Here is a 115,343-nt window from a genome sequence, read left to right as displayed (position 1 = left end):
CCCCGGCGAACAGCGCGGACTCCTCGCCGCCCTCGCCGGCCTTGATCTCGATGATCACGTCCTTGGCGTCGTGCGGGTCGCGGGGGATCAGCAGCTCGGCCAGCCGCTCCTCCAGCGCCGGCAGGGTCGCCGCGATCGAGTCCGCCTCCTCGCCGAACGCCGGGTCCTCGGCGGCCAGCTCCCGGGCCGCGACCAGGTCGGCGCGGGCCTGTTCCAGCTCACCGGCGGCCTTGTACAGCCCGACCAGCTCGGCGTAGCGGCGACCGACCCGGCGGGCGGTGTTCTGGTCGGCGTGGATGGCCGGGTCGGCCAGCCGCTTCTCCAGCTCGGCGTACTCGTCGAGGAGGGCGGCCAGGCGCTCGCTGCTCATGCGGGGAATGCTCCTTCGACGGGTCCGGCGACGGTGGAACGGACACGGAGGTCACAGGGGGGCGCAACGGACGACGCCCGCGTCCGGCACGGGGCCGGACACGGGCGTCGTCGGTGGAGCTACTTGGCCTTCTTCGCCTGGACCTTGGCGTACTTCTGCTGGAACTTGGCGACCCGGCCCGCGGTGTCGAGGACGCGCTGCTTGCCGGTGTAGAACGGGTGGCAGGCGCTGCAGGTCTCGACGCTGATCGAGCCGCCCTTGGCGGTGCTGCGGGTCGTGAAGGAGTTGCCGCAGGAGCACTTGACCTCGGTCGTCGTGTACTCCGGGTGGATGTTGGGCTTCATGTCGCCTCGGTCCTTTCGTCAGGTGGTCGCCGGGTCGCCGCTGATCCCCCGCCGCCTGGTGCGCGACGGACTCGGGCGTGAACCGGAACCGGTGGCCGATTGACCAGTGTGCCATGGGCGTGAGCCGACCCGACGGGCGGGCCGCACGATCGGTCCGGCAGTGGTAACGCCCGTCCCGGCACCCGCATTCCCGCCGCTCACGGCCCGCATTCCTCGCCAGGCGGACGGACCGGACCGGGTGGGCTCCTCCCCCAGGTTCAGAAGCCCACCCGGCGGGTCCGCCGGGCGGCGGACGCCTCCCCAGGTTTCCTCCGCCGCCCGTCGGTGGCCGGCCCCGGCCCGCTCGGCCGGGACCCGCTCACCCCCAGTCAACCCGGCCACGCACAGAATTTTCAAGAGCTGCCCGGCCCATCGAAAGAAAAGTCCACAACCGCATTTCCCGGGTACGACGAAGGGCACGGCCGCTGCGGCCATGCCCTTCGTGGCGGTCTCACCCGGAGCGGGTCACTCCCCCGGTGTCGACTTGGCGATCTGCATCAGGAACTCGATGTTGGTGCGGGACTGCTTGAGCCGGTCGAGCAGCAGGTCCAGCGCCGCCTGCGAGTCCAGCGAGTGCAGCACCTTGCGGAGCTTGTGGATGATGGCCAGCTCCTCCGGCGCAAGCAGGATCTCCTCCTTGCGGGTGCCCGAGGCGCTGACGTCCACGGCCGGGAAGGTGCGCTTGTCGGCGATCTTCCGGTCGAGCTTCAACTCCGCGTTGCCGGTGCCCTTGAACTCCTCGAAGATGACCGTGTCCGCCATCGAGCCGGTCTCCACCAGCGCGGTGGCGAGGATGGTCAGCGACCCGCCGTTCTCGATGTTGCGGGCCGCACCCAGGAACCGCTTCGGCGGGTAGAGCGCCGTCGAGTCGATACCACCGGACATGATCCGGCCGGAGGCCGGCGCCGCCAGGTTGTACGACCGGCCGAGCCGGGTCACCGAGTCGAGCAGCACGACCACGTCGTGCCCCAGCTCGACCAGGCGCTTGGCCCGCTCGATCGCCAACTCGGCGACCGTGGTGTGGTCCTGCGGCGGACGGTCGAACGTGGCCGCGATGACCTCGCCCTTCACCGACCGCTGCATGTCGGTGACCTCTTCGGGCCGCTCGTCGACCAGCACCACCATCAGGTGGCACTCCGGGTTGTTGTGCGTGATCGCGTTCGCGATCGCCTGGAGCACCATGGTCTTACCAGCCTTGGGCGGCGACACGATCAGCGCCCGCTGCCCCTTGCCCAACGGCATCACCAGGTCGATCACCCGGGTGGTCAGGATGTGCGGCTCGGTCTCCAGCCGCAACCGCTCCTGCGGGTACAGCGGGGTGAGCTTGTAGAACTCGGGACGACGGCGGGCCTCGTCCGGCTCCATGCCGTTGATGGTGTCCAGCCGCACCAGCGGGTTGTACTTGTCCCGCCGCTGGTCGCCGCTGGCGCTGTTGTCCCGGGCAGCCCGGACGGCACCGGTGATCGCGTCGCCCCGGCGCAGGCCGTACTTCTTGATCTGCGACATGGAGACGTAGACGTCGTTCGGGCCGGCCAGGTAGCCGGTGGTCCGTACGAAGGCGTAGTTGTCGAGCACGTCGATGATGCCGGCCACCGGGACCAGGACCTCGTCGTCGCCGACCTGCGGCTCCCGGCCACCGCCGGTGTCGTTGCCGCCCTCGGCCCGGTCGCCCCGGCCCCGCCGACGGTCCCGGAACCGGCTGCGCCGGCCCCGCCGGCCACCGTTGTCGTCGTCGTCGGAGTCGTCCCGGTTGTCGCGGTTGTCGCGCTGACCGCGCTCGCCCGAGCGGTCGCCCCGGTCGTTGCGGTCGGCCCGCTCACCCCGGTCGTTGCGGTCGGCCCGGTCGTTGCGGTCCGTCCGCTCCGCCCGGTCGTTACCGGCCCGGTCGGCCCGCTCACCCCGGTCGTTGCCCGCCCGCTCCGCCCGGTCGTTACCGGCCCGCTCGGCGCGCTCGGTCCGATCGTTGCGGCCGGCCCGGTCGTTGTCCGTCCGCTCGGCCCGGTCGTTACCGGCCCGCTCGGCCCGGTCGTTACCGGCCCGCTCGGCCCGGTCACCGCCGGTCCGCTCGTTGGCGGCCCGCTCGGTCCCGGTCCGCTCGCCACGGTCCCGGCCGGTACGACCCTCGGCCCGCTCGGGACGCTCGGCGGCCTCGGCCGGCGGCTCCTCGGTGCGGGGCTCGACGGCCCGTGCCTCGGCGGCCGGCCGCGACTCGGCGGTGCTGGCCCGGCTGCGCCGGGTCCGGGTCCGGGTCTCGGGCTCGGTGGTGGCGGCAGGGGTGGCCGGCACCGGCTCCGCGGCACGCTCCGGGGTCACCTCGGCGTGCACCTCCTCCCGGACGGGAGCGGCCGCAGCCGCCACCTCGGCCCGCGGTCGAGGGGTGCCGGTCGCGGCGCCGCCCTGCTGCCGCTCGGAGATCGCGCTGATCAGCTCGCCCTTGCGCATGCGAGCAGTCCCGGAGATGCCGAGCGACGCGGCCAGGCTCTGCAGCTCCGGCAGCAGCATCGCCGACAGACCGGTACCGCTGCGCCGACGGCGGGCGGGGGCGGCGGTGGTGGCATCGCCAGCGACGTTGGAAACATCCGACGTCACGTCGGTGGTGTCGCTCAATGGATTCCTTCCCTCGATAGGCCGGGACTGCCCGGGATCGACAAGCAAGGTGGCCGGGCGGCCTCGGTGCACCCGCCTCGCATGACGCGTCGCGGGAGTCTGTGGCACAGCAGCCGGGCGGTTTCCCAACTCACCAACGTCGGTGAGCAGGTCTCGCCGTCTGCGGCGACCTGCGGAAACTGCGGTGCGGCGTGGGCCTTGGCAGGGGTGACGGGCTGACCGCCGAGAGCTTCGGGGTGCGCCGACCCGCAGAGAGATCGCGTGCTTCGCGGCTGTGCTGAGTCTAGAGCGTAATCAACTCTTCCGACCTGCGGCAACAGGGTCCCGCTCGGCGTGTCCAAGTCTACCCTGTGCAAGCGTCGCTCCGCGCGCCTCTACCGGCAACCGCCAGACTTCCCATTCTGTTCCCGGGTCGAACCCGTCGGGCGGCGCGGTGAACGCCAACACCGTCGGGCCCGCCCCACTGACCACGGCCGCCACACCGGCCGCACGCAACTCGCTGACCAGGGCAGCGGTCGTTGGCATCCCCGCCGCGCGGTAGTCCTGGTGCAGCCGGTCGACCGTCGCCGGCAGCAGCAGCTCCGGAGCGGCGGTCAACGCGTGCACCAGCAACGCCGACCGGCCCGCGTTCAACGCCGCGTCCCCGTGCGGCACCGTCGCCGGCAACGCCGCCCGCGCGGTGGCCGTCAGCCCCCGCACGGCCGGCACGAAGACGGTGGGCGAGACCCCGGCCGCGACCGGCAGCGAAACCGCCCGGCCACCGGTCGGCTCCGTCCAGGCGACGGTGAACCCGCCGAGCAGGCACGGCGCGACATTGTCCGGATGCCCCTCGATCTCGGCGGCCAGCCGCAGCACCGCGGCGTCGTCGAGCCGCTGCGCACCGTCGGTGACCAGCCCCCGGGCCAGCAGCACCCCCGCCACGATCGCCGCCGAGGAGGAACCCAGGCCCCGGGCCTGCGGAATCCGGTTCACGCATTCCAGGGCCAGCCCCGGCGGCTGCGCGCCGAGCAGGTCGAAGGCCGCCCGCATGGCCACGACCACCAGGTGCCGGTCGTCCGGCGGCAGGTCGCCGGCACCCTCGCCGGTCACCGCCACCCGGACACCGTCCGGGGTCACCTCGGCGGCCACGTCGTCGTGCAGGGCGAGGGCGAGCCCGAGGGCGTCGAACCCGGGGCCCAGGTTGGCGCTGGTCGCGGGCACCCGCACCCGCACCGGCCCGGAGGTGAAAGTCGTCGGCACGGGATCATGCTAGGGCCCGGGACCGACGGGGACCGCCTCGCCCGGACGGTGGAACTGGATCAGCTCGGCTAGCCTGACGCCGATCCATCGACCGGTCGGGAGGCGACGTGGCAATGCTCGGTTACCGGCTCACCCAGGTGCTGGGGCACCTGCCCATCCTGCTGACCCTGCTCACCGTCCTGGTGCTCGCCGCCACCGCCGGCCGCCGGCTGCCCGGCCGGTCCCGGTCGTTCCTGCTCGCCGGAGCCGTCGTCCTGCTGCTGCTGGAACTGCTCACCACCGCCTGGGTCGCGGCCCTGCCGGACCTGATCCGCTCCGGCGGGATCCGCCAGTACCAGTTGTGGAGCCTCGCCGTCAGCGCGGTCGGCTGGATCGGCTACCCGATCGGCCTGGGCCTCATCGTCGCCGCCGTCTTCGTCGGCCGCCGCGCCGCGCCCCCGGCCCCCGCGCCCGGTCAGCCGTGGGGCACCTGGACGCCGCCGGCCGGTGGCCCCCCGACCGGGCACCCCGGTGGCCCGCCGCCCGGCTACGCCGCCGGTCAGGCCGCGGAGCACCCGGGTCGGGGCGCGTGGGGCGGGAGCGACCACCCGCCGGCCGTCCCGCCGCAGGCCGACCCCCCGCCGGCCGCTCCGCCGCAGGGCGACCGCGCCGACTGAGCCGCCCCGCCCGCCGTCGTCAGCGGGCGGTCAGCGGGTCGCCCCCGGTGGCCGGGTCGGTGAGCGAGAGCCGGCGGGTGGCGATCCGCCAGCCCACCGCGTACACGACGGTGACCAGGCCGCAGCCGGCCAGCACCACCCGCTCGTCGACCAGGTCGACCACGCCGGCCACCACCAGCTGGCTGACCGAGATCGCCAGGGTTGCCAGCATCATGTCGGTGGCGAACACCCGGCCACGCAGCCGGTCGGGTACCTCGCCCTGCAGGGCGAAGTTCGACAGCACCCAGTTGCTGCCGCCGCCGAAGTGCGCCACGAAGACCAGCAGCAGCACCAGCGGGAACCAGCTCGCCACCGCCGCGCCCAGGTAGGCCAGCCCGTACAGCGACATCGACAGGGCCAGGCCGGGCAGCAGCCAGGCCCGGTTGGTCAGCACCCGGCTCATCAGGATCGGCCCCACCAGCGCCCCCGCCCCGCGCGCCGCGAACAGCAGTCCGGTGCCGACCGGCCCCGCCCCGTACAGGGCGGCCAGCAGGGGGAAGACGGTGAGCACACCGTTCCCCAGCCCCACCGCCGATTTCACCGTGACCAGCGCCAGCACCCGGGGCCGGTGCCGGATGTGGCCCAACGCCTCCCGGATCGCCGTCCAGGTGCGCGGCGTCGACCGGTCGGGCTCCCGGGCCGCCTGCAACGGCCGGCGGATCAGCGCGGCCAGGCCCGCCGCCAGCACCAGGCCGACCGCCCCCACCCAGAAGCAGGCGTACGGCCCGACCGCGGCGCTCAACACGCCGCCCAGGGACGCGCCGACCACCGTCATCGTCCCCCAGGCGGACCCGGCCACGGCGTTGCCCGCGGCCAGGTCGGCCGGGTCGAGCACATTAGGCAGGGCGGCCTGCGCCGACGGCGAGTAGAACGCCTTACCGACCGCCACCAGCGTGATCGCCACCATGGCCAGCCAGGCCGTCCCGGCGTCGCGGACACCGAGCAGCAGCAGCACGCCGAGCAGCGTCACGCCGTTCGCGGCCATCATGACCTTCCGGCGGTCGAACCGGTCGGCGATGGTCCCGGTGTACGGCAGCAGCAGCGCCAGCACCCCGGTGTCCAGCGCCAGCACCAGGGCGCCCCACACCCCGCTGCCGGTCAGCTCCGGCAGCAGCACCAGCAGCGGCACCATGACGAACCAGTCGGCACCGAAGACCACCAGCTCGGCGAGAAAGAGATTGCGGAAGTCCCGGTTGCGGGCGAGGACGGAGAGCGGAGAGGACACGTGCCCGGACCCTACCCCCCGGTTCGGGAGCCGGTCGGGTGGGCCAGCAGCTCGGAGACCGTGACGAAGGTGTAGCCCCGGGCCCGCAGGCCGGTGATCATCGTGTCCAGCCCGCGCAGCGCCACCTGACGGTTCTCCGGGCCCGCGTCGTGGGCGAGCAGGATGGTGCCCGGCACCACGTCGGACACGATCCGCCGGGCGTGCCCCGCCGGGTCGTCCGGGTACTCCCCCTCCACCATCTGCAACGACCAGAGCACGACCCGGTAGTCGAGGCGTACGGCGGCGTGCAGCACCCCGCCGCCCAGGTGCCCGTACGGGGGGCGGAGCAGCCGGGGTGGCGTCCCGGTGACCTCGGCGATGGCCTCGTGCGACCGCCGCAGGTCGTCGTGCACGGCCTCGGCGGCCGACCGCGCCAGGTCCCGGTGCCGCCAACTGTGGTTGCCCACCTCGTGCCGGGCCAGCCGCCCCCGGATCAGCCCGGCGTGCCGGCGCACCCGCTCCCCGACCAGGAAGAAGGTCGCCGGCACCGCGTGCCTGTCCAGAGTGTCCAGGACGCTCGGCGTCCACCGCGGCAGCGGGCCGTCGTCGAAGGTCAACGCCACCAGCGGTCGCGTGGTCGGGACGTGCCAGACCACCTGGAGCCCGCCCGAGCCGACGTCCTGCCGCCGGTTGCCGACGGTGGCGCTGGCCGGGCCGCCGGACAGCGGCAGGTGCCGGTCGGCCAGCCGGGTGCCCTGGGACATGCCGGCGGCCCCCAGCGCGACACCCCCGGCCAGCAGCGCCCCACCGCCCAGCACGCGCCGCCGGTCCCACCGCCTTCCGCCCGGTTCGGCCGGCTCCGCCCGATCGACGCCCATCACCCAGGGTGGATCGACGATGACCGACGGTAGAGGACCACGGGGTGACCGTACCCGGTGTTCGGCCCGCTGTCCCGGGTGCGACGCGACGCGCCCCCGGCCCGGTGACCCCAGACCGGGGGCGCGTCGTGGCACGACGGAGGCCCTCCCCCGACCCGGTCGCGGCGGGTCGGGGGTGGCCGCTGCGTACGCGGCCGGGAGGGCCTACTCGCTCGGCGGCAGCGGCGACCGGCGGCTCTTGGGCAGCCGCAGCACCTCGAACTGGTCGGTGCCGTCCACCAGCGCGGCCGACGGGGCCGGCCGGGCCGGTGGTTCGCCCGACGCCTCGGCCGCCGGGGCACCCACCGGCACCGGCACCTCGGCGTCCGGCTCGGCGGGCGTCGCGGTGGAGCCGTCCCCGTCGGAGTTCCGCCCCCGCCGACCGGCCCGCCGCTCGCGCAGCGACTCCTTGGTGCGTTCCACCATCGTGTAGAGGGTCGGCACCAGGACCAGGGTGAGCAGGGTCGAGCTGAGCAGGCCACCGATCACCACCACCGCGAGCGGCTGGGAGATGAAGCCGCCCTCGCCGGTCAGCCCGAAGGCCATCGGCAGCAGCGCGAAGATCGTCGCCACCGCCGTCATCAGGATCGGCCGGAGCCGACGCCGGCCGCCCTCGACCACCGCCTCGGTGATGCCCATTCCCTGCGCCCGGTACTGGTTGATCAGATCCAGCAGCACGATCGCGTTGGTCACCACGATGCCGACCAGCATGAGCACGCCGATCAGCGCCGGCACACCCAGCGGGGTCCCGGTGACCAGCAACAGGCCGATCGCGCCGGTCGCCGCGAACGGGATGGAGATCAGCAGGATCAGCGCCTGGGTGATGCTCCGGAACGTCGCCACCATGATCAGGAAGACGATCGCGATCGCCGCCAGCACGGCCAGGCCCAGATCACCGAAGGCGTCCTCCTGCTGGGCGCTCGCGCCACCCACGGCGATCGTCGCCCCCGGCACGTCCACGTCGTCCAGCCGCTTCTTCAGCTCGGTCGTGGTCGCGCCGAGATTGGAGCCGGTGGCCGTGCCGGTCACCGAGACGCTGCGCTCACCGTCGATCCGGGTGATCTGCTGCGGCCCCTCGCCCCGGGTGACGTCGGCGATGTCGTCCAGCTTCACCGGGCCCACCGGCAGCGCCCGCAACTGCTCCTCCGTCAGCGGCGGGGCCGCCGTCGTCCGCAGCACCACGTCCTGCTGCCCGCCGTCGAGGGTGACCCGACCCAGCGGGCTGCCCCGGTACGCCTGCGACACCAACTGCCCGACCGCCGCCTCGCTGAGGCCCACCCGGGCCGCGGCCAACCGGTCGACGGTCACGTCGACCCGGGGCACCCGGTCGGCCAGGCTGGTGGCGACGTCCTCGACGCCCGGGGTGCCGGCCATCGCGGCCCGCACCTGGTCGGCGGCCCGGTTCAGGGTGTCGGTGTCGGCGGCCTGGACGACCACCTCCAACTGGCTGCCCGAGGTGCCGCCCTGCCCGTTGCCGAAGCTCAACTCGCCGGCCCCGGACCCGAGCCGGTCGAACTCCCGGCGCAGGACCTCCTTCATCTCCTTGGCGTCGGTGTCACCGCCGAGCGCCACCGACCACTGGGCGGTGTTGTTGCCCCCGCCGCCCAGCCACGGCTGGTCGTTGCCGCCCGCGCTCACCTGGTAGGTCTCGACCCCGTCGGTGCGCGCCAGCACCCCCTCGACCAGGCGGGCGGCCTCGTCGGTGGCGGCCAGCCCGGACCCGGCCGGCAGCTTCTGGCTGATGTTCAGGGTGTCCTGGCCGGAGTCGTCGAGGAAGTTGGTCTCCAGCTTCTGGGCCAGCCCGAAGGTGCCGAACAGCAGCAGGATGCCCACCGCCACGGTGATCCACCGGGTCCGGCGGGTCCGGGTGGCGAATCCGATCGCCGGCAGGTACGCCCGCTGCAACGGGCTGCGCAGCTCCTTGGCCTCGGCGGCCCGACGCACCGCCTCGTCCGCCCCGTCACGCGGCGGCTTGAGGAACCAGTACGCCAGCACCGGGATCACCGTCAGCGACACCAGCAGCGAGGCGAGCAGGGCCACCGTCACGGTGATCGCGAACGGCGCGAAGAGCTGCCCGACGAACCCGCCCACCAGCGCGATCGGCGCGAACACCGCGACCGTGGTGAGCGTGGACGCGGTCACCGCCCCGGCCACCTCGCGGACGGCGGTGACGATCGCGTCCCGCTTGGGTTCGCCGTACTCCAGGTGGCGTTTGATGTTCTCCAACACCACGATCGAGTCGTCGACCACCCGCCCGACCGCGATGGTGAGCGCGCCCAGGGTGAGCAGGTTGAGCGAGTAGTCGCCGACCCAGAGGGCGAGCAGCGCCACCACCACCGACAGCGGGATGGACACCGCGGTGACCAGGGTGGACCGGACCGACAGCAGGAACACCAGGATCACCACGACCGCCATCAGCAGGCCGAGCAGCCCCTCGGTGGTCAGGCTCTCGATCGACTTCTCGACGAACGGGGCCTGGTCGAACACGATGGTCAGCTCGGCGCCCGAGGCGGACCGCAGGTCGTCCAGCCGGTCCCGGATGTCGTGCGAGATCCGTACGGCGTTGCCGTCCTGCGCGGCCGTGATCTGGACCCCGATGCTCTCCTTGCCGTTGGTGCGGGTGATGGCGGTGGCCGGGGCGAGCTGCTGCTCGACGGTCGCCACGTCACCGAGCCGGACCGGGGCGGCCTTCGGGGCGGTCGGGGTGAGGGCGATGCCCCGCAGCTGGTCGAGGGTGGTGACCGGGGCGCCCACCTGCACCGGCAGCGCGGTGGTGCCGTCGACGACCGCGCCGGCCGGGACGGCGACGCCGTTGGACTTCAGCGCGGTGGCGATCGCGGTCGGGCCCAGCTTGGCGGCGGCGAACTTCGCCGGGTCCGGCACGATCGTCACGACCTGCTCGCGGGTGCCGGTGACGGCGACCGTGCGGACCCCGTCGATCCCCTCCAGCTCGGGAACCACCGTGTCGCGCAGCTTGGCGGCGAGCGCCTGCTCGTCACCGCCGCCGGTGGCGGCCAGCACCACGGCCGGCAGGTCGTCGGTGCTGCCGGTGATGACCTGCGGGTCCACGTCGTCGGGCAGCTGGGCGTCGACCCGGCTCAGCGCGGTCTGCATCTTGTTGGCCACGTCGTCGACGTCGGTGCCGAAGACGAACTCCACGGCGATCGTCGCCGACCCCTCCCGCGAGGTGGAGGTGACCTTCTCCAGCCCGGGGATGCTCTGGAGGCTGTTCTCGATCGGCTCGGTCACCTGCGCCTCGACGATCTCCGGCGAGGCACCCGGGTAGACCGCGACGACGAACGCGCCGGGGAACTCCAGCGAGGGCAGCAACTGCTGCTTGAGCGAGGGGACGGTGAACGCCCCGAACGCCGCGGTCACCACCGCGATCAGGGCGACGAGCCCCCGGTTGGCGAGGCTGGATCTGGCGAGCAGCGACATCGGCGTGGCTCACTCCTGGGAGAGGGGATGGGCGTGGGGAAAGTCTGCCCGACCCGGTATTCCCTGCCCGTAACGGGGTGGTCACGTCACCCGCCGGCCGGGTCGACGGGGACGGCATGGGGCCGGCACCGCCGCCCGGGGCGGGGTCGGGATCAGGCGAGGTCGAGCGAGCGGGCGGCGGTCAGGGCGTCGTTGGCGATGGTGATCGGGGCGGGCGCGGTGGAGATCGCCCACTCCGGGTCCTTCAGGCCGTGGCCGGTGACCGTGCAGACCACCGTCGCCCCGGCCGGCACCCGACCCTCGGCACCCTGCTGGAGCAGACCCGCCACGCTGGCCGCGCTGCCCAGCTCGACGAAGACCCCCACCTCCCGGGCCAGCAGCCGGTACGCCGCCAGGATCTCCCGGTCGGTCACCGCGGCGATCAGGCCCTGCGAGGCGTCCCGGGCGTCGAGCGCCTTGGTCCAGCTCGCCGGGTTGCCGATCCGGATGGCGGTGGCGATCGTCGACGGCTCCGGCACCACCTGGCCGTTGACGATCGGGGCCGCCCCGGCGGCCTGGAAGCCGTACATCTTCGGGGCGCGGGTGGCGTTGCCGTCCCGCAGGTCCTCCGAGTAGCCCATCCAGTAGGCGGAGATGTTGCCGGCGTTGCCGACGGGCAGGCAGTGGATGTCGGGGGCGTCACCGAGCGCCTCGACGATCTCGAAGGCGGCCGTCTTCTGGCCGTGCAGCCGGTCCGGGTTGACCGAGTTGACCAGGGCCACCGGGAAGTCCTGGGCGAGCTTGGAGGCCAACGCCAGGCAGTCGTCGAAGTTGCCCTGCACCTGGAGCAGCTTGGCCCCGTGCACCAGCGCCTGGGCCAGCTTGCCCAGCGCGATCTTGCCCTGCGGCACCAGCACCGCGCAGGTGATCCCGGCGCGGGCCGCGTACGCGGCGGCGGAGGCGCTGGTGTTACCGGTGGAGGCGCAGATGATCGCCTTGTCGCCGGCCTCGACGGCCTTGGAGACGGCGACGGTCATGCCGCGATCCTTGAACGAGCCGGTCGGGTTGGCCCCCTCGACCTTGAGGTAGACGTCCGCGCCGAGCCGGGCTGAGAGCGCCGGCGCGGGCAGCAGCGGGGTGTTCCCCTCGTGCAGGGTGACCACGGGCGTGGCGTCGGTGACCGGCAGCCGGTCCCGGTACGTCTCGATCAGGCCCCGCCACATGTCGCTCTCCTCGCCTCTGCCGCCCCGGTCGTGCCGGGGCCCCTGCCAGCCTGGACCAGCCTCGTCGACCGGGCCCCGGCACACCCGTCGATAACCATCAGGCGAGACGCCCGGTCATGCCCCGCCCTCGACCCGCAGCACACTGGCCACCGACCGGACGATGTCCAGCCCGCGCAGCTCCCCCACCGTCGCGGCGAGCGCGGCGTCCGGGGCGACGTGGGTGACGATGACCAGGTCGGCGTCCTCGCCACGGCCGGCCGGACCGCCGCCGGCCGGCCCCTGCCGGACGGTGGCGATGGACACGTCGTGCCGGGCGAACACGCCGGCCACCGCCTGGAGCACCCCCGGCCGGTCGACCACGTCGAGACTGATGTGGTAGCGGGTCAGCGCCTCGCCCATCGGCCGGACCGCCAGGTCGGCGTAGGCGGACTCGCTGGCCGCGTGGGCACCGGCGAGCCGGTTGCGGGACACCGCGACCACGTCGCCGAGGACCGCGCTGGCGGTCGGCGCGCCACCGGCCCCCCGGCCGTAGAACATCAGCTGCCCGGCCGCCTCGGCCTCGACGAAGACCGCGTTGAACGCGTCGCCGACGCTGGCCAGCGGGTGGGTCAGCGGGATCATCGCGGGGTGCACCCGGACGCTGACCGTCTCCCGGCCGGCGGCGTCGGTGCCCCGGGCGGCGATGCAGAGCAGCTTGATGGTGCAGCCCATCGCCTTGGCGCTGGCCATGTCGGCGACGGTGACCTCGGTGATGCCCTCGCGGTGCACGTCGGCGGCGGTGACCCGGGTGTGGAAGGCCAGCGACGCCAGGATGGCGGCCTTCGCGGCGGCGTCGAAGCCCTCCACGTCGGCGGTCGGGTCGGCCTCGGCATACCCCAGCTCGGTCGCCTCGTCGAGCGCCTCGGCGAAGCCGGCGCCGGTGGCGTCCATCGCGGAGAGGATGAAGTTGGTGGTGCCGTTGACGATGCCGGTGACCCGGTTGATCCGGTCGCCGTGCAGCGACTCGCGCAGCGGGCGCAGCAGCGGGATCGCCCCGGCGACGGACGCCTCGTAGTAGAGGTCGGCCCCGCCCTCGGCCGCCGCGTCGTGCAGAGAGGCACCGTCCTCGGCGAGCAGCGCCTTGTTGGCGGTGACCACGCTCTTGCCGGCGCGCAGCGCCTCCACCAGCCAGCTCCGCGCCGGCTCGATGCCGCCGACCACCTCGACGACGACGTCCACGTCGTCGCGTTTGATCAGGCCGAGCGGGTCGGTGGTGAACAGCGCCGGGTCGACGGGGAGGTCACCCCGGTCCCGGCCGAGCCGGCGCACGGCGATACCGGCGATCTCCAGCGGAGCGCCGATCCGGGCGGCCAGGTCGGCGGCCTGCTCGTGCAGCAGCCGGACCACCTCGCTACCGACCGTTCCGCAGCCGAGCAGGGCCAAGCGCACAGGTGACGTCATCCCACATCCAAAGCGAGCAGGTCTTCTTCGGTCTCCCGCCGTACGATCAGCCGGGCTCGGCCGTCACGCACCGCTACCACCGGGGGGCGGGGCACATGGTTGTAGTTGCTGGCCATGCTCCGGCAGTACGCCCCCGTGCCGGGGACCGCGACAAGATCTCCGGGCTGCACGTCGGCGGGCAGGAATTCATCCTTCACCACGATGTCCCCGGACTCACAGTGCTTTCCCACCACGCGGGCCAGCAGTGGCTCGGCCGTCGAGGCCCGGCCGGCGAGCGTCGCCGAGTACGAGGCGTCGTAGAGCGCGGTCCGGATGTTGTCGCTCATCCCGCCGTCCACGCTGACGTACGTGCGCAGCCCGTCGACGTCCTTGACGGTGCCGACCTCGTAGAGGGTGAACACGGCGGGGCCGACGATGGCCCGGCCCGGCTCGATCGACAGGTGCGGGACGGCCAGGTTCTCCGCCGCGCACTCCGAGTCGACGATCTTGCGGAGCCGCTTGGCCAGCTCCGCCGGGGTCGACGGGTCGTCCTGCGTGGTGTACGCGATGCCGAAGCCGCCGCCCAGGTCCAGCTCGGGCAGCTCCACCCCCCGGGCGTCGCGGATCTGCGCCTGCAGGGCGAGCACCCGGCGGGCGGAGACCTCGAAGCCGCTGGTGTCGAAGATCTGCGAACCGATGTGCGAGTGCAGCCCGCGCAGGTCCAGCACGCCCTCGTCGATGACCCGGAAGGCGGCTGCGGCGGCGGCCCCGCCGGCCAGCGAGAAACCGAACTTCTGGTCCTCGTGGGCGGTGGCGATGAACTCGTGGGTGTGCGCCTCCACCCCGACGGTGACCCGGATCAGCACGCCGGGGCGGACCCCGCGCTCCCGGGCCAGCGCGGTGAGCCGGTCGATCTCGGTGAACGAGTCGAGGATGATCCGCCCCACCCCGGCGTCCAGCGCCCGGGTCAGCTCGGCGACGGACTTGTTGTTGCCGTGGAAGCCGATCCGCTCCGCCGGCATCCCGGCCGACAACGCGGTGGCCAGCTCGCCGCCGGAGCAGACGTCCAGGTGCAGGCCCTCCTCGGCGATCATGCGGACCACCGCCCGGCAGAGGAACGCCTTGCCGGCGTAGTAGACGTCCACGTCCGGGAAGGCGTCCCGGAAGTCCCGGGCGCGCGAGCGCAGGTCGTCCTCGTCGAGGACGTACGCCGGGGTGCCGTACCCGGCGGCCAGCTCGCGGACGTCGAGACCCGCGACGGTCAGCGCGCCGCCCGCGCCGCGCTCGACCTGGCGCGGCCAGAGCTGCGGCACCAGGGCGTTGACGTCGGCCGGGGGACGCAGCCAGCCCGGCCCCCGGTCCCCGATGTCGCCGTGCATCGCACCGGCTTCGTGGGCACGCATCAGGGCTACATCCTCTCCGGGGCGGAGACGCCGAGCAGGCGCAGCCCGTTGGCGATCACCGTGCGGGTGGCGTCGTTGAGCCAGAGCCGGGCCCGGTGCAGGTCGGTGACCTCCTCGTCGCCGCGCGGCAGGACCCGGCAGTTGTCGTAGAACCGGTGGTACGCCCCGGCGAGGTCCTCCAGGTAGCGGGCGACCCGGTGCGGCTCGCGCAGCTCGGCGGCGGCGGCGACCACCGCGGGGAACTCGGCGAGCGCCTTGAGCAGCTCGTTCTCCTTGTCGTGGTCGAGCAGCTCGGGGTGGAACCCGGCCCCGTCGCCCCGGCTCAGGCCGACCTCGGCGGCGTTACGGCCGACGCTCGCCGTCCGGGCGGCGACGTACTGCACGTAGTAGACCGGGTTGTCACGGGTGGCCCGGGTCCACAGCTCGACGTCGATGTCGATGGGCGAGTCGCTGGAGTAGCGGGCCAGCGCGTAGCGGGCGGCGTCCACCCCGATCGCGTCGACCAGGTCCTCCAGGGTGACCACGGTGCCGGCGCGCTTGCTCATCCGCAGCGGGACGCCGTCCCGGACGAGGTTGACCAGCTGGCCGATGAGGATCTCCAGGTTGACCGCCGGGTCGTCGCCGAAACAGGCGGACATCGCCTTCATCCGCCCGATGTAGCCGTGGTGGTCCGCACCCAGCATGATCACGACCCGCTCGAAGCCGCGCTCCCGCTTGTCCAGGTAGTAGGCGCAGTCGGCGGCGAAGTACGTCCACTCGCCGTTGGACTTGCGCAGCACCCGGTCCTTGTCGTCACCGAAGTCGGTGGTGCGCAGCCAGGTCGCCCCGTCGGCCTCGTACAGGTGGCCCTGCGCGCGCAGCCGGTCCAGGGCGAGGTCCAGCTCGCCCCGGTCGTGCAGGTCCTTCTCGTTGAAGTAGGTGTCGAACTCCACCCCGAAGCCGCGCAGCGAGGACCTGATCTCGGCGAACATCAGCGTGACGCCCTCGACCCGGAACACCTCCTGGGCCTGCGCGTCGGGCAGGTCGAGCACGTCCGGCCGGACCGCCCGGACCTGCTCGGCGATCTCGGCGATGTACGCCCCGCCGTAGCCGTCCTCGGGGGCCGGCTCGCCCTTCGCCGCGCACAGCAGCGACCGGGCGAACCGGTCGATCTGCGACCCGGCGTCGTTGAAGTAGTACTCGGTGCCGACGTCGGCGCCGGTGGCCCGCAGCAGCCGGCTGAGCGCATCACCGACGGCCGCCCAGCGGACCCCGCCGATGTGCACCGGGCCGGTCGGGTTCGCCGAGACGAACTCCAGGTTGATCCGCTGGCCGGCGAGCCGGTCGCTGCGGCCGTACTCCGCGCCGGCCTCGACGATCACCCGGGCGAGCTGACCGGCGGCGGCCGCATCGAGCCGGATGTTGAGGAACCCCGGGCCGGCGATCTCCACCGACTTGATCCCGGCCGCCCGGCCGAGCTGGTCGGCCAGCGCGGCGGCCAGCTCCCGGGGCGGGACGCCCACCTTCTTGCTGAGCTGGAGCGCCAGCGTCGAGGCGTAGTCGCCGTGGTCGGGATTGCGCGGTCGCTCCACCGCCGTGTGCGCCGGGAGCGCGGCGGGGTCGAGCCCACGCTCGGTGAAAACGGCGTGGGCTGCGGAGAGGACGACCTCGGCCAGTTCTGCGGGAGTCACCGAACCATGTTATCGGGGGTAGACTCGGGCACTCGGCGGCGACCCTGAGCGTCACCCGGCCCGCCAGATCCCCTGACCGACCGACCTGACGAGGCACGATGAGCATCAGCACCCCGGGCGGCCCGCAGCGCCGTCCGACCGTGGTCAGCACCGGTAAGAAGCCGGCGGCCGGCCGGCCCGCGGCCGACGCCAAGCCCGGGGGCGGCAAGTCCGCGGGCGCGCCCCGGCAGACCTCGGGCGGTAAGGGCCCCCGCAAGCCGATCACGCCGGTGAAGGTGAGCCAGGGCCGGTCCTGGGGCCCGATCGCCCTGTTCGTCGCCGTGGGCGTGCTCGCCGTCTCGATCATCGGCTACGGCGCGTACGCGGCCTTCCAGGGTTCGAAGTCGTGGGAGCAGCGGGCCGCCGACATCGACGGCATCGTCGACTTCCGGGACAAGGACCCCAAGCTCGTCCAGGGTGGCCAGCACCAGCAGGGCGCGATCAAGTACGACGTGCTCCCGCCGGTGGCCGGCCCGCACAACCCGGCCTGGCAGAACTGCATGGGTGACGTCTACGACGCCCCGATCGCCAACGAGCACGCGGTGCACAGCCTGGAGCACGGCACGGTGTGGATCACCTACCGCCCCGACCTGCCGGCCGACCAGGTCAGCAAGCTCCGCAGCAAGGTGCAGGGCGTCGAGAAGGCCATGCTCAGCCCGTTCGAGGGGCTGGACAAGCCGATCTCGCTCCAGGCGTGGGGCTACCAGCTCAAGGTCGACAACGCCGACGACAGTCGGATCGACGAGTTCATCAAGACCCTGCGGGTGAACGCCTCGGTCGAGGGCCCGAACGCCAACTGCGGTCAGGGCATCACGGCCACCGGCACCGCCCCGCGCGACAACCTCCCGCAGCAACAGCAGCAGCCCACCCAGTGAGGACGTGGCGATGACCGCTCCCGCGACGACCGACACGCCGCCCGTCGAGCCCCCGGTCACCTCCTCAGGTGACCGGCGGCCCGCCGGCCGTTACGGCGTGCTCGCGCTGGCCGCCGCCGTCGTGGTCGGCCTCCTCCTCGGGTACGCCGGCGGACTGCTCACCCCGACGTTGACCCGGCCGGGCGACAGCTCGGCGGAGGCCGGCTTCGCCCGGGACATGAGCACCCACCACGCCCAGGCGGTCGAGATGGGGCTGATCGCCTTCGACCGGGGCACCGACCCCGAGGTACGGCAGATCGGCGGCGACATCGCCACCGGCCAGCAGGGCGAGATCGGCACCATGCAGACCTGGCTGCGGTCGTGGGGGCTCGACCCGACCGGCAGCGAGCCCCGGATGGCCTGGATGCCCGACGGGGCCACGGTCGAGAACGGCCTGATGCCCGGCATGGCGACGCCGGAGGAGATGGCCAAGCTGCGTGTCGCCCAGGGGCGCGAGCTGGACGTCCTCTTCCTCCAGATGATGATCAAGCATCACCTCGGCGGCATCCACATGATCCAGGGCATCCTCGACGCCGGCAGCGACGATGACGTCCTCAAGGTCGCCCAGATCATGAAGAACACCCAGCAGACCGACCTGACCAACCTGCAGAACGCGTTGAAGCGCCTGGGCGGCTGACCCGCCCGACCTTCCTGAAGGCCCGCGTACCGCCCAGGCGGACGCGGGCCTTCGCGGTCTTCGACCCCGATGACAGGTTATGGGCGATTTGCATCTTTAGCACGCTGCGCACCTTTGAGCCCCTACGAGAGGTTTCTACCCACATATCGTGACCAGTTGCGATTAGTGCTCGTTGCGTAGGACGTGGGGGTTGCACTCAGAGACGCGCGGCGCTCGGTCACCAGCTGGTGCCGACGCCACACCATCGGCGGTGACGGAGCGGTGGCAGCCGCCCGTCGCGGACACCGGCAGGGCGAGTCGGGAGCGCTCAGCCGGCAACAGGAACTCGAACTGATCGACGTACTGCGCGGCGTCCACCCCGACGGGTTCGGGCTGGACGAGGAACTCTGGACACGCCAGAGCCTCGCCGCGCTGATCCAGCGCCGCTTCGACCTCACCATGGACACCGGCACCGTCGGGGCGTACCTGCGGGCCTGGGGGCTGGGTCCCCGGGAACCGCGCGAGCGGGCCTGCGGGCTCTGCGTCGGTGCGGTCGAGCGCTGGGTGCGCGGCGAGTACCCGGCCATCACCCGGGCCGCCCAGGAACACGACGCGGAGGTCTACTGGATCGGCCGGGTACGCCTGCTCGGCACCATGCCCGCCGCCGAGGTGATCTCGGCGGTGTCCTCCCGGGGCCGGGTCCGGTTCATGGTCACCACGCCGAGCGTGGACCCGCCACTGCCCCGCGACTTCGTGCTCCGGCTCAGCGGCGCCGACCAGCACCCGGTGCACCTGATCGTGGACGGCTCCTGGCCCCGCAACGAGTGGCCCCGCCGGCTGCCCCGGCGCATCGTCCTGCACCCGCTGCCGAGCTGCGGGCGCACCCTGGCACCGCCTGACCGCCTGACCGCCTGACCGCCTGACCGGCCAGCCGGCCATCGACCACCGGTCTCGATCCGCCCGGCCCGGTGGCGGTGGCCGATCCGCCTCGCCCGGCCGGTGGCCGATCCGCCAGGCCCGGCCGCCGGCGACGTTCCACCGCCGACGGCCGTCGCGGTCGACCCCGGCCCGCCACCATGATCACGCAGGTCAGCGGGGTGCGCCGGTGGGGGCCGGGTGGCGATTCGGTGATCCCGGAGGGGTTTGCTACTCTTCTCAGGTCGCTGAGCCCCCGTAGCTCAGGGGATAGAGCACCGCCCTCCGGAGGCGGGGGCGCAGGTTCGAATCCTGCCGGGGGCACACTTGCTAAGGAAGCCGCGACCAGCACGAGAAGGCCGCTGACCAGGGGAAACCCGATCAGCGGCCTTCGTCGTGTGTCCGGCCGTCAACGACCCGGGCGGGCGTCCGGGTCACCGCGACGATCCACGCAGTATCGCCCCCGTGGCGCTGTCCCGGCTCGATGATGCCGCTCCATCGGCCCACAGGAGTCGATCACCACCCGGCCGGGCGGGCGACGGCCGGTCAGGGGGCTTCGCGGCGGGCTCTGGCGCGGCGTTTTCCCTCGTGCATGGCCTGCACCCGGGGCACCGGGATGGTCCGTCCCTCGGCCACCAGGTCGGCGGGCAGCCGCTGCGGCGCAGGCATCGCCCCGGCCCACGGGTCCCGGTCGCCGAGCATCGCCGGAACGGTCCGCACGGTGAAGTCGCCGGGGGTGACCCGGTCGAGGTCGTCCCAGGCCACCGGGAAGGAGACCGGCAGCCCGGGGCGCATCCGGGGGCTGTACGCGGCGACCACCGTCGCCCCGCCGGCCCGGGTGGGGTCGACGAAGACCCGGCCGCCCCGGTCCTCCCGGATGAAGGCGGTGGTCGCCGCCTGCGGGTCGAGACGCTCGGTGTGTACGGCGAGCGCCCGGGTCGCGGCGGCCACCTCCTCGGCGGTGCTGTCCGGGTGCACCGGTACGAAGACGTGCAGCCCCTTGGCCCCGCTGGTCTTCACCGCTCCGGCCAGCCCGACGTCGGCCAGCGCCCGGCGGACCGCCCCGGCGACCCGGGCCACCGTGGGGAAGACGTCCCCCTCGGGCGGGTCGAGGTCGAGCACGAGGTGGGTGGGCTGCCCGGGGCGGGTCGCGGTGACCAGCGTCGGGTGGTACTCGATCGCCCGCTGGTTGGCGAACCAGAGCAGGGTGCGCCGGTCGTCGCAGAGCGCGTACGACACCTGGCGGTGCGAGGTCTCGGCCCAGATCGCGGTGCGGCGTACCCAGTCGGGGGTGTATTTCGGCAGGTTCTTCTGCATGAACGGCTCCTGCCCGCGCAGCAGCCGGACCACCGACAGCGGCCGGTCGTGCAGGCCGGGCAGGATGCGCTCGTGTACGGCGTCGAGGTAGTCGACCAGGTCCCGCTTGGTCAGGTCGCTCCCGGCGAGCAGCGGCTGGCCCAGATTGGTCAGGTCGACCCCGTCCCGCGTCTCCTCCGCCCCACCCATCCGCCCACCCTCCCGGCCGTGCCGGCCCGGCGCAACCCCGACACGGTCGACGGCCGGTCCCGTCGTCGAGGTGTCCGTCTGTGACCATGACACCGGCGGAAGGAGAGCCCTCGTGTCCCGGGAACACAGCGACGGCCGCACCGGCGGGCAGCAGGACGACGACGAGTGCGCCGGTGGCGGGCGGGACGGCGACTGCACCCTGCGGGAGGCGCTGGACCGGGTGGGCGGCAAGTGGGCGATCGGCATCCTGCTGGCCGCCTCCCCCGGCCCGGTCCGCTTCTCGGAGTTGACCCGGCAGGTCGAGGGGATCAGCCGCCGGATGCTCACGTTGACCCTGCGTAACCTGGAGCGGGATGGCCTGTTGCACCGTCGGGTGCATCCGGGCGTGCCGCCGAGGGTCGAGTACCGGGCCACCCCGATGGCGTTGGAGCTGTACGAGCCGTTGCGGGCGCTGACCGCCTGGGCGGACCGGCACCGGGCGGCGATCAGCGAGGCGCGGGCGGCGTACGACCGGGAGCACGGCCGGGGGTGAGCGGCACCGCGCTGTGGCGAACGCCACCGACTTGCTCTGACCGATCGGTCAGGGTCTGACCGATCGGTCAGGCATGCTGGAACGCATGATCCGACGTACCCCCCGCACGCACGGCGAGATCCTCGCCGCAGCGGCCCGGCGGTTCGCGGTGACCGGCTACAAGGGCACCTCGTTGCAGGACATCGCCCGCGAGGTGGGCTGTTCCAAGGCGGCGGTGCTCTACCACTTCGCGGGCAAGGAAGCCCTGCTCGCCGAGCTGATGGCAGGACCGATCGCGGTCCTCTGTGAGCTGGACGAGCGGATCTCGGCGCTGACCGGCGCGGCCGCGCAACGCGTGGCGGCGGAGGGCTTCGTCGACCTCGCGGTGCGGTTCCGGGGTGAGATCGCGCTGCTGCGCGGGGAGTTCCCGGAACTGCTCGCCCAACCGGCCTTCGCCCACATCCAGCGGATCTCCGAGCGGCTGATCGAGGCGATGACCGGCCCCGACGGCGGGCAGGACGCGCGGGTCGCCGCGCTGGTGCTGCTCGCCGGCATCGCCGAGGGGTGCGGCGCGTTCGCCGACATCTCCGACGAGGAACTGCGTCCCGCCCTGCTGGCCGTCGCCCAGCGGGTGCTCGTCACCCCCACACCGCCGCCACCACGGCCACCTCTCGACCACCAACACCAGGATTGAGGACAAGGATCTGATGGCGACCCTGCTGTACCGGCTAGGCCGGGCATCGTTGCGCCGCCGGCGACTCGTCGTCGCCGTATGGCTCGTCGTACTCGTCGGCCTCGGCATCGCCGCCGCCACCCTGAAGGGCCCGACGGCCAGCAACTTCACCATGCCCGGCACCGAGTCGCAGCAGGCGTTGGACCTGCTCGCCGAGCGGTTCCCGGCAGCCAGCGGCGCCACCGGCACCATCGCGGTGAAGGCACCCGCCGACGGCCAGTTGACCACCCCGGACGGGCAGGCCGTGGTGAAGGGGGTCGTCCAGGAGGCGGCCACCCTGCCCGGCGTCATCGGCGCGGTCGACCCGTACCAGTCACAGGCGATCACCCCCAACGGCCGCTACGCGCTGATCCAGGTGCAGTTCGCCACCGGCGCGGACGACGTCACCGACGACCAGCGGGCGGCGTACGAGAAGGTCGGCGCGCAGGCCGAGGCCCAGGGGTGGCAGATCGCCCCCGGCGGTGAGGTGCTCAACGCGGAGCCGGAGGTCGGGTCGACCGAGGCGCTCGGCGTGCTCGTCGCCGCGATCGTCCTGATCATCACGTTCGGGTCGCTGGTCGCGGCCGGGATGACCATGCTGAACGCGCTGATCGGCGTCGGGGTCGGCATGGCCGGCCTGTTCGCGCTCAGCAGCGTGGTCGAGCTGACCAGCACCGCGCCCATCCTGGCCCTGATGCTCGGCCTGGCGGTCGGCATCGACTACTCGCTGTTCATCACCTCCCGGCACCGGCAGCACCTGCTCGAAGGGCTCACCCCGGAGGAGGCTGTCGGACGGGCCGTCGGCACCGCCGGTTCCGCCGTGCTCTTCGCCGGCGCCACCGTGGTCATCGCGCTCGCCGGCCTCGCCGTGGTCGGTATCCCGTTCCTCACCGTGATGGGTCTGGCCGCCGCCGGCACGGTCAGCGTGGCGGTGCTGGTGGCGATCACCCTCGCCCCGGCGCTGCTCGGCTTCGCCGGCCGCCGGGTGCTGCCCCGCAAGCTGCGCAACGTCACCCCGGCGGCCGAGGCCACCGACACCGTCGACGCCGTGCCGGCCGCCGAGGACCGTTCCGGCTTCGGGTTCCGCTGGGCGCAGTGGGTGACCCGGCTGCGCATCCCGGTGATCCTGGTCGGCCTGCTCGGTCTCGGGCTGCTCGCCCTGCCGGCGCAGGACATGCGGATCGCCCTGCCGGACGCCAGCACCGCCCCGGTGGGCAGTCCGGCCCGCACCAGCGCCGACCTGATCCGGGAGGGCTTCGGTCCGGGCTTCACCGGCCGGCTCGCCGTGGTGGTCACCTCGGACTCCCCGCAGGACACCGCCGCGGCCGTGCCGCAGGTCGCCGCGCTGGTCCAGCGTACGGACGGGGTGTTGGCGGTGGCCCCGCCGCAGCTCGACCCGTCCGGGCGGACCGCGCTGATCGGGGTGATCCCGAAGAGCGGGCCGACCGATGCGGCCACCGAGACGCTGGTGCACGACATCCGGGACCGGGTGGGCTCGATCGGCAACGCCGAGGTGCTGCTGACCGGCGTCACCGCGATCGGCATCGACGTGTCCGAGAAGCTTTCCGACGCGATGCCGGTCTACCTGCTGCTCGTGGTGGGGCTGTCGATCCTGCTGCTGATGCTGGTCTTCCGGTCGATCCTGGTGCCGGTGAAGGCCGCGCTGGGCTTCCTGCTCACGGTGGCCGCCACCTTCGGCATCACCGTCGCGGTGTTCCAGCAGGGTCACCTCGCCAGGCTGGTCGGCCTGGACAGCCCGGCCCCGCTGATCAGCTTCCTGCCGATCCTGCTGATCGGCATCCTGTTCGGCCTGGCCATGGACTACGAGGTCTTCCTGGTCTCCCGGATGCGGGAGGACTTCGTGCACGGGGACACGGCCCGGCAGGCCACCATCAACGGGATGGGGCACGGGGCCCGGGTGGTCACCGCCGCCGCGCTGATCATGATGTCGGTCTTCGGCGGCTTCGTCTTCCTCGACGACCCGGTGATCAAGTCGATGGGCTTCGCGCTCGCCGTCGGGGTCGCCATCGACGCCTTCGTGGTGCGGATGACCATCGTTCCCGCCGTGATGTCCCTGCTGAACGCCAGGGCGTGGTGGCTCCCCCGCTGGCTCGACCGGGCCCTGCCCAACGTCGACATCGAGGGCGAAGGCCTCCGCGCCCACCTCGACAAGGAGCCGGTCAACGCCTGACCCTGCCGATCATGGAGTTGTGGTGCCGGACGGAACGGGAGGAACACCCTCGGACCGGGCACCACAACTCCATGATCCACGCAGGAGACGGGGGGACGGGGTTACACGCCGGCGGGGTAGGTTTCCAGTTCGCCGGTGGTGGTGTGGGTGGGTAGGGGGTGCAGGGCGGTGGACTCGTCGCACCAGACGAGGGCGTCGTAGCGGTCGGCCAGCCGGCTCGGCACGTAGTTGCCCCAGCGCTCGAAGGTCGGGTCGTAGACCACCCCGATGGCCCGGTGCTCGACGGTGCCGGTGACCCAGTCGGGCTGGTCGGGGCCGCCGAAGACGAGCACCGCCCGCTCCGGCAGCAGTTCGTGCAGCCGCCACTCCACCGAGCCCTCCCGGGCCGGCGGCACCGCCATCACCTCGGCCGGTGAACCCCAGTGCGGGGCGGCGACCACGGTGCCCCGGTAGCCGCCGAAGCCGATCAGCGTCACCGCGTCCCGGCCGAGGCGTTCCCGGGCGAGCTGACCGATGTTGACCATCCCGTCGCCGGCCATGTCGGTGGCGCGGGCGTCCCCGATGTGGGTGTTGTGCGCCCAGACGATCCCCCGTGACCCCGGGCCGTACCGGGTGAGCAGCCGGTCCAGGGTGTCGGCCATGTGGATGTCGCGCACGTTCCAGGAATCCGGCCCGCCGTGCACCATCGCCCGGTAGTACCGCTCCGCGCCGGCCACCACCTCCGCGTTCTGCCAGGCCGCGAAGGCGTCCGGGCCGTCCGAGGCGACGTGTGCCCGGGTACGCGCCAACAGCCGGATCACCTCCTCCTCGCAGCGGGCCGAGACGAACCGGCTGGCCGCGCCGTACTCCTCGACCCGCCGGCCGTACGGCTCGAAGCACCGGTAGGCGTCCTGCGCCGCCTCCATCGACTTCGGGTCCTCCTCGCCGAGGTAGTCGAAGATGGCCTGCATGGACTCCCACAGGCTGTAGACGTCGAGCCCGTGGAAACCGGCCCGTTCCCGCTCCGGGCGCTCCAGGTTCCACGCCCGCAGCCAGCGGCAGAACCGGTCCACCTCGGCGTTGGCCCACATCCAGGTGGGCCAGCGGGTGAACCGGCCCAGCGCGGTACGCGGGTCCTGCGCGCCGCCGGGCGCGCCCACCACCGAGCGGTGCACCCGGTCGCAGTCCGGCCAGTCGCCCTCCACCGCCACGAAGTCGAACCCCTGCTCGGCGATGAGCCTTCGGGTGAGCTGCTCACGCAACCGGTAGTAGTCGTGACTGCCGTGCGTCGCCTCGCCGATCATCACCACCCGGGCGTCCCGGGCGCGCTCCAGCAGCGGGTCGAAGTCGCTCGGCGTACCGAGCCGCTGTACCAGCATGGGCGGGGCTACCCGGCAGGGTCGGCCGACAAACCGCCGCCCGGTGCGCGGTGGGCGGTGTGGCGGCGGGTGGAACGGGTAGCCGGCGGCATGACCGTCACCGGGATGCAGTTGCAGGAGTACCTGGCCGGGCTCGACTACCCGGTCTCCCGCGAGGACCTGGTCCGCTGGGGTCAGGAGAACGGCGCCGGCACCGAACTGCTCCAGATGCTGCGGGCGCTGCCCGCCGGGCAGTTCGACGACCCGGCCGAGCTGCACGAGGCCCTCGGCACGCTCGCCTGAGCCGCCCGCCTGACCCCACCGACCGGTCACCACCGCCGGCCACCGGCGCGGCCCGTGGGAGCGTGCAGCAACCGGAACAGCACCAGCCACTGTTCCGGCCAGACCAGGCCGACCGGGGTCGCCGGGTCGAGCCGCGCCGCCCGCAGCGCGCCGTCGACCCGCCGGCCCGGATGCGCCGCGCGCAGCGAGGCCGCGAGCGACCCGCCCGCCCCGCCGAACCCCAGCTCCACCATCTTCCGGTACGCGGGCAGCCCGGCCGGGTCCAGCAGCGCCGCCGGCCGGCGTTCGATCCGCAGGATGCCCCCGTCGACGGCGGGCACCGGGCGGAACGCGGTGCGGGCCACCCGGCCGGACAGCCGCCAGTGGTACTCCGGCCAGGTCAGAACGGTCAGCCGGCTCCACCGGCCGAGGTCACCGGTCCGCTTGCGGGCGTACTCCCACTGGGTGAGCAGGGTGGCCGCGCGCAACCGGGGCGCGGCGAGGCACCAGCGGACCACCGCGGCGGTCAGCGACCAGGGAACGTTGCCGACGACGGCGAACGGTTCGTCGGGTGGCGCGGCGGTCAGGAAGTCGGCCTGCCGGTGCCGCACGTGCGGCAGCGTCGCGCACACCGCCGCCAGGGCGGGGATGACGGCCGGGTCGACCTCGTAGGCGATCAGCCGGCCGCACCGTTGGGCCAGTGGCCGGGTGAGCTGGCCACGGCCGGCACCCACCTCCAGCAGCAGGTCGTCCGGGCCGCTACGGGCCGCCCGGACCATCCGGCTCACGGCGGCCGGGTCGGCGAGGAAGTTCTGCGACAGTACGCGACGGGACCGGTCGCGTGCGGTGGTGCGGTCGGGGCGGGGCGCCACGGGGCTCGTCCTGTCTGTCGCCGCTCAGCGACGGTACGGACAGGCACAGCACGCTGCCGGGCCTGTCCGAGTGGATCGGGACTCGGACGGCCCTGGAGAGATCGGCGGGGACGCGACGCGAAGAGAGCGCAGCCGGTGGCCCGGCCCGACAGCCACCGGGCGCGGTCGGGGCCGACGTCGCCGGTCGGACCGGGCGGGTCGGACGGGCGACGCGGACCGTGACCGGCCACGATGGCGGTCAGACCACGGAGGCGGTCAGACCACGGAGGCGGTCAGGCCCCAGTGACGGTCAGACCACGGTGGCGGTCAGGCCGGGATGGTGCTTCGGGTCAGGCGCGGTGGGCGTCCCGGCCGGCCAGGGCCGGACGCCGGACTCGCGGGCGGGCCACCAGGAGGGGGCCCCGCGCGGCCGACGTGACGGCCACGGTGATCAGGGCGTGCATACACATGGCGGCCACGCTAGCGCACACCCCACGGTGCGCAACGCGTTTTTCCGGCGTTCCACCACGACCCCGCCGGCCGCCGATCCGGCCAGCCCCCGCCGCGCCCCGAGTGGCCCGCACGCCTGGCCGGGTGAGCGGGTCGGGAGCAGCCGTTCCGTCGGCGCGCGATCACCGATGTCGGCAACCAGTGACCCATGGTCACCTCGACAGGACAACTCTTGCCCGCCCACCGTCATGCCGCCGGGGGGCGGCAAGGGGCAGGGGTCAGGGCTGGAGGTCGATCGTGCGGGCCTCGGCGCGGGCGGTCTCCGCAGCCGCCAGGACCGCCACCACCTCCCGGCCGAACCGGACGTCACACCGGTGGTCCCGGTCACCCGAGTCGACCTGCCCCAGCAGTTGGTCGACCGCCGTACCGAACGCGGTCAGCGCGTTGCCGTCGCCCGGCGGTACGGCCTCGACGCCGTTGTCGCCGTAGAAGACGACGTCCCGGGTCAGCGCCGTCGGCGGCGCGTCCAGGGTCAGCGACAGCGCACTTGTCGCACCTCCGTCGTGGGTGAGCAGCAGGTGCACCAGCCCGCCGGGGCCGTCCATCGCGGCGACCCGGGTGACCCGGCCGAGCACCGGCAGCACGATCGACAGCGCGTGCGGGCCGATGTCCCACAGCGCGCCCTGCTCCCGCCGCCACCGGGAGCCGCCGTACGGGCTGCCGGGGGCGTAGATCGAGGCGAACTGGGTGACCCGGGCGTGCTGCCAGCCGCCGGCCGCGGCGGTGGCGGTGAGGAAGCCGTCGACGTTGGGGTGGAAGCGTTGGGTGAAGAAGACCACCGAGGCCACCCCGGCGGACCGCGTGGCGGCGACCACCCGGTCGGCCTCGTCGAGGCTCAGCGCGAGGGGCTTGTCCAGCAGCAGGTGCCGGCCGGCGGTGGCGGCCCGGACGGCGATCCCGGCCTGCACGTCCGGGGGCAGCGCCACGGCCACCGCGTCGCAGGCGTCGAGCAGCGTGTCGACGTCGTTGAAGGCCGGGACGCCGTGCCGGGTGGCCAGCGCGGCGGCCCGTTCGGGGTCGCGTCCCCAGACCCCCACCAGTTCGGCGCGGGGATGGGCGTCCAGCCCGGCGGCGTGCGTGCGCGCCGCCCAGTGACCGGTGCCGAACAGGCCGAACCGCAGCACGGGGTACCCCCGGTCTCGTCGTCGGCCACGCCCGTCGCGGCCGTGATCCACGCTAGTCACCCGCCCCTGTTTCCGCAGCCGAGGGCCACCTACCCGCACCGGCGGGCCGCCGCCCGGAGACCCGGGCCGCCGACCCGGGACCGGGACGACGGTGATTACTACGCCGGTTAGTAGGCTGTGCCGGTGACCGAGACACCGATCGGATGGCGGCGATGACCGGCGCGGCGTCGGCCGGTTCGCCGGTGGACGGGGTGCTCGCCACCGTGACGATCGGGCTGTCGCTCGTACTCGCGTTGTGGGCCCTGGTGGCGGCGGTCCGGCACCGCCCGCCGGACCTGGTGCAGTCGGTCGGGCTGGGCCTGCTGGAGGTGGCGCTGCTCGCGCTGACCGTGCTGGCCCTGGTCGCCGTCGTCGGGGGTGAGCGGGCGGGCGAGCCGGGCGCGTTCTTCGGCTACCTGGTGACGCTGGTCTGCCTGCCCCCGCTGGCCTGGGTGCTGGCCCGGATGGAACCGACCCGGTGGGGGTCGGCGATCGTCTGCGCGGTCTGCCTGGTCCTGCCGGTGGTCGTGGTCCGGCTGCAACAGACCTGGGAGGTCGTCGGTGGCTGACACCCGGACGGCGCGGCGCGCCACCAACGCGGGGCCGGGACGGCTGCTGATCGCCGTCTACATCCTGTTCGCCATCGCCGCCACCTCCCGGGCCGCGCTCCAGATCGCCACGAAGTTCGACGAGGCGCCGGTGGCGTACCTGCTCTCGGCGGTGGCCGCGCTGATCTACATCGTGGCGGCGGTCGGGCTGGCCCGCGCCGGGCACACCGGCCGGCGGGTCGCGCTGGCCTGCTGCTCGGTGGAGCTGGTCGGGGTGGTCGGGGTCGGCGTGCTCAGCCTGGTCGACCCCGAACTGTTCCCCGACGAGACGGTCTGGTCCGGCTTCGGCAGCGGGTACGGCTACATCCCGCTGGTGCTGCCCGTGCTGGGCCTGCTCTGGCTGTGGCGCACCCGCACCGCCGCCGACGCCTGACGCCGGCTCCCGACGCGGGTGCCCCGGCCCCGGTCAGTCCTTCGGGCCGCCCGCGACATAGATGACCTGGCCGGAGACGAAGGACGCGCCCTCGCTGACCAGGAACGAGATGGTGTGCGCGACGTCCTCCGGCCGGCCCGGACGGCGGACCGGGATCTCGGCGGCGGCGTGCTTCTGGAGGTCGTCGAAGTCGACCTTCATCCGGGCGGCGGTGGCGGCGGTCATGTCGGTGACGATGAAGCCGGGGGCGACCGCGTTGACCGTCACCCCGAACGGCCCCAGCTCGATGGCGAGGGTCTTGGTGAAGCCCTGCAGGCCGGCCTTGGCCGCCGCGTAGTTGGCCTGGCCCCGGTTGCCCAGCGCCGAGGTGCTGGACAGGTTGACGATCCGGCCGTACTTCTGCTCGACCATGTGCCGCTGGGCGGCCTGGCTGAACAGGAACGCACCGCGCAGGTGCACCCCCAGCACGGTGTCCCAGTCGGCGTCGGTCATCTTGAACAGCAGGTTGTCCCGCAGCACCCCGGCGTTGTTGACCAGCACGGTCGGCCCGCCCAGTTCGGTGGCGACCCGGTCGACGGCGGCCTCGACCTGCTCCCGGTCGGCGACGTCCGCGCCGACGCCGAGGGCCCGGCCACCGGCGGCGGTGATCGCGTCCACGGTCGGCCCGGTCGCCGCCTCGTCGATGTCGACCACGGCGACGGCCATGCCGTCGGCGGCCAGCCGCCGGGCGGTGGCCGCGCCGATACCGCGCGCGGCTCCGGTGACGATGGCGACGCGGGACTCCTCCGACATGACTACCTCCCGGTAACTTCTGGCTCGATCGGAGGAGCCTACCCGCCCCGACGTCCGTCGACGTCCCTGCCGGGCAGGGACGTCGACGGACGCGCCGGTCAGTAGGTGGTGGAGCGGCAGAGCCGGATCCAGCGGTAGCCGTGCCCGCCCAGCTTCAGGCTGTCCAGCTTGCCCACGTCGCCGTACCCCCGGTCGGTGAGGACGTCTATCGGCAGGTCCGCCTCGGCGGCCAGGGTGCTCAGGTCCACCTCCACGTCCTCGGTGCCGAGGTTGTGCAGGAAGACCATGGTGCCGGTGGGGCCGTCGGCGCGGTGCGCGAGCACCCCGGCCGGCATCGGCACGTCGATGTGCGTGGTCGAGCCGGAGCCGATCTCCGGGGCCTCCCGCAGCGTCCGGATCATCCGCTCGAACCAGGCCAGCAGCGACGTCGAGTCGCCCCGTTGGGCGGTGACGTTGACCTGCTGGTAGCCGAAGTCACCCTTGTCGATCACCGGGCGGATCAGCTTCTCCGGGTCCGCCGTGGAGAAACCGCCGTTCTCCTTGTACGACCACTGCATCGGGGTACGGATCGCGTCCCGCCCGTCCAGCGCGAGGTTCTCCCCCATCCCGATCTCCTCGCCGTAGCGCAGCACCGGCGTGCCGCGCAACGAGAACTGGAGCGCGTACGCCAGCTCGATGTGCCGGCGGTCGTTGCCGAGCATCGGGGCGAGCCGCCGCCGGATGCCCCGACCGTAGAGCTGCATGTTCTCGTCCGGCCCGAACTTCGCCAGCACGTCGTTGCGCTGGTCGGCGGTGAGCCGGGACAGGTCGATCTCGTCGTGGTTACGCAGGAAGGTCGCCCACTGGCCGCCGGTGGGCAGCTTCGGGGTGTCGCGCAGCGCGTCGATGATCGTCTCCGGGTCCTCCCGGGCGAGGGCGAGCATCAGCCGGCCGTTGAGCATGAAGTCGAAGAGCATGTGGATGCGGTTACCCGAGCCGCTGCCGTCGCCGAAGTAGACCGGGAGCTGGTCGGGTTCGACGTTCGCCTCGGCCAGCAGCACCGCGTCGCCGCGCCGCCACTGCACGTGCTGGCGCAGGTCGGTGAGGAAGTCGAAGTCCTTCGGCGCGTCCGGGTTGCCCGGCTCGGTCCGCTCGATGATGAACGGCACGGCGTCCATCCGGAAACCGGCGACGCCGAGTTGGAGCCAGAACGAGGTGATCTTCTTGATCTCGGCGCGGACCCTGGGGTTCTCGATGTTGAGATCCGGCTGGAACTTGTAGAAGCGGTGGTAGTACCACGCCTTGGCGGTCCGGTCGTAGCTCCAGGTCTCGTGCTGCTCGCCCGGGAACACCATGCCCTGGTGCCGGTCCGTCGGCTCGTGGTCGGCCCAGACGTACCAGTCACGGTACGGCGAGTCGGGCGAGGACCGGGCGGACTGGAACCACGGGTGCTGGTCGGAGGTGTGGTTGACCACCAGGTCGATGATGACCCGGATGCCCCGGTTCTGTGCCTGGTGCAGCAGCTCGGCGAAGTCGCCGAGGGTCCCCAGTCGCGGGTCGACGTTGTAGAAGTCGGTCGCGTCGTATCCGTCGTCCTGGTTGGGCGAGGGATGGATCGGGTTGAGCCAGAGGCAGGTCACCCCCAGCCGCGCCAGGTAGTCGAGCCGGCCGATCAGGCCCCGGAAGTCACCGACCCCGTCACCGTCGGAGTCCGCGTACGTGTCGACGTCGAGGCAGTAGACGACGGCCTCGGAATACCACCTGTCACCCATGCCGGCCTAATGTCTCCGGTGCGCCGACGCCGCAAACGCGAAGCCCGCTCCACTGTCCGTCGGCGACCGCCGCACCGACCCGGGGCGGGCCGGTGCGGGGTACGGTCCGGGCATGGCTGCGCATCCGACGGACGGTTCCCGCACGCTCGACTGGGACGAGGGCCGGTGGCTGCACCCACCGGTACGGGTGGACCGGGCCGGTGACGGCGCGCTGCTGGTGGAGCCGGCCGCCAACAGCGACCTGTGGCGGCACACCAGCTACGGCTTCGTCCACGACGACGGGCCGGCGCTGCTCGCCCCGCTGCCGGCCAGCGGCGCGGTCGAGGTGGACTTCCTGCTCGACTACACGGAGCAGTTCGACCAGGCCGGGGTGCTGGTCCGGGTGGACGAGCGGAACTGGATCAAGGCCGGGGTGGAGGTCAGCGACGGCCTGCCACAGGTCGGCGCGGTGGTGACCCGGGAGTTCTCCGACTGGTCGGTGGCCCCGGTGCCGGACTGGCAGGGCCGGGAGGTGACCGTACGGGCCAGCCGCGACGGCGACGCGCTGACGGTCCGGGCACGGGTCGCCGACGAGCCGTGGCGGCTGGTCCGGCTCGCCCCGCTCGCCCCGGACGCGGTGGCGCTGGCCGGGCCGTTCTGCTGTGCGCCCACCCGGGGCGGGCTGACCGTCCGGTTCACCGGCTGGCGGCAGGGGCCGGCGGACCGGGGACTGCACCCCTCGGACTGATCCCCGGCTCAGCCGGCGGGGCCGCCCGGTCGGCACGACGGCGCAGGTCGCAGCGCATGGCCGGGCCCGGACGGGGTGGGCTCACTCACGGCAGGGTGTAAGTGGTGGCCGGCTGGGTACCACTGTCCGATCCCGCCGGCCCGCTGGAAGGACGCCCATGGCTCTCGCCGAGAACGTCGACCCGAACCAGTTCACCGGGCTGACCGGATGGGTGGCGGGCGTCATCGACTCCCTCGGCGCGGTCGGCGTCGCCTTCCTGGTGGCGTTGGAGAGCATCATCCCGCCGATCCCGAGCGAGATCGTGCTGGCGATGGCCGGCTACCTCGCCGCCGAGGGCCGGTTCAGCCTGGTGCTGATCATCGTCGCCGCGACTGTCGGTTCGCTGGTCGGCGCGCTGGTGCTCTACTGGCTCGGCGCGGCGATCGGCGAGGAACGGCTCAAGCACTGGCTGGACCGCATCCCGCTGGTCGACCGGGACGACCTGGAGAAGGCCGACCGCTGGTTCGAGCGGCACGGCCGGTGGGCGGTGCTGATCGGCCGGCTGGTGCCGGTGGTACGCAGCCTGGTCTCCGTCCCGGCCGGCGCGAACCGGATGCCGATGGGCGAGTTCGTGCTGCTCACCACGCTGGGCAGCGGGGTGTGGAACGCGCTGGTCGTCGGCCTCGGCTACACGCTGGGCTCGCGCTGGCAGGACGTGGAGAAGTACAGCGACTGGTTCAACTACGCCATCTTCGCGGTCTTCGCCGTCATGCTCGTGAGCTGGGCGGGCAAGAAGATCCGCTCCCGGCGTGACCGGGACGACCGCCGGTCGGTGACCGCTGACCGCTGACCGGGCCGCCGCACCGCCCGGCCGGCCCCGGTCACGACTCCCGAGGGGCCGCGAAGGCCGGTGGACCGCCCGGTGGAGCCGGACCGTCGGACCGGCCGGCCCCACCGGGCGGTGGTGTTCAGAACCTCGCGGTGATCGAGGTGAACTCCCAGAGGTTCTGGGCGATGCCGGAGCAGTTGGCGACCACTCCCCCGTCCGGGCAGGCGCGGTCCCGGTTGACCGACCAGAAGGTGAACCGGGACAGCCCCCGCGCCTTGGCCCAGTCCCGGATCTGCGTCCAGGTGGCCGGCGAGGTCAGCTCCCGCTGGTCGGACAGACCGTTCATGCCGCTGATGCCCATGTGCGCGTACGCCGTGGCGTCGGACCAGCCGAACGCCGACTTCAGCGTGGTCTTCAGCCCCTCGGCGGCGTTGACGGTGTTCTGGTACATGTTCGCCCCGCCGCCGAAGTCGAACGGCATGATGGTGAAGGTGTCGATGTTCGCGCCGAGCGCGGCGGCCTGGTTGATCAGCCGGGTGCCGTAGTACGACGGCCCGGTGGTCGAGGTGCCGAAGGTGACGATCGTTTTGATCCCCGGGTTGTTCTGCTTGACGATCTTCAGGGCGCCGAGGATGCGGTCCTGCACCACCTCGTTCTCGAACTCGTCGCTGTTCTCGATGTCGATGTCGATCGCCTTCAACCCGTACGCGTTGATCACCTGCTGGTACGCCCCGGCGAGGGCGCTGGCCGACGCGCAGTTCGGGCCGAGCTTGTTGCCGCTCCAGCCGCCGAACGACGGGATGACGTCGCCGCCGGCCGCCCGGATCGCGGCGATGGTGTTGGCGTGCGCGCCCCCGGTGAGCGGCCCGGAGCCGTCCCAGGCCGGGGTGCAGCCACCGCCGGAGAGCACGAACGCGATGGTGAACCACTTCACCCCGGTCGCCCCCATCACCGTCGCCGGCGCGGGCGGGTCACCCCAGCCGGGGTAGAGGTAGGGGGCGGCGGCCATCGTGCCGTTGCCGCCGGTGCAACCGGTGGTGGTGGCCGACACCGCTGCCGACTTCGCCGACTCCCCTGCGGAGTTGTACGCCGTGACGGTCCAGCTGTGGGTGGAGCAGGCGGCCAGCCCGGAGACGGTGGTCGAGGTGCCGGTGACGGTGGCCTTCACCGTGCCGCCCTCGTAGATCCGGTAGCCGGTGACCGTGCCGGAGACGGCGTTCCAGGCCAGCGTGGCCGACGAGGCGGTGGTGCCGGTGACCCGCAGCCCGCCCGGGGTGGCCGGGCCGGTCGGGTTGCCGGGGCCGCCGCCGGTGCAGGCCCCGCCGTTGACCGTGCAGTTCGTCGGGTCGCCGGTGCCGGCGACGACGAAGCCGAAGGTGGTGCTGGCGCCGGGGGCGAGGCTGCCGTTCCAGCTCTGGTTGAGGGCGGTGACCCGCTGGCCGGAGCTGCTCAGCCGGGCGTCCCAGAACGAGCCGACGGTGCTGCCCGAGGGCAGGTCGAACGCGACGGTCCACGAGCTGATCGCGGTCGAGGTGTCGTTGGTGACGGTGAACTTGGCCTCGTACCCGCTGCCCCAGCTGGCGGTGCGGACGAAGGCGGCGGTGGCGGCGGACGCGGCCGGCGGGGCCACGAGCGTGCCGGTGACCAGGGCGGCGGCGAGTGCGACGGCGAGGGTGGCCGCGCGGGGGGTGCGGAGTCTCACGGGTGGCCTCCAGTGGACCGGGGCGGGGGGCGTCAGGGGTGCGACCGGCCCGGTGAGCGGGCCGGTGGACACGGTCCGGGGGTGGGACCGCCGGGACGACATCCACGGTCGTCCACGTCCGCGCCTATTATTAAGAATCTTAACTGTTAATGTCCAGAGCCTACCGACGAGGGGGTCCGCGCCGGTGTGGCGCGGACCCCCTCGCGGCCCGGTCAGCGGCGGAAGGTGAACCAGTTGACGTTGACGAAGTCGGACGGCTGACCGCTGCTGAAGGTGAGGTAGACGCTGTGCCGGCCGGTCACCGCCGACACGTTGCCCGGCACCGACCGCCAGCTCTGCCAGCCGCCGGTGTTGGCCACGGCGAAGCTGCCGATCGGGGTGGCGGTCGGGCTGTCCACCCGCACCTCGACCAGACCGCTCACCCCGCCCGCCGCGCCGGAGGCCACCCGGGCCAGGAAGTCGCGGGGGCCGCTGCCGCCGAAGTCCACGTTGTCGTAGCGGGCCCAGTCGCCGTTGCGCAGGGCGGCGATGTTCTGCCCGCCCTCGGCGCAGGTCTCGACGGCCACCCCGTTCTGCCCGGAGAACGCCTCGGCCTGGATCGTCGAGTAGGCGTCCACGGTGCCCGACGGCGGCGGCGTGGTCGGGGCCGGCGTGGTGGGGGTCGGCGTCGGGGTGGAGCCACCGCCCCGGCGGTAGACCGCCACGTAGTCGACCAGCATCGGCCGGCCGGAGACGGTCGAGCCGGTCGGCGTGACGGCACCGGCCACCCCGTCCGGGAAGGAGCCGCCCATCGCCACGTTGAGCAGCAGGAAGTAACCGCCGTGGCCGGTCATCTGCGCCCAGTAGCTGGCCCCGACCTGGGTCTGGGTGACGGTGTGGAACAACTGCCCGTCGACGTACCAGCGCAGCTGCTGCGGGCTGACCGAGGTGTCCCACTCGGTGCGGTAGGTGTGGAAGGCGGCCTGACAGGCGCTGCCGGGGCAGACCCGGGTCGCCCCCAGCCCGCTGAACTCGTTGCACGGGCCGCCGGGGGCCACCCCGCAGTGCAGCGCGCCCCAGACCTGGTTGAGCCCGTTGACGTTCTCCATCACGTCGATCTCGCCGATGCCCGGCCAGTTCTGGTAGTTACCCCGGTAGGGCGCGCCGAGCGCCCAGAACGCCGGCCAGTAGCCGGCCGCCTGCGCGCCGGTGACGTTGGGCATCTGGATCCGTCCCTCGATCGCCAGCACCCCGCCCGACGGGGGCTTGAAGTCGGTGCGCACGGTCTCGATCCGGGCCGAGGTCCACCGGCCACCGGAATCGCGCAGCGGGGTGATCCGCAGATTGCCGGACCCGTCGTGGGCCAGGTTGGCGGTGCTGCCGGTGTACGTCTGGATCTCGCCGGTGCCCCAGTTGGCCGGGCCGCCCGGGTAGCTGGTGCCGGTGTCCACGATCCAGTTGGCCGAGGACGGCAGGGTGCCGGCCGCCCCGGTGAAGTCGTCGCTCCACATCAGGCTCCACCCCGACGGCGGCGTCGGAACGGCGGCCTGCGCGGCGACCGAGACGCCGGTCAGCGCGGTGGCGGCGGCGAGTATGACCGCCAGGGCGAGCCGGCGGCGGGACCGGCGCGGGGCGGTGGGGGCGACCGGAGCCGCCGGGACAGCGTTCATCGGGATGCCTCTCTGGGGGACGGGAACAAGAGAGCGCTCTCTGAGCGGTTTTCTACGCTCCCGCCCCACCACTTGTCAACGCTCGTCGATGGCTCCGACCGGCACCGGTCGCGGTCGCCGCAGCAGCACGTGCTCGGCCACCGTCCAGGCGGTGGTGGTGACCAGGTAGAGCACCGCCGCCAGCGGCACCACCAACGCCAGCAGCACCGTGCCGTACGGCAGCAGCGGCAGCACCCGGGCCAGCAGCGCCGCCCCCGGCTGGTCGGCCGGGACGGCGGCCGACGCCGCCGCCCGCCGGGACAGCACCGTGGCCAGGCCGGCCAGGGCCGCCAGCAGCACCCCGAAGACCAGCAGCACCGGCGGGGTCAGCCCGTCGCCCAGGTGCCAGCCCAGCGGCACCCCGGCCAGCCGCGCGTCGAGCAGCCCGCCGGCACCGTCCCCGGTGCCGAACAGGCGGTACATGACCAGGAAGAACGGGGCCTGGAGCAACGCCGGCAGGCAGCCCGCCACCGGCGACGCCCCGGCCCGGCGGTAGAGCGCGAACATCTCCGACTGCAACGTCGCGGGATCGTCCGCGTACCGCTGCTGGAGCTGGCGCAACTGCGGGGCGAGCGCCGCGCGACGCCGCTCCGCACGGACCTGGGCGACGGTGAGCGGTGAGATCAACAGCCTGACGGCGATGGTGAACAACACGATCGCGGCGGCGGTGGCGACCCCGCCGGCCAGCGGCGTCAGCAGCCCGGCGAGCCAGCCGACGACGGAACCCGCGGCGGCAGCCGCGTCGTGCACAGGTGAGAAGGCGAGCATGGGGGAACCCCTCGGTCCGATTCCGGAGGTCCGCACGGGACGCTCACCGGCCGCCCGTCAGGGCGGTCGGCGGTCCACCGTGGGACGGATGACGGCGGAACCGGTCGGGGTCGACGGCGCGCGGGATCAGCCCGCGACCGGGGACCAGCCGACCGGGAGGGGACCGCCGGGTGCCCGGGGGCGGGGTCGGCCCGCCGCGTCCGGATCGACCTGCCGGGGTACGCGTCGACGCCGGGCCCGCTCGCGCAACCCGACCGCCCGCCGGTGCCCGCCGCCGGGGCCGGACGCCGCCCGGGGACGGGCCGCCAGCAGGACGACGAGCAGCAGCGCGGCCGCCACCGCCGCACCGGCCAGCAGGTCACCCGGCCGGTCCGCGAGCAGGGTCAGCCCGACGAGCGCGTACGCCCACAGACCCGTCACCACCCGCAGCCCCGACATGTCCGCCAGCCTAGGACCCGCTGTCACGGCGGAGGGCCGCGACGGCCTCGACCACCGTCTCCGGCCGGTCCGCGTGCAGCAGGTGCCGGGCGTCCCGGAACACCTCCTGCCGGCCGGCGGGGAAACTCGCCGCCAGCGCCGCATGGCCCGCCCGCCACGCCGCCCGACCGGCCGGGGTGGGCACGTCGCCGAGCGCGGTCAGCACCCGCACCGGCAGCGTCGGTGCCGCCGTCACCGCCCGCAACGCCACCAGCTCCGCCGCCACCGCCGGATGCGCCAGCCACTGCACCAGCGCCCCGACCAGCACCGATCCGCAGCCGTACGCCGCCGCAGCGGCCGGGTCGGGCGGGCGGACGCTCATCCGGCGCACCGCCCGACGCCACGCCCCCGGGCCGTACCGGCGGGTCAGACCGGACCGGTCGAGCGCCCCGGCCAGCACCGGCGCCCCGGCCGCCACCGTGCCGGCCGTCCACGCCGACCACCACCGCCACCGGGCCGCCCCGGCCGGGTCCACCAGGCTCGGGTCCACCAGCACCAGCCCGGCGAGCCGCCCCGGATGCCGCCGGGCGTACGCCTCGGCGGGCAGCGCCGCCGCCGAGTGCGCCACCAGCACCGGTCGGTCCAGCCCGGTCAGCGCCGTGTCGACGCGGGCCAGTTCGGCGGTGAGGGTGGGCACCCGGCTGTCGTCCGGCCGGTCCAGCCGGCGCACCAGATACCCGGCGGCGGTCAGCGGCGGCACCAGCCGGTCCCAGGTCGCCGCCCCCTCCCCCATCCCCGGGCAGAGCAACACCCCCGGTCCGGCGGCGCGACCGGTAGCCGCCGGGTCGTCGGCGGCAGGCCGGTCGGGGGCAGGCCGGTCGGGGGTGGTCGGGCCGGTCACCGGGGGCGCTCCGGGCCGGGGCCCCACCGGGCGACGGCGGCGGTGAGCAGCAGCCAACCGGACAGCCCGGTGAGCTGGACCCGCTGCCACAGGCCCAGCCCCCACTCGGGGTGCAGGGTGGCGACCAGCGTGCCGACAGTGCCGAGCGCCAGCACCACCGCCACCGAAAGCCCCGCCCGGCGGCGGGCCGGGCCGCGCAGCACGGCGAGGACCGCCACCGCGCTGAGCAGCGCGCCGGCCACCGCCAGCGACGAGGTGACCGTGTGCGCCTGGTGCCGCCAGGACAGCTCGCCCAGCTCCTCCAGCCGGGCGCAGCGGTCATCGATCGAGGGGGCGCAGTCCATCGAGGTGAACCCGCCGTCGACGGCGGTGGCCACGCCGAACACCAGCAGCCCCCACCAGGCCGGTCGGGGCACCTCCCGGGCCAGCCGGGCCAGCAGCAGCCCGGCCACCGTCGCGCACAGCCCGGTCGTCACGTCGCCGAGCTGGAAGACCAGGTGGTACGGCTGGTCCCGGGCGGCCAGCTCACTCAGGTAGCTCTCCACCGGCCGCAGCCCCGGGTTGAGCACCGGGGCGAGCAGCCAGGAGGCGTAACAGACCGCCGCCAGCGCCAGCGCCACCGCCGCCCCGGTCCGGGCGGCCCGGTGCCCGTCACCCCCACGGCGGGCCGCCGGATCCGGGTCACGGTGCGGGCGGTTCACGACGACTCGCGGACCATCGGGAACGGCAGGGTCTCCCGGATGGACCGGCCGGTCAGCAACATCACCAACCGGTCCACCCCCAGCCCCAGACCGCCGGTCGGCGGCATCGCGTACTCCAGCGCGGTGAGGAAGTCCTCGTCCAGCTCCATCGCCTCCGGGTCGCCGCCGGCCGCCTTCAGCGACTGGGCGGTCAGCCGTCGCCGCTGCTCGGTCGGGTCGACCAGCTCCGAGTACGCGGTGCCCAGCTCCATCCCGAACGCCACCAGGTCCCACCGCTCGGCCAACCGGGGATCGGACCGGTGCTGCCGGGTCAACGGCGAGACGTCGGTCGGGAAGTCCAGGTAGAACGTGGGCACGTCGGTACGCGCCTCGACCAGCCGCTCGTACAGCTCCAGCAGCAGCTCGGCGCGCTGCCAGCCCGGGTCGTACGGCACCCGGGCCGCATCGGCGAGGCGGCGCAGGGCGGCGGCGTCGGTGTCGACGGTCACCTCCTCGCCCAGCGCGGCGGAGACCGCCTCGTGCACCGTGCGCACCGGCCACGGACCGCCGATGTCCACCAGCTCACCGGTGCCCGGTCGGCGGGCCAGTGGTGCCCCGTGCACCGCCACCGCCGCCGCGACGATCAACTCCCGGGCCAGCTCCCGCATGTCGTGGTAGTCGGCGTACGCCTGGTACGCCTCCAGCACGGTGAACTCCGGGTTGTGGCTGAAGTCGACGCCCTCGTTGCGGAACACCCGGCCCAGCTCGTACACCCGCTCGACGCCGCCCACGGCGAGCCGCTTGAGATACAGCTCGGGGGCGATCCGCAGGGTCAACCGCAGGTCGTAGGCGTTGCTGTGGGTGACGAACGGGCGGGCGTTGGCACCCCCGTGCACCCGTTGCAGGATCGGCGTCTCCACCTCCAGGAAGTCCCGGTCCACCAGGGTCCGCCGCAGACTGGTGAGGGTGGCGCTGCGGGCCCGCAGCAGGTCCCGGGCCTGTGGGCTGGTCGCCAGGTCCAGGTAGCGGCGGCGCACCCGCGCCTCCGGGTCGGCCAGGCCGTGGTGCTTGTCCGGCAGCGGACGCAGGCACTTGGCGGTGAGCCGCCAGTCGGCCACCCGGACCGACACCTCGCCGCGCCGGGTGGCGTACACCTCGCCGGTAGCGCCGACGTGGTCGCCGATGTCGACGGTGGCCCGCCACCGGTCCAGCTCCTTCTCCAGCACCAGTTGCAGGTCGCCGCCGCCGTCGCGGATGGTGACGAAGCAGACCCGGCCGTGGTCGCGGACCAGCAGCACCCGCCCGGCCACCGAGACGGTCTCGCCGGTGCCGGTGTCCGGGGCCAGCCCGGCGTGCCGCGCCCGCACCGCCGCACACCCGTCGGTACGCGGCCACCCCACCGGGTACGGATCGACGCCCTGCGCCCGCAGCCGGTCCAGCTTCGCCCACCGGACCCGCACCTGCTCGGGAAGCTGACCATGCGCCGGTTCCGGGCTGACCGCGTGCACGGTGGCCGCGTCCGGCGGCACGAACCCCACCGCGCCACCGGCCGGCGGCGCACCGTACAGCGGGGACGGACGGCCGCCGGGCAACGCGACGAAGCCCTCCGCGACGGCGGCGGCCAACCCGACCCGGGCCAACTCCCGCCGCTCGCCGAAGCACAGGTACCGGGGCGTCCAGTGCGGCTGGTACTTGGCGTTGGACAGGTACAGCGACTCCAACTGCCACCAGCGGGAGAAGAACAGCAACGTACGCCGCCACAGCCGGATCACCGGGCCGGCGCCGATCCGGGCGCCCTGCTCGAACACCGACCGGAACACGGCGAAGTTCAGCGACACCCGCTCGACGCCCAGCCGGAGGGCGGCACCGAGCAGCGCGGCCACCATGAACTCGGTGACCCCGTTCTCGGCGGTGCGGTCCCGACGCATCAGGTCCAGCGACAGCCCGCTGCCGCCCCACGGGCTCAACGACAGCAGCGCCCGTACCCGGCCGTCGCCGTCGCGGGCCTCGACCAGCACGCAGTCGCCGTCGGCCGGGTCGCCGAGGCGGCCCAGCGCCATCGAGAAGCCACGCTCGTGCTCGGTGTCCCGCCAGCGGGTGGCCAGGGCGGCGAGGTCGGCCAACTCGGCCGGCGGGATGTCGGCGTGCCGGCGTACGGCGGCGGTGTAGCCGGCCCGCTCGACCCGGTGCACCGCCTGCCGGACCGGGCGCATGTCCCGTCCGCCCAGGTCGAACTCCCGGGCCAGCAGGATCGCCTCGTCACCCAGTTGCAGCACCTTCAGCCCGTGCCGGTGGTAGGCCCGCGCACCGGCCTCGCTGGCCCCCATCACCGCCGGGGTCCACGCGTACTCCCGGGCCTGGTCCAGCCAGGCGGTGATCGCCGGGCCCCACGCCTCCGGGTCGCCGACCGGGTCGCCGCTGGCCAGGCTCACCCCGTTGACCACCCGGTAGGTCAGCGCCGCCTTCCCGCTGGCCGAGAAGATCGCCGCCTTGTCCCGCCGGGTGGCGAAGTAGCCGAGCGAGTCCCGGTCGCCGTAGCGGGCCAGCAGTTCCCGGATCCGCTGCTCCTCGTCGGGGTGCAGCACGGCGGCGGCGCGCTGGGAGCGCAGCAGGGTGAACAGGCCGGCCAGGAAGGCGACCGCGCCCATCCCGCCGAGCAGCAGGTTGACCCAGCCGGGGGCCTGGCCCTGCCGGGTGACGTCCAGGGTGATCGCGCCGCCGAAGACCTTCTCGATGGCGTACCCGATGCGGTCCAGCCAGCTGTGCAGGCTGCCGGGCACGGCGGTGAGCAGCAGGTAGCCCAGCCCGACGGCCGCCGCGGCGAGGCCGAAGAACACCCCGAGGGCACGCCGGGTGCTGCCGCTGCGGACCCGGGCGTAGAACTCCCGCCGGGCGGCTCGCAGCAGGGCGAGCGCGGCGACGGCGAAGCCGATGCCCACCCAGACGCCGACGGTCTCGACGAGGGTGAACAGCCGCCGGCCGGCGTCGTCGGTGAGCTGGTCCGCGCCGACGGTCACCAGCAACAGGCCGGTCAGCACGCCGACGACCAGGCTGAGGATGAAGTAGACGACAAGCACCCAGTACGCCAGCCGCTTGTGGCGCAGCACCGCCGCGGCGAGGGTGCCGAGGAACACCGCGTACGCCAGGTTGGCCGGGGCCGGCACCAGCAGCGTGTCGATGGTGGTCCGGATCGGCTGGAACTCGGCGTTGGCCGCGCTGCTGACCGCCGCCAGCGCGCAGATCGCGGCGATGAACCACAGCAGCGCCGCGAACGTCCGGGGCACCTGCCGCCGCCAGTCCCGCCCGGCCGGCCGGGGCGGGTGGCCGGGCCGCCGCGCCGGGGCCGGGGGCGCCGATCGGGGCACCGTCGTCGGGGTCACCTGACCTCCCTCACGTTCGGGCCCCGGCCCGCTCCAGGTCGGGGCGGGGGTGCGGCACGGCACCGGTCGGCGGGACCGGGTCATGGTAAGCATCCGGCGCGACGACGCGCCGTGTCGCGTTTTCTCCGCCGGACACCGCGGGTAATGGGCGGGCAGCACCGCGGCGGACCCGCCGCGGCGGGACGGGACGGACGGTGATGGCGATGACCAGTGGGATGGCGGCCGGGGCGATGGCCCCGGAGCGGACCGGGCCCGACCGGCTCACGGTGGGCGTGGAGGAGGAGTTCCTCCTGGTCGATCCGCACACCGGTGCCGCGGTGCCCGCCGTCGACCTGGTCATGGCGCAGGTGCCGGCGGAGCTGCGCGGGCAGGTGGAGCGGGAGTTCCAGACCAGCCAGATCGAGATCGGCAGCCCGCCGGGGTTGGACCTGGGCTCGATCCGGCACTCGCTGGGCGTGCTGCGCGGCGCGCTGGCCGACGCCGCCGAGCGGGCCGGCGTCCGGGTGCTGGCGATCGGCACCGGCCCGGTGGCGGGACCGGTGCCGCCGGTGGTGGACAAGCCCCGCTTCGACCGGATGATCGACCGGTTCCGGCTGCTGGTGCCCGGCCCCGGCAACAACGGCATGCACGTGCACGTGGGCGTGCCCGACCCGGACACCGGGGTGCAGGTGCTCAACCACATCCGGCCGTGGCTGCCGGTGCTGCACGCGATGACCACCAACTCGCCCTTCTCCGAGGGGGTCGACACCGGGTACGCGAGCTGGCGTTCCGTCGAGTGGGAACGCTGGCCGTCGGTCGCGCCCACCCCCTACCTGGAGTCGTACGAGCACTACGAGCGGCTGATCAGGCAGTTGATCGCCAGCGGGGTGATGCTCGACGAGGGGATGCTCTACTGGTACGCCCGGCTGTCGGCGAAGTACCCGACGGTGGAGGTCCGCATCGGTGACGTCTGCCCGTCGGTGGACGACGCGGTGCTGGTGGCGGGGCTGGTGCGGGCGCTGGTCGCCACCGCCATGGACGACGTGGCGGCGGGCCGTCCGCCGGTGAACACCGACCACCACCTGCTGGTGGCCGCGCACTGGCGGGCCGCCCACGACGGGTTGGAGGGCGACGGCGTCGACCTGACCAACGGCGAGCTGCGCCCGGCCTGGGAACTGGTCGACCGGCTGGTCGAGCGGGTCCGCCCGGCGCTTACGGCGCACGACGACCTGGCCGAGGTGACCGAGCTGCTGGCCACGCTGCGCCGGCACGGCACCGGGGCGGCCCGGCAGCGGGCCGTGTTCGCCCGCTCGGGCCGGCTGGAGGACGTGGTCGCCGAGGTCGCCCGGCAGACCCGTGGCTGACCGGTCCGGGGGCGGTCGGCGCGTGGAAGACTGGGCGTCGTGACGGAGCGGCTGATCGTGGTCGGTGGGGACGCCGCCGGGATGGCGGCGGCGTCCCAGGCCCGTCGCCGCCGGGGCGTCGACGACCTGGAGATCGTGGCGTTCGAGCGGGGGCACTTCACGTCGTACTCGGCGTGCGGCATCCCGTACTGGATCAGCGGGCTGGTGCAGGACCGGGACGCGTTGATCGCCCGCGACCCGGCCACCTTCCGGGACGACTTCGCCATCGACGTACGGCTGCGTACCGAGGTCACCGGCATCGACCTCGACCGCCGCGAGGTCACCGCCCGCCGGCTCGACGACGGCGGCGAGGTCCGCGAACGCTTCGACACCCTGGTGTACGCCACCGGTTCGGTGCCCAACCAGCCCGACTGGGCCGACGAGGACGTCGACGGCATCTTCGGCATCCAGACCCTGGACGACGCGGCGGCGCTGCGGGCCTGGCTGGACGCCGACCCGACGCCGACCCGGGCGGTGGTGGTCGGCGGCGGCTACATCGGGGTGGAGATGGCCGAGGCGCTGATCCAGCGCGGGCTCGCCGTCACCCTGGTCGAGCGGGGCGAGCAGCCGATGGCCACCGTCGACGAGGACATGGCCGGCCTGGTCGCCGAGGCGATGCGCGGGCTGGGCGTCGAGATCCGTACCGGTGTCACGGTCAGCGGGGTCGAGCAGCGCGACGGCCGGGTGTCCGCGGTGGTCACCTCCGCCGGCCCGGTGCCGGCCGACGTCGTGGTCCTCGGCCTGGGCGTACGCCCCAACACCGCGCTCGCCGCCGCCGCCGGCCTCCCGCTCGGCCAGACGGGCGGGGTCCGCGTCGACCGCCGGATGCGGGTGCCCGGGGTGCCCGGCGTCTGGGCGGCCGGCGACTGCGTGGAGACCCTGCACCGGGTCACCGGCATGTCGGTGCACATCCCGCTCGGCACCCACGCCAACAAGCAGGGCCGGGTCGCCGGGATCAACATCGGCGGCGGGTACGCCACCTTCCCCGGGGTGATCGGCACCGCCGTGACGAAGGTGTGCGACCTGGAGGTGGGGCGTACCGGGCTGCGGGAGCGGGACGCCACGGCGGCCGGGTTCGAGTTCGTCTCCGTGATCGCCGAGTCGACGAACCGGGCTGGCTACTACCCGGGGGCCCAGGCGATGACGGTCAAGCTGATCGCCGAACGGCCCACCGGTCGGCTGCTCGGCGCGCAGATCGTCGGCCGTTCCGAGGCGGCGAAGCGGATCGACGCGCTGGCCGTGGCGCTGTGGAACGAGATGACGGTGGACGAGATGACCGCCCTCGACCTCGGTTACGCCCCGCCGTACGCGCCGGTCTGGGACCCGGTGCTGATCGCCGCCCGCAAGGCCGTCGACGCCCTCGACCGCTGAAGCCCCGTCCCGGCGGCTCTTCGCCCAGGCCGGGGTGCTGAGCTGGGCGCAGGCCACCACCGAACTCACCCCCGCCCGGGTACGGCACCTGCTGGCCACCGGCCGGTGGGAGCGGGTGTGCCGGGGCATCCTGCGGGCCGGCGGCGGCCCGGTGACCGTCGACCAGTCGCGCTGGGTGGCGGTGCTGGCCGCCGGTGCCGACGCCGTCCTGGCCGGTCTCGCGGCGGCCCAGGCTGGCGGCCTGCGCGGGCGCTGGCGGCACGAGGCGGTGGACGTGCTCATCCCGTACCAACGGCAGGCTCCCGACCTGCTGCGCCGGCTGCCTCTCGGGATGCCTGCGGTGCGGGTACGACGGACCCGGCACCTGGGCGACGAGGACCGGCAACGGGGGCGGCCGGACCGCACCCCGATGGCCCGCTCGCTGATCGACGCGGCGCAGTGGATGCGCAGCGACGACGACGCGCAGGCGGTGCTGGCGGCCGCTGCCAGCAGCGGCGGGTGACCCCTGGAGAACTCGACGCGGTGGCCCGCCGGTTGCCCCGATTGCGTCGGGCGGCCCTGATCCGGCACACCATCGGCGACCTGGCCGGCGGGGCGGAGGCGCTGTCCGAGATCGATCTGGTCCGGCTCTGTCGTCGCCATCGCCTGCCCCGGCCGGAGTTGCAGGAACGCCGGCGCGACGCGGCCGGGCGTACGCGTTACCTGGACGCCTACTGGCGGCAGTGGGGGCTGCACGTCGAGGTCGACGGGGCACACCACATGGACGTCCGGCACTGGGCGGCGGACCTGCGCCGGCAGAACGGGGTGTGGATCTCCGGGGATCGGATCCTGCGGTTCACCGCCTTCGACGTCCGCCACCGCCCCGACGAGGTGGCGGCCCAACTGCGCGCGGCGCTGACCGCCGCCGGCTGGCGTCCCGACGTCGCTTGATTGTGGAGAGTTGTTGTCGCCGGGGCAGCAACAACTCTCCCCGATCCGCACAATGGGTGGGTGGAGATTCCGGCGGGGTTGTCGTGGGTGCGGCAGACGCCGGAGGGGCGGGAGTGGCTGGCCACGCTGGCCCGGTGGCGGGACGAGTGCGCGCAGCAGTGGTCGCTGCGGCTCGGGCCACCCTTCCCGTACGCGTTCGCCTCGCTGGCGATGTCCGCCGACCTGCCCGACGGCACCCCGGCGGTGTTGAAGTTGCAGTACCCGGCCCCGGACAGCCGGCACGAGGCCGACGCGTTGGCGCACTGGGACGGCGAGGCGGCGGTCCGGCTGATCGCCCACGACCCGCAGCGGCGGGCGCTGCTGGTGGAGCGGTGCCGGCCCGGCTCACCGCTGCACGAGTTGCCCGCCGACGAGGCGGTGGACGTGGTGGCCGGCCTGCTGCCCCGGCTGTGGCGGCGACCGGCCGGGCCGTTCATCCCGCTCGCCGAGGAGGCGACGGGCTGGCGGCACCGGCTGCCCGAGGCGTGGGACCGGGCCGGCCGGCCGTACGGGCGGCGGCTGGTCGACGCGGCGCTCGACCAGCTCGACCGGCTGGTCGACACCCAGGGCGAGCAGGTGCTGGTCAACCAGGACCTGCACGCCGGCAACGTGCTGCGGGCCACCCGGGAGCCGTGGCTGGTGATCGACCCGAAGCCGCTGCTGGGCGAGCGGGAGTTCGCGGTGGTGCCGATCGTGCGCGGGGTCGAGCTGGGGCACTCCCCCGAGGCGGTACGGCGTCGGCTGGACCGTGTCACCGCTGCGCTCGGCCTCGACCGGGACCGGGTGGTCGGCTGGACGATCGCGCACTGCCTGGCGTGGAGCCTGGACGGCGACACGGTCTTCACCAACCAGGTCGAGGTGGCCCGCTGGCTCGTCGACGGCCCGTAGCCGCCCGCCGGACGGGGTCAGCGTTGGCAGGTGGGGCACCAGTAGAGGTTGCGGCCGGCCAGCTCGCCCCGGCTGACCGGGCTGCCGCAGACGTGGCAGGGCGCGCCGGCACGGCGGTAGACGTACACCTCGCCGCCGTGCCGGTCGACCCGGGCGGGCCGGCCCATCGCCTCGGGCAGGTGGGCGTCGCGGACGGTGTCGATCCGGCCGCGCACCACCGCCAGGGTCATCAGCGCCACCAGGTCGGCCCAGAGCGCCGTCCAGCCCGCCGGAGTGAGCTGCCGGCCGGGCAGCGTCGGCCGCAGGCCGGCCCGGAACAGCACCTCGGTCACGAAGATCAGCCCGGTGCCGGCCACCACCGACTGGTCGAGCAGCAGCGCGGCCAGCGGGGTGGGGCTGCGCCCGATCCGGGCGTACGCGCGGTCGGGGTCGGCGTCGGCGCGCAGCGGGTCCGGGCCGAGCCGGTCGCGCAACGCCGCCACCTCGGGCGGGGTGAGCAGTTCGCAGGCGGTGGGTCCGCGCAGCTCCAGCCAGTGCCGGTCGCTGGCCAGCCGCAGCCGGACCTGCCCCACCGGTACGGGCGGCTCGCCGTCCCCGTCGGTGAACCTGCCGTACAGGCCCAGGTGGACGTGCAGGGTGCGCTCGTCGGCGTAGTGGTGCAGCAGGTGCTTGCCGTACGCCTCGGTGCCGTGCAGGACGGTGCCGGAGATCAGCGCGGCACCCTCGGTGAAGCGGCCCTGTGGGCTGCTGACGGTGACCTTGTCGCCAGCGAACAGCTCGGCGTGGCGGGTCGCGAGGCGGTGGATGGTGTGTCCCTCTGGCACGGGTGCCAAGGGTAGTCAGGCGTCGCGAAACACCGGGGCCGGGCGGCCCCCTACCGGGTGGACTACGCCCAGCGCCCCCCGTTGCGTCCCGCCCTGGCCATATCGAGCAGATTGGCCAGCCGGTACCGCAGGACCCGTGACTGCCCGACCGACAGGACCAGGCTCGTTGCCGCGCCACCCTCCACGCTCGTCAAGCGCACCGTCGGCTCAGCAGCCGGGTGAAGGGCCTGCACCAAGGCCACGCCGACGATGAATGCTTCTGGTCGGTTGGTGTCCGAGCGGAGGATGCGGGAACGGTGCCGACCCCGACGTTCGCAGTCGTCCCGGTTGCACCAGCGCGGGTGCGTCAGGTCGGCCGGAGCGCCGCCAAGGCCACCGGTCGGGTAGACGAACACGTCACCGCAGGACCGTTTCATGTCCGGTGCCATACCCGTCACGTGGGCCGCCAGACCGGCTCGGGCGACCGCTGCGCTCGCGCGGACGGTGTGCGCCGCGCAGGTGTACGCACAGGCGTCCAAGGAGCCGGGCGTGTACAGCTCAATCCGGACCGTCGCAGGGTCTCCGCAGGTGGGCAGGGTAGGTAGGGTGCTCATGGTCGCCTCCTAGCTCGGCGATCAAGGCCCCCGGCCAGCGGCGCAATCGCTGGTCGGGGGCCGCCTTCGTGCGGGGCACGACAAATGTACAGTCTATGTACGTCTAGTTTCTAGACGTCTAGAGGCTGGACATCCCCGAACACGTATAGATCCTGTGCGTGTTTACGCTCCGCCCATGACGAGCCCGCTGAACAACGTGCCGCTCTACCGGCAGTTGGCGGACGTGCTCGCCAGGGAGATCGAAGAGGGCAAGCTGCGCCCCGGCCAGCCGTTGCCCAGCGAACTGCACCTGCAGCAGACGTACGGCGTCGCCCGGGGAACCGTCCGGATGGCAATGCGTGAGCTGCGCGAACGCGGCTTGGTCGTCACCGTTCACGCCCGAGGAACGTTCGTCGCCGACAGGACTTAGCCCGCACGGGCGAACCTGCCCGACGTGACGGGTCCGGGTGGGCCGGTCGAGGTCGCCGGCCACCGGGCTCACACCGCCACGGCCGAGCACCCCCGACGGTCGGAGTGTGGTCGATCGACGCACGGGGTACATACCGGTCGTTCCCGCGTGACGGCCACCGACCCTTCCGAGGCTGCACGCATCGACAAGGAGGTGTGGTGGTGAACGTTCCTTCGCTCCTGCGGCGTCGTACGGCGCAGGACAGCAACGGCGACGGGGTGGTCGACGCGCGTGACGGCCAGCCGGTGGTGACGGACCGGGACGGCGACCGGACGACGTACCGCAGCGGGTCGCCGACCGCCGACGGCCAGCGCGATGCCGACGTGGCGCGGCGCACCGCCGAGGGGCGAGCTGCCACCGACGGCGACGCGGAGCAGCGGGCGGCGGAGCGCGCCGCGCTGGCGCGGGCGGCGACCGCCCGCAGCGCCGTCGACGGCACCCGCAGCGCCGCTGCCGCCGCCCGGCCCGCTCCGGTCGACGACGAGCCGCGCACGCCGACCGACCCGATCCGGGTCGCCGACACCGGTCCGGTCCGCACCGCACCGCGCCCGGTGGACGCCGACCGGCCGGTCGACCGGGACCGGACGTCCGTCGCGCCGCCCCCGCCCGTCGACGCCCGCCCCGCCGACCGGGACCGGGTGGACACCGACGGGGCCGACCCGCAGCCGCCGGTGGTGGCCGGGCCGAAGCCGAGGACCAGCCTGCTCGCCACCCTCGGTCTGATCGTCTCGGTGGTGGGCGCGGCGTTCGTGCTCACCGGCACCCTGGCCGGGTACGGCATCGCCCTCGGCGCGCTCGGCGCGGTCTGCTCGGTGCTGGGCCTGATCGCGACCCGCCGTCGGCACGTGGCCGGCACCACGGACGCGCTGGTCGGCATCCTGGTCGGCCTGGCCGCGGTGGTGCTGGGCGTGCTCGCCTTCACCGGCCAGTTCGACTGGCCGACCACCGACGGCGACTGGGTGGCCCGGTTCCGGGAGTGGCTTGACTCACAGTTTGTGGACCGGTTCTGAGGGCACATTTGATCTCGCCGGCGGTTCGCCGGCGACGTTGGACCAGCCGGCTCGCCGGCACCGCCCGACCAGTCTGGTGGTTCACCAGCCGGGCACCCACTCGTTCGGGGGCAGCGGTTCGCCGCCACCGATGCGCACAGGGGCCGTCACTCCCGCCGGGGTGGCGGCCCCTTCGCGGTACGCCCTCACGCAACGGATCGCCGTCGCGGTCGGGTCACACGCAACGAACCACCGCCGGACGCACGGTTCGGCGGTGGTTGTCGTACGGCCGGGCCGCATACCGTTGAGCCACGGCGCCAGCCCGTGGGCCACGGAGGCCGGGCGCGCCCGACCCCGGGAGCAGGACAATGACGATGGACGCCACCAGCCAGCGCTTCCTGATGTGCCGGCCGACGTACTTCGCCGTCGACTACGCCATCAACCCGTGGATGGACCCGACCGCGCCGGTCGACGCCGCGCTGGCGATCCGGCAGTGGGAGCAGCTCCGCCGCACCTACCTCGACCTAGGCCACACCGTCGAGCTGATCGACCCGGTCCCCGGCCTGCCGGACATGGTCTTCGCCGCCAACGGTGGCACGGTCATCGGCGACCGGGCGATGGCCGTGCAGTTCCGCGACCCGCAGCGCGCCGACGAGGCCCCCGCCTACCGGGCCTGGTTCGAGGCCGCCGGCTTCGAGGTGTACGACCCGAAGCACGTCAACGAGGGCGAGGGGGACGTGCTGCTGGTCGGCGACCACCTGCTCGCCGGCACCGGGTTCCGCACCGCGCACCCCTCGCACGCCCAGTTGCAGGAGGTCTTCGGCTACCCCGTGGTCACCCTGCACCTGGTCGACCCGCGCTTCTACCACCTGGACACCGCGCTGACCGTGCTCGACGAGCGGACCGTGGCGTACCTGCCGGAGGCGTTCTCCCCCGGCAGCCGGGCGGTGCTGCGCCGGCTCTACCCGGACGCGGTCCGGGCCAGCATGGCCGACGCGGAGGTGCTGGGCCTCAACGCGGTCGGCGACGGCCGGCACGTGGTGCTGCCCGCGCAGGCCACCGGGCTGGCCGCCAAGCTGCGCGACCGGGGCTACCAGACCATCGGTGTCGACCTGTCCGAGCTGCGCAAGGCCGGCGGCGGACCGAAGTGCTGCACGTTGCGACTCCGTCAGGGAAAGGCGAGCCAGTGATCGAGGACATGCTGCGGACCCCGTCCGCCGTCCGGGACGCGGAACGGTACACCGCGCACAACTACCACCCGCTGCCGGTGGTGATCTCCTCCGCCGAGGGCGCCTGGCTCACCGACGTGGACGGTCGGCGCTACCTGGACTGCCTGGCCGGCTACTCGGCGCTGAACTTCGGCCACCGGCACCCGGCCCTGATCCAGGCCGCCCACGAACAGCTCGACCGGCTCACCCTGACCAGCCGGGCGTTCATCCACGACCAGTTCGCCGACTTCTGCCGGGAGTTGGCCGCGCTCTGCGGCAAGGACCTGGTGCTGCCGATGAACACCGGCGCGGAGGCGGTCGAGACCGGCATCAAGGTGGCCCGCAAGTGGGGCTACCAGGTCAAGAGGGTCGCCCCGGGGCAGGCGAACATCATCGTCGCCGACGGCAACTTCCACGGCCGGACCACCACCATCGTCAGCTTCTCCACCGACGCCGACGCCCGCGCCGACTTCGGGCCGTACACCCCCGGGTTCACCGTGGTGCCCTACGGCGACCTGGCGGCGCTGGAGGCGGCGATCGACGAGAACACCGTCGCCGTGCTGCTGGAGCCGATCCAGGGCGAGCAGGGCGTGGTGCTGCCGCCGGAGGGTTACCTGCCGGGCGTACGCCGGGCCTGCACCGACCGCAACGTGCTGTTCATCGCCGACGAGATCCAGTCCGGGCTGGGCCGGACCGGACGCACCTTCGCCTGTGACCACGAGGGCGTCGTACCGGACATGTACCTGCTGGGCAAGGCGCTCGGCGGCGGCATCGTGCCGGTCTCCGCCGTCGCCGCGGACGCCGACGTGCTCGGCGTGCTCCGGCCGGGCCAGCACGGCTCCACGTTCGGTGGCAACCCGCTGGCCTGTGCGGTCGCCACCGAGGTGGTCCGGCTGCTGGCCACCGGGGAGTTCCAGCGCCGCTCCGCCGAGCTGGGCGAGCGGCTGCGCGCCGGGCTGGAGGGGCTGCTCGGCAGCGGGCTGGTGGCGGTGCGGGTGCGCGGGCTGTGGGCCGGGGTGGACATCGACCCGGCGCTGATGACCGGCCGGCAGGCGTGCGAGCGGCTGATGGACCGGGGCGTGCTGGCCAAGGACACCCACGGCTCGACCATCCGGTTGGCCCCGCCGCTGGTCATCACCTCCGACGAGATCGACCACGCGGTGGCGCAGCTCGCCGCCGTACTGGCCGGCTGACCTCCCGCGGCGGGGCGGGCGTCCGGTCCCGACGCCCGCCCCGCCGCCGGGTCAGTTGCGTGGCAGCCGCATCGCCATGGTGGGCGCCTCGGCCATCACCGACGTCGGGGTGAACGCCGCACCGGTGGGCAACTCCCGGGCCCGGCCGACCTGCACCCCGGGGTACAGCTCCACCATGTCCGCGCCGCCCAGCACCCGGGACTGCTTCGGGGTCAGCGGGACGCGGTCGGCCTCGGCCATCGAACCGTTGGGCCGGATGCCGGAGCCGTTGGTGCTGACGTCGGTGACGACGACCTCGCCGACGCGCAGCTCGAAGCGGACGTGCGCCCGGCTGATCCAGCGCCGCGCCTCGTCGTTGAGCCACTGCCCGAGCATCACGCCCCCGGTCTCCTCGGGGGCCCGACCGACAGTCACCGGCTCGTCCTCGGTGAGCACGAACCGGCGGCGGATCAGGCCACCGATCCGGATCGCCAGCACCTCGCTGCGTGGGCGCGGCCCGGCGTCGGAGAGCCGGGCACCGTGCCGGGGGCAGGTCGGCACGCCGTTGCGCAGGGCGGGCGGCGGCTGACCCGCCGGGGCCCGGTCCACCCGGGCCAGGTCGGCGAACGCCCCGCCGCCCCCGCCGCCGCCGAACAGCGCGCAGCCCGGCTCCGGGCAGCGCCACGTGCGGGCCAGCAACTGCCCGCCGACCGGGGACCGGTCACCCTCGACCGGGGTGTGCCCGCCCCCGACGTGCGCGACGAAGGCCGGGCCGCCCGCGCCGGGCACCGGGGCGACGACCCGCCCCGGCTGCTCCACCAGCCACGGGAACCGGCCGCGCAGGCCGTCGAACCGGACCCGGCTGACCACCGGCAGGCCGAGCAGGTCGGCCACCTCCAGCATCCGGTCACCCGGGTTGTCGAGCACCTCGACCAGGCCGTCGTCGGCCCAGCGGCGGACCACCATCCGCTCGTTGGAGGTGAGGTCCGCGTCGGAGAGCAGCGCCCGGTGCACGATCGCGTAGACCGGGACGCTGTCCTCGGCCAGCTCGCGGGAGAGCGCGTCGATCACCATGCCGAGCCGCAGCAGGCTCGCCGGGCGACCGCCGTCGAGATCCTGGTAGCGGATCACCTCGGCCAGGTCGAGTACCGCTCGGGCCAGGGACGGATCGGTGCAGACCCGTCCCTCGATGGCGTCCAGCACCTTGCTGATCTCGAATCTCATCGCGCGCTCCGGAGGATGTCGTCGATCGGCCGGGCCGCCACCGCCGGGCCCGGTCGGCACCTGCCCGCCGGGGTGAACAGGCGCTGCCCTGGCACGACCCTACCGGTGCCCGGGTCAACCCATCCGGCCCACCGCCGCGCGCAACCGGGCCACGTCACGCCGACGCCGCTCGTAGGTGGCGGCGAGGGTGATCAACGCCAACCCGCCGACGGCCAGGTAGATCCAGCGCGGCAGCAGGTCCCACCCCCGGACCAGTTCGTGCACCGCGAGCAGGACGAGGGCACCCCCGCCGAGCACCACCGGCGCCTGCCAGCGCCGCACCGCCCCGACCAGCACCACGGCAAGGGCGGCACCGCCCAGCAGCAGCCGCCGCCACGGCTGCGGGTCGGCGGCCACCAGCACCGACACCAGGCTGGGCAGCAGCCCGGCGGCCAGTGCGGGGCCGAGGGCGAGCCAACTGGTCAACCCGGGTCGGGCGCGCAGCGCGAGCAGCCCGGCCACCAGGGTCAACCCGGCCGCCGGCAGGGTGTACGCCTCCAGCAGCACCACCTCGCCGCTGATCAGCAGCAGCCACGCGCCGAGCAGCTCGCTGCCGCCGGCCACCGCCCCGAAGGCCCACCGCCGGCCGGCCGACTGGCCCGGGTACAGCACCCGCAGTGCCGCGGCGGCTCCCCAGAGCACACAGATCACCGCCGCGTACCGGATCGCGCCGACGGTGAGCAGCAGGGCGAGCACGGCCACCGCCTGCGCGGCAACCTCCAGCGCCCGTACGGTGAACGAGCCGCGCCGGGCCAGCGCGGGTGCGCCGAGGAGCACCGCCACCGCCACCCCGAGCACCGGGAAACCGGCGGTGCGCAGCGGCAGGTCGGCGGCCAGCGGCGCGGTGAGCGCGAACCCGGTGGCCGCCGCGACGGCGGTCAGGAAGCCGAGCAGCCGTACCTCGGCCCGCCGGCCGATCGCGCCGACCACCGCCGCCGCGACCACCAGCAGGGCGAGCCCGGCCAGCGTGCCGGCCCGGGTGGCGAGCAGCCCGACCAGGCCGGCGGCCGTCCACAGCAGACCGATCGGGGTGGTCACCGGCACCAGCAGCGCCCGGCCACGGCCGGGGGCCGGGGCCGGCGCAACGGCTCCGGGAACGCCCTGCGCGATGCCGGGAACGCCCGAGGCGGTCCCGGTAGCAACCGGCGCGGTCCCGGGGGGAACGGCCGCGCCCGGGGCGGCGGGCCGGGCCGGGCCGGTGAGCGTGGCGGTGAGCAGGGCGGCGATCCCGACGAGCAGCACCGCCGCCGGCACCACCGGCCAGGGGGCGTCCGCGCCGAGCAGGAGCACGGGCAGCGCCGCCGCCCCGAACGGCAGCGCGGCGACGGCCGCCCCGGACCGGTCACCGGTGTGCCGGTGGACGACCAGCGCGGCCGTGCCGGCCAGGACCAGCAGCGCCGCCCCGACCACGAGGGCACCGGGCGGCCCGTCCCCGGTCGGCACCCCCGACCAGGGCCGCACCGGCGCGCCGTAGGGGGCGACGAGCGCGGCCAGGGTCACCGGCGCGGCGGCGACCAGCGCCAGGCCGGCCAGCACCGCGCCGACCACCCGGCCCGGGGTCACCGGTGCGGTCCGCCGGTCGGCCGGTACCAGCGCGACGACCGCCAGCGCCGCATAGAGCGCGAACGGCTCCCCACCGGGTACGACGGTCGGCACGACCACGGCGGCGAGCGCCAGGGCGAGCGCGGTGCCGGCGTACCCGTCGAGGTCGGGGCGGCGGCGACGCAGCGCGAGCAGCGGGACCAGCAGCAGCACGGCGGCGACGAACCCGGCCCGCAACTGCCACCAGGGCGGCGCCCCGACGGCCCGCGACGCGACCGACGCGCCGGCCGGCACGGTGAGCAGCGCGACCGCCAGCGCGACCCCGGCGACCCGGCCCGCGACGGCACTCGCCGGCCGGCCGGGCAGCGCCACCGACAGTCCGACAACCAGCACCACCCCGAGCGCCACCAGCATCCCGACCGGGGCGGCCGAGGCCACCAGCAGGCCGTGCCCGAGCAGCACCGCGGCCCCCGCCGCGCCGACCAGCACGGTCGGGGCGCGCCGGCCACGCAGCACCGCGACCGGCAGCAGCGCCGCGCCGACGACCAGGTCGACCGCGAGGGTGGCCGGCCACGGGGTGACCGTCACCGCCGGCAGCGCCGCCGCCGTGAGCACCACCGCCAGCAGTACGGTCACCGGGCGGGCCGCCCTCGGCACCAGCAGGAGACCGGCACCGGCGGTGAGTAGGACGACGAGCGGCAGCTGCCAGCCCCAGGCGAGATCGGGCCCGGCGGCGGCACCCTGCCAGGCGGGCAGCGACCGGTCCACCGCGAGCACCGCCACCGCCCCGGTGGCGAGCACGACGACCTGGGCGGCACCGCCCGCGACCAGCAGTGCGCCGACCCGGGGGCCGGTGCGGTGCCGCTGCGGCAGCAGCCGGACGGCACCGGCCAGGGCGGCGGCCACCAGGCCGACGGCGAGCAGCAGGAACCCGGCCCGCAGTTCCGCCACCGGCCGCAGCACCGCCACGGCCAGCAGCGGCACCAGCAGCCCGGCGGTGATCTGCCGGAACACCGTCGCTGCGGCGACCCGGGCCGCACCGGCCAGCACCAGGCCGACGAGGAGCAACGGCAGACCGGCGAGCAGCGGCTGACCGCCGGCCCGACCCAGCGCCAGCGGCACCAGGGCGCAACTCGCGGCGACGGTCAGCGCGGCGCCGAAGCCGAGCCAACCGAGCATCCGGCCGGCGAGCACGGAACCGGACGGCCCGGCGACCGGCCCCCCGCCGGCCGCCGGACCCCCGTCCGCCGGGGCGGTGGTGGTGCCCGACCCCCCGGCGGGCACCACCACCCCTCCCCCCGGACCCGCGACGGCCGTAGCCGCCGCGGGTGGCACCGCCGCGGCCGGCACCGCGGCGGCGGGATCAGACCCGGCCGGAGCCGGGGAGCGGCGGCGCAGCGCGACCACCACCGCGAGATCGAGCAGTGCCACCCCGAGAAAGGTCAGCGTCCAGCCGGTGGCTCCCGGACGGGACTGCGCCACCGCGAGCGGCAGCACCGGCTGGACCACGAACAGTGCCGCGAACCACGGCACAGTGAGCCGGCTGAGCAGGGCGTACCCGGCGGCGACGGCCGCGCTGGCCCCGGCGACCACGGCGGCGTAGCGGGTGCCCGGCCAGTCGGCGGTGCCGAGCAGGTTCACCGACCAGGCGGCGTACCCGTCGAGGACCACCAGCAGCAGGCCGACGGCGGCGAACGTCTCGGCGGTGCCGCGCAGGCCACGCCACTTCGCCACCAGCGGCACCGCCAGGGCGAGCGCGGTGAACGCGGCCAGGATCAGCGCGCGTCCGGCCACCCCCACGGTGGCCCAGGCGACGGCGGTGAAGACCACCGCCGCCGTGCCCAGCAGCAGGCCGCCGAGGACGAACAGCAGCCACTGGATCGTCCGGGTGGACGTCTCCGGGCGACCCGGAGTGTCCAGCGCGGCCGGCCGGGGCACCGGCCCGGTCGGTGGCACGGCACGGGCGGGCACCTCCGGCGGTACCGGCGTTCCCGGGCGCACCGGCGGCGCGACCGGATCGGTCGGGGGTCCGGCCGGCGCGGCGACCGGGGTGCCGGCCGGCGCGGCGGGGCGGGCCGGCGGCGCGGGCGGACGGACCGCCGCACCGACCGGGACCGGGGCGGGGATCTCCCGGCGGATGCTGGCCGCCAGCTCCGCCCGCCGGCGCTGCGCCGCGAGCAGTCGGCCACCGAGCCCCTGGTACGCCTGCCGGGCCCGCTCGACCTCCCGGCCGAGGGCGACGATCTCCCGGTCCAACCGGACCACCTCGGCGGCGGGCGGGTACGGCCCGAGCCCGCAGCCGGCGCACCCACGGGTCAGCTCGGCGGGTGCTCCGCAGCGGGGGCAGGGGTAACCGGTGTTCTGCACCCGGCCATCCTGCCGGTGGGCCGCAACCGGAGGCCAGAGTGCCCGTACCTAGGTACGGGTGTTCTCGTGCACCCAGGTGGCGTATGCCCGGTCGCCGCTCTCGGCGTAGGTGACCAGGATCTCGGGCACCTCGTACGGATGGTTGGACCGGATCTGGGCGACCAGCGACGTGGCCCGGTCGGGGGCGGTCTTGAACTGCACCGACCACTCGGTGCTGGTCTCCACCCCGGCCCGCCACCAGTACGTGCTGTCGACCTGGCCGCCGACCTGGGCGCAGGCCGCCAGTCGCCCGGCCACCGCAGCGGCCGCCATCAGGTCCGCGACGGAGCGCGAGTCCACCACCGTCGTCACCACGCAGATCTGGTCCACCTGCGCACCTTACGCGGGAACGGCGGCGAACCGGTCGACCGTGACGGTGCGTTCACCGTGCCGTCACGCTGTCCCGGTTGTCGGCGATCCACCTGTCGATCCGGTCCCACCAGTCGAAGAGCCAGTCGATCCGCTCCTGCCGGCCGGTCGGGACGTCCTCGGGCGGTACGGACCAGAACCGCATCACGATCCGTTTGTCCATCGGCAGTTCGCGCCACACGTCGGCGACGGTGAGCATCCGGTCCAGGCCGGTGTGCGCCACGAAGATCACGCCGGCCTCCGGGGCGGCGTCCAGGGCGGCGAGCACCCCGCCGGGCTGCGGGGCGAGCACGTGCTGCATCCGTTCGGCGCGCACCGCCATCCGCTCCAGCCCGAGCGCGCGCAGTTTGGAGATGGCCCGTACGCGTCGGCCGGGGGTGAAGTTGCCACCCTCCGGGAAGATCACGAAGGCGTCGTCGTCGTCCAGCCCGGTGGCCAGGTGGCCGATCTGCCGGACCGCCTCGTTTCGGCCGTCACCGGCGGCGATGAACCGGTTGGGCAGACGGTTGAGCAGCACGTCGATCGCCGGGTCCCACTGGAGCGTCTCCTTGAGCACGATCCGGGGCTCCCGCTGGAACCAGTTGACCAGGGAGTGGATCAGGATGAACGAGTCACCCGGGCCGGCGTGCCGGCACAGCACCAGTTCCGGCCGGCCGGGCAGGGCGGTGTCCGGGTCGGTGCCGACCACGTCGATGCTCAGCCGCAGCGTCCACCGGGCCTGCCAGAACAGCGCCCGCAGGAACCAGCCGGCGAGCACGTAGTGCGCCCGCTGGAAGGCCGGCGTGCGCTTCCACCTGCCGAACCCGCAGGCCAGCCAGAGCACGAAGAGGGCGACCAGCGCGGCGGCGTCCCAGACCAGGTAGACGCAGCCGATCCAGAGCAGCCGCAGCGGGCGCAACCGGCCCGGCACGAACGGCGACGCGGCCAGCGCGAGCAGCGCCCAGACCGGCACCGTGGTCAGCACCGTGACCGCGAGCAGGATCACCCCGGGCGCGAACAGCAGCCGGCGTACCCACCGAGGGGGCAGCGGCATCAGCGGTCCAGCGTCGCCAGGTAGTGCCGGGACGCGGTGTACGCGCGGCTGATCCGCCGCCCCACCGCCGCCATGTCCCGGTACGCCCACGGGCTGTCGTCGCGCGGCTCCAGCCCGCCGGTCGGCAGGACGTGCACCCGTACCCCGTCGGGCAGGGCGGCCATCTCCCGGGCGAACCGGTGCCGGCGGGCGATCTCGAACGCGACCTGGGCGATCTCCCAGGGCCGGCGGGGCGGCGTCAGCTCCCGTTCGATCCGCCCCACCTGGAGGACGAAGATCTGCGTCGCGCCGACGGCGACCGCCTCGCCGATCGGGATCGAGTTGACGATCCCGCCGTCTATGTAGTGCTGGCCGTCGATCTGTGCCGGTGGCAGCAGCCCCGGCACGGAGGCGGAGGCGAGCACCGCCGACACCAGTGGTCCGGTGTGGAACCAGTGTTCGGCGGCCCGCTCGATGTTGGCCGCGCAGCAGCGGAACGGCACCTTCAGGTCGGCGAAGGTGGTGTCCGCGCCCAGTTCCCCCTCCAGCAGCTTGCGCAGCGGCCGGGGCGAGTGCAGGTGGGTACGGGCGGCGAAGCGGCGCAGTTGCCGGGCGACCGAGTCGCCGTACACCTCGCTCGCCTCCGGGGACGCCCACAGCCGGACCAGCCGGTCGGTGACCGCCTCGGACGGGTCGGCGGCGACCAGCGCGCCGTTGACCGCGCCGATCGAGGTGCCGAGCACGACGTCGGGGCGGATCCGGGCCCGGAACAGGGCGCGCAGCATTCCCACCTCGACCGCGCCGAGCACTCCCCCGCCGCCGAGCACGAACGCCACCGGACCGCCACTCATGCCGTTCATCCTGGCACGCCACCGCCCGTGACCGTGGTGCAGCCGCTGGTCACCGCCGCACGCGCCCGGCAACCGGTGGCGGTGGGCGAAACCGCCACTGCGGAGGGTCATCGGGCAAGTGGACAACCGTTGACAGGGGGGACACATTCGCGCAACCTGACACCACCCCGAACCCCAGGCAGGTGCGAACACTGATGGCAGCCCTGAACGCCGGTAGGTTGCTGGCCCGCAGGTACCGGCTTCTCGACAGGATCGGGGCCGGCGGGATGTCGGTGATCTGGCGGGCCCGCGACGAGGTGCTCGACCGGGTCGTCGCGGTCAAGGTGCTCGCGCCGTCGCTGGCCGCCGACGCCCGGTTCCGCGACATGGTGCGCGAGGAGGCACGCTCGGCCGCCCAGCTGGTCCATCCGCACGTGACCGCGGTGCACGACTACGGCGAGGCGCTCGCCCCGGACGGCGAGATCACCTCGTTCGTGGTGATGGAGCTGCTCACCGGAGAGGAACTGGAGCACCGGCTCAGCGAGGGTCCGCTGCCCTGGCCGGAGGCGGTCGAGATCGGTGCCCAGGTGGCCGAGGCGCTGGCGGCGGCACACCGGCTCGGCATCGTGCACCGGGACATCACCCCGGCGAACGTGATGATGACCCGGGTCGGCGCGAAGGTGCTCGACTTCGGCATCGCCACCCAGGCCGGCACCCCCGACGACGACGAGGACGGCGGCACCTTCGGCACCCCGGCGTACGTCGCGCCGGAGCGGTTGGACGGTGCACCGGCCCAGCCGTCGACCGACGTCTACTCCCTCGGCGTGCTGCTCTACGAGACGCTGACCGGCCAGCCGCCGTACCCGGCCGAGACCTGGGAGCAGCTCGCCGCCGCGATCGCCGACGAGCGACCGCCGTCGCTGGACGGCGTACCGGGGCTGCCCCCGGTGGTGGTCGACGTCTGCCTGCGCTGCCTGGCCCGGGACCCGCACGAACGGCCGACCGCGCACCAGGTCGCCACCGCGCTGCGCGACCAGTTGCTGCCGGGTGATCCGCAGGCGGCCACGATGCTCTCCCCGACGGTCACCCTGCCCGCCGTCCCCGGGAGCGACGCCCCGGGCGACCGGCCCGGTGGGCCGGTCGCCGTCGGCGCGGCAGCGGGCATCGGTGCGGCAGCGGCGGGCGGTGCCGGATCGGCGGGTGGTGCCACGGCGGGCCCCGGTGACGGCACCGCGCCGGCCGGCGGGGCCGCGGTCGGTGGTGCGGCCGGTGGCCGGGCCGGGGCCGTGGCGACGACGGACACCGGCACCCCGGACGCCCGGCGGACCGGCCCGGGGGACGCGACCGCCGAGCCGGAGCTGCTGCCGCCGTCGCGCCGCCCGCTGGTGGCGGTGGGGGTGCTGGTGGTGCTGACCGCGGCGGCGGTCCTCCTGCTCGCCCCGCTGCTGGAACCCGGCACCCACACCCCGCCGGTCGCCGGGCGCAGCGAGACCCCGGTGACCGAACCGTCCCCGTCACGTACCCAGCCGGCGACGGACCCCACCGCGCCGCCGGCCCCCCGGCGGGCCACCAGCGCACCCGCGCCGTCGCGCCCGCCGGCCACCACCCCGAGCGGGGGGCAGGGCGGCGGCGGGCTGACCGAGGCCGCCGACCGGATGCGCCGGCTGATCGACGACGGGGTCCGCACCGGCGAGGTCCGCGAGGACGTCGGCCTGGACCTGCGCAACGTGCTGGCCAACCTGACCCGGTCCGCCGCCGAGGGCCGCTCCGACGTGCCCGCTCAGGTGACCGCGCTGCGCGAGAAGGTCACCCGCCGCATCGACGAGGGGGGCATCACCCCGGCGTACGGCCGGCAGCTCGACGCCGCCGTCCGGGACCTGGCCGCGACCACCGTCTGAGCGCCCGCGCCGACCCGCCGCGTACCTGTCACCGGGTACGCAGCCCGACGGGCCGGCGCAGCGGTGGGGCCGTGCCGAACGCGACGGCCCGGTAGACCGCCTCGTAGCCGTGGGCCATCCGTTCGGTGGAGAAGTGCTCGGCCACGTGCGCGGTGCAGGCCGCCGGGTCGAGCCGGACCACCTCCCGCAGGGCCGCCGGCAGCTCCCGGGCGTCGTCGCGGACCAGCCCGGTCACGCCGTCGACCACCACCTCGGGCACCGCGCCCCGGCGCAGCGCCACCACCGGCGTGCCGGTCGCCATGGCCTCCACCATCACCATGCCGAACGGTTCCTCCCACTGGATCGGCATGATCAGGCAGCGGGCGTCGACCAGCAGCCGCAGGGTCGCCTCCCGGTCGGCGTTCATGACCACGTCGACGTCGTGGCCCAGCATCGGCTGGACGACCTCGGCGAAGTACCGGCGCTCGGCGGGCTCGTTGCACTTGCCGGCCAGGGTGAGCGGGAGGCCGGCCGCCCGGCAGGCCCGGATCGCCGTGTCGGGGCCCTTGTCCGGGCTGAACCGGGCCAGCCAGAGCACCGGGCCCCGGCCGGGTTCCCGCTTGACCGGCACGTCCCGGCCGTCGAGCGCGTTGTGCACCGTACCCACCCAGGGCAGGGTGGGGTTGGACCGGCGCTGGGCGTGCGAGATGGCCACCAGACCCACCCCGTGGTCGGTGTCGCCGAGCACCGCCCCGTACTCGCCGACCGGGTTGCCGTGCACGGTGGCCACGGTGGGCACCGCACGGCGGGCGGCCACCAGCGGCCCGATCGTGGTGTGGTCGTGGATCACGTCGAAGTCGACGGCGGAGACCAGCCGGTTGATCCGGGCCAGGTGGGCCAGTTCCGGCAGCGACTCGCCCAGCCGGTCGTACTGCAACTCGTCGATCGTGGAGACGAAGTCGGCGGTGGTGCCGTGCTGCTGTCCGGCCCCGAAGAGGGTCACCCGGTGCCCGTGCCCGACCAGCGCGTCCACCAGCCCGTGCACCACCTGCTCCAGCCCGCCGTACCCCGGTGGTGGCACCGACAGCCAGGGTGGCACGAGCATCGCGACCCGCAGTGGCGGCCCGGACGGCGGACGTTCCGACGGACGGTGGGTCACTGCCACGAATCCTCCCCCGTTGTCCCGGTCCGGCAGGTGTGTCCGGCGGGATCGGCGGCGATTTCCCCCTGGCCGGACAGGCAAACGCGCCCCGGCCGGGTGGGGCCCGTCCGGGGCGCGTGCGGCGGCGGGCGGTGGAGCCAACCCCCTTGGCTCCGCCGCCCGCCGCCCGGAGGAGGCAGGTCTGTGGTTACGACGTCTCGGCGAGCGTCACGGTTGCGGTCGACTCGGCACCATTTCGCTTGTAGGTCACCTGGACCCGGTCGCCGACCTTGCCGGCCTGCACCGCGCCGACCAGATCGTTGGAGTCGTTGATCACCTTGTCCCCGAACTTGGTGATCACGTCGCCGCGCTGGATGCCGGCCTTCTCGGCGGCGCTGCCGCCGGCGACGGAGGCGACCAGCGCCCCGCCGTCCTCGGCCGCGTTGACGCTGACCCCCAGGGACGGGTGGCTGATCTTCTCACCCCGCTGGAGCTTCTCGGCGACGTCCTTGGCCTTGTTGCTCGGGATGGCGAAGCCGACGCCGATGTTGCCGGTGCTGCCCTGCCCGGCGGTGGCGATGGCGGTGTTGATGCCGATCACCTCGCCCCGGGTGTTGACCAGCGCGCCACCGGAGTTGCCCGGGTTGATCGGGGCGTCGGTCTGGAGCAGGCCGGAGATCGAGCTGGCACCGCCCTGCGGGGACTGCTGCGGGCCGTTGCCGCTGCCGGCCTGGATGGTGCGGTCGCGGGCGCTGAGGATGCCGGCGGTCACCGAACCCTGCAGGCCGAGCGGACTACCCAGGGCGAGCACCTGGTCGCCCACCTGCATGGCGTCGCTGTCGCCGAACTTCGCCGCCTTGAGGTTGTCGATGCCGCTGGTCTGGACCACCGCGAGGTCGGTCTTCGGGTCGGTGCCGACGATCTTGGCGGGGGCGGTCTTGCCGTTGGCGAAGACCACCCGGACGGCGTCGCCGGAGGCAGAGGCGACCACGTGGTTGTTGGTCAGCACGAAGCCGTCGGAGCTGAGGACCACGCCCGATCCCTCGCCACTGTCGGTCATGATCGAGACCACGCTGTCCTGCACCGAGGCGGCGATCTTCGGCAGGTCGGCGCTGTTGATCACGGGGGCGGCCGAGTAGTTGCGGGTGATCCCGCCCCGGTCGCCGTCCACCGCCAGGGCGAGCGCGCCACCGGCCACGCCGGAGCCGAGCATCAGGGCGAAGACCGCGACCCCGGCGCCGACGAACTTGGCCACCTTGCCGGCCTGCGGTGCCGGGGCCGGCGCCCACGGCGGAGTCGGCTGGCCGGGGTGCTGCGGCCCGCCCTGCCCCGGGTAGCCGGCGGACGGCTGGCCCACACCGGGCTGGCCGTAGCCGACACCGGACTGACCGGGATAGCCGGCCGACCCGGTGCCCGCGCCCGGCTGACCGGGACGGTGCTGACCGGGGTAGCCACCGGCCCACCCGGGCTGCTGCTGGCCGGGCTGGTAGCCCGCCGACGGGTACTGCCCCGCCGGGGAGTGGCCCGCCGGGTAGCCGGTGGACGCGGGATAGCCGGGCCGGTACTGCTGGTCGCCGCCACCGGACGGGTACGACGACTGCGGGTACGGCGTGGCGGCGGGCGGCGCGTACGGCGACGCGGGCGGCGCGTACCCCGGTCCGGGGTTGGCCGTGCCGACCGGCTCCCCCGCGGTGCCGGCGGCCTGACCGGGGGTGTTGGGGGTGTCGGACTCGCCGCGCACGGCGCGGGCAGGCTCGGCGGAGGGGTGCGACGGCTCGGCGTCGGGGGCAGCCGGCCGACGCTGCGGGTCGGTCTCGAACTCGGTCATGCCCCTAGCTTTCCCCGTGGCACTGTCACCCACCTGGAACCCACCTGGAAGTTTTCTGGAAGTCACAGCGGGGCCGGCGGGGCGTCACTCCGCGTCGCCGTCCGCGTCGGGCAGCAGGGGCAGCCGGACCCGGAACGTCGCCCCGCCGCCCGGCGTCTCGTCCACCTCGACGGTGCCCTGGTGGGCGCTGACCAGCGCCGCGACGATGGCCAGCCCCAGTCCGGTGCTGGTGATCCCGCTGGCCCGGCGGGTCCGGGCCGCGTCGGCGCGGTAGAACCGCTCGAAGACCCGCTCGGCCTGCTCCGGGGCGAGCCCCGGCCCGGTGTCCATCACCTCCACCACGGCCATGTTCCCGTCCTCGGAACACAACCGCAGGGTCACCGACGCCTCCGGCGGGGTGTGCGTCAACGCGTTGGTCATCAGGTTGCCGATCACCTGCCGCAGCCGGGCGTCGTCGGCGTGCACCACCAGCGGGCCCGAGTCCGGGGCGATCTCCAGCTCGATGTGCCGTTCGGGGGCGACCACCCGGGCCGCCTCGACCGCCTCGGAGGCGAGCACCGGCAACTCCACCGGGGCGAGCGACAGCGGGCGTTCCCGGTCCAGCCGGGCGAGCAGCAGCAGGTCCTCCACCAGCAGCCCCATCCGGGCCGCCTCGTCCTCGATGCGGCGCAGCAGGTCGGCGGTCTGCTCGGGGGCGCGGGCCGCCCCCTGCCGGTACAGCTCGGCGAAGCCCCGGATGGTGGTCAACGGGGTCCGCAGCTCGTGCGAGGCGTCCGCGACGAACTGCCGCATCCGCTCCTCCGAACGCCGGGCGCGGGCCTCCGACGCCAGCGCGGCGTGCGCCGCGTCCCGGGCTCCGGCCTCCGCCGTACGGGCCGCCATCTCCGAGGCGGCGCGGGCGGTGAAGGCGGCCTCGATCTGCGCCAGCATCGCGTTCAACGCCCGGGAGAGCCGGCCCAGCTCGGAGGTGGCGCACTCCTGACCCTCCTCCGGGTCGGGCACCCGACGGCTCAGGTCACCACCGGCGATCGCCGCAGCCGTCCGTTCGATCTCCACCAGCGGTTTCAGGCTGGTCCGCACGATGGCCGCGCCGATCGAGGCGAGCAGGATCAGCACCGCCCCGCCGACCAGCATGTCTATCCAGATCAGCCGCTTGACCGCCAGGTCGACGTCGGTCATGTGCTGGCCGAAGGCGAGGACCCGGCCGTCGCCGAGGTCGGTGTAGAGCATCCGCCACCGGGTACGGCCGTCCATGGACTGCACGGTGAACGGGTCGCCGACCAGGGCCGAGAAACCGGCGAAGTCGGTCGGGAACTCCGGTAGTTCCTCGGGACGCAGGCCGGAGTAGCGCGACGGCCCCTCCACCTCGGTCCGGCTGGCCTGCGCGGCCACGTAGTCGGTGGGGATGCCCACCAGGAGCGGGCCCCGTCCCTGGCCGAGCGCCCGCGCCACCCCGTTGGTGTCACCGCGCAACTGGTCGTCGACCTGGCCGATCAGGTACTCCCGCAGGAAGTACGTGGTCAGCGAGCTGATCACCACGAGGGCGATGGCGACGAGGGTGAGGACCGCCGCGACCAGCTTGACCCGCAGCGGGATGCTCCGGAGCCGCCCCTTCGCCTCGTCGAGCGGGTTCACGCCGCCGGCTTGCGCAGGACGTAGCCCACGCCGCGCAGGGTGTGGATCAGGCGGGGCTGGGTGTTGTCGACCTTGCGGCGCAGGTACGAGATGTACGACTCGACGATGTTGTCGTCACCCCGGAAGTCGTAGTTCCACACGTGGTCGAGGATCTGCGCCTTGGACAGCACCCGGTTGGCGTTGAGCATCAGGTACCGCAGCAGCTTGAACTCGGTCGGCGAGAGCTGCACCCGCTGACCGGCCCGGTGCACCTCGTGGGTCTCCTCGTCCAGCTCCAGGTCGGCGAAGGTGAGCCGGGAGGGGGCGTGCTCGCCGGTGGCCGTACGCCGCAGCACCGCCCGGATCCGGGCGGTCAGCTCCTCCAGGCTGAACGGCTTGGTGACATAGTCGTCGCCGCCCAGGGTGAGCCCACGGATCTTGTCGTCGGTGGCGTCCCGGGCGGTCAGGAACACCACCGGGGTACGCGTGCCGCCCTCGCGGAGCATCCGGATGACCTCGAAACCGTCCAGGTCGGGCAGCATCACGTCGAGCACCACCAGGTCGGGGCGGTGGTCCTTGGCCGCATGCAGGGCCGCGCTGCCGTTGGTGGCGGTCGCCACGTCGAACCCCGCGAAGCGGAGGCTGGCGGAGAGCAGTTCGAGGATGTTGGGATCGTCCTCGACGACGAGCAGTCGCGCCTCGGTCTGGGTAGCGGCCATGCTGGCCATCATCCGTGACGTCGCTGCGTCGGCGCTGGACGCTTCCTGCAAAAACCCTGTGAAGCCGCGCCGACGCCGGCTCCCCGCCCTCTGCCGGCCCGCACCCTGCGAGCCGGCGGTCACCGCAGCAGCCGGCGTAACCCGTCCAACGCGCCGTCGAGCACCCGGATCGCGGTCCGCAACTGGGTGTCGCTGAGCCGCCCGGCCCGCACCAGCGCACCCACCTCGACGGTGAACTCGGCCAGCCGCTTGTCGAACTCGACCAGCAGGGGGGAGCCGTCGGTGGTGGGGGTAGCCGGGCGGGGGGTGGGGCCGGGAGCCGGCCGGTCCCAGCGGGTCTGCCGGGTCTGCCGGGTGGCCTCGCGCAGCTCCCGCTTGAGGTCGCGCACCGAGCCGCGTACCTCGGTCTGGATCTCGCCGGCCAGTGCGGACAGATCCTCCACCGAGGCGGAGATGTCGGACTCCAGGGTGGTCAGCTCGTCGGCGCGCTGGCGCAGCTCGGCCCGGCCGTCCTCGGTGATCTCGTAGACCTTGCGGCCACCGGCGGCGGTGTGGGTGACCAGGCCGTCGGCCTCCAGCCGTTGCAGCCGGGGATAGATGGTGCCGGCGCTCGGGGCGTACAGGCCGAGGAAACGCTCCTCCAGCAGCCGGATCAGCTCGTAGCCGTGCTTGGGGCCGTCGTCGAGCAGCCGCAGCAGGTAGAGCCGCAGCCGGCCGTGGCTGAACACGGCGGTCACGGCAGCTCCTCCTGGTCGGCGTCCACCGGCCGGGCGAGCAGCGCGATGCTGCCGGACGTCGCGGACGCCCAGAGCTTACCCGCGCCCGCGCCGAGCACCCCGTGGCTGTCCTTGACCGAGCCGACGCCGGACCCGCCGCCGACCTGGGGGAAACCGCTGGTGATCCGGCCCGAGGTGGTGTGCAGGTGGACGGCGAGGTCGCTGTCCTCGCGGACCCGGACGGTGATCGGCCCGGAGATGGTGGTGAGCCGGATGTCGCTGCGCCGGGGATTGTCCAGGTCACAGGTGATCGCCCCGGAGACGGTGTTGGCGTGCACCCGGCCGGCGGCGCTGTCGGCGAGGGTCACCTCACCGGAGACCGTGTTCAGGACGAGGTCGCCGGTGACGCCGAGCGCCTCGACCGGGCCGGAGACGATCCGCGCGTTGGTGCGCCCGGCCAGCCCCATCAGGGTGATCTGCCCGGAGGTGACGTCCACGGTGGTGTCGTGGGACAGCCCGGAGGCGACCAGCGTGCCGTCGACCAGGTGCAGGTCGGCCAGGGTGCCGGCCGGGACGGCGACGGACACCTCGGCCCGGAACCGGCGACCGAGCTGACCGAGCCACCAGAGGAACCCGGGCCAGCGGGGTGGGCGTTCGTGTTCGATCCGCAGGACGCCGTCGTGGTGCTCGACGAGGACCGGCCGGCTGCTGACCCGGGTGACGTCGACCCGCGCCGGCCCGTCGGTGCCGACCACGTTGAGCCGCCCGGTGACCAGGCGGACGTCGAGCCGGGTGACCGGCTCGTCGATGGTGATCCGTTGTGGTCTGTCGACCTTCCAGTTGGTCATGGCGTCTCCCTCCGGGGTCACGGCCGACGGCCGCGCCACTGCACGGAGGAAGCATAACGCGATACATCGCGATAGAACAAGACTGTCGCGAGTTACCGTCTCACCCGGCCCACGTCCGGTCGGGATGATCAACTCATCTGGGCCGATCCAGCGGTATCCCGCGGTTGGATTACCGCAACATCGACCCCACGAGTCGATCACGCAGGCTGATCGCGGCCCTCGGGTCAGGCAGCCAGGCCGAGGCCCGCCCCGACAGCCGGCGCGGCCACCGAACCGGGCGCGGCCACCGGACCCGACGCGGCCACCGAACCGGGCGGGGCCACCGGGTCGAGGACGGCCAGGGTGGGGCGGCCGGCGGCCGGTCGGGGCGGCAGCAGGTGCACGGCCGACTCGGCGGCCCTGGCCAGCACCCGACGGTCCGCCCCGGGGACCGGGTGCAGGGCGGCGGTCACCGCGACGTCGACCACCAGGTCCCGGGCGGCCAGCACCCGGCGTACCGAGCGCCAGAGCGTGTCGTCGCCGAGGAAGGCCGCGGTGGTGGTCGTCGCCCCGGTGGCAGCGCAGCGGTAGCTGATCCGCAGCGGCACCACGGGGGCGCCGGCGTCGACCGCCGCCTGGAAGACCGCCGGCCGGAAGCCCCGGCGCGGCCGGCAGGCGGCCGGGGGGACGATGCCGCACCAGGTCGTACCCTCGGGAAAGACCGTGACCGGGTGACCGGCGCGCAGGATCGCCGCGAGCCGGGCCACCGTGCGCGGCAGGTCCCGGGGCCGGGACCGGTCGACGAAGACCGTGCCACCGGCGCGGGCCAGCAGTCCCAGCACCGGCCAGCTCCGCACCTCCCGTTTGGCCAGCAGCCGGGCCGGCGCGACCGCCAGCACCGCGAACACGTCCAGCCAGGAGACGTGGTTGGCGACCAGCAGTGCCCGTCGTCGGGGCAGCCGCCCACGCACCACCAGCCGCACCCCGAGCACCCCGGCGGTCCGCCGGGCCCAGGCCCGCAGCACCGCCGCCCGCCACGCTGCCGGCAGCACCGGCAGCAGTACGGTCAGGCCGGCCCCGGCCAGCAGCATCCCGAGTACGCCCACCAGCCGTGCCACCTGCCGGCCGGACGACACCCCGGCCCGACCCTCCCCCGGCAGGCAGTCCGGCCCGCAGCCGGCGGTCGGGCGCCACAACTCGGCGCTCACCGGGTCACCCCGCCGAGGAAGTGCCGGCGGTAGCGCGGGTTCATCCGGTCCAACGAGAACAGCAGGTAGAAGTCGGCGCAGCGGAAGTCCGGGTCGTACGCCGGTTCCCCGGCGATCCACGCGCCGAGCCGTAGGTAGCCACGGACCAGCGGAGGGATCAGCGCCCGCCCGGCGGGGTCCCCGGTGGCCGAGGCCGGTGTCGCCGCACCCGGCTCGGCGAACCACGGCCGCAGCGGACGGACCCGCATCAGCGGGGGCGCGAGGTGCCCCGTCCGACCCAGCGCCCACGTCTCGGCGACGGCCCGGCCGCCGTCGTCGTCGACCGGCACCGAGGCGCAGCCGCCCAGCCAGTTCATCCCGCGCAGGTGCAGGTAGCGGGTCAGTCCCGCCCACATCAGGTTGAGCACCGCGCCGGAGCGGTGGTCCGGGTGGACGCAGGAGCGGCCGGTCTCGACCAGCAGGTCGCGCAGCGGTTCGAGCGGGGTCAGGTCGAACTCGCCGGCGGCGTACCGGCGGTCGGTGCGGCCGGGGGGCAGCAGCCGGTAGGTGCCGACCACCGCCCCGGTGCGCTCCTCGCGGACGATCAGGTGGTCGCAGTGGACGTCGAGGTCGTCGGTGTCCAGCCCGGCGGCACCCGGACGCAGGGTCGCGCCGAGTTCGGTGGCGAACACCTCGTGGCGCAGGCGTTGCGCGGCCGCGACCTGGGTCGGGTCGTCGGCGATCAGCAGGGTGTATCCACTGGTCGTCAGGGGTGCGCCAGCGGCATGCAGAACAGCCATGGGACCTGTGTAGGTGCCCCGGGTTGCCGGTCGGCCGGGGACGGGTGTCGATCCGGTGAACGCCTGTCGGCGGGACCGGTCCCGGGCGTGACCAGGGTGGCGCACGGGGTCGGTGGGGCGGGCGGGAGGCGTGGCCGGCGCGTGCGAGGCTGCTGCGGGGGCCCGGCCGGCCGGGCCGACGACACGGTGGAGGAGGGTCGATGATCATCGAGGCGCGGTACCAGGGGCCGCCCGGCACGGGCAACGGCGGCTGGAGCGCGGGGATCTTCGCCGGGGCGTACGGCGCGGACGGGCCGGTCGAGGTGACGTTGCGTCGCCCGCCGCCGCTGGACACCCCGCTCACCCTCGCCGACGGCGACGTGCGCGACCCCGGGGGGCACCTGGTCGCCGAGGTACGCCCGGCCGGTGATCCGCCCGCCCCGGTACCCCCGGTGGACCCGGCGACCGCGCGGGCCGCCTCGGCGACGTACCCGGGGCTGGCGGACCACCCCTTCCCCGGCTGCTACGTCTGCGGCCCGGAGCACCCGGACGGCCTGCGGATATACCCCGGAAGGCTGCCCGACGGCCGGACCGCCGCGCCGTGGCGGACGCCTGCCCGGGTGACCGCGCCGACGGTGTGGGCGGCGCTGGACTGCCCCGGGGGCTGGGCGGTGATCGCCCCGGGCCGGCCGTACGTGCTGGGCCGGCTCGCCGTGACGGTGGACGCGCTGCCCGCGCCGGGCGGGGAGTACGTGGTCACCGGGGCGGTGGACACCGTCGAGGGACGCCTGGCGGTGGTGCGTACCAGCCTCTACGACGGTGCCGGTGGGCTGCTGGGCCGGGCCCGCGCCACCTGGGTCGCGCTGCCCGCTGCTCCTCGTCCCTGAGGACGACTCCGCTCCTGCCTGAGTCGGAGCAGGGCCTACCGACCGGGGCTGATGGCGTAACTTGACCTGACCAGCAAGGCTGGCAGCGGCGCATTCCGCAACGGCGTCGCAGAACGCGGTGCCCCGCGCGCCGCCGCACGGGAGGAGAACGATGTCCGACGGGCAGTGGAGCCCCAGCACCGGCCAGATCGTCGTGTCCGGTTTGACCAAGCAGTACAAGAACGTCCGGGCGGTCGACAATTTGTCCTTCACGGTCGAGCCCGGTCGGGTGACCGGCTTCCTCGGCCCGAACGGGGCGGGTAAGACGACCACCCTGCGGATGCTGCTGAACCTGGTCACCCCGACCGGTGGCACGGCGACGATCGGGGGCCGGCGGTACGCCGACCTGACCGATCCGCTGCGGCACGTGGGCGCGGTGCTGGAGGCCTCCAGCGCGCACAAGGGCCGTACCGGCATCAACCACCTGCGGGTGATCTGCGCGGCGGCCGGCCTGCCGAAGAGCCGGGCCGACGAGGCGCTGGCCCTGGTCGGGCTCACCCCGGCGGCGAAGCGCAAGTTCAAGGGCTACTCGTTGGGCATGAAGCAGCGGCTCGGCATCGCCGCCGCGATGCTCGGCAACCCCCAGGTGCTGATCCTCGACGAGCCGGCCAACGGTCTCGACCCGGAGGGCATCCGTTGGATGCGTGGCTTCCTCAAGGGGCTGGCCCACGAGGGGCGGACCGTGCTGGTCTCCAGCCACCTGCTGTCCGAGATGCAGCTCCTCGCCGACGACGTGGTGATCATCGCGGCCGGCAAGCTGATCCGGCAGGGTCCGGTCGAGCAGGTGCTCGGCTCGATGTCGCAGGGCGGCCGGGTGCGGGTGCGCACCCCGCAGGCCGAGGAGTTGACCGTGGCGCTGCGTGAGCAGTCCGCCACGGTGGAGACCGACGAGCACGGCGTGCTGCTGGTCAGCGGCGTGGACGCGCCGGCGATCGGCCGGGCCGCGCTGGCCGCCAAGGTCGAGCTGCACGAACTGACCCCGGAACGACCCGACCTGGAGCGGGTGTTCCTGGAGCTGACGGCCGGGAAGGCGGGCATCCGATGAACCTCGTCCGATCCGAGCTGTTGAAGATCCGTACCACCAGCACCTGGTGGATCTTCGGGCTGATCACGGTGCCGCTGTGGGCGCTCACCGCCCTGATCAACTGGTTGCAGACCGACGCGCTGGCCAACAACAACTTCGGCGACGTGCCGGCCGACCAGGCCGACCAGATCCAGGCGGCGCAGTCGGTGGACAGCCTGGCCGCCAACGTCTACACCAACGGGCAGTTCTTCGGCCTGATGATCGTGATGCTGCTCGGCATCATCGTGGTGACCAGCGAGTTCTTCCACCAGACGGTCACCACCACCTTCCTCACCGTGCCGCACCGCACGGCGGTGATGCTGGCCAAGCTGGCCGCCGCGGCCATTCTGGCCGTGCTGTTCTGGCTGGTCACCACCGTGTTCAACCTGGCCTTCGGGGCACTGGTGATGAACAGCGTCGACCTGGGCTCCCAGCTCGGCAGCGGCGCGGTCTGGCGGGCGACCGCGCTCAACGGCCTGGCGTACCTGCTCTGGTCGGTGCTCGGCGTCGGGATCGGGGTGCTGATCCGCAGCCAGATCGGTGCCACGGTCACCGGCATCCTGCTCTACCTGGGTGGCGCGGTCGGCGCGGCCATCGCGATCAGCATCCTGGCCGCCCGCTGGGGCGACTGGATCAACGACCTCCAGGTGCTGGTGCCGTCGCTGGCGTCGTCGCTGATGGTCAGCGGGACCGAGATCCCGGGCAACCCGCCGCGTTGGGCGGGTGCGGTGGTCCTCATCGGGTACGCGGTGGTGGCCGGCGCGATCGGCACGCTCACCATGCGGCGGCGGGACATCTCCTGACCCGACCCGTTCCCGGCCGGCCCGGCGCGACGACCCGTCGCGCCGGGCCGGCGCCTTTTCGGGCGGGCCCGCGGTGCGGCTGGGTGACGCACCACCCGGCGCCACTGCGGTAAGGAGTCATCGGAACACGAAGAGCTGATTGACTTTCGGTTTCTTCTGTGAAACCGCACACCCCTTGGAGGCGGAAATGCCTATGGTATTTCTGCGGCGTAGCCTGGGAGCCGTCGCCCGTCCACAGGCACGTACGGACGACGGCGGACACCGCGTGACACACAGACCCGCGTGAAAGAGGCGATTACCGGCCGTGTCGACCCAGCAGACTTCGCAGGAGAACCCACTGGCGGGTTTCGGTCCGAACGAGTGGATCGTCGAGGAGATGTACCAGCGCTACCTCGCCGACCCGTCGAGCGTCGACTCGGCCTGGCACGACTTCTTCGCCGACTACCGACCCGCCCCGGGCGCGGCGACCCCGCGCCCGGCTGACGGCGCTGCGGCGACGCCGGAGCCGGCCGAGCAGCAGGAGCCGGTCGCCACCGTCGCGACCGGGCCCGCCGCGAAGGCGGCGACGGCCGACGCCAAGCCGGCCGCCAGCACCAGGCCAGCCCCCGCCACCAAGCCGGCAGCCACCAGGCCGGCCGCCACCAAGCAGACCGCCACCGCCGAGCCGGCCACCGCCCCGAAGCCGGCCACCGCGAAGACCGCCCCCGGGTCCGCCGCGAAGCCGGCGGCCACCGGGAAGGCCGCCCCGGCCAAGCCGGCGGCGAAGGCGCCGACGGCCAGCGCCGCCGGCACCACACCGCTGCGCGGGGTGGCCGCGCGGATCGTGCAGAACATGGACGCCTCACTGTCCGTGCCGACCGCCACCAGCGTGCGCGCGGTCCCGGCCAAGCTGCTGGTCGACAACCGCATCGTGATCAACAACCACCTCGCCCGGGGGCGCGGCGGCAAGGTCAGCTTCACCCACCTGATCGGATACGCGCTGGTCCGGGCCGTGGTCGCGCACCCGGAGCTGAACAACTCCTTCGCCGAGGTGGACGGCAAGCCGGCGATGGTCCGCCCGGAGCACGTCAACCTGGGCATCGCCATCGACCTGACCAAGCCCGACGGCTCCCGCAACCTGGTGGTGCCGTCCATCAAGGGCTGCGAGCAGATGGACTTCCGGCAGTTCTGGCAGGCGTACGAGGACGTGGTCCGGCGCGCCCGCCGCAACGAGCTGACCATGGAGGACCACGGCGGCACCACGATCTCGCTGACCAACCCGGGCGGCATCGGCACGGTGCACTCGATCCCCCGGCTGATGCAGGGGCAGAGCGCGATCATCGGGGTCGGCGCGATGGAGTACCCCGCGCCGTACCAGGGGATGAGCGAGGCGACCCTGGCCGAACTGGCGGTCAGCAAGATCATCACGCTGACCAGCACGTACGACCACCGGATCATCCAGGGCGCGCAGTCCGGCGAGTTCCTCAAGGTCATGCACGAGCTGCTGCTCGGTGAGCACGGCTTCTACGACGAGGTCTTCACCTCGCTGCGCATCCCGTACGAGCCGGTGCGCTGGATGCGGGACGTGGCCGTCGACTCCGAGGGCCAGATCAACAAGACCGCGCGGGTGCACGAGCTGATCCACGCCTACCGGGTCCGGGGCCACCTGATGGCCGACACCGACCCGCTGGAGTTCACCATCCGCAAGCACCCCGACCTGGACGTCCTCCAGCACGGGCTGACCCTGTGGGACCTCGACCGCACGTTCCCGGTCAACGGCTTCGCCGGCAAGCAGCGGATGAAGCTGCGCGAGATCCTCGGCGTGCTGCGCGACTCGTACTGCCGTCGGCTCGGCATCGAGTACATGCACATCCAGGACCCGGAGGAGCGCCGCTGGATCCAGGAGCGGATCGAGCGCCGCTACGAGAAGCCGGCCGCCGACGAGCAGAAGCACGTGCTGAACCGGCTCAACGCCGCCGAGGCCTTCGAGACCTTCCTGCAGACCAAGTACGTCGGCCAGAAGCGGTTCTCGCTGGAGGGCGGCGAGTCGCTGATCCCGCTGCTCGGCGAGGTGCTGGAGGCGTCCGCCGAGGACGGCTTGGACGAGGTCGTCATCGGCATGGCGCACCGGGGCCGGCTCAACGTGCTGGCCAACATCGTCGGCAAGCCGTACGAGAAGATCTTCTCGGAGTTCGAGGGGCACCTCGACCCGCGCTCCACCCAGGGCTCCGGCGACGTGAAGTACCACCTGGGTCAGAACGGCAAGTTCACCACGCCGGACGGCGACCACTCGGTCAAGGTGTCGGTGGTGGCGAACCCGTCGCACCTGGAGGCGGTGGACCCGGTGCTGGAGGGCATCGTCCGGGCCAAGCAGGACCGCATCGACCTCAAGCTGGAGGGTTACACCGTGCTGCCGCTGGCGGTACACGGTGACGCCGCGTTCGCCGGCCAGGGGGTCGTCGCCGAGACGCTCAACCTGTCCCAGCTGCGTGGCTACCGCACCGGCGGCACCGTGCACGTGGTGGTCAACAACCAGGTCGGCTTCACCACCGCCCCCGAGTACAGCCGGTCCAGCCTCTACAGCACCGACGTGGCCCGGATGATCCAGGCGCCGATCTTCCACGTCAACGGCGACGACCCGGAGACCGTGGTCCGGGTGGCCCGGCTGGCGTTCGAGTACCGGCAGGCGTTCAACAAGGACGTCGTGATCGACATGGTCTGCTACCGGCGGCGCGGGCACAACGAGGGCGACGACCCGTCGATGTCCAACCCCCAGATGTACAAGATCATCGACTCGAAGCGGTCGGTCCGCAAGCTCTACACCGAGGAGCTGATCGGCCGGGGCGACATCACCGTCGAGGACGCCGAGGAGCTGCTGCGCGACTACCAGGCGCAGCTGGAGCGGGTCTTCAAGGCGACCCGGGACGCCGCCACCACCCCGCGCCAGGTCAGCCGGCCCAGCCGCGCCGAGGAGCCGGAGCCGCAGGTGCAGACCGCCACCGACGCCGCCGTGGTCAAGGCCGTCGGCGAGGCGCACGTCAACCTGCCCGAGGGCTTCACCCCGCACAAGCGCATCCAGCAGTTGCTCGACCGGCGGGCCAGGATGTCCGCCGAGGGCAACATCGACTGGGGGTACGGCGAGATCATCGCGTTCGGCGCGCTGCTGCACGACGGGGTCACCGTCCGGCTCGCCGGGCAGGACTCCCGTCGGGGCACCTTCGTCCAGCGGCACGCCTCGATCGTCGACGCCAAGACCGGCGAGGACCACCTGCCGCTGAAGTCGCTCACCGCCGACGGCGAGCGGTCCCGGTTCTTCGTGCACGACTCGCTGCTGAGCGAGTACGCGGCGATGGGCTTCGAGTACGGCTACTCGGTGGAGAACGTCAACGCGCTGGTCTGCTGGGAGGCGCAGTTCGGTGACTTCGTCAACGGCGCCCAGTCGGTGATCGACGAGTTCATCTCCTCCGGCGAGGTGAAGTGGGGCCAGCGTTCCGCGGTCACCCTGCTGCTGCCGCACGGCCACGAGGGGCAGGGCCCGGACCACACCTCCGGCCGTCCCGAGCGGTTCCTGCAGATGTGCGCCGAGGACAACATGCGGGTGGCCATCCCGACCACCCCGGCGAACTACTTCCACCTGCTGCGACGGCAGGCCCTGTCGCCCAAGCGCAAGCCGCTGGTGGTGTTCACGCCGAAGTCGCTGCTGCGGCACAAGCTCTGCGTCAGCCCGGTGGAGGACTTCACCACCGGCACCTTCGCCCCGGTGCTGGCCGACCCCGCCGCGCCCGCGGCCGAGCAGGTCAAGCGGGTGCTGCTCTGCTCGGGCAAGGTCTACTACGACCTGTTCCAGGCACGGCAGGAACGGGGCGTCACCGACACCGCGATCATCCGGATCGAGCAGCTCTACCCGCTGCCGGTGCAGGAGATCCGGGACGCGCTGGCGGCGTACCCGAACGCGGAGGACTTCGCCTGGGTGCAGGAGGAGCCGGCCAACCAGGGGGCGTGGAGCTTCGTCGCGCTCAACCTGCTGGAGCACCTGGCCGACGTCCGGCTGCGTCGCATCTCCCGGCCCGCCGCCGCCGCCCCGGCGGTCGGCTCGGCCAAGATGCACGAGGTGGAGCAGACCGCGCTGATCGACGCCGCGCTGCCCCGCCCCTGACCCGACCCGTTACGACCCATCCGGCCCGCGCCCTTCCAGGGCGCGGGCCGTTCCATGCCGTCCCTGGGCGCGGGCCGTCCCGTGCCGTCCCACCCCGCGCAGCTTCCGCGATGGGGAGCATCGCCTGGGACCTCCCGCAGGGCCTCCCGGGCGGCGGCCAGGACGGACGGCAGCTTCGGGGAGAGTTGTTGTCGCTGGAACGACAACAACTCTCCCCGAAGAGGCCGAACCCGCTGCGCGGTGGGCGAGGCAAGTGGGGCAGGGTGACCGGTGGGATCGTCCGCCACCCGGGTGGCGGAGCGGCCCCGACCGGGAGGGATCATGTCCACTTCCGAGTTGGTCCGAGGCACGGAACGCAGCAGTGAGGAGGCGCGGTGTACTTCACCGATCGTGGGATCGAGGAGCTGGTGCAGCGGCGGGGTGACGAGCAGGTCACCCTGGAGTGGCTCGGCGAGCGGCTACGCGACTTCGTCGACCTCAACCCCGAGTTCGAGACGCCGATCGAGCGCTTCGCCACGTGGCTGGCCCGCCTCGACGACCTCGACGAGGACTGAGCCCGGGGCGGGCGGACATCCGCCCGCCCCGGCCTCCGAGCACCATGTCGTGCCAGGGCGCGTGCGAGCCGCAGCGCTGCCAAGGCGGACCCACACCGCACCCGGGGCCAACACAGACCACACCGCACCGCGCGGCCGGACCGGACCGGCACCGCGCGGCCGACCGGCCGGGACCGGGACCGGGCCGCGAGGGGTCAGCCGCCGTTGCGGACGGCCGGCTCCAGGCCGGTACGCCGCAGCTTCTGCCAGCCCAGCCGCCCGCCGGTCAGCGCGGTGACCACCGCCTGCACCATCACCAGGTACATCAGCTGCCGGTAGACGAACTGTTGCAGGGGCAGCACCCACAGCACCCCGAGCTTCTCCCGGTCCAGCCGGAACGCCACCACGGCGGTGAGGGTCTGCACGCCGAGCATGACCAGCCAGGCCACCGCCGTGGCCCGACGGTCGAGGAAGAACAGGCCGTACAGGGCCAGCAGGTCGATCACCGGCGCGAGCAGCGGCAGCAGCACCCCGAAGAGGCTGAGGAAGAACAGGCAGCGCCTGGTGAACCGGCCCGACGCACCCCGGTCGAGCACCGAGCGCCGGTGCTTCCACATCGCCTGCATGGTGCCGTAGCTCCACCGGTAGCGCTGTTTCCAGAGCTGTCCCATGGTCGCCGGGGCCTCCGTCCAGGCGCGGGCGGTCTCCTCGTAGACCACCTTCCAGCCGGCCCGGCCCAGGGCGATGGTGATGTCGGTGTCCTCGGCGAGGGTGTCGTCGGTCATCCCCCCGGCGTAGCGCAGCGCCTCCCGCCGGAACCCGCCGATCGCCCCCGGCACCGTCGACATGCAGCGCAGCGTCTCGTAGAGCCGCCGGTCGAGGTTGAACCCGATGACGTACTCGATGTGCTGCCACTTGGCGATCAGGCTGCGCCGGTTGCCGACCTTGACGTTGCCGGCCACCGCGCCGACCTGCGGGTCGGCGAATGGCTGCACCAGCCGGCGGACCGCGTCGGGCTCGAAGACGGTGTCCCCGTCGACCATCACGATCAGGTCGTGCCGGGCCAGCGCCAGGCCGGTGTTCAGGGCGCTGGGCTTGCCGCCGTTGGGCTTGCGGACCACCCGGACGTTGGGCAGGCCGAGCGCGTCGACGATGTCGGCGGTGCCGTCGGTGGAGCCGTCGTCGACGACGATCACCTCGATCCCGCCCGGATGGTCGCCGCCGGCCAGGGAGCGGACCGCCGCCGCGATCCCCTCCTTCTCGTTGTACGCCGGGACGATCACCGAGACCGGCGCGGTGACCGGCGGCCCCCAGCTCCAGTCCCTGGCCCGCCGCCGTCGGGCGTGCCGCCCGGCCAGCACGAACAACACGAGGGTACGGCCCACGGTGAGCACGCCGACGACGACGAAGAGCACACCGAACACGGTCAGCATGCGGTCGGCGCCCTGCACCGCCCAGATCAGCGTCCGGCCACGCCACCGTTCCCCGGTGCCGGCGGGGGTGGCGGCGTCCATCCGGTGGTCGACCCCGGCGGCGGCGAAGGCGAGGTTCAGTCCCTCGGTCGCGGTGACGAACCGGTACCCCCGTTCCTTCATCATCGGAATGAACCGGTCGAGGGCGGCGACGGTCTGCGACCGGTCACCTCCGGCGTCATGCCAGAGGGTGACCGCACCGGAGTCCCCGTCGGGGGCGGCGTTCTCGACGATCCGGTCCACTCCGGGCAGCGACCAGTCCTGGCTGTCGGTGTCGTTGAGGAAGGTCAGGTAACCCAGGTCACCGGCGGCGGTGACCACCGGCCAGTCCCGGTTGTCGATCGCCCCCGGATGCGACGAGTACGGGAAGCGCACCAGCGAGGTCCGCAGGCCGGTGGCCCCGGCCACGGCGAGCTGGGTCTGGGCGTACTCCAGGCGTTGCCGCCACGCCGGCAGTTCGGCGAGGTCGGGGTGGGTGAAGGTGTGCACGCCGAGCTGGTGCCCGCCGTCGGTCAGCTCGCGGGCCACCTCGGGGTGCCGGGCGACCTGCGAGCCCAGTACGAAGAACGTGCCCTTGACCTGGTGGGCGGCCAGGACCTTGAGCACCTCGCGGGTCCAGACCGGGTGCGGGCCGTCGTCGAAGGTCAACGCGATGGTGCGCGGCGGCAGCCGGTAGGAGCGGACCAGCTCGCTGCTGGCGCTGATGATCGGCCCGCCGGTCACCACCGAGGTGGGCACCTCCCGCTGCCCGGCGACGCTGTCCCGACGGTCGGGGGCGAAGGAGGCGTTGGCGTACGCGCCGACCAGCAGCACACCGGCCAGCAGCGCGAGCACCGTGCCCAGCAGGATTCCGCTCGGCTGCGGCACCGGCCGGCGTCGTCGGGCCGGGCCGGGTGCGCGGCGACGGGTCGGCCCGGGTGAGCGCCGGCGGGTGGTCGGCGCAGCGGGCTCAGCCATCGACGCGGACGCCCTCGGCACCGCCGGGGAGCGGATCGGGCAGGGCGGGCGGCTCGTCGGTGGGGGTCGGCGGGTTCGGCGTCGTGGCCTGCGGCGTCGACCGGGTCGGTCGGGGCGACGCCGTGGAGGTGGCCGGGCTGCGGCTCGGCGACCGGCTGGCGCTCGGCGACGGCGAGGGGCTGACGGTGCCGCCGGTGGCGGACGGGGTGACCGGGGCGACGGCCGGCCCGCTCCCCCGGGGCGCCCGGGGGGCGACGCTCGGTGCCACGGCGCCGGTGGTCGTGGCGGGGGCGGCCGGGGCGGTGGTGGCCGTCCGGGCCGACGGCGACGACCGCTCGGGCTGCGCGACCTCGTCGACGAAGGGGAGCACCGCGTGCGGGGCGATGCCCCCGGCGAAACTGATCCCGACCAGCCCGGAGTAGATCAGGACCACCAGCCCCAGGGCGTACGCGAGCCAGCGCAGCCGGGAGTGGCGTCGGCCGCTGGGGTCGACGAAGACGGGGACGGGCGGGGGTACGGCCGCGATCAACGCGGTGGGGCCGTCGGTCGGGCCGGCGGTGCGGTCGAGCACCACGGTCGGCCCATCGACTACCGTCACGTCATCGGTACGATGTGGATCGACAGCCGACCGACCACCGAGCGCACCCATGGGCTTCGATCCTTTGGATGGCGCATTCTTCCTGCTCAGGCGGTCGGCAGTCATGGGATGCGAGTTTAGGCACGAGGATCACTCAGCTTCCAGCCCGTCCCACTAATGAGACTCGGGTCGCACCTGCGGGCACCTGCGGGCGACGGTTCAGGGCGAAGGTCCCGGGCGGGACACGACGTGATCTCCTAGGGTGGTGCCGTGGCCCGCAGCGTCTACCTGACCAGCGTGGGGTCCGGCGGGGGTAAGTCGACCATCGCCCTCGGCCTCGCGGAACTCCTCTCCCGGCAGGTCGAACGGATCGGCGTGTTCCGGCCGCTGGTCTCCGACACCGGCGACGACCCGATCCTCGCCCTGCTGCACGACCGCTACCGGATCGACCTGCCCCAGGCCGACCTGACCGGCACCACGTACACCGAGGCGGCGGCCCTGGTCGCCGACGGCCGGCGGGAGGAGCTGATCTCCCGGATCGTCGAGCGGTACCGGGCGGTGGAACGGCGCTGCCCGGCGGTGATCGTGGTGGGCAGCGACTTCACCGACGGCGGGGACACCGCCGGCCCCCGGGAGCTGGCCTTCAACGCCCGGCTGGCCACCGAGTTCGGCAGCGTGGTGGTGCCCGTGGTCGACGGCTTCGGGCAGCAGCCGGAGGCGGTCACGGCGGCGGCACGCGGGGCGTACCACGATCTGGCCGACCTGGGCGCGACGGTGCTGGCGGTGATCGCCAACCGGGTGACCGGGGCGCTGACCCTGCCGGAGCTGCCCGTCCCCGCGTACGCCATCCCGGAGGTGCCGAGCGTGTCGGCGCCGACGGTGGCCGAGGTGGCGGCGGCGCTCGACGCGACCCTGCTGGCCGGCGACGACGCCGCCCTCGGCCGGGACGTGCTCGACTACGTGGTCGGCGCGGCGCACGTGCCGACCCTGCTCGACCACCTCACCGAGGGGGCCCTGGTGATCACCCCGGGCGACCGGGCCGACCTGCTGGTCGCGGCGGCCACCGCTCACGTCGCCGGGCAGGTCTCGCTGGCCGGCGTGGTGCTCACCCTCGGCGAACAGCCCGACCCCCGGGCGATGCGCCTGGTCGAACGGCTCAACACCGGCTTCGCCGTGCTCTCGGTGACCAGCGACAGCTACGACACGGTCGAGGCGTCCAGCCACATCGAGGGCCGGCCCGGCCCGGCCAACCCGCGCAAGGTGGAGGCCGCGCTCGGCGCGTTCGAGGGGCACGTCGACACCGTCGACCTGGCCCGCCGGCTGCGGGTCAGCCGCTCCGAGCGGGTCACCCCGCTGATGTTCGAGTACGACCTGATCGACCGGGCCCGCGCCGACCGCCGCCGGCTGGTGCTGCCCGAGGGCACCGACGAGCGCATCCTGCGGGCCACCGAGATCCTGCTCCGCCGGGGGGTCGCCGACCTGACCCTGCTCGGCCGCCCCGACGAGGTGGCCCGCCGCACCCGCGAGCTGGGCATCGACCTGACCGGCGCGCAGGTGGTCGACCCGGCCGGCAGCGCCTGGCGGGACGACTTCGCCACCCGGTACGCGGCGCTGCGCGCCCACCGGGGCGTCACCGCCGAGATCGCGCACGACATCGTGGCCCAACCCAACTACTTCGGCACCATGATGGTGGCCACCGGGCACGCCGACGGGATGGTCTCCGGGGCCACCCACACCACCGCCGCCACCATCCGTCCCGCCTTCGAGATCATCCGTACCGTGCCGGGCGTCTCGGTGGCCTCCAGCGTGTTCTTCATGCTGCTCGCCGACCGGGTGCTGGTCTACGGCGACTGCGCGGTCAACCCCGATCCGGACGCCGCCCAGCTCGCCGACATCGCCATCTCCTCGGCCGACACGGCGGCCCGGTTCGGCATCGAACCCCGGGTGGCGATGCTGTCGTACTCGACCGGGGACTCCGGCGCGGGAGCCGACGTGGAGAAGGTCGCCGCCGCCACCAGGCTGGTCCGCGAGCGCCGGCCCGACCTGCTGGTCGAGGGGCCGATCCAGTACGACGCGGCGATCGACCCGCAGGTCGCGGCGACGAAGCTGCCGAGCAGCACCGTCGCCGGGCGGGCCACCGTGTTCATCTTCCCGGACCTCAACACCGGCAACAACACGTACAAGGCGGTGCAGCGGTCGGCGGGGGCGGTGGCCGTCGGCCCGGTGATGCAGGGCCTGCGCCGACCCGTCAACGACCTGTCCCGGGGCGCGAAGGTCGCCGACATCGTCAACACCGTGGCGATCACCGCCATCCAGGCGGCCGGATCGTCGGAGGAGGGGTCGTGACCGACCGGGTGCTGGTGCTCAACTGCGGGTCGTCGTCGGTGAAGTACCGGCTCTACGCCGGGGAGTCGACCGTCGACTCCGGCACCGTGGAGCGGATCGGCGAGCCGGGTGGCGGCCCGCCCGACCACGCCACCGCCGTCCGGGACATCCTCGGCCGGCTCGACCTGACCGGGCTGACCGCCGTGGGGCACCGGGTGGTGCACGGCGGTCGGCGGTTCAGCGCGCCGGTGCGGATCGACGACGCGGTCGTCGCCGCGATCGGGGAGCTGGTGCCGCTGGCACCCCTGCACAACCCGGCCAACCTGGCCGGCATCGAGGTCACCCGGGAACTCCTGCCGGACGTCGCCCAGGCGGCGGTCTTCGACACCGCGTTCCACCACACCCTGCCCGAGTCCGCCGCCACGTACGCCATCGACCTGGACACCGCCCGCCGCCACGACATCCGCCGGTACGGCTTCCACGGCACCTCCCACGCGTACGTGTCACGGCGCACCGCCGAGCTGCTCGACCGGCCGTACGACCGGTTACGCACCATCAGCCTGCACCTGGGCAACGGGGCCAGCGCCTGCGCGGTGGACGGCGGACGCAGCGTGGCCACCTCGATGGGGATGTCACCGCTGGAGGGGCTGGTGATGGGCACCCGCAGCGGGGACCTCGACCCGACGGTGATCTTCCACCTGCGCCGCGAGGGCGGGATGGGGGTCGACGAGATCGACGACCTGCTCAACCACCGCAGCGGGCTGCTCGGGCTGACCGGGGCCAACGACATGCGGGAGGTGCAGTCCCGTCGGGCCGCCGGAGATCCCGCCGCGGTCCTCGCCTTCGACGTCTACTGCCGGCGGATCACCGGCTACGTCGGGGCCTACCACGCGCTGCTGGGCGGGGCGGACGCGATCACCTTCACCGCCGGGGTGGGCGAGCACTCCCCCGAGGTACGGGCCGCCGCCCTGGCCGGACTGGACCGGCTCGGCATCGCCGTCGACCCCGACCGCAACGCCGGCACCGGCGACCGGGTGATCTCCCCGGCCGGCGCGCCGGTCAGCGTCTGCGTGGTCGGCACCGACGAGGAGCGGGAGATCGCCCGGCAGACCCGCGCGGTGCTGGCCGGGGCGGACCGAGCGGTGGAGCCGGACCGACCGGGGCGGTGACCACCGTCGTCCGGACGGCCGGGCCGGACCGGTCCGTCGACCACCTACCGTGCAGGCATGGGGGTGAGGCGGCTGTGCGCCGTGGTGCTGGCCGCGCTGCTCGCCGGCTGCGGCCCGGCCGCCGCTGCCGACCCACCGCCACCGCCGCCGGCCCGGCACGCCCCGGACCACGCCCTGCCGGTCGCGGTGCGCACGTTCACCGTCGACCCGGCCGGGCCGCGCCCGCTGCCGGTGACGCTCTGGTACCCGAGCGTGGGTGGCCGGGTCGCCCCGGGCCGGTTCCCGGTGGTGCTGCACAGCCACGGCCTGCACAGCCTCCCCGAGCTGCACGCCGCGTTGGCCGTCAGGTGGGCCGCCGCCGGTTTCGTGGTGGCCGCACCGACCTACCCGTACACCAATCGGCGGGCGGCCCGGTTCAGCCGCGCCGACGTCCGTAACCAGCCCGCCGACGGCTGGCGGGTGATCCGGCACCTGGTCCGGTTGGACGCCCGCGCCGGTGACCCGCTCGCCGGGCACCTGGACGTGGGCCGGTTCGCGGCGACCGGGCACTCGGCCGGCGGCTTCACCACGGCCGGCATGTTCACCTCCGGCCACCCGGCCCGGCTGCGCTCCGGCGTGATCATCGCCGGGGGTGGACTGGCCGGCGCCTTCGCCGGGCCGAGCGCCCCGCTGCTGTTCGTGCACGGCACCGCCGACCCGGTGGTGCCACTGGCCGTCGGCCGGGCCGGCTACCGGCGGGCGGGCGGCCCGAAGGCGTTCCTCAGCGTGCTCGGGCAGGGTCACGGCGAATACCTCACCCCGGGGCGTCCGGGCTTCGAGCAGGTGCTCGCCACCGTCACCGACTTCCTGCGCTGGACCCTCTACGACGACCGGGACGCCGGCCGGCGGCTGCGCACCGACGCCACCCGCCCCGGCGTCACCACCCTCGACGACCGGTTGGCCGACGCCGGACCGTAGCCCGCCGGGCAGCCGCGACGGGCAGGCACAATCGTTCTCATGTCCCGTCGTCGTATCCCGGTCCTGCTGACCGCCGCGCTGCTCGCCGCCGGCCTCGTCGGCTGCTCGGCGTCGCCGTCCGCGCCCCCCGCCGCCCCGTCGCCGACGCCGACGCCGACGCCGGAGGCGACCGCGCCGCAGGCCACCCCGCAGGCGTCGCGTGTTCCCGCCGGGACCGCGCCGACGCGGGCGTTCGCGGTCGGCGTACGGGAGCTGAGGCTGAACCGGGGCGGCGACCGCCCGCTGCCGGTGACCCTCTGGTATCCGGCCCGGGGCACCGCCGGTGGGGCGGCACAGCGCGACGCCCCGGTGGCGGCCGGACGGTTCCCGGTGGTGGCGTTCAGTCACGGCCTCGACGGGCGGCCGACCGACTACCGGGCGTTGACGACCCGCTGGACGGCGGCCGGTTTCGTGGTGGCCGCGCCGACCTTCCCGCACACCGGCAAGGGCACCGACGGCAGCGTCCTGGACGTGCTCAACCAGCCCGCCGACGTGTCGTACGTGCTGGACAAGGTGCTGGCGCTGGACGCGAAGGCCGGTGACCCGCTGCGCGGCCGGCTGGCCACCGACCGGGTGGCCGCCGCCGGGCACTCGGCCGGCGGGGTGACCACCATCGGCCTGTTCACCACCGGCCGGGACGAGCGGCTGCGCGCCGGGGTGGTCCTCGCCGGGACCGGGCTGGGCGTGGGCACCGCCTTCGCGGGGGCCGCCGCCCCGCAGCTCTTCGTGCACGGCCGAGCCGACGAGGTGGTCGACTACGCCGCCGGCAAGGCCGTCTACGACGCGGTGCCGTGGCCCAAGGCGATGCTCAGCCTGACCCGGGGCGACCACGGCCGGGTCCTGCTCGGTGACGACACGGCCCTGCGGGTGGTCTCCGACACCATCGTCGAGTTCCTCCGCTGGACGCTCTACGGCGACGCGGCCGCCCGGGACCGGCTGCCCGCCTCGGCCACCCGGGGCGACATCGCCACCCTCGACGACCGCCTCTGAGCCACGGGTCAGGCGGTGTGGTCGACCACGACCTTGCCGAAGACCTCACCGGAGTGCAGCCGGGCGAAGGCGTCGGCCACCCGGCTGAACGGGACCACGCTGTCGACCACCGGGCGTACCTCGTGCTCGGCGCAGAAGGCGAGCAGTTCGGTCAGCTCGTCGGGGGTGCCCATCGAGGTGCCGAGGATCTCCAGCTGCATGGCGAAGACCCGGCGCAGGTTCACCGGCGGCAGGTGACCCGAGGTCGCCCCGGCGACCACGATCCGGGCCATCGGGGCGGCCGACTTCAACGAGTGGTCGAAGGTGGCCGCGCCGACCGTCTCGATCACCACGTCGACCCGCTCCGGCAGCCGGGCGCCGGGTTCCAGCGCGGTCGCCCCCAGCGCGGCGACGCGGTCCCGCTTGGCGGCGTCGCCGCTGGTGGCGTACACCCGCTTGCCCAGCGCCAGGCCGAGCGCGACGGCGGCGGTGGCGACCCCGCCGCCGGCCCCCTGCACCAGCACCGCCTCGCCGTCGGCGATCCGGCCCCGGGTGGTGAGCATCCGCCACGCGGTGAGCCAGGCCGTCGGCAGGCAGGCCGCGTCGGTCGCCGACAGGCCGGTCGGCAGCGGCAGCAGGCTCATCCGGGGTACGGCCACCCGCTCGGCCAGGGTGCCCTGGTAGTGCTCGGAGAGGATGGAGACACCCCGCGGGTCGCCGGGGGTGGGCAGCACCGGGTAGATCACCACCTCGTTGCCGTCCGGGTCGGTGCCGACCGCGTCGCAGCCCAGGATCATCGGCAGTTGACCGTCGGCGAGCCCGACCCCGCGCAGCGACCACAGGTCGTGGTGGTTGAGCGAGCTGGCCCGCACCTGCACCGTCACCCAGTCGTCGTCGGGGCGGGCGGGCTCGGGACGGTCGCCGACGGTGAGCGCGGCGAGCGGGTTGTCGGCGTCGAACCGGGAGGCATAGGCGGCACGCATGATCCGCACCGTAACAGCGCGACGATCGTTCACGAAGGGTCCGGGCCGGCCGACCCGGACCCTTCGCACCTGCTCGCAGGGCGCGTCGTGCGCCCGCCGCCTGTCGCTCAGGCGCGGGCGACGCCGTCGTGGCGGGCCGCCTGGGCCACCGCCGCCGCCACCGCCGGGGCGACCCGGGGGTCCAGCGGGGACGGCACGATGGCGTCCGCGCTGAGCGACCCGTCGACCACCGCGGCGATCGCGTCGGCGGCGGCCACCTTCATCCCGTCGGTGATCCGGGTGGCCCGGGCGTCCAGCGCGCCCCGGAACACCCCGGGGAAGGCGAGCACGTTGTTGATCTGGTTGGGGTAGTCGCTGCGTCCGGTGGCGACCACCGCCACGTGCCGGGCGGCGACCTCCGGGTCCACTTCGGGGGTGGGGTTGGCCAGCGCGAAGACGATGCCACCCGGGGCCATCCCGGCGACCGCCGCCTCGGGGATCCGCCCGCCGGAGACACCGATCAGCACATCCGCGCCGCGCAGCGCCTCGGTGACGTCACCGCGCCGCCCCTGCGCGTTGGTGGTCTCGGCGAGGTACGCCTTGGTCTCGGTCAGGTCGTCGCGGTGCCGGCCGATCACCCCCCGGGAGTCGCAGACCACCACCTGTTCGGGGTCCACTCCCCCGGCGACGAGCATGTGGGTGACCGCGACGCCGGCCGCGCCGGCCCCGCTGACCGTCACCCGCAGGTCGCCGAGCTTGCGGTTCAGCAGGGACGCCGCGTTGCGCAGCGCGGCCAGCACCACGATCGCGGTGCCGTGCTGGTCGTCGTGGAAGACCGGGATGGGCAGCGCCTCGTCGAGTCGCCGTTCCACCTCGAAGCAGCGCGGGGCGCTGATGTCCTCCAGGTTGATCCCGCCGAACGAGGGGGCGAGGGCACGGACCGTCGCCACGATCTCGTCGACGTCCTGGGTGTCCAGACAGACCGGCACCGCGTCGACGCCGGCGAACTGCTTGAACAGCACCGCCTTGCCCTCCATCACCGGCAGCGCCGCGCGGGGGCCGATGTTGCCGAGGCCGAGCACGGCGGAGCCGTCGGTGACGACGGCGACGGTGTGCGACACCCAGGTGTAGTCGTCGACCAGCGCGGGGTCGGCGGCGATCGCCTCGCACACCCGGGCCACCCCCGGGGTGTACGCGAGCGAGAGGTCCTCGCGGCTGGTCAGCGGGACGGTCGAGGCGACGGCGAGCTTGCCGCCGAGGTGCAGTCGGAAGACGGGATCAGCGGGATCCACGGTGGACGCAGACATGGTGACTCCAGGATCTGTCGAGCAGACGGAGCGGCCGGCGCGAGGGCGCGAGGTGAGGCGGAGCGGCGACACGCGGTACGGGGGTCACCCGGGCACCTCCCGAGCATAGTCAGGCCACCGGCACCGGGTTGTGAGGAGGGTCATATCGGTGCGGTGGCCGGCCGACCGGGGTGGGGCCAGTAGCGGAACACCACCCGACCCAGCACGTCGGCCACCCCGTACGCCCGGGAGTCGTCGGTGACCAGCGCGTTGTCACCGTGCAGCCACCACCCGCCGTCCTGCGGACGTACGGCGCGCTTGACCACCAACAGGTCCGGGCGGCTGCGGAACACGGCCACCACCACGTCTCCGGGGCGGACGGGCCGGCCACCCCGGCGGACCAGCAGCGCGTCGCCGTGGCGCAGGGTGGGTGACATGGACGGCCCGGTCACGCCGACGGCGGTGAACGGGGCGCGCGACCGAAGGGTGGGACCGGAGCCGCCGACCGTCACGAGGTTTCCCCTCCGCCCCTGCCGGGGACGTCGTCAGGAGTAATGTCGGCTCGGATCATCGCAAACATCCCATGGAGGAACCTGATGCGACTTCCCCGCATCCTTTCGCCCCGTGTGACCGCCAGCGCACACTGTGACCTGCCCTGCGGCGTCTACGACCCGGCGCAGGCCCGGATCGAGGCCGAGTCGGTCAAAATGATCTGCGAGAAGTACCAGGCGAACACGGACCCCGAGTTCCGCACCCGGGCGATCCTGATCAAGGAGCAGCGCGCCGACCTGGTCAAGCACCACCTGTGGGTGCTCTGGACCGACTACTTCAAGCCGCCGCACTTCGAGAAGTACCCGCACCTGCACCAGCTGTTCAACGAGGCCACCAAGGCGGCCGGCGCGGCCGGCGCCAAGGGTGCGACCGACCCGGCCAAGGCCGACGAACTGCTCCAGAAGATCGACGAGATCTCCAAGATCTTCTGGGAGACCAAGCAGGCGTGAGCCTGCCCACCACGGCACCGACGATCCGGCCGGCGCGTCCTGGGGACGTGCCGGCCATCGTCGCGATGGTGCACGAGTTGGCCGACTACGAGCAGGCGGCCGACCGCTGCGGGCTGACCCCGGCACAGCTCGACACCGCCCTGTTCGGGCCGGCCCCGGCGCTGTTCGGGCACGTCGCGGTGGACGACGACCAGCCGGTCGGCTTCGCGCTGTGGTTCCTCAACTTCTCCACCTGGGCCGGCGTGCACGGCATCTACCTGGAGGACCTGTACGTCCGCCCGGCGTGGCGGGGCACCGGGGCCGGCCGGGCGCTGCTGGCCACCCTCGCCGGGATCTGTGTGGAGCGCGGCTACCGGCGGCTGGAGTGGTGGATGCTCGACTGGAACCCGGCCGCCCGGTTCTACGCCTCGATCGGGGCCGAGCCGATGACCGAGTGGGTGCCCTACCGGCTCGACGGGCGGGCCCTGCACGGCCTCGCCGCCGAAGGGGTGACGTCGGCCACGCGGCTGTCCGCCCGGCCGGGTAGAGTCCCGGACCGGGGGGATGAGGCGTGACTCAACTGACCGGCCAGCCAGCGACCGACGACGACGTCGTGCACCTCACCGTGCCCGCCGACGGCGGCTACCTGGGCGTGCTGCGCACCGCCACGGCGGGGCTCGCGGCCCGCCTCCAGTTCGCGCTCGACGAGATCGAGGATCTGCGGATCGCGGTCGACGAGGCGTGCGCGATGCTGCTCGCGATCGCCACCCGCGACGCCGAGTTGGAGTGCCGGTTCTCGGTCACCGAGGACGCGCTGACCGTCGAGGTGACGGTGCCGACCGTGCGCGGGGCAACCCTGCCGGGGGAGTCCTCGTTCGCCTGGAAGGTGCTCACCGCGCTGACCACTGCGGCGGCGGCGGAGTCCACCCAGGGCCGGGCCACCATCTCGCTGCTGACCCGCCGCTCCGCCGGCTACTGACCGGGCCGGCCGGCGACGTCGCGCCGCGTCCGGCGGCGCGGGTCAGCCGAAGCCCAGGGCCCGGGTGGTCGGTGGGCTGACCAGCAGCGCGCAGACGCCCACCCCGAGCACGATCAGCGGTGCGCCGAGCCAGCCCAGCCCGCCGGAGATCATGAACCAGCCGACCGGCACCAGCATCAGCTCCAGCACCATCGCCGGGGCGCGGGCACCGGCCCGGCGGCGGGCCAGCGCCCCGGCCAACGCCCAGAGCGCGACCGCACCGGCGATGGCGAACCCGGTCACGAAGAGTGCCGAGACCAGATCGGTCTTGGTGGCGGTGAGGTCGGCCCAGACGAGCCAGCCGGCGAGCAGCGCCAGGGCGACGGCCTCGGCCCGCAGCAGGCGTACCGCCCAGCGCAGGGTGTCGGGAACCGGCGCGGAGTCGATCGTCACGCGGGCCACGATACCCCTGCCCCATCACGTAAAGTGCCGGCCATGCGGGCCGTCCTGGTGGTCAATCCGAAGGCCACCACCACCAGCGAACGCAGCCGGGACGTGCTGGTCCGGGCACTGCGCAGCCAAGTAGACCTGTCGGTGCGGTACACCCGACGCCGGGGCCACGCCACCGACCTGGCCCGGGAGGCCGCCCAGGAGGGGGTCGACCTGGTGGTCACCCTGGGTGGGGACGGCACGGTCAACGAGGTGGTCAACGGCCTGATGACCGCCGATCCCCCGACGATCCGCACCGGCGGCTCCCCGGCGGAGCGGCTGCCGGCGCTGGCCACCGTGCCGGGCGGCTCGACCAACGTCTTCGCCCGCGCCCTCGGGCTGCCCCGGGAGTGGGCGGACGGTACCAGCATGATCCTGGAGGGGTTGCGGCTGGGCCGGTCCCGCACGATCGGGCTGGGCCGGGCCGACGACCGCTACTTCACCTTCTGCGCCGGCTTCGGCCTGGACGCGGCCGTGATCCACCGGGTGGAGCAGGCCCGGCGGCGGGGGCGGGTCTCCTCCCCCGCGCTCTACTTCCGTTCCACCCTGAGTCACTACTTCCTCGGCTCGGACCGGCGGCATCCGGCGATCAGCCTGGAGCGGCCGGGCGAGCCGGCCGAGGCCGAGCTGGCGACCGTGATCATCCAGAACACCGCGCCGTGGACGTATCTCGGCGACCGGGAGGTCAACCCGAACCCGGCGGCGTCGTTCGATCTCGGGCTGGACGTGATGGCGCTGCGTCAGCTCCGCGTCGCCAGCACGACACGGACGGTGACGCAGTTCCTCTCCCGACACCCCGATCCGCGCGGCAAGCAGGTGCTCCGATTGCACGATCTGGAGGAGTTCACGCTGGTCTCGGCCCGCCCGCAGGCCTTCCAGCTGGACGGGGACTACCTCGGCGAGCGACACAAAGTCAGATTCACCTCCGTTTCCGGCGCACTGAGAGTAATCTGCTAGGTCTCGGGTAACGCCCTAGGTCGAGCGGTTGGAACGCCGCGCGGCGCGGTGGCCGCCACACCGAGGAGGAGTGTCGGAAATGTCAGCAATGTCACGGGGACTGTACTATATTGATCCTCGACTGTGGTACGCCGGGTGACGGGGAAGCCCGGAAAACGGACAAAAGGGTCGTGAGCTTGCTCACCGAGCGGAGTTTTTCCGAGTGTCACCCCTTGACATCGCGTTCGTTCGTGAAAGTATTCACAAGCGAACTTGAGTTACCGGGACATTGCCTGGATATGCTCGGCCGGTTGAGCAGTTCCAGCAGGCCCAGGCGCTGAAAACGAGTCTGCTCACGCATTGCCGAATAGTCGTATGCGAACCGTGACGACCGGCACTGCGGACGGATATAAGAAAAGCACCAGCGTTACTGCCATCCATCCAGAATGAGGAGTGTTGCCGCCATGGACTGGCGTCACAATGCCGTCTGCCGCGACGAGGACCCGGAGCTGTTCTTCCCGATCGGGACGTCCGGCCCTGCTGTCCTGCAGGTCGAGCAGGCCAAGGCCGTCTGCCGGCGCTGCTCCGTGACCGACCAGTGCCTCCAGTGGGCACTGGAGTCCGGTCAGGACGCCGGCGTCTGGGGCGGGATGAGCGAAGAGGAGCGCCGCGCGGTCAAGCGCCGTGGCGGTCTCCGGGTGCTGCGCGCTCACTCCGCCTGAAAAAACCGATCACACACGCTGTCCGCCCCGGCCGGGTCCGCCCGCCGGGGCGTTCTGCTGCCCGCACTCCCCGTGATCAAAATTCGTCAATGCATTGTCGCGAGACAATTACCGACGGTAATGAGCGCGTGAGTGACTCCGGTCACCCGTCACCCGCCGTGTCGACCCGACGCAGCACCAGATCCACCAGTTCCGGGGAGTCGTTCAGCGGGGCGCTGACGGCCACCGCCCCGGCCCGCTCCGCCGCCGCCACCACCGCATCGTGGAACAGCCCCGGCGCGAGGAAGTACGCCACCACCGCCACCCGGCGTGCACCGGTCGCCCGTAGCCGGGCCACCGTCACGTCGGCGGTCGGCGGGGCCGCCGAGGCGTACGCCACCGTGCAGGGCACCCCGTACCCGGTGGCGAGGGCGGCGGCGACCCGCCCCACCGACCCCCGGGCCCGCGCGTCCCGGGTGCCCGCCGCCGCCAGCACCAACGCGTCCACCGGCCCCGGCCACGCCTGCGCCAGCCGGTCGCCCAACCCGGCCAGCAAGCCCGCGTCCACCGTCCCGTCGGCCGGCCCGAGCACGTCGGTGACCCGTACCGTCAGACCGGGAGCGGCCTCCCGGGCCGCCGCCACCGCCGCCGGGACGTCCACCCGCCGGTGGTACGCGGCGGTCAGCAGCAGGGGCACCACGACCGCCGTACGGTGCCCGTCGGCCGCCAGGGCACGCAGCACCTCCGTCGGCCCCGGCTCGGTGTGGTCGAGCCAACTGGGCAACACCGGCGTACCGGGACGGGCGGTCTCGACGGCACGGGCCAGCGCCCGGGTCGCCGCCGCGGCCCGGGGGTCCCGGCTGCCGTGCGCCACCAGCACCACCGGCACACCCGCGCCGGCCCGTCCCGGCCGCGCCGTGCCCGGAGTCGGGGCGTGCGCCGGCCCGGTCAGACGTGCAGACCGCACTCGGTCTTCTCGAACATGGCCCAGCGGCCGGCCCGGGGGTCCTCCCCTGCCCTGGTCCGGCGGGTGCACGGCCAGCAGCCGACCGAGCCGTAGCCCCGGTTGAGCAGCTCGTTGACCGGGATGTCGTAGCGGGAGATGTAGGAGTCCACGTCGGCCTGGGACCAGGCGGCGATCGGGTTCACCTTCACCTTGCCGCGTCGGGGGTCGAACGTCACCACAGGCGTGTTCGCCCGGGTCGGCGACTCGTCGCGGCGCAGCCCGGCGGCCCAGGCGTCGTACCCGGACAGGGCCCGCTCCAACGGCTCGACCTTGCGTAGCTGGCAGCAGTCGTCCGGGGAGCGGTTGAACAGCCGGGGGCCGTACTCGCCGTCCTGCTGGCCGACGGTCTGCCGGGGCCGGATCGAGCGCACGTTCACCGGCAGCCGGCGGGCCACCTCGTCGCGGACCCGCAGCGTCTCCGGGAAGTGCAGCCCGGTGTCCAGGAAGATCACGTCCACCCCGGGGGCGACCCGGGACACCAGGTGGGCCAGCACGGCGTCGGCCATCGAGCTGGTCACGCAGAACCGGTCGCCGAAGGTGCCGGCCGCCCACCGGGCGATCTCCAACGCCGGGGCGCCCTCCAGCTCGCGGCCGGCCCGCTCGGCCAGCGCCCGCAGCTCGGCCGGGTCACGACGGGCCGGGTCGGTCGCCCTCGGGCCACCGGGGCCGACCAGGCCCAGGCCGGTGGCGGAGAGCAGCCCGGTCACCGGGTCACCGCCCGGCTCAGCAGGCCGTTGAACTTGACGGTGAAGACCCGGGCGCAGGCGTGGCACTCCCAGGCGCCGTGTCCGGCCTCGTTCGGCCGCAGGTCCTCCTCGCCGCAGTACGGGCAGTGCAGCGGCGCGGATCGGGTTTCGCTCATCGGAGTTCCTCCTCGTCGACCCTGATCACCCAGTTGGCGAACGTCTCGCCCTCGGTCCGGCCGGCCAGGTAGCGGCGGGCCAGTCGTTCCACGTACTCGGGAAGCTCGTCGGCGGTGGTCTTCAGGCCGCGCAGCTTGCGGCCGAACCCGGCGGTCTGACCCTGGGCCATGCCCAGCCCGCCGCCCAGGTGCACCTGGAAGCCCTCCACCTGCCGGCCGTCCGGGCCGACCACCAGCTGCCCCTTGAGGCCGATGTCGGCGACCTGGGTGCGGGCGCAGGCGTTCGGGCAGCCGTTGAGGTGGATGGAGATGTCCGCGTCGAAGTCGCGCAGCCGCTCCTCCAGCCGGGCCACCAGCTCCTCACCGCGCGCCTTGGTCTCGACGATGGCCAGCTTGCAGAACTCGATGCCGGTGCAGGCCATGGTGCCGCGCCGCCAGGCCGACGGCCGGGCCTCCAGCCCGATCCCGCGCAGCTCGTCGACCAGGGACTCCGTCCGCGCCGGCGGCACGTCCAGCACCAGCAGCTTCTGGTACGGCGTGAGCCGCACCCGGTCGCTGCCGTGCGCCTCGACCACGTCGGCGAGCTTGGCCAACTGCCCGCCGGAGACCCGCCCGACCACCGGGGCGGCCCCGACGTAGTTGCGCCCGTCGCGCTGCCGGTGCACGCCGATGTGGTCGACCGGCTTGTCGGGCAGCTGCGGGGCCGGGCCGTCGAGCAGGGTGCGGCCCAGGTACTCCTTCTCCAGCACCTCGCGGAACTTCTCCACGCCCCAGTCGGCGACCAGGAACTTCAGCCGAGCCCGGTTACGCAGCCGGCGGTAGCCGTAGTCGCGGAAGATGCCGACCACGCCCGCCCAGACGTCCGGCACCTCGGCCAGCGGCACCCAGACGCCGAGCCGCTTGGCCAGCATCGGGTTGGTGGACAGGCCACCGCCGACCCAGACGTCGAAGCCGGGCCCGTGCTCCGGGTGCTCGACCCCGAGGAACGCGATGTCGTTCGCCTCGTACGGGGTGTCGACCAGCCACGAGATGGTGGTCTTGAACTTGCGGGGCAGGTTCGAGTACGCCTTGTCGCCGACGTAGCGGCTGACGATCTCGTCGAGCGCGGGGGTCGGGTCGAGCACCTCGTCCTCGGCCACCCCGGCGACCGGGCTGCCCAGCACGATCCGGGGGCAGTCGCCGCACGCCTCGGTGGTCTGCAGGCCGACCGACTCCAGCCGACGCCAGATCTCCGGCATGTCCTCGACCCGGATCCAGTGGTACTGGATGTTCTGCCGGTCGGTGATGTCGGCGGTGTCCCGGGCGAACTCCCGGGAGATGTCGGCGATCACCCGGAGCTGGGCCAGGGAGAGCTGGCCGCCGTCGACCCGGACCCGGAGCATGAAGAACTCGTCCTCCAGCTCGTGCGGCTCCAGCACGGCGGTGCGCCCGCCGTCGATGCCGGCCTTACGCTGGGTGTAGAGGCCCCACCAGCGGAACCGTCCGCGCAGGTCCTGCGGGTCGATCGAGGCGAACCCGCCGTGGGCGTAGATGTTCTCGATCCGGGCCCGGACGTTCAGCGGGTCGTCGTCCTTCTTGATCCGCTCGTTGGGGTTGAGCGGCTCGCGGTGGCCGAGGGCCCACTGTCCCTCGCCACGGGGACGGCGGGGGGCGCGGGTGGCGGGAACGGCGGTGGCCGTCGGGGTCCCGGGACGGGCCGGGGTGCTGCTGACCGCCATCGCGGCGTCCTCCGTTGTCTCTGCGGTGCCTCGGGGGGAGCGCGGACGCGGCGGCGGCCGGCCCTGGAAGGGCCGAGGACAACGGTGTCGGAACGGCCGGCGCAGAATACGCGCCCGAGACGGATGGGTCGGGCGTCGTCAGTGGGCCGGACAGATCGCGCTGCGCACGCGGCCGTAGTCGACGTGGCGACGTGCCACGAAGCGGCGGACGACAGCGGCGGTCATGCAGCCATGCTCCCACACCCTGCGGAAACCGGCCAAGAACCGCGTGCGGCATCCCACATCACGGGCCGCATCTCCACCGTCACCGGGGTGGTGCGGCGACCAGTGAGCCGATGTTGCGGCATCAGGCCGGGCGATGACCACAACATCGGCCCACATGAGTCGATAAGGCGGGCGGCCCGGACGGCCGAGGGCTGGGCGGCCGAGGGCTGGGCGGCCGCCGGTGGGCGCGACAAGGGGTGTCCGGCCGGACAGACACCGCAACATCGGCCCACACGAGTCGATCAAGGACGACCGGCCGGCTCAGCGGCCCGCATGTGCGGTGGGCCGGGAGTCCACCCGGGCCGACGGCGGCCATCCCGCCGGCCGGGACGAGTCCGGGTGGCGGGGACCCGGGGGTGCGTCCGGGGAGCGGACGGACCGCGCCGGACCGGGTGAACCGTCTTCGACATCAGCTCGAAAGGATGCGAACTCACCCGCACGGCCGGCGGGTCGCCTGGTGACCTTCGGCTCCGGCCGTATCGCCGGAGCCGGTGTGGGACCCTCGACTCGTGGGCGCGATGTCCGGAAAAGGGCATTCGGGTGGGCATGCAGATGCGCACCCGCGTTCCCGTGAACCAGCACCGACGGGCCCGCATGCCGGGCCGGCGGCAGCGGCAGGGTCGCGCGGGAGACGGATGCCGGCGCTGACGGCGGGGTCGCTGGTCTGGGCGGTTCCGCTGCTGGTCACCCTGGTCGCCGGTGGCTGGGGGATCAGCCGGGCCCAACCCTGGCGGGACGAGCTGGCCACCTGGAGCGCGGCCACCCGACCGGTCGGGGACCTGTTCCGGCTCGCCGGCACCGTCGACGCGACGACCGGGGCGTACTACCTGGTGGTGCACGGCTGGACCGGCGTGTTCGGCGACTCGGTGGCGGCGCTGCGGTTGCCCTCGGTGCTGGCGATGGCGGGGGCGGCCGGCCTCACGGCCGTCCTCGGGCGGCGATTGTTCGGGGCACCTGCCGGCCTGCTCGCCGGCCTGCTCTTCGCGGTCCTGCCCGGCACCTCCCGGTACGCGCAGGAGGCCCGGCCGTACGCGCTGGTGACCCTGCTCGCCGTGCTGGCCACCGTGCTGCTGGTCGGGGCTCTGGACCGTCCCGGCCGGCTGCGCTGGGCCGGCTACGCGGCGGCCGTCACCGGGCTCGGCCTGGCCCACCTGCTCGCCCTGGGCCTGCTCGCCGGGCACGCCGTGGCGGTGCTGACGTTCGCCGCCTGGGGCCCGTCCACCACCGGCGTCACCCGCCCACCCACCACCGGCACCACCCGCCCGGCAGCGGCCGACCGCCCACCGGGTGCCGGCGAACCGGGCGACGGGAGATGGTGGGGACGCCGGCTGCTGGGGTGGGTGCCGGCCGTGTCGGTGGCCGTGGTGGTGCTGGTGCCGCTGCTGGTGACGGCACAGCGGCAGCGGTCCCACCAGCTCGACTGGGTGGCTCCGGCCCGGCTGGCTGATCTGGCGGCCCTGCCGGGCGCGCTGGCGCACAGTGGCGTGGTGGGTGGCGTGCTCGTCGGGCTCGCCGCGCTCGGGGCGGCCCGCTCGGGGCGGCGGGCCCTGCTGCCCGGTCTCTGCGCGCTGCTGCCGGTGCTCCTGGTCTTCGTCGCCGGGCTGGCCGTGCCCCTCTGGGTGCCGCGCTACCTGTTCTTCACGGTCCCCTTCGCCTGCCTGCTCGCCGGTGCCGCCCTGGCCGGCCCCGCACCGCCGGCGGCCCGGGAGCTGACCCGACGGGCGTGGCCCCGGCCGGCGCGTGCGCTTATCCGCCCGGTGGGGGCGGGGTTGGCGGTGGTAGCGCTCGCCGCGCTGCTCGGGCTGCCCGACCAGGCGGCGGTACGGCACAGCCACGGCTGGCCGCGCAGCGCGACGGTCGACTACCGGGGGGCGGCGGCGGTGATCGCTGCCGGCCAGCGGCCCGGCGACGCGGTGCTCTACGCGCCCCGTGACGGATGGCTCTTCCTCGACCTCGGCATCGACTACCACCTGCCCCGGATCGCCGGTGACCGGGCTGCCGACGGACCCCGGCCCCGTGACGTGCTGGTCGCCCAGGGGCGGCGGGACCGGGCCGACCTGTGGGTCCGCGAGTGCGACCGGCCCGCCGGCTGTCTGGCCGGCGTGGACCGGGTCTGGCTGGTGGTCGCCGGGCGGCACGACGACCCGCTCGCCACGGTCCCGGGCGGCAAGGGCGACGCGCTGCGGGCCGGGTTCACCGTCGAGCAGGTCCACCCCCGGCCGGGGGTGACGGTGGCGCTGCTCGCGCGCCGGCGGTGACCCGCGACCTTCCCCCGCCGGTGCCCGGCCGGGCCGGTGCCGCCGACGGTCCGCCGCCGGGCCGGTGCCGTCGCCCGATCAGGCCGGCTTGCGTTCCAGCAGGACCACCCGGACCCGGTCGAACCGTTCGACGTGCCGGATCAGGAAGCGCTGCCGCAGCAGCGCCTCCCGGGCCGGCGGCAACCCGGCCAGCGGGTCGTTGAGGTGGCCGGTCTCCACCAGCCAGATCCGCCTGGTGTCTCCGAGGCAGGGCAGCGGCTCCCGGCACTCGCGGGCGGTCAGCCAGCCGGTCTGCCGGGCCGGGACGGCCACGAAGACGTCCCGGGGGTGCAGCTGGTCGCGCAGGCCGTAGTCGGTGGCCTTGCGGGCCACGTCGCTGGAGCCACCGAACCCGTCGTTGTACGCGACCCCGTCGCCCGGCTTGACCTGCTTGCCCAGGTAACGGACCGCGTCGAGGTAGCGGGGCTGCCCGTCGGCCTCGTTGGAGCGCACCCGCTCCTGCGCCGGCAGGGTCTGCCAGGCCAGCACCGGCAGCAGTACCAGCGCTCCGGCCAGCCAGGCCGCCGGCAACCGCTCCCGGGTGGCCAGCCGCGCGGTGCGGCAGACCGCGAACGCGGCGAGCAGCGCCCACGCCGGGACGGTGAACAGGAAGTACCGGGCCAGGAACAGGTGCACCACGCTGAACGTCAGGTAACCGGCGACCGGGGGCAGCACGGCCCAGATCAGCAGCATCAGCACCGTGGCCCGCCAGCGTGGGCCGGCCACCGCCACCGCGAGGACGGAGAGCGCCGCGACCAGCGCCAACGCGGCCGTCGTGCCGGTCAGGTTCGCCACGAAACGGAGCACGGCGTCGCCGTCGTTCTCCACCCAGGAGATCTGCCCGGACTGCCGGCTGCCGAGGATCAGCACCGGGAGGACGAACAGCCCGGCGATGCCGGTGGACGCCGCCCACCGCCATCTCGGTTCCTCGCCGGGCACCGACCGCCACAGGTGGAACAGGTGCGCGGGCACCACCAGCAGCGCGACGAAGTGCAGCCAGCCGACCAGCACCAGCAGCACGCCGTACGCCCACCAGCGGCCCCGGGTCGGCCGGTCCACCGCGCGCAGGAAGAGCCAGGTGGCCGCCACCGCCGCCAGGGTGACCAGGGCGTACGACCGGGCCTCCTGGGCGTACCGGGAGACGGTGGGCAGCAGGGCGAAGACCAGGCCGGCCAGCACCCCGACCGGGGTGTCGAAGAGTCGCCGCCCGATCAGGGTGACCAGCCCGGCGGTGAGCCCGATCGCGAGCACCGACGGCAGCCGCAGGGCGGTCGTCGAGTCCCCGGTCAGCGTGGTCAGCACCGACATGATCACGTAGTAGCCGGCGTGCACCAGGTCGATGTTGCCGACCAGCATCCGGAACTGCTCGACCGACAGCGACGTGACGTGCCAGGTGACCAGCTCGTCGTTCCACAGGTCCCGGGCGTCCAGCCGCCACCAGCCGAGGCCGAGCGCGACGACGGTCGGCAGCAGCGCCCACCAGCCGCCGCCCCGGCCCGCCGCCCGCCGGGGTACGGCGTGGCCGGTGACCTCCGCCGGGTCGGCCTGCCCGGTCCACTGCACCGTCGGCGCGGTCACTTCACGGTCCTGATGTCGAAGCCGAAGGTGTCCTTCGCGGCGGCCCGGCGGAACGCGCGCAGCGCGGCGTCGTCCCGGTCGATGTTCCACTTCCCGGAGCCGTTGATGTTGAAGTACGCCACCCCGAGGAGGTCCCTGCGCTTGGCCACGTTGGTGAGCAGGTCGGTGATCTGGGCCGGTCGCCGGCTGCTCGGTTCCGCCCCGGTCTCCACGATCAGCAGCGGACGCCTGGTGAAGGTGCGGATCTCGGTGATGGTGGGGACGAAGAGGTCCTGGAAGGTCTTGGGGCCACGGTTGGTGTAGTAGCCGTCCATGCCGACCCAGTCGACGTAGGCGTCCCCGGGGTACAGCGCCCTGATGCTGACCTTGCGCAGGTAGTTGACGACGTTCGGGGTCCACGTCCAGATCACGTTGGTGGCGCCCTGCTGGGTGAAGATGTCGTGCAGGTGCCGCCAGGCGGCGACGTACTCGGTGGCCCTGGTCTGCTTGGTGCCCCAGGAGTACCAGTGCCCGTTCATCTCGTGGGCGAAGGTGAGCGCGATCGGCAGGTTCAGGGTGCGCACGGCCGCGGCGAACTCCTTGACGTACGCGTCGTGCCTGCCGGCGGCGATGTCCCGCAGCGGCACGTCGTACGGCTCCCAGCGGATCACCGCCAGCGCACCGTAGTTGTGCAGCTCGCGGACCTCGCTGGCGGCGAATTTGTCGTCGAAGCTCTCGAAGATCGCCACCAGGTTGGGCGTCTTGCCGGTCTCCCCGGCGAACTTGCGGACCCGCTCCATCTCGGCACCGCCGGTAACGGTGACGCCGAGGTACCTGCCCTTGGGTGACTTCAGCGCGGTGACGTCGTACGCCGGAATCTGTTCCTCGGTGGCGGCGACCCCGCCCGGCCCGCCGGCGGACCCGGCGACCTTGATGTCGACCCGGCGCAGCACGGCGAACTCGGTGAACGCCAGCGCGACCACCAGCAGGAAGGTGACCAGGTATTTCGTCCTCACCGGACGACCTCGACGTCGCGCTCCGGATCGACAAGCAGCGCCTGCCCGACGACGGCCAGGTAGAAGACCGCACTGAGCAGGGCCGGCACGAAGATCCACGGTTCGGGTTCGACGAGCATCCGCCAGCCGGCGACGCCGACCCAGACCAGGCCGGTACCGGCGGTCCAGACCCTCATGCCGGTCCACAGCCGCCGGGTCTTGCTCTTCTTGGCGGTGCCGCCGGTGGGCTGCCAGCCCATCCGCCGGCCCCGGACGATGTCGATGATGGCGAAGGCGTGCGCCCAGCCGTAGATCATCTTGACCGTCCAGCTCTCCAGGCCGTACCGGTTGCGGTGCCAGAACGGGAAGATGATCAGGTTGTAGACCACGCTGGGCAGGATCAGCAGGTAGTTCGCGATCGCGATCTGGTGCGCGAACACGGTCAGCATCAGCACCGGGATGACCGGCGCGACGAAGGTGAACAGCCCGGTGTGCAGGTAGTAACAGAAGCCGGAGATGTAGCTGAGCCGGGCCCGCAGCCGCAGTTTCGTCGACCAGAACTTCCTCGACCCGAGCAGGCTCATCGAGCCGGCGCACCAGCGGTACTGCTGGGTGAAGAACGAGTCCACGTCCGACGGGCAGAGCCCCGCCGCCAGCACGACCGGGATGTAGCGCAGGCTCCACCCCTTCATCCGCAGGTCGAAGCCGGTGTGCACGTCCTCGGAGTGCTCGATGAGGGTGGACCCGCCGATGGAGAACAGCGCGTCGCGCCGGTAGACGGCGCAGCTACCCACGCAGATCGCCGAGTCGTGGGCCTGCCGGGACACCTGCACCGACCGGTAGAACAGCTCCTGCACCGCCCCGGCCCCCCGCTCCACCCAGGTTTGCCCCAGGTGCACCCGGAAGTACTGCGGCGACTGCACGATGCCCGCCTTCGGCTCGGCGTCGAACCAGGGCAGCATCTGGTCGAGCATGTCCCTACGCGGGACGAAGTCGGCGTCCAGCACCAGGATGAAGTCGCTCATGGTGCGTTCGAAGGCGTACCGCATGTTGCCGGCCTTCTTGAACCAGCCCCGGTTGGGTCGCCGCTGGTAGACGAAGCCGAAGGCGAGCGCCATCCGTTCCATCGCCTCGTTGGGCGAGTCGTCGAGCACGTAGACGGTGACCTCGCCCCGGTAGTGGCGGCCCATCGCCCGCACGTGCTCCCAGGTGTTGCGCAGCACGTGCGCGGGCTCGCCGCAGACCGGCAGGAAGACGTCGACGCTCGGGTACCGGGCCGGCCGCCAGGTGCGGACCAACTCCTGGTGCCGGGCCAGGTCGAAGCCCGGGGTGAACAGGTTGACCGCGAGCGAGATCAGGTAGTAGACGACGGTGAAGAACAGCAGCGGGGCGAGCAGCCACAGCCACGGGGCGAGCCGGACGAAGAGCAGTTGGCTGGTGATCAGGCAGCCGAAGCTGACCAGCGACGGCACCATCAGGGCGGCCAGTCGCCGCTTGCGGTAGGAGACCATCTCGGCGTCCGTCGGCGGCAACGGCACCGGGGCGTACGCGGGCCGGTGCGGCGCGTCGCCGGTCCTGCGCGGGGTCCACTTCGACACCTGCCGCGGCACCCGGAACTCGGCGGTGGGCGACAGCACCGCGGCCGGGTCGACCGCAGGCGGTGAGGTCATCGCTTTCGTCTCCCCCGCTCGCCGGTCCGCACGCCCTCCCCGACAGTGCGAGCGGGATGTCGCCGGACGCGTCCAGGAAAGCCGGGCACGGTGAACTGGCCGTGGCTGCTTGGTGGTGAAGCTAGAAAACTATTCAGTAGGCCGCAAGGTGTCAATGCCCGCGAATCGATCGAAAGCCTCACCAGGCCGCAGATCGTGCGTAGCACTACTCACATTCACCGGAACGTCACCGGTGGGAAACCGGTGCGTCGCCGACCGTCGTCAGCCCTTCGCCAGCGGGAGCACCAGCACCGCCTCGGTGCCACCGGTCGGGCCGGGACGCAGCTCGATGCTGCCCCGCAACTCCCCGGTCACCAGGGCCCGGACGATCTGCAACCCGAGCCGCCCGCCCCGGTCGGCGTCGAACTCGGCCGGCAGCCCGCGCCCGTTGTCGGTCACCGAGACGTGCAACTGCTTGCGCTGCCGGTGCGCCGCGACGACCACCTCGGGCCGGGTCGCCGGCTCCACCACCTCGTCGCCCTCCTCGGCCGGCGGAAAGCCGTGCTCGACGGCGTTGAGCAGCAACTCGTTGAGCACCATCACCAGCGAGGTGGCGATCTCGGCGGGCAGCACCCCGAAGCTGCCGGTCCGGCGCATCCCGACGCTCACCTCGGTCGCGGCCACCTCCGTCGCCGCGCTCGCCACCCGGTCGACGATCCCGTCGAACTCGACCGCCTCGTCGCTGGACATGGAGAGCGTCTCGTGCACCAGGGCGATGGAGGCGACCCGGCGTACCGACTCCTCCAGGGCGACCCGGGCCTCCGGCATCGACACCCGGCGGGCCTGCAGGCGCAGCAGCGCGGCGACGGTCTGCAGGTTGTTCTTCACCCGGTGGTGGATCTCCCGGATGGTGGCGTCCTTGGTGATCAGGGCCCGGTCGCGGCGGCGTACCTCGGTGATGTCACGGACCAGGACCAGTGCGCCGATCGGCACCCCGGCGGGCATCAGCGGCAGGGCCCGGGTGAGCATCGTCGCCCCCCGGGCGTCGATCTCCCGGCGCGGCGGGCCCTCGCCGCGCAGCGCGGCGAGGATGCCGTTGGCCGCCTCGGTCCCGTCGAGCGGGTCGCTGGCCAGCCGGCGGTGCAGCTTCGCCAGGTCCTCGCCCACCAGGTGGGAGGCGTAACCCAACCGGCGGTACGCCGACTGCGCGTTCGGGCTGGCGTAGGTGACCTTGCCGCCCGCGTCGAGCCGGACCAGCCCGTCGCCGACCCGGGGCGCGGAGGTGGTCTCGCCCGGGTGCCGGGGCGGCGGGAAGGTGCCGTCGGCGATCATCTGGGCCAGGTCGTCGGCGGTGGTGAGGTAGTTCAGCTCCAGCTGGCTGGGGGTGCGGGCGGTGGACAGGTTGGTGTCCCGGCCGACCACCGCGATCACCTCCCCGGCCTCCCCGTCGGCGGTCCGCAGCCGCACCGGGATCGCCTCGTGCCGGGCCGGCACGTCGCCGTACCAGACCGGGTCGCCCTCCCGCCAGATCCGGCCCTGCCGGTAGGCGACCTCCAGGTGCGCCACCTCCGGCCCGCCCACGATCCGTCCCACCTGGTCGTCCAGGTAGGCGGTCGGGGCGGTCGTCGGGCGTACCTGGGCGACGCAGAGGAACGTGCCGTCGGCGTCCACCGGCACCCAGAGCAGCAGGTCGGCGAAGGACAGGTCGGACAGCAGCTGCCAGTCGCCGGCGATCCGGTGCAGGTGGTCGATGTCGGCCGGGCGGAGCTGGGTGTGCTCCTCGGCGAGGTCGCGCAGCGTGGACACGAGACACAGCGTGCCACGCCCACCCGGACGCCGTCCCGCTGGCCGGCCCGGGTCACATCGTCGCGGTGACCTTCTTCAGCCCGCGCGGGGCATCCGGGTCCTCACCCCGGGCCAGCGCCAGGGCGAGGGCCAGGCGCTGCAACGGCAGGATGTCCAGCAACGGGGCGTACCGCTCGTCGACCTCGGGCACCGCCATCCGGGTGGCCCCCTCGACCTCGGCCGAGCCGACCACCACGACGTCGGCCCGCCGCTCGCCGAGGCGGGGCAGCACCTCGCCCATGGACCGGCCACCGGGGCCGGAGCCGACCACGGCCAGCACCGGGACGTCCGGGTCGGTCATCGCCAGCGGGCCGTGCAGCAGGTCGGCGCCGGAGAACGCCAGCGCCGGGAGATAGGACGTCTCCATCAGCTTCAGCGCCGCCTCCCGGGCGGTCGGGTACGCGTACCCCCGGCCGGTGGTGACGAGCTGGCCGGCGAACCGGTAGCGCGGGGCGAGCTGGGTGGGGGTGGGGTCGGCGAGGGTGCGCTCGGCCAGTTCGGGGAGGCGTTCCAGGGCGGCCCGCTGGTCGGTCGGCAGCACGCCGTCCCCGGCCCGGATGCCCTCCACCAGCAGCAGCAGGGCGAGCAGTTCGGCGGTGTAGGTCTTCGTCGCGGCGACCGCCCGCTCGTGCCCGGCGGCGATGTCGACGCCCAGCTCGGCGGTCCGGGCCAGCGGTGAGCCGGGATCGTTGGTGACCGCCAGGGTGAGCGCGCCGGCCTCGCGGGCGGTGCGCAGCACCTCGGTCAGGTCGGGTGAGCCGCCGCTCTGGCTGACCCCGACGACGAGCGCGTCGGAGAGGTCGGGGCGGGCCCCGTAGACGGTGACCGCGCTCGGCGAGGCGAGCCCGGCGGGCAGCCCGAGCCGGATCTCGGTCAGGTACGCCCCGTAGAGGGCGGCGTGGTCGGAGGTGCCCCGGGCGGTGAAGACCACGTGCCGGGGGCGGCGTTGGGCGACGGCCGCCGCGACCCGGGCGATCGCCGCGGTGTGCCCGGTGGAGAGCAGCCGCGCGTAACCGGCCGGCTGCTCGGCGATGTCGGCGGCCATCCCGGCCCCTGGCTGCGTCACGGAAACTCCCCTCGCTGCGCGATCGCCGCGCGTTTCATGTTCAGTCTTGCACGATTCTGTCGCTGAGGACAATCCAGCGCGCACTAATGAGCAGACGATCGGCATCGGTTGCCGGCATCCCCTACGCTTGCCCAGCCCTGGCAACCCCCTGCTAGTGAGAGGCCGACGTGTCGGAGGAGCCACCCGCGCTGACCGCGGCCGAGGAACTCGCCCTCGCCCGGCTCGCGCTCGACGAGGGCGACCTGGCCCACGCCGCCGACCACCTCGCCGCCGCCCTGGTGCTGGCACCGACCCTGCCCGACACGCACGAGACGCTCACCCGGATCGCCGCCGCCTCGGGCGGTGACCTCGACCTCTTCCCGCTCGGCCAGCGGGCACACGTCGGGGCCGTGGTCGCCCGCGCCCACCTGCTCGCCGCCGCCGGCCGCCCGGCCGAAGGGCTCGACCTGCTGGTCGCCGCCACCGGCCACGCCCCCGGCGTCGACTGGGCCGGGGTGCCCTGGGTCACCGCCCCCGAGCTGGCTAAACGACTCGACCCGGACCGCTGCGCCCGGATCCTCATGCAGGTCTGCGCCGCCGTGCCCGACCCGGTCCCCCGCGCCGGGCGGGCACCCCTGACGCCGTACCTCACCCTGGCCCGGCACGCGGTCGCCGCGCACCCCCGGCACGCCCTGCTGCTCGGGGCGGCGTCCGCGCTGGCCCGGCGGCTCGGCGAGATCACCCTCGCGGTCACCTGGGCCAGCCGGGGGGTACGCGAGGCGCCGTCCAAACTCGGCGAGGTCTGGCTCGGGTACGCCTACCGCAGCGCCGGGCGGACCCGCGACGCCCTGGCCGCGCTGGAACGGGCCGTCGGGCACGACCCCGACGACCTCGCCGTCTACGCCGACATCGCCGGCACCCTGGCCGACCACGGCCGACTCGACGACGCCCTCGGCTGGATCGACCGGGCGCTGGCCCGCGACCCGACCTTCGACTGCGCGGTGCACACCGCGCACCGGCTGCGGTTCCTGCGCGACGGCGACGTGGCGCACCTGGTCGACCTCGCCGACTTCACCCGGGACCACCCGGACGACAGCCACGAGCACACCGACCTCGCCGAGTCCTGCCGGGGACGCCCCTGGCTGGGGCAGGTCACCCCGGCGACCGGCGCGATGGTCGACGCGCTGCGCCGCGCGCTCGCCGCCGACGGCTTCCCCGACGCGGCGGTACGCCTCGACACCGTCGAACCGCCGAGCGCGATGCGTACCGTCACCGCCGCCGTGCCCGCCCTGCACGTCGAGGTGACCGGGGTGGCCGAACCGGACCCGCGCGAGCCCCGTCGGGACACCGGCTACCGGCTCTGGCGGTACGACGGCACCACCGCCGCACCGACCCTGCCCGCCCCGTCCCCGGCCGCCGCCGAGCGGGTACGCCACCTGGCCCACCCCGCCTGGCCGCACCCACCGGCCGCGTACGACGCGGCGGTCGCCCTGGCCACCCTGGACCTGGCCGACCTGCTCGGTCTGCTGGTGCACCCGCCCGACGCGCCGCCGACCGCGTTGGGCCGGGTGCTCAGCGGTCAGGACCCGTCGCTGTGGGTCCGGTGCGTGCAGGTCTGGGCCTGCCTCGGCCTGCTGCACCACAGCACGGACGAGCCGTGGGCGACCTCGACCCGTCGCCGGGTACTGGTGGAGCTGATCTGGGGCGTGGAGGACTGGATCACCGAAGCGGCGCTGTTCGCCCTGGTCACCGCCGCCTGGATCGACCCGACGGTACGCCCCGACGTGGCCGGGCTGGTGGCCGAGCGGCTCGCCGACGTGGCGGCCGTCGCGCAGGGCCGGCCGGTGCCGATCGCCATCTCCCTGGCCCACCTGGCGCTGGCCACCCCGGCCGTCGACCCGGACACCACCGCACTGGCCCACCGGCTGCTCGCCACCCCGGCCGGGACCCGTCGGTCCGGTCCCCTGGCCCGTGCCTGGCGTCGCCTCACTGCCCTCGTCCGCCGCCGACCCCGCTCTCACCCCCGCCCGGATTGATCAACCCACCCGGGCCGAGGTAGCGGTGTCCGGTCGGGTTGATGCCGCACCATCGACCCAGGCGAGTCGATCACCGACGCGGGGGCACGACGGACGCGGACACGGGCATGGGCACGACGGACGCGGGCACGGGCTGCCGACTGCGGCACCGCCGCTTGATCGACTCCTCGGGGCCGAGGTAGCGGTATCCGGTCGGGTTGATGCCGCACCATCGGCCCCAGCGAGTCGATCACCGACGCGGGCGGGCACGGGCACGGGCTGGCATGGGCAGGCACGGGCGGCCAGATACCGCACCGACTCATGGGGGCCGAGGTAGCGGTGTCCGGTCGGGTTAACGCCGCTACATCGACCCAGAAGAGTTGATCATGATCGGGACGCATCGGGCAGGCGGACACCCGACAAAGGGGCCCGCCCCCGTAGCTCGATCGACTCATCTGGGCGGACGTAGCGCAATCCGAGCGGGTTGATGCCGCACCATCGGCCCAGGCGAGTCGATCACGGACACGGGCACGACGGACACGGGCACGACGGACACGGCCGGCCCGTACCCCTGGCGGGTACGGACCGGCCGTTACGGACGGGACCGGGTCAGGAGACCGGGGCCTTGCCGAGGGCGACCTCGGCCTGCTCCTCGCCGCTGGCGTCCGGCGGCGGGGCGGCGTTCGCCGTGCGCAGCGGGATCTCCCGGATGAACCAGGCGAGCACCGGCACCGCGATCGCGATGATCATCGCCCAGAAGAAGACGTGCGAGATGGCGTCGGAGAGCCCGCCGAGCACCACCTCGCGCGCCTGCGCCGGCAGCTCCTTGAGCTTCGTCAGGTCCATCCCCCGGCCCTCGCCGGTGCCCCCCTCGAAGGCGCTGCCGGCCGGCGAGTCGGCGAGCCGGTTGGCGAAGATCGCCCCGAACAGCGAGATGCCGAACGAACCACCGATGGAGCGGAAGAAGGTGGCCGCGCCGCTGGCCGCGCCGAGGTCCTTCTGCTCCACGCTGTTCTGCGCGATCAGCATCGAGGTCTGCATCAGGAAGCCCATGCCGGCGCCGAGGACCAGCATGTAGAGCGACGACTCGAGCTTGCTGGTGTCGACCTCCAGCAGGGACAGCAGCGCCATGCCGACGGCCATCACCACGCCGCCGACGATCGGGAACATCCGGTAGCGGCCGGTCCTGGTGATGGCCCGGCCGACCACCAACGACACCACCAGCATGCCGAACATCAACGGGAGCAGGAGCAGGCCGCTGTTGGTGGCCGAGGCGCCCTGCACGGTCTGCTGGTAGAGCGGCAGGAAGTTCATCGCGCCGAACATGGCGAAGCCGAGCAGGAAGCCGATCACCGAGATCAGCGCGAAGTTGCGGTTGGCGAAGAGGCCGAGCGGCAGGATCGGCTCGACGACCCGCCGTTCGACGATGCCGAAGGCCACCAGGCTGACCAGGGCCAGCGCAGCGAGGCCGAAGATCTGCGCGGAGGCCCATTCGTACTCGTTGCCGCCCCAGGTGGTGATCAGGACGATCGCGGTGATGCCGACGGAGAGCAGGCCCGCGCCCAGCCAGTCGATCCGGTGCTCGGTGCGGTACTTCGGCAGGTGCATGGTGGTGGCCAGGATCAGCAGCGCGAGGCCACCGAGCGGCAGGTTGACGTAGAACGCCCAGCGCCAGGAGAGGTTGTCGGTGATGAACCCGCCGACCAGCGGGCCGGCGACCATGGCGATCGCCATGATGCCGGCGATCATGCCCTGGTAGCGGCCCCGCTCACGCGGCGGGACCAGGTCGCCGATGATCGCCATCACGCCGACCATCAGGCCGCCGGCGCCGAGCCCCTGCACGGCCCGGAAGGCGATCAGCTCGACCATCCCGTTGCCGGTGCCGCCGAGCAGCTCGGAGCCGGACATCCCGCACAGCGCCGACCCGATCAGGAAGACGACCACCGAGGTCAGGAAGACCGCCTTGCGGCCGTAGAGGTCGCCGAGCTTGCCCCAGATCGGGGTGGAGACAGTGGTGCCCAGCACGTAGGCGGTGACCACCCAGGTGAAGTGGTTGACGCCGCCGAACTCGCTGACGATCCGCGGCAGCGCGGTGCTGACGATCATGTTGTCGAGCATCGCGAGCATCATCGCGATCATGAGGCCGAACAGCACCACCCGGATGTTGGGTTTCGCCCTCGCCTGGGTTTCCTGAGTCATGGGTAAGCTCCCCCGGAGATCTGTCGCACTTACTTGCCGCCCGGCTAGTCACCTTACTAGCCGCACGGTAAGTTGGAGGGCGGGACCCCGTCAAGCGAGTTGGGTGGTAGGTACAGGTGACTCAGAGCACAGGCGGCACGCGCGGGCGCATCCAGGCCGTCGCCCTGGAGCTCTTCACCGAGCAGGGATACGAGAAGACCTCGCTCCGGGAGATCGCCGAGCGCCTCGGCGTCACCAAGGCCGCCCTCTACTACCACTTCAAGAGCAAGGAAGAGATCGTCAACAGCTACGTCGAGGACCGGTTGCACCGGATGGACGAGCTGATCGACTGGGCCCGCGACCAACCCGCCAGCCGGGCCACCCGGCGGGAGCTGGTCAGCCAGTACGCCGACACGATGTTCGCCCCCGGGCAGTCCGTGGTGATGCGGTTCTTCGAACAGAACCAGACCGTGCTCAAGAGCCTCGTCGCCGGCCAGCAGATGCGTGAGCGGATGTTCCGCCTGGCCGACGCGATCTGCCAGGGCGACGACTCACCCCGGGCCCAACTGCGGGCGACGCTCGTGCTGTTCGCCGTACACAGCAGCTGGTTCGCCGTCCGGGCCCCGGACATCACCGACGACGAACGCAAGAAGATCGCCCTCGAACTGGCCGACGAACTGCTGGCCGGCATCGACGAGGGCGGCCCGGCGGACCGCTGACGGCGTTCAGCCGACGGTGGTCCGGTCCGCGCCGGCGGGCAGCGCCAGGCGCAGGGCGAGCAGGTCGACACCGGGCAGCGGCGACCAGTCCCGCTGCGGGGTACGCACGAATCCGAGCCCCGCGTACAGCCGGTGGGCGGCGTCGGCGAGCCCGCTGCGGACGCAGATGACCAGCGCCGTGCAGCCCTGCGCCACGGCCCGGGACAGGCAGGCCCGCACCAGCGCCACCCCCACGCCCCGCCCCTGGGCGGCCGGGTCCACCGCCAGCATCCGGAACTCCGCCTCGCCCGGCCCGGACAGCTCCGCGTACGGGCTGCCGGGCAGCACGTAGGTGACCGAGCCGAGAACCGTGCCGGTCGCCCCGTCGACGGCGACCAGGATCTCGCCGTGCTCCGCCCGACCGGCCACGTCGGCCAGCACCACGCCGTAGCCGTTCTCGCCCTTGAGCTGACCGTCGGCCTCGTAGGCGGCGACGGTCAACCGGGCCACCGCCGGGAACTCGGCCGGTACGGCCCGCCGGACCAGCAGGCCGGTCGCCCGGTCGTCGGAGATCAACCGATTACCGCGATCAGGTCACCGTCCTGCACCACGTCGCCCTCGTTGACCGCGAGCTGCTCGACCACCCCGTCGGACTCGGCGACGACCGGGATCTCCATCTTCATCGACTCCAGGATCACCAGCGTGTCCCCCTCGGAGACGGTGTCCCCGGTCGACGCGACGACCTTCCACACGTTGGCCACCATCTCGGCGCGGATCTCCTCGGCCATCACGGCCCTCCCTCTCCACCGGGTGTGTCTGCGTCGGTATCCAATCACGGACCGGCCCCGCGTGGGCGGAGAGCGCCACGCGCGCCCGGCGTACCGCTGCCGCCCCGGCGCACGACGGTGCCCGCCGGCCGCACTAGCATCATCAGGTCGGACCCGACGCCGGGAGGCCGGCGGCGTGCACGCAGTCGCGGGTCGACCGCAGCAGGGTCGGACCCATCACGAGGAGGTCAGCATGGCGAAGAAGGCCCGTAAGAAGAAGGCCCGTAAGAAGAGCGGCGCGAACCACGGCAAGCGCCCCAACTCCTGAGCCGTTCCGGCGGGCCACCGCCGCGACGTCAGGTCCGGCCCCGCGCCGGACACACCGGTGGCCCGGGTCGAGTCGACCCGGGCCACCGTCATGTGTTCGTCTCGTCCACGGCGGATCCGCCGTGCGGTGTCACTCGGCGAGTTCGCGGGACTCGCTGGCCTCGAAGACCACCAGCTCGGTGAGGCGTACCCGCAGCCGCTCGCGCAGCTCGTCGGGGGCGGTCTCGTTGCCGCAGCACCGCGCCACCAGCGCCCGCACCTCCTGCTCGATGCCGTACTCGCGCAGGCAGGGCCCGCACTCGTCCAGGTGGTAGCGGATCAGCGAACGGCGCTCCTCGGCGCACTCCAGGTCGAGGTAGAGGTAGACCTCCGCGAGCACTTCCCGGCAGTCCGTCTCGTGCGGCTCTCCACAGCTCACGTCACACCTCCCGACCGGCGGTGGCGGTGGTCGAACCCTTCGCGGGCTGCGCGGCGCTGAAGCCGCGCTCCGCGGCGTACCGCTCCAGCAGCTTGCGCAGGTTACGACGCCCGCGGTGCAACCGGGACATCACGGTGCCGATCGGCGTACCCATGATGTCGGCGACCTCCTTGTACGAGAAGCCCTCGACATCGGTCAGGTAGACCGCCAGGCGGAACTCCTCCGGCAGCTGCTGGAGGGCCTCCTTGACGTCGGTGTCCGGCAGCCGGTCCAGCGCCTCGGTCTCGGCCGACCGCAACCCGCTGGAGGTGTGCGACTCGGCCTCGGCGAGCTGCCAGTCGGTGATCTCCTCGGTGGGCGCCTGGATGGGCTGGCGCTGCCGCTTGCGGTAGGAGTTGATGTAGGTGTTGGTCAGGATCCGGTAGAGCCAGGCCTTCAGGTTGGTGCCCTGCTCGAACTGGTGGAAGGCCGCGTACGCCTTCAGGTACGTCTCCTGGACCAGGTCCTCGGCGTCGGCCGGGTTACGCGTCATCCGCAGCCCGGCGGCGTAGAGCTGATCGACGAAGGGCATCGCGTCCCGCTCGAAGCGGGCCCTGCGCTCGTCCGTCTTCTCGGTGGTCAACCGCACATCCCCTCGCGTCGGATGCTGTCCCGCCGAGGATACGCGGACGGACCGGTCCGCAGCTTCCGTTCTGCCGGGTGTGCCCGTGCTCACCACCCGGGGGCCGGTCCCCACCGCCGGCCAGTCCGGACCGTCGAGCAGCCGTCTGAGCTGCCGCGCGTCCCGATCGTCCCGCTCCCGGCTCCGTGTCTCGGTCGGCACCGGTCACCCCCCTCGCCAGATTCCTCGTCCGGGAGTCGTAACACCCGACCGCCGGCCGCACATTCCGCCGGCCCCGCTCCTGGTCCCGGCCCGCCCGGTCGGCTACCGGAGGACTGGGACCAGGAAGGGCCTGGGAGGGACGGTCCCGACCACCCGAACCGGAAGGTCGGCACCACCGGATGCAACGAGGGGTCCGGCGGGGCGGAAACGGGTGGTCAGCACGGCGAACCGACCCCGCGCCGCCGGTCGCCGCAGCGGTCAGTGGGCCCACCGGTACGTACGCAGCCAGGTGAGCACCGCGGCGGCCACCCCGGCCGGGTCCCGGCGCAGGTCGTGACGTTCGCCACGACGCACCACCACCTGCACCGCCCCGGCGGCGACGGGTAGCCCGAACGGGTCCCGGTCGCCGTTGACCACCAGCGTGGGCAGGCCGGTGGCCAGCTCGGCGGCCCGGGAGCGCTCCGGGCGGCCGGGCGGGTGCAGCGGAAAGGCCAGCGCGACGACCCCGACCGCCCCCACCGGGCCGGCCGTCCGGCAGGCCACCCGGGCGCCGCTGGACCGGCCACCGACCAGCAGCGGCAGGTCGGGATGCCGGCGGCGCAGCACGGCCAGCACCGCCGTCCACGCCTCGTCCAGGTGCCCCGCCGGTGCCGGTGCCCGACGGCCGGCCACCCGGTAGGGCTGGGTCACCCGGGCCACCAGCACCCCGGCGTCGCGGGCGGCATCACGGACGGCCAGCAGGTCCGGCGCGTCCACCGCGCCGCCGGCCCCGTGGCCGAGCACGAGCAGCGACGTCGGCGGTCCGGCCGGACGGTCGGTGTCGACCCGGGCCGGGCCGCGCGGTGTGTCGAGCTGTGTGGAGCGGGACATCCGGTCATTCTGCGCCGTGGCCGGCGGGATGATCAGCTCAACGGCACCAGGGTGAGCAACTGGTCGCGGACCGGTGGACCGGCGTCGCCGGCCGCGCCGGAATCGGAGCCGACCTCGCCCCGCCAGGCGACCAGCATGGCCCGGCGCTCGCGGGGCGTGGTGCCGCCCCACACGCCGTGGGTGTCACCCACCTCCAGCGCCCAGGCCAGGCAGGAACCCTGCACGTCACAGCTGCGGCAGAGCGACACCGCCGCGTCGGCTGGTTCGTTGGGTGCCGGAAAGAACGTCTCCGGATCCACGCTCTGACAGGTTCCTCTGGTCCGCCAGGCATCGTCGGAACGGCGGTCCCGCAACGCACGCAGCAGTCGCGGATCCCGTCGTGCGGCGGCCACCTCGTGCGGTCGGGGCATACGCGCCCGGGTCATCACACCCACCTCCCCCGTGGGACCGGCAAGATCGACGGGCGTCGTTCGCACTGCGCGAGGACGCTCCCAGTGCCAGCGCTGTGTTGTATCGCACCGTCGGCTACGGAGACAAGGGGTGTGCCGGAAAGATGGCAGAAAATCCGAGCGACATTTCACCGATAAACCCGGCAATTCGTACGCGCCAATGTCATCTATCGCGATCAGAACAGTGCGTCGGTCCCGTGGGAGCGTTCCCGGTCCAGCGACACCCGGGCGGTCAACTCCGGGCCGTCGTTGCGCACGTCGCCCACCGCCGTACCGACCGGGCGGATCTCCAGCCCGGCGAGCCAGTCCGCCGACGGCGGGACCAGCAACGCCGCCGGATCGTCGGCCGGGGCCAGCCAGTCCGCCCACCGGTCGGGCGGCAGCAGCAGCGGCATCCGGTCGTGCACCTCGGCCAGCCCGCCCACCGCCGCCGTGGTGAGCACGCTGAACGTGAGCGTCGCCTCCCAGCGGGACCAGATCCCCGCCAACGCCAGCACCGATCCGTCCCGCGGGGTCATGAAGTACGGCTGCTTGCCGCCGCCGGCCCGGCGCACCCACTCGTACCAGCCGTCGGCCGGGACCAGGCAGCGGCGGCGGGCGAACGGCAGGGCGTACGCCCGGCTGGTGGCGACCGTCTCGGCCCGCGCGTTGATCATGCGGGCCGCCCCGGCGGCCGACTT

The 115,343-nt window shown here is 73.7% G+C and carries 101 protein-coding genes, 1 tRNA gene and 1 pseudogene (2 of these 103 running past the window's edge); 41 read left to right on the top strand and 62 right to left on the bottom strand.

Features of this window, described 5'->3' with window-relative positions:
• The 4 genes from prfA to thrB form a co-directional block, all read right to left on the bottom strand.
• Nucleotides 1–370 carry the beginning of a peptide chain release factor 1 gene (gene prfA, locus JQX11_RS22330; RefSeq protein WP_204926921.1) on the bottom strand. It extends 719 nt beyond the left edge of the window, so only the first 370 of its 1,089 coding nucleotides appear in the window; it begins with the start codon at nt 368–370; its stop codon lies off the left edge, out of view.
• 119 nt (nt 371–489) lie between these two features.
• Nucleotides 490–714 carry a 50S ribosomal protein L31 gene (gene rpmE / locus JQX11_RS22325; RefSeq protein WP_088642795.1) on the bottom strand — a complete coding sequence of 75 codons (225 nt, stop codon included), beginning with the start codon at nt 712–714 and terminating at the stop codon, nt 490–492.
• 504 nt (nt 715–1,218) lie between these two features.
• Nucleotides 1,219–3,360 carry a transcription termination factor Rho gene (gene rho / locus JQX11_RS22320; RefSeq protein ID WP_204926920.1) on the bottom strand — a complete coding sequence of 714 codons (2,142 nt, stop codon included), beginning with the start codon at nt 3,358–3,360 and terminating at the stop codon, nt 1,219–1,221.
• A 294-nt stretch (nt 3,361–3,654) separates the two neighbouring features.
• The gene (thrB, locus tag JQX11_RS22315) at nt 3,655–4,599 is read right to left on the bottom strand and encodes a homoserine kinase (protein ID WP_204926919.1); all 945 of its coding nucleotides are present in this window, start codon (nt 4,597–4,599) and stop codon (nt 3,655–3,657) included.
• Between the two features lie 107 nt (nt 4,600–4,706).
• Between thrB and JQX11_RS22310 the strand changes: the two genes are divergently transcribed.
• Entirely contained in the window at nt 4,707–5,255 is a 549-nt protein-coding gene (locus JQX11_RS22310) for a hypothetical protein (protein WP_204926918.1), read from the top strand.
• Nucleotides 5,256–5,274: 19 nt separating this feature from the next.
• Here the strand turns inward: JQX11_RS22310 and JQX11_RS22305 are convergent, their stop codons facing one another.
• From JQX11_RS22305 to argS, 7 genes are all read right to left on the bottom strand, one after another.
• The gene (locus tag JQX11_RS22305) at nt 5,275–6,519 is read right to left on the bottom strand and encodes an MFS transporter (protein ID WP_204926917.1); all 1,245 of its coding nucleotides are present in this window, start codon (nt 6,517–6,519) and stop codon (nt 5,275–5,277) included.
• An 11-nt stretch (nt 6,520–6,530) separates the two neighbouring features.
• Nucleotides 6,531–7,376, bottom strand: a complete 846-nt coding sequence (locus JQX11_RS22300; protein ID WP_204926916.1) for a polysaccharide deacetylase family protein — start codon at nt 7,374–7,376, stop codon at nt 6,531–6,533.
• Nucleotides 7,377–7,580: 204 nt separating this feature from the next.
• Nucleotides 7,581–10,853: an efflux RND transporter permease subunit gene (locus JQX11_RS22295; protein WP_204926915.1), complete on the bottom strand. Its 3,273-nt coding sequence runs from the start codon at nt 10,851–10,853 to the stop codon at nt 7,581–7,583.
• A gap of 152 nt (nt 10,854–11,005) precedes the next feature.
• Nucleotides 11,006–12,055 carry a threonine synthase gene (gene thrC / locus JQX11_RS22290; RefSeq protein ID WP_204926914.1) on the bottom strand — a complete coding sequence of 350 codons (1,050 nt, stop codon included), beginning with the start codon at nt 12,053–12,055 and terminating at the stop codon, nt 11,006–11,008.
• A gap of 114 nt (nt 12,056–12,169) precedes the next feature.
• The gene (locus tag JQX11_RS22285) at nt 12,170–13,483 is read right to left on the bottom strand and encodes a homoserine dehydrogenase (RefSeq protein ID WP_204926961.1); all 1,314 of its coding nucleotides are present in this window, start codon (nt 13,481–13,483) and stop codon (nt 12,170–12,172) included.
• 8 nt (nt 13,484–13,491) lie between these two features.
• Complete coding sequence (gene lysA, locus JQX11_RS22280; protein ID WP_204926913.1) at nt 13,492–14,877, bottom strand: diaminopimelate decarboxylase; 1,386 nt, start codon at nt 14,875–14,877, stop codon at nt 13,492–13,494.
• Between the two features lie 5 nt (nt 14,878–14,882).
• A complete protein-coding gene (argS, locus tag JQX11_RS22275) occupies nt 14,883–16,547 on the bottom strand; it encodes an arginine--tRNA ligase (protein WP_204926912.1) in 1,665 nt (554 codons plus the stop codon).
• A gap of 98 nt (nt 16,548–16,645) precedes the next feature.
• Between argS and JQX11_RS22270 the strand changes: the two genes are divergently transcribed.
• From JQX11_RS22270 to JQX11_RS22255, 4 genes are all read left to right on the top strand, one after another.
• A complete protein-coding gene (locus JQX11_RS22270; protein ID WP_204926911.1) occupies nt 16,646–17,461 on the top strand; it encodes a thioredoxin-like domain-containing protein in 816 nt (271 codons plus the stop codon).
• A gap of 10 nt (nt 17,462–17,471) precedes the next feature.
• Nucleotides 17,472–18,137, top strand: a complete 666-nt coding sequence (locus tag JQX11_RS22265) for a DUF305 domain-containing protein (protein WP_204926907.1) — start codon at nt 17,472–17,474, stop codon at nt 18,135–18,137.
• Nucleotides 18,138–18,320: 183 nt separating this feature from the next.
• The gene (locus tag JQX11_RS22260) at nt 18,321–19,031 is read left to right on the top strand and encodes a winged helix-turn-helix domain-containing protein (protein WP_204926906.1); all 711 of its coding nucleotides are present in this window, start codon (nt 18,321–18,323) and stop codon (nt 19,029–19,031) included.
• Between the two features lie 252 nt (nt 19,032–19,283).
• A tRNA-Arg gene (locus JQX11_RS22255) sits at nt 19,284–19,355 on the top strand.
• 222 nt (nt 19,356–19,577) lie between these two features.
• Here JQX11_RS22255 and ligD read toward each other — a convergent pair.
• Nucleotides 19,578–20,537, bottom strand: a complete 960-nt coding sequence (gene ligD / locus JQX11_RS22250) for a non-homologous end-joining DNA ligase (protein WP_204926905.1) — start codon at nt 20,535–20,537, stop codon at nt 19,578–19,580.
• A gap of 199 nt (nt 20,538–20,736) precedes the next feature.
• Here ligD and JQX11_RS22245 point away from each other — a divergent pair, with 199 nt between their 5' ends.
• From JQX11_RS22245 to JQX11_RS22235, 3 genes are all read left to right on the top strand, one after another.
• On the top strand, nt 20,737–21,069 hold the full coding sequence (locus JQX11_RS22245) for a winged helix-turn-helix transcriptional regulator (protein ID WP_232378396.1): 333 nt from the start codon (nt 20,737–20,739) through the stop codon (nt 21,067–21,069).
• A gap of 85 nt (nt 21,070–21,154) precedes the next feature.
• The gene (locus JQX11_RS22240; protein WP_204926902.1) at nt 21,155–21,742 is read left to right on the top strand and encodes a TetR/AcrR family transcriptional regulator; all 588 of its coding nucleotides are present in this window, start codon (nt 21,155–21,157) and stop codon (nt 21,740–21,742) included.
• A 13-nt stretch (nt 21,743–21,755) separates the two neighbouring features.
• Nucleotides 21,756–23,951: an MMPL family transporter gene (locus tag JQX11_RS22235; RefSeq protein ID WP_204926901.1), complete on the top strand. Its 2,196-nt coding sequence runs from the start codon at nt 21,756–21,758 to the stop codon at nt 23,949–23,951.
• 101 nt (nt 23,952–24,052) lie between these two features.
• On the opposite strand, the gene JQX11_RS22230 is transcribed toward JQX11_RS22235, so the two are convergent.
• Nucleotides 24,053–25,309, bottom strand: a complete 1,257-nt coding sequence (locus tag JQX11_RS22230; protein ID WP_204926900.1) for an erythromycin esterase family protein — start codon at nt 25,307–25,309, stop codon at nt 24,053–24,055.
• 90 nt (nt 25,310–25,399) lie between these two features.
• Between JQX11_RS22230 and JQX11_RS22225 the strand changes: the two genes are divergently transcribed.
• On the top strand, nt 25,400–25,591 hold the full coding sequence (locus tag JQX11_RS22225) for a DUF2795 domain-containing protein (protein ID WP_088642812.1): 192 nt from the start codon (nt 25,400–25,402) through the stop codon (nt 25,589–25,591).
• Nucleotides 25,592–25,617: 26 nt separating this feature from the next.
• Here JQX11_RS22225 and erm read toward each other — a convergent pair whose 3' ends face one another.
• Both erm and JQX11_RS22215 read right to left on the bottom strand, forming a co-directional pair.
• Complete coding sequence (erm, locus tag JQX11_RS22220; protein ID WP_204926899.1) at nt 25,618–26,442, bottom strand: ErmE/ErmH/ErmO/ErmR family 23S rRNA (adenine(2058)-N(6))-methyltransferase; 825 nt, start codon at nt 26,440–26,442, stop codon at nt 25,618–25,620.
• 707 nt (nt 26,443–27,149) lie between these two features.
• Entirely contained in the window at nt 27,150–28,055 is a 906-nt protein-coding gene (locus tag JQX11_RS22215; protein WP_204926898.1) for a Gfo/Idh/MocA family protein, read from the bottom strand.
• A gap of 203 nt (nt 28,056–28,258) precedes the next feature.
• On the opposite strand from JQX11_RS22215, the gene JQX11_RS22210 reads away from it, so the two are divergent.
• Nucleotides 28,259–28,663, top strand: a complete 405-nt coding sequence (locus tag JQX11_RS22210) for a hypothetical protein (protein ID WP_204926896.1) — start codon at nt 28,259–28,261, stop codon at nt 28,661–28,663.
• Nucleotides 28,656–29,136: pseudogene (locus JQX11_RS22205) on the top strand (hypothetical protein). Before JQX11_RS22210 ends, JQX11_RS22205 begins: the two are co-directional and overlap by 8 nt.
• On the opposite strand, the gene fabG reads toward JQX11_RS22205, so the two are convergent.
• Nucleotides 29,109–29,867 (bottom strand): 3-oxoacyl-ACP reductase FabG, encoded by a 759-nt coding sequence (gene fabG, locus JQX11_RS22200; RefSeq protein ID WP_204926891.1) that lies wholly within the window; start codon nt 29,865–29,867, stop codon nt 29,109–29,111. The pseudogene JQX11_RS22205 and the gene fabG sit on opposite strands and share 28 nt — an antisense overlap.
• Nucleotides 29,868–29,965: 98 nt before the next feature.
• Nucleotides 29,966–31,618: an alpha-amylase family protein gene (locus tag JQX11_RS22195; RefSeq protein WP_204926890.1), complete on the bottom strand. Its 1,653-nt coding sequence runs from the start codon at nt 31,616–31,618 to the stop codon at nt 29,966–29,968.
• 112 nt (nt 31,619–31,730) lie between these two features.
• On the opposite strand from JQX11_RS22195, the gene JQX11_RS22190 reads away from it, so the two are divergent.
• Nucleotides 31,731–32,345 (top strand): DUF1349 domain-containing protein, encoded by a 615-nt coding sequence (locus JQX11_RS22190; protein ID WP_204926888.1) that lies wholly within the window; start codon nt 31,731–31,733, stop codon nt 32,343–32,345.
• A 157-nt stretch (nt 32,346–32,502) separates the two neighbouring features.
• A complete protein-coding gene (locus JQX11_RS22185; RefSeq protein WP_204926886.1) occupies nt 32,503–33,174 on the top strand; it encodes a DedA family protein in 672 nt (223 codons plus the stop codon).
• 118 nt (nt 33,175–33,292) lie between these two features.
• Here the strand turns inward: JQX11_RS22185 and JQX11_RS22180 are convergent, their stop codons facing one another.
• The 7 genes from JQX11_RS22180 to lysX form a co-directional block, all read right to left on the bottom strand.
• The gene (locus JQX11_RS22180) at nt 33,293–34,855 is read right to left on the bottom strand and encodes a cellulose binding domain-containing protein (protein WP_204926885.1); all 1,563 of its coding nucleotides are present in this window, start codon (nt 34,853–34,855) and stop codon (nt 33,293–33,295) included.
• Between the two features lie 212 nt (nt 34,856–35,067).
• Nucleotides 35,068–36,504, bottom strand: coding sequence for a carbohydrate-binding protein (locus tag JQX11_RS22175; RefSeq protein ID WP_204926884.1), 1,437 nt, complete (start codon nt 36,502–36,504; stop codon nt 35,068–35,070).
• Nucleotides 36,505–36,579: 75 nt separating this feature from the next.
• Nucleotides 36,580–37,311, bottom strand: coding sequence for a YidC/Oxa1 family membrane protein insertase (locus tag JQX11_RS22170; RefSeq protein ID WP_204926883.1), 732 nt, complete (start codon nt 37,309–37,311; stop codon nt 36,580–36,582).
• Between the two features lie 126 nt (nt 37,312–37,437).
• On the bottom strand, nt 37,438–37,749 hold the full coding sequence (locus JQX11_RS22165; RefSeq protein ID WP_204926882.1) for a DUF6412 domain-containing protein: 312 nt from the start codon (nt 37,747–37,749) through the stop codon (nt 37,438–37,440).
• Nucleotides 37,750–37,759: 10 nt separating this feature from the next.
• Entirely contained in the window at nt 37,760–38,629 is an 870-nt protein-coding gene (locus tag JQX11_RS22160; RefSeq protein ID WP_204926881.1) for an alpha/beta fold hydrolase, read from the bottom strand.
• Nucleotides 38,626–39,330, bottom strand: a complete 705-nt coding sequence (locus tag JQX11_RS22155; protein WP_204926880.1) for a DUF998 domain-containing protein — start codon at nt 39,328–39,330, stop codon at nt 38,626–38,628. The genes JQX11_RS22160 and JQX11_RS22155 overlap by 4 nt, the downstream gene beginning before the upstream one ends.
• Nucleotides 39,327–42,689 (bottom strand): bifunctional lysylphosphatidylglycerol synthetase/lysine--tRNA ligase LysX, encoded by a 3,363-nt coding sequence (lysX, locus tag JQX11_RS22150; protein WP_307826304.1) that lies wholly within the window; start codon nt 42,687–42,689, stop codon nt 39,327–39,329. Before lysX ends, JQX11_RS22155 begins: the two co-directional genes overlap by 4 nt.
• A gap of 203 nt (nt 42,690–42,892) precedes the next feature.
• Between lysX and JQX11_RS22145 the strand changes: the two genes are divergently transcribed.
• The 5 genes from JQX11_RS22145 to JQX11_RS22130 are packed head-to-tail and all read left to right on the top strand — an operon-like array spanning nt 42,893 to nt 47,299.
• The gene (locus tag JQX11_RS22145; RefSeq protein ID WP_232378340.1) at nt 42,893–44,032 is read left to right on the top strand and encodes a carboxylate-amine ligase; all 1,140 of its coding nucleotides are present in this window, start codon (nt 42,893–42,895) and stop codon (nt 44,030–44,032) included.
• 39 nt (nt 44,033–44,071) lie between these two features.
• Nucleotides 44,072–45,442, top strand: coding sequence for an FAD-dependent oxidoreductase (locus tag JQX11_RS22140; RefSeq protein WP_204926876.1), 1,371 nt, complete (start codon nt 44,072–44,074; stop codon nt 45,440–45,442).
• A 34-nt stretch (nt 45,443–45,476) separates the two neighbouring features.
• On the top strand, nt 45,477–45,944 hold the full coding sequence (locus JQX11_RS32670; RefSeq protein ID WP_232378339.1) for a hypothetical protein: 468 nt from the start codon (nt 45,477–45,479) through the stop codon (nt 45,942–45,944).
• Entirely contained in the window at nt 45,941–46,372 is a 432-nt protein-coding gene (locus JQX11_RS32665) for a DUF559 domain-containing protein (protein WP_232378338.1), read from the top strand. The genes JQX11_RS32670 and JQX11_RS32665 overlap by 4 nt, the downstream gene beginning before the upstream one ends.
• 60 nt (nt 46,373–46,432) lie before the next feature.
• On the top strand, nt 46,433–47,299 hold the full coding sequence (locus JQX11_RS22130; protein ID WP_204926875.1) for an aminoglycoside phosphotransferase family protein: 867 nt from the start codon (nt 46,433–46,435) through the stop codon (nt 47,297–47,299).
• Between the two features lie 17 nt (nt 47,300–47,316).
• Here JQX11_RS22130 and JQX11_RS22125 read toward each other — a convergent pair whose 3' ends face one another.
• Nucleotides 47,317–48,123 carry an Fpg/Nei family DNA glycosylase gene (locus tag JQX11_RS22125; protein WP_204926873.1) on the bottom strand — a complete coding sequence of 269 codons (807 nt, stop codon included), beginning with the start codon at nt 48,121–48,123 and terminating at the stop codon, nt 47,317–47,319.
• A gap of 62 nt (nt 48,124–48,185) precedes the next feature.
• The gene (locus tag JQX11_RS22120; RefSeq protein WP_204926872.1) at nt 48,186–48,716 is read right to left on the bottom strand and encodes a hypothetical protein; all 531 of its coding nucleotides are present in this window, start codon (nt 48,714–48,716) and stop codon (nt 48,186–48,188) included.
• Between the two features lie 175 nt (nt 48,717–48,891).
• Between JQX11_RS22120 and JQX11_RS22115 the strand changes: the two genes are divergently transcribed.
• The 4 genes from JQX11_RS22115 (at nt 48,892) to rocD (ending at nt 52,554) form a co-directional block, all read left to right on the top strand.
• Nucleotides 48,892–49,125 (top strand): GntR family transcriptional regulator, encoded by a 234-nt coding sequence (locus JQX11_RS22115; protein WP_067315389.1) that lies wholly within the window; start codon nt 48,892–48,894, stop codon nt 49,123–49,125.
• Nucleotides 49,126–49,325: 200 nt separating this feature from the next.
• Entirely contained in the window at nt 49,326–50,174 is an 849-nt protein-coding gene (locus JQX11_RS22110; protein ID WP_307826303.1) for a DMT family transporter, read from the top strand.
• 353 nt (nt 50,175–50,527) lie between these two features.
• A complete protein-coding gene (ddaH, locus tag JQX11_RS22105; RefSeq protein WP_204926959.1) occupies nt 50,528–51,343 on the top strand; it encodes a dimethylargininase in 816 nt (271 codons plus the stop codon).
• Nucleotides 51,340–52,554, top strand: a complete 1,215-nt coding sequence (gene rocD / locus JQX11_RS22100; protein ID WP_204926869.1) for an ornithine--oxo-acid transaminase — start codon at nt 51,340–51,342, stop codon at nt 52,552–52,554. The genes ddaH and rocD overlap by 4 nt, the downstream gene beginning before the upstream one ends.
• A gap of 51 nt (nt 52,555–52,605) precedes the next feature.
• Here rocD and JQX11_RS22095 read toward each other — a convergent pair whose 3' ends face one another.
• From JQX11_RS22095 to JQX11_RS22075, 5 genes are all read right to left on the bottom strand, one after another.
• Nucleotides 52,606–53,757, bottom strand: a complete 1,152-nt coding sequence (locus tag JQX11_RS22095) for an FHA domain-containing protein (protein ID WP_204926867.1) — start codon at nt 53,755–53,757, stop codon at nt 52,606–52,608.
• Nucleotides 53,758–53,871: 114 nt separating this feature from the next.
• Nucleotides 53,872–57,705, bottom strand: coding sequence for an SCO7613 C-terminal domain-containing membrane protein (locus JQX11_RS22090; protein ID WP_204926866.1), 3,834 nt, complete (start codon nt 57,703–57,705; stop codon nt 53,872–53,874).
• A 48-nt stretch (nt 57,706–57,753) separates the two neighbouring features.
• Complete coding sequence (gene cutA / locus JQX11_RS22085; RefSeq protein WP_204926865.1) at nt 57,754–58,074, bottom strand: divalent-cation tolerance protein CutA; 321 nt, start codon at nt 58,072–58,074, stop codon at nt 57,754–57,756.
• Between the two features lie 52 nt (nt 58,075–58,126).
• Nucleotides 58,127–59,146, bottom strand: coding sequence for a 1-acyl-sn-glycerol-3-phosphate acyltransferase (locus JQX11_RS22080; protein ID WP_204926864.1), 1,020 nt, complete (start codon nt 59,144–59,146; stop codon nt 58,127–58,129).
• Nucleotides 59,146–59,976: a patatin-like phospholipase family protein gene (locus tag JQX11_RS22075; RefSeq protein ID WP_204926863.1), complete on the bottom strand. Its 831-nt coding sequence runs from the start codon at nt 59,974–59,976 to the stop codon at nt 59,146–59,148. Before JQX11_RS22075 ends, JQX11_RS22080 begins: the two co-directional genes overlap by 1 nt.
• A 194-nt stretch (nt 59,977–60,170) precedes the next feature.
• On the opposite strand from JQX11_RS22075, the gene JQX11_RS22070 reads away from it, so the two are divergent.
• Nucleotides 60,171–61,853: a serine/threonine-protein kinase gene (locus tag JQX11_RS22070; protein WP_204926862.1), complete on the top strand. Its 1,683-nt coding sequence runs from the start codon at nt 60,171–60,173 to the stop codon at nt 61,851–61,853.
• Between the two features lie 28 nt (nt 61,854–61,881).
• Here the strand turns inward: JQX11_RS22070 and JQX11_RS22065 are convergent, their stop codons facing one another.
• The 8 genes from JQX11_RS22065 to JQX11_RS22030 all read right to left on the bottom strand — a co-directional run bounded on the left by JQX11_RS22065 (nt 61,882) and on the right by JQX11_RS22030 (nt 70,664).
• Complete coding sequence (locus JQX11_RS22065; RefSeq protein ID WP_372444621.1) at nt 61,882–62,991, bottom strand: glycosyltransferase family 4 protein; 1,110 nt, start codon at nt 62,989–62,991, stop codon at nt 61,882–61,884.
• A gap of 190 nt (nt 62,992–63,181) precedes the next feature.
• Nucleotides 63,182–64,801, bottom strand: coding sequence for a S1C family serine protease (locus JQX11_RS22060; RefSeq protein WP_204926861.1), 1,620 nt, complete (start codon nt 64,799–64,801; stop codon nt 63,182–63,184).
• An 84-nt stretch (nt 64,802–64,885) separates the two neighbouring features.
• Nucleotides 64,886–66,436 (bottom strand): sensor histidine kinase, encoded by a 1,551-nt coding sequence (locus tag JQX11_RS22055; RefSeq protein WP_204926860.1) that lies wholly within the window; start codon nt 66,434–66,436, stop codon nt 64,886–64,888.
• Nucleotides 66,433–67,134 (bottom strand): response regulator transcription factor, encoded by a 702-nt coding sequence (locus JQX11_RS22050; RefSeq protein WP_067312683.1) that lies wholly within the window; start codon nt 67,132–67,134, stop codon nt 66,433–66,435. The genes JQX11_RS22055 and JQX11_RS22050 overlap by 4 nt, the downstream gene beginning before the upstream one ends.
• A gap of 119 nt (nt 67,135–67,253) precedes the next feature.
• On the bottom strand, nt 67,254–67,871 hold the full coding sequence (locus JQX11_RS22045; RefSeq protein ID WP_204926859.1) for a PadR family transcriptional regulator: 618 nt from the start codon (nt 67,869–67,871) through the stop codon (nt 67,254–67,256).
• On the bottom strand, nt 67,868–68,698 hold the full coding sequence (locus JQX11_RS22040; RefSeq protein ID WP_204926858.1) for a DUF4097 family beta strand repeat-containing protein: 831 nt from the start codon (nt 68,696–68,698) through the stop codon (nt 67,868–67,870). Before JQX11_RS22040 ends, JQX11_RS22045 begins: the two co-directional genes overlap by 4 nt.
• A 224-nt stretch (nt 68,699–68,922) precedes the next feature.
• Complete coding sequence (locus JQX11_RS22035; protein ID WP_204926857.1) at nt 68,923–69,885, bottom strand: lysophospholipid acyltransferase family protein; 963 nt, start codon at nt 69,883–69,885, stop codon at nt 68,923–68,925.
• The gene (locus JQX11_RS22030) at nt 69,882–70,664 is read right to left on the bottom strand and encodes a GNAT family N-acetyltransferase (RefSeq protein ID WP_204926856.1); all 783 of its coding nucleotides are present in this window, start codon (nt 70,662–70,664) and stop codon (nt 69,882–69,884) included. The genes JQX11_RS22035 and JQX11_RS22030 overlap by 4 nt, the downstream gene beginning before the upstream one ends.
• Before the next feature lie 200 nt (nt 70,665–70,864).
• Here JQX11_RS22030 and JQX11_RS22025 point away from each other — a divergent pair, with 200 nt between their 5' ends.
• The 5 genes from JQX11_RS22025 to JQX11_RS22005 all read left to right on the top strand — a co-directional run bounded on the left by JQX11_RS22025 (nt 70,865) and on the right by JQX11_RS22005 (nt 78,124).
• Complete coding sequence (locus JQX11_RS22025; protein ID WP_204926855.1) at nt 70,865–71,530, top strand: hotdog fold domain-containing protein; 666 nt, start codon at nt 70,865–70,867, stop codon at nt 71,528–71,530.
• A 151-nt stretch (nt 71,531–71,681) separates the two neighbouring features.
• The gene (locus JQX11_RS22020; RefSeq protein WP_204926854.1) at nt 71,682–72,614 is read left to right on the top strand and encodes an ABC transporter ATP-binding protein; all 933 of its coding nucleotides are present in this window, start codon (nt 71,682–71,684) and stop codon (nt 72,612–72,614) included.
• On the top strand, nt 72,611–73,435 hold the full coding sequence (locus tag JQX11_RS22015) for a DUF2705 family protein (RefSeq protein ID WP_204926853.1): 825 nt from the start codon (nt 72,611–72,613) through the stop codon (nt 73,433–73,435). Before JQX11_RS22020 ends, JQX11_RS22015 begins: the two co-directional genes overlap by 4 nt.
• Nucleotides 73,436–73,739: 304 nt before the next feature.
• A complete protein-coding gene (locus JQX11_RS22010; protein WP_204926852.1) occupies nt 73,740–77,570 on the top strand; it encodes a multifunctional oxoglutarate decarboxylase/oxoglutarate dehydrogenase thiamine pyrophosphate-binding subunit/dihydrolipoyllysine-residue succinyltransferase subunit in 3,831 nt (1,276 codons plus the stop codon).
• 374 nt (nt 77,571–77,944) lie between these two features.
• A complete protein-coding gene (locus tag JQX11_RS22005) occupies nt 77,945–78,124 on the top strand; it encodes a DUF6104 family protein (RefSeq protein WP_091241170.1) in 180 nt (59 codons plus the stop codon).
• 194 nt (nt 78,125–78,318) lie between these two features.
• Here JQX11_RS22005 and JQX11_RS22000 read toward each other — a convergent pair whose 3' ends face one another.
• Both JQX11_RS22000 and JQX11_RS21995 read right to left on the bottom strand, forming a co-directional pair.
• Nucleotides 78,319–80,532: a bifunctional polysaccharide deacetylase/glycosyltransferase family 2 protein gene (locus JQX11_RS22000; RefSeq protein WP_204926851.1), complete on the bottom strand. Its 2,214-nt coding sequence runs from the start codon at nt 80,530–80,532 to the stop codon at nt 78,319–78,321.
• Nucleotides 80,525–81,130 carry a hypothetical protein gene (locus JQX11_RS21995; RefSeq protein WP_204926850.1) on the bottom strand — a complete coding sequence of 202 codons (606 nt, stop codon included), beginning with the start codon at nt 81,128–81,130 and terminating at the stop codon, nt 80,525–80,527. The genes JQX11_RS22000 and JQX11_RS21995 overlap by 8 nt, the downstream gene beginning before the upstream one ends.
• A gap of 249 nt (nt 81,131–81,379) precedes the next feature.
• Here JQX11_RS21995 and pta point away from each other — a divergent pair, with 249 nt between their 5' ends.
• From pta to JQX11_RS21975, 4 genes are read left to right on the top strand one after another with little or no spacing between them, the layout of a single operon-like run.
• Nucleotides 81,380–83,455 (top strand): phosphate acetyltransferase, encoded by a 2,076-nt coding sequence (gene pta, locus JQX11_RS21990; RefSeq protein ID WP_204926849.1) that lies wholly within the window; start codon nt 81,380–81,382, stop codon nt 83,453–83,455.
• Nucleotides 83,452–84,603, top strand: a complete 1,152-nt coding sequence (locus tag JQX11_RS21985) for an acetate/propionate family kinase (protein WP_204926848.1) — start codon at nt 83,452–83,454, stop codon at nt 84,601–84,603. Before pta ends, JQX11_RS21985 begins: the two co-directional genes overlap by 4 nt.
• Nucleotides 84,604–84,660: 57 nt before the next feature.
• Complete coding sequence (locus JQX11_RS21980; protein WP_204926847.1) at nt 84,661–85,560, top strand: alpha/beta hydrolase family protein; 900 nt, start codon at nt 84,661–84,663, stop codon at nt 85,558–85,560.
• A gap of 39 nt (nt 85,561–85,599) precedes the next feature.
• Nucleotides 85,600–86,589 carry an alpha/beta hydrolase family protein gene (locus JQX11_RS21975; RefSeq protein WP_204926846.1) on the top strand — a complete coding sequence of 330 codons (990 nt, stop codon included), beginning with the start codon at nt 85,600–85,602 and terminating at the stop codon, nt 86,587–86,589.
• 8 nt (nt 86,590–86,597) lie between these two features.
• Here the strand turns inward: JQX11_RS21975 and JQX11_RS21970 are convergent, their stop codons facing one another.
• From JQX11_RS21970 to JQX11_RS21960, 3 genes are all read right to left on the bottom strand, one after another.
• Nucleotides 86,598–87,560 carry a zinc-binding dehydrogenase gene (locus tag JQX11_RS21970; protein WP_204926957.1) on the bottom strand — a complete coding sequence of 321 codons (963 nt, stop codon included), beginning with the start codon at nt 87,558–87,560 and terminating at the stop codon, nt 86,598–86,600.
• A gap of 98 nt (nt 87,561–87,658) precedes the next feature.
• Nucleotides 87,659–88,837 carry an NAD(P)-dependent malic enzyme gene (locus JQX11_RS21965; RefSeq protein WP_204926845.1) on the bottom strand — a complete coding sequence of 393 codons (1,179 nt, stop codon included), beginning with the start codon at nt 88,835–88,837 and terminating at the stop codon, nt 87,659–87,661.
• Between the two features lie 140 nt (nt 88,838–88,977).
• Nucleotides 88,978–89,328 carry a S24/S26 family peptidase gene (locus JQX11_RS21960; protein ID WP_204926844.1) on the bottom strand — a complete coding sequence of 117 codons (351 nt, stop codon included), beginning with the start codon at nt 89,326–89,328 and terminating at the stop codon, nt 88,978–88,980.
• A gap of 84 nt (nt 89,329–89,412) precedes the next feature.
• On the opposite strand from JQX11_RS21960, the gene sodN reads away from it, so the two are divergent.
• Genes sodN through JQX11_RS21945 form a run of 3 tightly spaced genes read left to right on the top strand, consistent with a single transcriptional unit; the run spans nt 89,413 to nt 90,775 of the window.
• Complete coding sequence (gene sodN / locus JQX11_RS21955) at nt 89,413–89,817, top strand: superoxide dismutase, Ni (protein WP_088645999.1); 405 nt, start codon at nt 89,413–89,415, stop codon at nt 89,815–89,817.
• Nucleotides 89,814–90,371, top strand: coding sequence for a GNAT family N-acetyltransferase (locus JQX11_RS21950; RefSeq protein ID WP_307826301.1), 558 nt, complete (start codon nt 89,814–89,816; stop codon nt 90,369–90,371). Before sodN ends, JQX11_RS21950 begins: the two co-directional genes overlap by 4 nt.
• Complete coding sequence (locus JQX11_RS21945; RefSeq protein ID WP_204926843.1) at nt 90,368–90,775, top strand: ATP-binding protein; 408 nt, start codon at nt 90,368–90,370, stop codon at nt 90,773–90,775. Before JQX11_RS21950 ends, JQX11_RS21945 begins: the two co-directional genes overlap by 4 nt.
• A 42-nt stretch (nt 90,776–90,817) precedes the next feature.
• On the opposite strand, the gene JQX11_RS21940 is transcribed toward JQX11_RS21945, so the two are convergent.
• On the bottom strand, nt 90,818–91,207 hold the full coding sequence (locus JQX11_RS21940; protein ID WP_204926842.1) for a hypothetical protein: 390 nt from the start codon (nt 91,205–91,207) through the stop codon (nt 90,818–90,820).
• A 42-nt stretch (nt 91,208–91,249) separates the two neighbouring features.
• On the opposite strand from JQX11_RS21940, the gene JQX11_RS21935 reads away from it, so the two are divergent.
• Nucleotides 91,250–92,200, top strand: a complete 951-nt coding sequence (locus JQX11_RS21935; RefSeq protein WP_204926841.1) for a diacylglycerol/lipid kinase family protein — start codon at nt 91,250–91,252, stop codon at nt 92,198–92,200.
• A 443-nt stretch (nt 92,201–92,643) separates the two neighbouring features.
• On the top strand, nt 92,644–92,901 hold the full coding sequence (locus JQX11_RS21930) for a WhiB family transcriptional regulator (protein WP_067311984.1): 258 nt from the start codon (nt 92,644–92,646) through the stop codon (nt 92,899–92,901).
• A 142-nt stretch (nt 92,902–93,043) separates the two neighbouring features.
• Here the strand turns inward: JQX11_RS21930 and JQX11_RS21925 are convergent, their stop codons facing one another.
• The 4 genes from JQX11_RS21925 to JQX11_RS21910 are packed head-to-tail and all read right to left on the bottom strand — an operon-like array spanning nt 93,044 to nt 96,466.
• Nucleotides 93,044–93,847, bottom strand: coding sequence for a sirohydrochlorin chelatase (locus JQX11_RS21925; protein ID WP_372444620.1), 804 nt, complete (start codon nt 93,845–93,847; stop codon nt 93,044–93,046).
• A complete protein-coding gene (locus JQX11_RS21920) occupies nt 93,829–94,593 on the bottom strand; it encodes a phosphoadenylyl-sulfate reductase (protein WP_204926840.1) in 765 nt (254 codons plus the stop codon). Before JQX11_RS21920 ends, JQX11_RS21925 begins: the two co-directional genes overlap by 19 nt.
• The gene (locus tag JQX11_RS21915) at nt 94,590–94,748 is read right to left on the bottom strand and encodes an IS1 family transposase (protein ID WP_141723017.1); all 159 of its coding nucleotides are present in this window, start codon (nt 94,746–94,748) and stop codon (nt 94,590–94,592) included. The genes JQX11_RS21920 and JQX11_RS21915 overlap by 4 nt, the downstream gene beginning before the upstream one ends.
• Nucleotides 94,745–96,466 carry a nitrite/sulfite reductase gene (locus tag JQX11_RS21910; RefSeq protein ID WP_204926839.1) on the bottom strand — a complete coding sequence of 574 codons (1,722 nt, stop codon included), beginning with the start codon at nt 96,464–96,466 and terminating at the stop codon, nt 94,745–94,747. The genes JQX11_RS21915 and JQX11_RS21910 overlap by 4 nt, the downstream gene beginning before the upstream one ends.
• A gap of 899 nt (nt 96,467–97,365) precedes the next feature.
• On the opposite strand from JQX11_RS21910, the gene JQX11_RS21905 reads away from it, so the two are divergent.
• On the top strand, nt 97,366–98,988 hold the full coding sequence (locus JQX11_RS21905) for a glycosyltransferase family 39 protein (protein WP_204926838.1): 1,623 nt from the start codon (nt 97,366–97,368) through the stop codon (nt 98,986–98,988).
• Nucleotides 98,989–99,066: 78 nt separating this feature from the next.
• On the opposite strand, the gene JQX11_RS21900 is transcribed toward JQX11_RS21905, so the two are convergent.
• From JQX11_RS21900 to JQX11_RS21880, 5 genes are all read right to left on the bottom strand, one after another.
• Complete coding sequence (locus tag JQX11_RS21900; protein ID WP_204926837.1) at nt 99,067–100,605, bottom strand: glycosyltransferase family 39 protein; 1,539 nt, start codon at nt 100,603–100,605, stop codon at nt 99,067–99,069.
• Complete coding sequence (locus JQX11_RS32660) at nt 100,602–101,600, bottom strand: glycoside hydrolase family 26 protein (RefSeq protein ID WP_204926836.1); 999 nt, start codon at nt 101,598–101,600, stop codon at nt 100,602–100,604. The genes JQX11_RS21900 and JQX11_RS32660 overlap by 4 nt, the downstream gene beginning before the upstream one ends.
• The gene (locus tag JQX11_RS21890) at nt 101,597–103,249 is read right to left on the bottom strand and encodes a glycosyltransferase family 2 protein (RefSeq protein ID WP_204926835.1); all 1,653 of its coding nucleotides are present in this window, start codon (nt 103,247–103,249) and stop codon (nt 101,597–101,599) included. Before JQX11_RS21890 ends, JQX11_RS32660 begins: the two co-directional genes overlap by 4 nt.
• A 261-nt stretch (nt 103,250–103,510) precedes the next feature.
• Nucleotides 103,511–105,034, bottom strand: coding sequence for a sensor histidine kinase (locus JQX11_RS21885; RefSeq protein ID WP_204926834.1), 1,524 nt, complete (start codon nt 105,032–105,034; stop codon nt 103,511–103,513).
• A 52-nt stretch (nt 105,035–105,086) separates the two neighbouring features.
• On the bottom strand, nt 105,087–106,118 hold the full coding sequence (locus JQX11_RS21880) for an SIS domain-containing protein (protein WP_204926954.1): 1,032 nt from the start codon (nt 106,116–106,118) through the stop codon (nt 105,087–105,089).
• Nucleotides 106,119–106,306: 188 nt separating this feature from the next.
• On the opposite strand from JQX11_RS21880, the gene JQX11_RS21875 reads away from it, so the two are divergent.
• Entirely contained in the window at nt 106,307–108,154 is a 1,848-nt protein-coding gene (locus JQX11_RS21875; RefSeq protein ID WP_204926833.1) for a tetratricopeptide repeat protein, read from the top strand.
• A gap of 588 nt (nt 108,155–108,742) precedes the next feature.
• Here the strand turns inward: JQX11_RS21875 and JQX11_RS21870 are convergent.
• On the bottom strand, nt 108,743–110,332 hold the full coding sequence (locus tag JQX11_RS21870) for an MDR family MFS transporter (protein ID WP_204926832.1): 1,590 nt from the start codon (nt 110,330–110,332) through the stop codon (nt 108,743–108,745).
• Nucleotides 110,333–110,448: 116 nt separating this feature from the next.
• On the opposite strand from JQX11_RS21870, the gene JQX11_RS21865 reads away from it, so the two are divergent.
• Nucleotides 110,449–111,030: a TetR/AcrR family transcriptional regulator gene (locus JQX11_RS21865; protein WP_204926831.1), complete on the top strand. Its 582-nt coding sequence runs from the start codon at nt 110,449–110,451 to the stop codon at nt 111,028–111,030.
• Between the two features lie 6 nt (nt 111,031–111,036).
• Here JQX11_RS21865 and JQX11_RS21860 read toward each other — a convergent pair whose 3' ends face one another.
• Nucleotides 111,037–111,582 (bottom strand): GNAT family N-acetyltransferase, encoded by a 546-nt coding sequence (locus JQX11_RS21860; RefSeq protein ID WP_307826307.1) that lies wholly within the window; start codon nt 111,580–111,582, stop codon nt 111,037–111,039.
• Entirely contained in the window at nt 111,582–111,797 is a 216-nt protein-coding gene (locus JQX11_RS21855) for a biotin/lipoyl-binding carrier protein (protein ID WP_145921537.1), read from the bottom strand. Before JQX11_RS21855 ends, JQX11_RS21860 begins: the two co-directional genes overlap by 1 nt.
• Before the next feature lie 232 nt (nt 111,798–112,029).
• Here JQX11_RS21855 and JQX11_RS33625 point away from each other — a divergent pair, with 232 nt between their 5' ends.
• Nucleotides 112,030–112,104 (top strand): 50S ribosomal protein bL37, encoded by a 75-nt coding sequence (locus JQX11_RS33625; protein ID WP_369700219.1) that lies wholly within the window; start codon nt 112,030–112,032, stop codon nt 112,102–112,104.
• Between the two features lie 129 nt (nt 112,105–112,233).
• Here the strand turns inward: JQX11_RS33625 and rsrA are convergent, their stop codons facing one another.
• From rsrA to JQX11_RS21830, 5 genes are all read right to left on the bottom strand, one after another.
• Complete coding sequence (gene rsrA, locus JQX11_RS21850; RefSeq protein ID WP_204926830.1) at nt 112,234–112,521, bottom strand: mycothiol system anti-sigma-R factor; 288 nt, start codon at nt 112,519–112,521, stop codon at nt 112,234–112,236.
• Nucleotide 112,522: 1 nt separating this feature from the next.
• Nucleotides 112,523–113,344, bottom strand: a complete 822-nt coding sequence (locus JQX11_RS21845; RefSeq protein WP_088646016.1) for a sigma-70 family RNA polymerase sigma factor — start codon at nt 113,342–113,344, stop codon at nt 112,523–112,525.
• Nucleotides 113,345–113,602: 258 nt separating this feature from the next.
• On the bottom strand, nt 113,603–114,214 hold the full coding sequence (locus JQX11_RS21840) for an alpha/beta hydrolase family protein (protein WP_204926829.1): 612 nt from the start codon (nt 114,212–114,214) through the stop codon (nt 113,603–113,605).
• Nucleotides 114,215–114,246: 32 nt separating this feature from the next.
• On the bottom strand, nt 114,247–114,639 hold the full coding sequence (locus JQX11_RS21835) for a WhiB family transcriptional regulator (protein ID WP_204926828.1): 393 nt from the start codon (nt 114,637–114,639) through the stop codon (nt 114,247–114,249).
• Between the two features lie 200 nt (nt 114,640–114,839).
• A protein-coding gene (locus tag JQX11_RS21830) for an SOS response-associated peptidase (RefSeq protein ID WP_204926827.1) crosses the window boundary here: on the bottom strand, nt 114,840–115,343 show its 3' portion. Its footprint extends 195 nt past the window's final position; only the last 504 of its 699 coding nucleotides appear in the window; its start codon lies off the right edge, out of view — the gene reads right to left on this strand; the stop codon is at nt 114,840–114,842.

This window comes from Micromonospora humida (genome assembly GCF_016901255.1).
Taxonomy (GTDB): domain Bacteria; phylum Actinomycetota; class Actinomycetes; order Mycobacteriales; family Micromonosporaceae; genus Micromonospora; species Micromonospora wenchangensis.
The sequence above is the reverse complement of the archived record's forward strand: the minus strand, read 5'-3'. Positions and strand labels throughout refer to the sequence as shown.

What these genes read in the sequence shown, in the direction of transcription:
- JQX11_RS21840 (WP_204926829.1), bottom strand. Translation starts at nt 114,214, where the DNA reads ATGTCCCGCTCCACACAGCTCGACACACCGCGCGGCCCGGCCCGGGTC.
- JQX11_RS22185 (WP_204926886.1), top strand. Translation starts at nt 32,503, where the DNA reads ATGGCTCTCGCCGAGAACGTCGACCCGAACCAGTTCACCGGGCTGACC.
- JQX11_RS22050 (WP_067312683.1), bottom strand. Translation starts at nt 67,134, where the DNA reads ATGGCCGCTACCCAGACCGAGGCGCGACTGCTCGTCGTCGAGGACGAT.
- JQX11_RS21935 (WP_204926841.1), top strand. Translation starts at nt 91,250, where the DNA reads ATGCGGGCCGTCCTGGTGGTCAATCCGAAGGCCACCACCACCAGCGAA.
- JQX11_RS22060 (WP_204926861.1), bottom strand. Translation starts at nt 64,801, where the DNA reads ATGACCGAGTTCGAGACCGACCCGCAGCGTCGGCCGGCTGCCCCCGAC.
- JQX11_RS22030 (WP_204926856.1), bottom strand. Translation starts at nt 70,664, where the DNA reads ATGGCTGTTCTGCATGCCGCTGGCGCACCCCTGACGACCAGTGGATAC.
- JQX11_RS21880 (WP_204926954.1), bottom strand. Translation starts at nt 106,118, where the DNA reads ATGGCCGCCGACATCGCCGAGCAGCCGGCCGGTTACGCGCGGCTGCTC.
- JQX11_RS22040 (WP_204926858.1), bottom strand. Translation starts at nt 68,698, where the DNA reads ATGACCAACTGGAAGGTCGACAGACCACAACGGATCACCATCGACGAG.
- JQX11_RS22015 (WP_204926853.1), top strand. Translation starts at nt 72,611, where the DNA reads ATGAACCTCGTCCGATCCGAGCTGTTGAAGATCCGTACCACCAGCACC.
- JQX11_RS21870 (WP_204926832.1), bottom strand. Translation starts at nt 110,332, where the DNA reads ATGACTCAGGAAACCCAGGCGAGGGCGAAACCCAACATCCGGGTGGTG.
- JQX11_RS22120 (WP_204926872.1), bottom strand. Translation starts at nt 48,716, where the DNA reads ATGAGCACCCTACCTACCCTGCCCACCTGCGGAGACCCTGCGACGGTC.
- JQX11_RS22145 (WP_232378340.1), top strand. Translation starts at nt 42,893, where the DNA reads ATGACCAGTGGGATGGCGGCCGGGGCGATGGCCCCGGAGCGGACCGGG.
- JQX11_RS22025 (WP_204926855.1), top strand. Translation starts at nt 70,865, where the DNA reads ATGATCATCGAGGCGCGGTACCAGGGGCCGCCCGGCACGGGCAACGGC.
- JQX11_RS21980 (WP_204926847.1), top strand. Translation starts at nt 84,661, where the DNA reads ATGGGGGTGAGGCGGCTGTGCGCCGTGGTGCTGGCCGCGCTGCTCGCC.
- JQX11_RS22075 (WP_204926863.1), bottom strand. Translation starts at nt 59,976, where the DNA reads ATGAGTGGCGGTCCGGTGGCGTTCGTGCTCGGCGGCGGGGGAGTGCTC.
- JQX11_RS21930 (WP_067311984.1), top strand. Translation starts at nt 92,644, where the DNA reads ATGGACTGGCGTCACAATGCCGTCTGCCGCGACGAGGACCCGGAGCTG.
- JQX11_RS21915 (WP_141723017.1), bottom strand. Translation starts at nt 94,748, where the DNA reads ATGAGCGAAACCCGATCCGCGCCGCTGCACTGCCCGTACTGCGGCGAG.
- JQX11_RS21975 (WP_204926846.1), top strand. Translation starts at nt 85,600, where the DNA reads ATGTCCCGTCGTCGTATCCCGGTCCTGCTGACCGCCGCGCTGCTCGCC.
- fabG (WP_204926891.1), bottom strand. Translation starts at nt 29,867, where the DNA reads ATGTCGGAGGAGTCCCGCGTCGCCATCGTCACCGGAGCCGCGCGCGGT.
- JQX11_RS21890 (WP_204926835.1), bottom strand. Translation starts at nt 103,249, where the DNA reads ATGACCTCACCGCCTGCGGTCGACCCGGCCGCGGTGCTGTCGCCCACC.
- JQX11_RS22170 (WP_204926883.1), bottom strand. Translation starts at nt 37,311, where the DNA reads ATGCTCGCCTTCTCACCTGTGCACGACGCGGCTGCCGCCGCGGGTTCC.
- JQX11_RS22080 (WP_204926864.1), bottom strand. Translation starts at nt 59,146, where the DNA reads ATGCCGCTGCCCCCTCGGTGGGTACGCCGGCTGCTGTTCGCGCCCGGG.
- sodN (WP_088645999.1), top strand. Translation starts at nt 89,413, where the DNA reads ATGCGACTTCCCCGCATCCTTTCGCCCCGTGTGACCGCCAGCGCACAC.
- JQX11_RS22270 (WP_204926911.1), top strand. Translation starts at nt 16,646, where the DNA reads ATGAGCATCAGCACCCCGGGCGGCCCGCAGCGCCGTCCGACCGTGGTC.
- JQX11_RS21835 (WP_204926828.1), bottom strand. Translation starts at nt 114,639, where the DNA reads ATGACCCGGGCGCGTATGCCCCGACCGCACGAGGTGGCCGCCGCACGA.
- ligD (WP_204926905.1), bottom strand. Translation starts at nt 20,537, where the DNA reads ATGGGTGGGGCGGAGGAGACGCGGGACGGGGTCGACCTGACCAATCTG.
- JQX11_RS22165 (WP_204926882.1), bottom strand. Translation starts at nt 37,749, where the DNA reads ATGTCGGGGCTGCGGGTGGTGACGGGTCTGTGGGCGTACGCGCTCGTC.
- JQX11_RS21855 (WP_145921537.1), bottom strand. Translation starts at nt 111,797, where the DNA reads ATGGCCGAGGAGATCCGCGCCGAGATGGTGGCCAACGTGTGGAAGGTC.
- JQX11_RS22300 (WP_204926916.1), bottom strand. Translation starts at nt 7,376, where the DNA reads ATGGGCGTCGATCGGGCGGAGCCGGCCGAACCGGGCGGAAGGCGGTGG.
- JQX11_RS22210 (WP_204926896.1), top strand. Translation starts at nt 28,259, where the DNA reads ATGGCGGCGATGACCGGCGCGGCGTCGGCCGGTTCGCCGGTGGACGGG.
- JQX11_RS22095 (WP_204926867.1), bottom strand. Translation starts at nt 53,757, where the DNA reads ATGAGATTCGAGATCAGCAAGGTGCTGGACGCCATCGAGGGACGGGTC.
- JQX11_RS22240 (WP_204926902.1), top strand. Translation starts at nt 21,155, where the DNA reads ATGATCCGACGTACCCCCCGCACGCACGGCGAGATCCTCGCCGCAGCG.
- JQX11_RS22020 (WP_204926854.1), top strand. Translation starts at nt 71,682, where the DNA reads ATGTCCGACGGGCAGTGGAGCCCCAGCACCGGCCAGATCGTCGTGTCC.
- ddaH (WP_204926959.1), top strand. Translation starts at nt 50,528, where the DNA reads ATGGACGCCACCAGCCAGCGCTTCCTGATGTGCCGGCCGACGTACTTC.
- JQX11_RS22295 (WP_204926915.1), bottom strand. Translation starts at nt 10,853, where the DNA reads ATGTCGCTGCTCGCCAGATCCAGCCTCGCCAACCGGGGGCTCGTCGCC.
- lysA (WP_204926913.1), bottom strand. Translation starts at nt 14,877, where the DNA reads ATGCGTGCCCACGAAGCCGGTGCGATGCACGGCGACATCGGGGACCGG.
- JQX11_RS21905 (WP_204926838.1), top strand. Translation starts at nt 97,366, where the DNA reads ATGCCGGCGCTGACGGCGGGGTCGCTGGTCTGGGCGGTTCCGCTGCTG.
- JQX11_RS21965 (WP_204926845.1), bottom strand. Translation starts at nt 88,837, where the DNA reads ATGTCTGCGTCCACCGTGGATCCCGCTGATCCCGTCTTCCGACTGCAC.
- thrC (WP_204926914.1), bottom strand. Translation starts at nt 12,055, where the DNA reads ATGTGGCGGGGCCTGATCGAGACGTACCGGGACCGGCTGCCGGTCACC.
- rpmE (WP_088642795.1), bottom strand. Translation starts at nt 714, where the DNA reads ATGAAGCCCAACATCCACCCGGAGTACACGACGACCGAGGTCAAGTGC.
- JQX11_RS22175 (WP_204926884.1), bottom strand. Translation starts at nt 36,504, where the DNA reads ATGAACGCTGTCCCGGCGGCTCCGGTCGCCCCCACCGCCCCGCGCCGG.
- JQX11_RS21910 (WP_204926839.1), bottom strand. Translation starts at nt 96,466, where the DNA reads ATGGCGGTCAGCAGCACCCCGGCCCGTCCCGGGACCCCGACGGCCACC.
- JQX11_RS22195 (WP_204926890.1), bottom strand. Translation starts at nt 31,618, where the DNA reads ATGGGTGACAGGTGGTATTCCGAGGCCGTCGTCTACTGCCTCGACGTC.
- JQX11_RS22230 (WP_204926900.1), bottom strand. Translation starts at nt 25,309, where the DNA reads ATGCTGGTACAGCGGCTCGGTACGCCGAGCGACTTCGACCCGCTGCTG.
- JQX11_RS22115 (WP_067315389.1), top strand. Translation starts at nt 48,892, where the DNA reads ATGACGAGCCCGCTGAACAACGTGCCGCTCTACCGGCAGTTGGCGGAC.
- JQX11_RS22000 (WP_204926851.1), bottom strand. Translation starts at nt 80,532, where the DNA reads ATGGCTGAGCCCGCTGCGCCGACCACCCGCCGGCGCTCACCCGGGCCG.
- JQX11_RS22265 (WP_204926907.1), top strand. Translation starts at nt 17,472, where the DNA reads ATGACCGCTCCCGCGACGACCGACACGCCGCCCGTCGAGCCCCCGGTC.
- JQX11_RS22235 (WP_204926901.1), top strand. Translation starts at nt 21,756, where the DNA reads ATGGCGACCCTGCTGTACCGGCTAGGCCGGGCATCGTTGCGCCGCCGG.
- JQX11_RS22070 (WP_204926862.1), top strand. Translation starts at nt 60,171, where the DNA reads ATGGCAGCCCTGAACGCCGGTAGGTTGCTGGCCCGCAGGTACCGGCTT.
- JQX11_RS22190 (WP_204926888.1), top strand. Translation starts at nt 31,731, where the DNA reads ATGGCTGCGCATCCGACGGACGGTTCCCGCACGCTCGACTGGGACGAG.
- JQX11_RS22225 (WP_088642812.1), top strand. Translation starts at nt 25,400, where the DNA reads ATGACCGTCACCGGGATGCAGTTGCAGGAGTACCTGGCCGGGCTCGAC.